General features: G+C 37.0%; 51 protein-coding genes, 1 tRNA gene and 1 pseudogene. 22 read left to right on the top strand and 31 right to left on the bottom strand.

The window, feature by feature from the left end:
* Positions 1 to 179: 179 nt before the first annotated feature.
* Both F6K54_RS03985 and F6K54_RS03990 read left to right on the top strand, forming a co-directional pair.
* The gene (locus tag F6K54_RS03985) at positions 180 to 800 is read left to right on the top strand and encodes a hypothetical protein (protein WP_293074795.1); all 621 of its coding nucleotides are present in this window, start codon (positions 180 to 182) and stop codon (positions 798 to 800) included.
* 13 nt (positions 801 to 813) lie between these two features.
* Positions 814 to 4,635: a response regulator gene (locus F6K54_RS03990; protein WP_293074796.1), complete on the top strand. Its 3,822-nt coding sequence runs from the start codon at positions 814 to 816 to the stop codon at positions 4,633 to 4,635.
* Positions 4,636 to 5,361: 726 nt separating this feature from the next.
* On the opposite strand, the gene F6K54_RS03995 is transcribed toward F6K54_RS03990, so the two are convergent.
* A complete protein-coding gene (locus F6K54_RS03995; RefSeq protein WP_293074799.1) occupies positions 5,362 to 6,708 on the bottom strand; it encodes an NACHT domain-containing NTPase in 1,347 nt (448 codons plus the stop codon).
* A gap of 411 nt (positions 6,709 to 7,119) precedes the next feature.
* Here F6K54_RS03995 and F6K54_RS04000 point away from each other — a divergent pair, with 411 nt between their 5' ends.
* Positions 7,120 to 7,902: an SH3 domain-containing protein gene (locus tag F6K54_RS04000; protein WP_293074802.1), complete on the top strand. Its 783-nt coding sequence runs from the start codon at positions 7,120 to 7,122 to the stop codon at positions 7,900 to 7,902.
* 225 nt (positions 7,903 to 8,127) lie between these two features.
* On the opposite strand, the gene F6K54_RS04005 is transcribed toward F6K54_RS04000, so the two are convergent.
* From F6K54_RS04005 to F6K54_RS04015, 3 genes are read right to left on the bottom strand one after another with little or no spacing between them, the layout of a single operon-like run.
* A complete protein-coding gene (locus tag F6K54_RS04005; RefSeq protein ID WP_293074805.1) occupies positions 8,128 to 8,355 on the bottom strand; it encodes a hypothetical protein in 228 nt (75 codons plus the stop codon).
* Between the two features lie 41 nt (positions 8,356 to 8,396).
* The gene (locus F6K54_RS04010) at positions 8,397 to 13,844 is read right to left on the bottom strand and encodes an ATP-binding sensor histidine kinase (RefSeq protein WP_293074808.1); all 5,448 of its coding nucleotides are present in this window, start codon (positions 13,842 to 13,844) and stop codon (positions 8,397 to 8,399) included.
* Positions 13,845 to 13,853: 9 nt separating this feature from the next.
* Entirely contained in the window at positions 13,854 to 14,033 is a 180-nt protein-coding gene (locus F6K54_RS04015) for a hypothetical protein (RefSeq protein ID WP_293074811.1), read from the bottom strand.
* A gap of 268 nt (positions 14,034 to 14,301) precedes the next feature.
* Here F6K54_RS04015 and F6K54_RS04020 point away from each other — a divergent pair, with 268 nt between their 5' ends.
* The 3 genes from F6K54_RS04020 to F6K54_RS04030 all read left to right on the top strand — a co-directional run bounded on the left by F6K54_RS04020 (position 14,302) and on the right by F6K54_RS04030 (position 16,544).
* On the top strand, positions 14,302 to 14,940 hold the full coding sequence (locus F6K54_RS04020; RefSeq protein WP_293074814.1) for a transposase: 639 nt from the start codon (positions 14,302 to 14,304) through the stop codon (positions 14,938 to 14,940).
* 240 nt (positions 14,941 to 15,180) lie between these two features.
* Positions 15,181 to 15,254, top strand: a tRNA-Arg gene (locus F6K54_RS04025).
* 1,083 nt (positions 15,255 to 16,337) lie between these two features.
* Positions 16,338 to 16,544 (top strand): DUF2862 domain-containing protein, encoded by a 207-nt coding sequence (locus tag F6K54_RS04030; protein ID WP_375341951.1) that lies wholly within the window; start codon positions 16,338 to 16,340, stop codon positions 16,542 to 16,544.
* Between the two features lie 292 nt (positions 16,545 to 16,836).
* On the opposite strand, the gene F6K54_RS04035 is transcribed toward F6K54_RS04030, so the two are convergent.
* The 3 genes from F6K54_RS04035 to F6K54_RS04045 all read right to left on the bottom strand — a co-directional run bounded on the left by F6K54_RS04035 (position 16,837) and on the right by F6K54_RS04045 (position 25,418).
* Positions 16,837 to 23,559 (bottom strand): LAGLIDADG family homing endonuclease, encoded by a 6,723-nt coding sequence (locus tag F6K54_RS04035; RefSeq protein WP_293074817.1) that lies wholly within the window; start codon positions 23,557 to 23,559, stop codon positions 16,837 to 16,839.
* A gap of 137 nt (positions 23,560 to 23,696) precedes the next feature.
* Positions 23,697 to 23,963, bottom strand: a complete 267-nt coding sequence (locus F6K54_RS04040; protein WP_293074820.1) for a hypothetical protein — start codon at positions 23,961 to 23,963, stop codon at positions 23,697 to 23,699.
* A 93-nt stretch (positions 23,964 to 24,056) separates the two neighbouring features.
* On the bottom strand, positions 24,057 to 25,418 hold the full coding sequence (locus F6K54_RS04045) for a transposase (protein WP_366558052.1): 1,362 nt from the start codon (positions 25,416 to 25,418) through the stop codon (positions 24,057 to 24,059).
* A 200-nt stretch (positions 25,419 to 25,618) separates the two neighbouring features.
* Between F6K54_RS04045 and F6K54_RS04050 the strand changes: the two genes are divergently transcribed.
* From F6K54_RS04050 to F6K54_RS04060, 3 genes are all read left to right on the top strand, one after another.
* Positions 25,619 to 25,807 carry a hypothetical protein gene (locus F6K54_RS04050; protein ID WP_293074823.1) on the top strand — a complete coding sequence of 63 codons (189 nt, stop codon included), beginning with the start codon at positions 25,619 to 25,621 and terminating at the stop codon, positions 25,805 to 25,807.
* A 252-nt stretch (positions 25,808 to 26,059) separates the two neighbouring features.
* Positions 26,060 to 27,295, top strand: coding sequence for a transposase (locus F6K54_RS04055; RefSeq protein WP_293074826.1), 1,236 nt, complete (start codon positions 26,060 to 26,062; stop codon positions 27,293 to 27,295).
* A 291-nt stretch (positions 27,296 to 27,586) separates the two neighbouring features.
* Entirely contained in the window at positions 27,587 to 27,799 is a 213-nt protein-coding gene (locus F6K54_RS04060; RefSeq protein WP_293074829.1) for a hypothetical protein, read from the top strand.
* A 423-nt stretch (positions 27,800 to 28,222) separates the two neighbouring features.
* On the opposite strand, the gene yidD is transcribed toward F6K54_RS04060, so the two are convergent.
* The 6 genes from yidD to psaA form a co-directional block, all read right to left on the bottom strand.
* On the bottom strand, positions 28,223 to 28,459 hold the full coding sequence (gene yidD / locus F6K54_RS04065) for a membrane protein insertion efficiency factor YidD (protein ID WP_293074831.1): 237 nt from the start codon (positions 28,457 to 28,459) through the stop codon (positions 28,223 to 28,225).
* A gap of 208 nt (positions 28,460 to 28,667) precedes the next feature.
* Positions 28,668 to 29,549 (bottom strand): aspartoacylase, encoded by an 882-nt coding sequence (locus F6K54_RS04070; protein WP_293074834.1) that lies wholly within the window; start codon positions 29,547 to 29,549, stop codon positions 28,668 to 28,670.
* A gap of 555 nt (positions 29,550 to 30,104) precedes the next feature.
* Positions 30,105 to 30,971, bottom strand: coding sequence for a D-alanyl-D-alanine carboxypeptidase family protein (locus tag F6K54_RS04075; protein ID WP_293074837.1), 867 nt, complete (start codon positions 30,969 to 30,971; stop codon positions 30,105 to 30,107).
* 1,044 nt (positions 30,972 to 32,015) lie between these two features.
* Positions 32,016 to 33,020, bottom strand: coding sequence for a glutathione S-transferase family protein (locus F6K54_RS04080; RefSeq protein WP_293074839.1), 1,005 nt, complete (start codon positions 33,018 to 33,020; stop codon positions 32,016 to 32,018).
* A gap of 309 nt (positions 33,021 to 33,329) precedes the next feature.
* Positions 33,330 to 35,546, bottom strand: a complete 2,217-nt coding sequence (gene psaB, locus F6K54_RS04085; RefSeq protein ID WP_293074842.1) for a photosystem I core protein PsaB — start codon at positions 35,544 to 35,546, stop codon at positions 33,330 to 33,332.
* Positions 35,547 to 35,653: 107 nt separating this feature from the next.
* Complete coding sequence (gene psaA, locus F6K54_RS04090) at positions 35,654 to 37,909, bottom strand: photosystem I core protein PsaA (RefSeq protein ID WP_293074845.1); 2,256 nt, start codon at positions 37,907 to 37,909, stop codon at positions 35,654 to 35,656.
* A 1,090-nt stretch (positions 37,910 to 38,999) separates the two neighbouring features.
* Here psaA and F6K54_RS04095 point away from each other — a divergent pair.
* A complete protein-coding gene (locus tag F6K54_RS04095) occupies positions 39,000 to 41,783 on the top strand; it encodes a hypothetical protein (protein ID WP_293074848.1) in 2,784 nt (927 codons plus the stop codon).
* A gap of 361 nt (positions 41,784 to 42,144) precedes the next feature.
* On the opposite strand, the gene bluB is transcribed toward F6K54_RS04095, so the two are convergent.
* The gene (gene bluB / locus F6K54_RS04100) at positions 42,145 to 42,783 is read right to left on the bottom strand and encodes a 5,6-dimethylbenzimidazole synthase (protein WP_293074851.1); all 639 of its coding nucleotides are present in this window, start codon (positions 42,781 to 42,783) and stop codon (positions 42,145 to 42,147) included.
* Between the two features lie 320 nt (positions 42,784 to 43,103).
* On the opposite strand from bluB, the gene ribBA reads away from it, so the two are divergent.
* The gene (gene ribBA / locus F6K54_RS04105; protein ID WP_293074853.1) at positions 43,104 to 44,816 is read left to right on the top strand and encodes a bifunctional 3,4-dihydroxy-2-butanone-4-phosphate synthase/GTP cyclohydrolase II; all 1,713 of its coding nucleotides are present in this window, start codon (positions 43,104 to 43,106) and stop codon (positions 44,814 to 44,816) included.
* 241 nt (positions 44,817 to 45,057) lie between these two features.
* Positions 45,058 to 45,324, top strand: a complete 267-nt coding sequence (locus F6K54_RS04110; RefSeq protein ID WP_293074856.1) for a hypothetical protein — start codon at positions 45,058 to 45,060, stop codon at positions 45,322 to 45,324.
* A gap of 742 nt (positions 45,325 to 46,066) precedes the next feature.
* On the opposite strand, the gene F6K54_RS04115 is transcribed toward F6K54_RS04110, so the two are convergent.
* Positions 46,067 to 46,357, bottom strand: coding sequence for a GIY-YIG nuclease family protein (locus F6K54_RS04115; RefSeq protein ID WP_293074858.1), 291 nt, complete (start codon positions 46,355 to 46,357; stop codon positions 46,067 to 46,069).
* Between the two features lie 587 nt (positions 46,358 to 46,944).
* On the opposite strand from F6K54_RS04115, the gene F6K54_RS04120 reads away from it, so the two are divergent.
* The 7 genes from F6K54_RS04120 (at position 46,945) to F6K54_RS04150 (ending at position 58,433) form a co-directional block, all read left to right on the top strand.
* Positions 46,945 to 49,149, top strand: a complete 2,205-nt coding sequence (locus F6K54_RS04120; protein ID WP_293074861.1) for a PhoX family phosphatase — start codon at positions 46,945 to 46,947, stop codon at positions 49,147 to 49,149.
* A 982-nt stretch (positions 49,150 to 50,131) separates the two neighbouring features.
* Positions 50,132 to 51,868 carry an iron uptake porin gene (locus F6K54_RS04125; protein ID WP_293074863.1) on the top strand — a complete coding sequence of 579 codons (1,737 nt, stop codon included), beginning with the start codon at positions 50,132 to 50,134 and terminating at the stop codon, positions 51,866 to 51,868.
* Between the two features lie 1,682 nt (positions 51,869 to 53,550).
* Positions 53,551 to 55,155, top strand: a complete 1,605-nt coding sequence (locus F6K54_RS04130; protein WP_293074866.1) for an iron uptake porin — start codon at positions 53,551 to 53,553, stop codon at positions 55,153 to 55,155.
* Positions 55,156 to 55,614: 459 nt separating this feature from the next.
* The gene (locus F6K54_RS04135; protein WP_293074869.1) at positions 55,615 to 56,910 is read left to right on the top strand and encodes a TldD/PmbA family protein; all 1,296 of its coding nucleotides are present in this window, start codon (positions 55,615 to 55,617) and stop codon (positions 56,908 to 56,910) included.
* A 377-nt stretch (positions 56,911 to 57,287) separates the two neighbouring features.
* Entirely contained in the window at positions 57,288 to 57,887 is a 600-nt protein-coding gene (locus F6K54_RS04140) for a GDSL-type esterase/lipase family protein (RefSeq protein WP_293074872.1), read from the top strand.
* A gap of 32 nt (positions 57,888 to 57,919) precedes the next feature.
* Complete coding sequence (locus tag F6K54_RS04145) at positions 57,920 to 58,144, top strand: hypothetical protein (protein WP_293074875.1); 225 nt, start codon at positions 57,920 to 57,922, stop codon at positions 58,142 to 58,144.
* Positions 58,145 to 58,148: 4 nt separating this feature from the next.
* Complete coding sequence (locus F6K54_RS04150) at positions 58,149 to 58,433, top strand: hypothetical protein (RefSeq protein WP_293074878.1); 285 nt, start codon at positions 58,149 to 58,151, stop codon at positions 58,431 to 58,433.
* A gap of 166 nt (positions 58,434 to 58,599) precedes the next feature.
* Here F6K54_RS04150 and F6K54_RS04155 read toward each other — a convergent pair whose 3' ends face one another.
* The 4 genes and pseudogenes from F6K54_RS04155 to F6K54_RS04170 form a co-directional block, all read right to left on the bottom strand.
* Positions 58,600 to 59,892 carry a hypothetical protein gene (locus F6K54_RS04155; protein ID WP_293074881.1) on the bottom strand — a complete coding sequence of 431 codons (1,293 nt, stop codon included), beginning with the start codon at positions 59,890 to 59,892 and terminating at the stop codon, positions 58,600 to 58,602.
* Between the two features lie 921 nt (positions 59,893 to 60,813).
* Complete coding sequence (locus F6K54_RS04160; RefSeq protein ID WP_293074883.1) at positions 60,814 to 64,563, bottom strand: WD40 repeat domain-containing protein; 3,750 nt, start codon at positions 64,561 to 64,563, stop codon at positions 60,814 to 60,816.
* Positions 64,564 to 64,921: 358 nt separating this feature from the next.
* The gene (locus F6K54_RS04165) at positions 64,922 to 68,926 is read right to left on the bottom strand and encodes a WD40 repeat domain-containing protein (protein ID WP_293074885.1); all 4,005 of its coding nucleotides are present in this window, start codon (positions 68,924 to 68,926) and stop codon (positions 64,922 to 64,924) included.
* A gap of 8 nt (positions 68,927 to 68,934) precedes the next feature.
* Positions 68,935 to 69,138 (bottom strand): annotated as a pseudogene (locus F6K54_RS04170) (Uma2 family endonuclease); the annotation flags it as partial.
* 168 nt (positions 69,139 to 69,306) lie between these two features.
* Here F6K54_RS04170 and F6K54_RS04175 point away from each other — a divergent pair.
* Both F6K54_RS04175 and F6K54_RS04180 read left to right on the top strand, forming a co-directional pair.
* A complete protein-coding gene (locus F6K54_RS04175) occupies positions 69,307 to 69,525 on the top strand; it encodes a hypothetical protein (protein ID WP_293074888.1) in 219 nt (72 codons plus the stop codon).
* A complete protein-coding gene (locus tag F6K54_RS04180; protein WP_293074890.1) occupies positions 69,525 to 69,926 on the top strand; it encodes a type II toxin-antitoxin system VapC family toxin in 402 nt (133 codons plus the stop codon). Before F6K54_RS04175 ends, F6K54_RS04180 begins: the two co-directional genes overlap by 1 nt.
* Positions 69,927 to 69,960: 34 nt before the next feature.
* Here F6K54_RS04180 and F6K54_RS04185 read toward each other — a convergent pair whose 3' ends face one another.
* The 11 genes from F6K54_RS04185 to hoxU all read right to left on the bottom strand — a co-directional run bounded on the left by F6K54_RS04185 (position 69,961) and on the right by hoxU (position 79,328).
* Positions 69,961 to 71,103, bottom strand: a complete 1,143-nt coding sequence (locus F6K54_RS04185) for a CHAT domain-containing protein (protein ID WP_293074892.1) — start codon at positions 71,101 to 71,103, stop codon at positions 69,961 to 69,963.
* A gap of 447 nt (positions 71,104 to 71,550) precedes the next feature.
* Positions 71,551 to 72,018 (bottom strand): SpoIIE family protein phosphatase, encoded by a 468-nt coding sequence (locus F6K54_RS04190; RefSeq protein WP_293074894.1) that lies wholly within the window; start codon positions 72,016 to 72,018, stop codon positions 71,551 to 71,553.
* A 341-nt stretch (positions 72,019 to 72,359) separates the two neighbouring features.
* Positions 72,360 to 72,887 carry a PAS domain S-box protein gene (locus F6K54_RS04195; RefSeq protein WP_366558053.1) on the bottom strand — a complete coding sequence of 176 codons (528 nt, stop codon included), beginning with the start codon at positions 72,885 to 72,887 and terminating at the stop codon, positions 72,360 to 72,362.
* Positions 72,888 to 72,893: 6 nt separating this feature from the next.
* A complete protein-coding gene (locus F6K54_RS04200) occupies positions 72,894 to 73,160 on the bottom strand; it encodes a (2Fe-2S) ferredoxin domain-containing protein (protein WP_293074896.1) in 267 nt (88 codons plus the stop codon).
* Positions 73,161 to 73,620: 460 nt separating this feature from the next.
* Positions 73,621 to 73,773 carry a hypothetical protein gene (locus tag F6K54_RS04205; RefSeq protein ID WP_293074899.1) on the bottom strand — a complete coding sequence of 51 codons (153 nt, stop codon included), beginning with the start codon at positions 73,771 to 73,773 and terminating at the stop codon, positions 73,621 to 73,623.
* A 166-nt stretch (positions 73,774 to 73,939) separates the two neighbouring features.
* Positions 73,940 to 74,095, bottom strand: coding sequence for a hypothetical protein (locus F6K54_RS04210; RefSeq protein WP_293074902.1), 156 nt, complete (start codon positions 74,093 to 74,095; stop codon positions 73,940 to 73,942).
* Between the two features lie 299 nt (positions 74,096 to 74,394).
* Positions 74,395 to 75,822 (bottom strand): Ni/Fe hydrogenase subunit alpha, encoded by a 1,428-nt coding sequence (locus tag F6K54_RS04215; protein WP_293074905.1) that lies wholly within the window; start codon positions 75,820 to 75,822, stop codon positions 74,395 to 74,397.
* A gap of 90 nt (positions 75,823 to 75,912) precedes the next feature.
* Positions 75,913 to 76,455: a thermonuclease family protein gene (locus F6K54_RS04220; RefSeq protein ID WP_293074908.1), complete on the bottom strand. Its 543-nt coding sequence runs from the start codon at positions 76,453 to 76,455 to the stop codon at positions 75,913 to 75,915.
* A gap of 221 nt (positions 76,456 to 76,676) precedes the next feature.
* Positions 76,677 to 77,216, bottom strand: coding sequence for a thermonuclease family protein (locus F6K54_RS04225; RefSeq protein ID WP_293074911.1), 540 nt, complete (start codon positions 77,214 to 77,216; stop codon positions 76,677 to 76,679).
* Between the two features lie 612 nt (positions 77,217 to 77,828).
* Positions 77,829 to 78,380 (bottom strand): oxidoreductase, encoded by a 552-nt coding sequence (locus F6K54_RS04230; RefSeq protein ID WP_293074913.1) that lies wholly within the window; start codon positions 78,378 to 78,380, stop codon positions 77,829 to 77,831.
* Between the two features lie 231 nt (positions 78,381 to 78,611).
* Entirely contained in the window at positions 78,612 to 79,328 is a 717-nt protein-coding gene (gene hoxU / locus F6K54_RS04235; RefSeq protein WP_293074915.1) for a bidirectional hydrogenase complex protein HoxU, read from the bottom strand.
* A 284-nt stretch (positions 79,329 to 79,612) separates the two neighbouring features.
* On the opposite strand from hoxU, the gene F6K54_RS04240 reads away from it, so the two are divergent.
* Positions 79,613 to 79,759, top strand: a complete 147-nt coding sequence (locus F6K54_RS04240; RefSeq protein WP_293074918.1) for a hypothetical protein — start codon at positions 79,613 to 79,615, stop codon at positions 79,757 to 79,759.
* Between the two features lie 129 nt (positions 79,760 to 79,888).
* Here F6K54_RS04240 and F6K54_RS04245 read toward each other — a convergent pair whose 3' ends face one another.
* Positions 79,889 to 81,517, bottom strand: coding sequence for a NuoF family protein (locus tag F6K54_RS04245; RefSeq protein ID WP_293074921.1), 1,629 nt, complete (start codon positions 81,515 to 81,517; stop codon positions 79,889 to 79,891).
* Positions 81,518 to 82,109 lie beyond the last annotated feature (592 nt).

Here is an 82,109-nt window from a genome sequence, read left to right on the forward strand (position 1 = left end):
TCATCGAACGATCCCCCTAAATCCCCCTTATCAAGGGGGACTTCCAGTTCCCCCCTTTTTAAGGGGGGTTAGGGGGGATCGCCAGAAATGCTATATAAACCATCTGTAGGGGCGAATGGCATTCGCCCTCCATACAAATAGCGTCTTGTCTAAGAAATTACGTAAGTCCTATTAAAGTTATGAATGAGTTGAATTTATCTTTTGAGGGTTTTGATAATGAGCGATCGCTTGAAGATATTGTATGGACTATTGAAATGTCTCAGGGGCAGTTTTGTTTGATATTAGCTCTATGTGACTCAACTAAGTTGCGCGATAATATGGCACAAAAATTACAAGAAGTTTGCCCGAATATAGAAGAGATTGTTCTTAAGTCATCGGATGTTTTAATCCATCCCCAACTTAAGGATATAAACAGTCAAAAACATCCATCAGCAATTATGATTCGTGGTTTTGAATCAGTTAAAAATATCGATCGAATGTTAATTTCTCTGAATCAAGTAAGAGAAGATTTGTGGAAGTCTTTTAAGTTTCCTGTAATTTTATGGATTAATGGGGAAATTGCAAAAAAAATGATTCGACTTACTCCAGATATTGAGAGTTGGGCAAGCATAACTAATTTTAGTAGTTTTTCTGGAAAACAGATTGATTATCGACAAGAAAGGGTAGATAGATTTAATCATAATCAAGGTTCTGAAGATAGCGATCGATTGAATAATAATTTTTTAATAGAGTTGTTTTCGAGATTTTATGTTCTTGAACGATCTGTTTTTTATCAAAATAAACTATCAGTTTTAATTTAATTTTCAAAACTAAATGGAAGGCTCCTTAGAACTCACCCGACAAATTGCGATCGCTGTGTTTACAGGTATCGGTGGTCAAGACATTGATCTAGATAAATTAATGTTTCTAGGGCTTCTGATTGTTTTGTTCATAATACTCATAATACTAATACTCATAAAATATAACAAGACATTAGAAGAAAAGATCAAGATATTAGAAGAACGTAATAATATATTATTAGAAGAATGTAATAATATATCAAAAGAATATACGAATACATTAGAAGAATGTAATAATATATCAAAAGAACGTGATAATATATCAAAAAAATATACGAATATATTCAGAGAAAATATGAATACATTAAAAGAATATACGAATACAGTAGAAGAGCATGATAATACATTAAAAGAACTTATTAATACATCAAAAGAACTTAAGAATACATTAGAAGAACGTGATAATATATTAAAAGTATGTGATAATATATTAGAAAAACTTAAAAATACATTAGAAGAACTTAAAAATACATTAGAAGAACGTGATAATATATCAAAAGAACGTGATAATATATTAAAAGTATATAACAAGATATTAGAGAAAGAACATAGTCGATTAGAAGTTGTTAATAAAGAATTGGAAAGATTAAATCAACTTAAAGATGAATTTTTAGCTAATACCTCCCACGAACTCCGAACACCTCTCAACGCTATAATTAACCTAGCGGAATCAATGATAGATTCTCCAACTGATCGGCTATCAGAATCCCATAAAAGCAATTTATCTCTTATTATTTATAGTGGTTATAGACTAGCTAATCTTATTAACGATATTCTAGATTTTTCCAAACTTAGAAACAAGGATATTCAACTTCAACAGAAATCAATTAGTATCAAAGAAATTACTGAAATAGTTCTTACCCTAAATCTACCTTTAGTGAAAAATAGCGCCTTGAAACTGATTAATTCTATTGATAATAATTTACCTCCCGTATATGCTGATGAAAATCGTCTGCAACAAATTCTATTCAACCTTATTGGTAATGCTATTAAATTCACTGAACGGGGTAAAATCGAAGTATCGGCAAAGTTGGTTTCTGAGAAAAATCAGAGACAATTAGCAATTACTGTTTCTGACACAGGTATTGGTATTTCAGAGGATAAATTAGACAGTATTTTTGAATCCTTTGAACAAGCAGATGGAACTATCTCCCGTGAATATAGGGGAACAGGTTTAGGTTTAGCAATTACGAAACAATTTGTTGAGTTACATGGTGGCAAAATAGGTGTAAAATCAGTGCTTGGAAAAGGTTCTTGCTTTACCTTTACTTTGCCTGTGTCTGAGAAACCAGCAGAAAAAATAGACACTTCACCAATTTTATCTCCAGTAGTAGAGACAATTGATATAAATCCTGAAGTCGATGCAGACGATCGAGACGTCACGTTAGCAAAAAAATATGGAGAGTTCAGGGAAAATGATTCGGCAAAAATTCTGATTGTTGACGACGATCTTGTGAATTTAGAAGTGCTTGATAATCATCTTTCCAATAATAACTATTCTGTGAATCGAGCTGACAATGGACGAGAAGCGTTACAAATTCTGGAGAAAGGTTATCAGGCTGACTTAATATTACTGGATATAATGATGCCAGGAATGACAGGTTTTGAAGTTTGTCAAAAAATCCGAGAGAAGTTATCACCTAATGAACTCCCTATTATTTTTCTCACCGCAAAAAATCAAATTTCTGACTTAGTAAAAGGTTACAATGTAGGGGCAAATGATTTTATTACTAAACCTTTTTCTAAAGGGGAATTATTAGCACGAATCAAAACTCATATTAGCTTAAAAAAGAAGAATCAGGAAGTTCAAGAGCAGCGTCTACGAGCTGAAATTGCTGAAATTGAAACCTTAATTTCCTTATCTCAAGCTCGTTTATTATCTGATGATTGGTTAGGTTCTTTGGATGCTGTTTTTCAAGCAGGTAAAAAGTTACAAAATGTGCAAGTTTTACCAGATATGAAAATGAAAGTAACTTGCCAACTCAGACAAGTAGTTGACAACATCTCAGAGAAAAATAGTTTCCAATTTCATACAGCTAAAGTTAACAAAATTATCTTTAGTCCAGATGGTAAAACTTTAGCTTCAGCTAGCGATGATGGTATAGTAAAACTCTGCCGATTAGATGATAGTTCAATAGTTACTCTTGAAGGTCATAATAATCCAGTGACCAGTGTTAGTTTCAGTTTCGATAGTCAAATATTAGCTTCTGCAAGTCAAGACAATACAGTAAAACTCTGGAGATTAGATGGTACTGAACTAGGAACTTTTCAAAATAAGGGAAATAAAGTAATTTTTTCTCCTAATGAACAAATATTAGCTTCTACTACGGAAGGAACAATAAAGTTTTGGCAAGTAGATGGTACGGAATTGCAAATTACCCCTGATTTAAAAGTAATTGAAGACTTAAGTTTTAGTTCATTGGAACAGACTTTAGTTTGTGCTACTGAAGAGGGTATTAAATTGTGTCAATTAAACAATCCTAATATATTAAGCATTCATCCCGATCGAGAGTGGGTAACAAGTATTAGTTTTAGTTCTAATGGAAAAAGTTTAGTTTCTGCCAGTCAAGATGGTGTAATAAAACTCTGGGATTGCAATGATGGTAAATTAGAAGAATGGGAAAGTTTTCCAGTACATAAAGAGTCAATAACTAGCCTGATAATTAGTCCTAATGGCGATAAATTTGCCTCAAGCAGCGAAGATAGAACAGTTAAAATATGGGATTTACAAGGTAATATAATTAATACATTTAGAGGTCACAGATACAAAATTACAAGTCTTTGTTTTCATCCCAATAATCAAATTATAGCTTCTGCTGATAATAGTGGAGCAGTAAAATTTTGGAGTTTAAGAAATAACAAACCACCAACTTTTTGTAATCATAAAAGCAAAATTACAAATGTTAAGTTTAGTCCGGATGGTAAAACTCTGGCTTCTGCTGATGAATATGGCAATATAAAATTATGGCAAACAGATGGAAAAGAACTTGAAAGCCATCAAATTTATAAGAAAAAAATTACCGCTCTTAGTTTTCATCCAAATAGCAATATTCTTGCTTTTAGTAATGATGATGGTAATGTTGATTTTTTATCGTTAAATAAGAGTGAAATACTAATACCTATACATCAAGATTTCGGAATTACTAACTTAAATTATTTTGGTTCTGATGGTAAATTTATAGCCTTGACTCAAGAGAATGGTAATCTTGAAATTTTTGACCAAGATGGTAACCAGTTAGCTTTAGGTAGAAATGGCGATCGAATTATTAGTATGGATGTTAGTTCCGATAGTCATACTTTAGCTACTGTTGGTGCAGATAATAATATAAAAATCTGGGATTTCACAGAAAATAAACTATTAGAAAAATTCTCTTTTTCAACTAATAGTAGTGTGACTAAAATTAGCTTTAGTCCTAATGGAGAAATCCTTGCTTCAGCTAGTGAAGATTGTACTATCAAACTTTGGAATCTTAATGGTAAAGAATTAGCAATTTTCAAAGGACACAGCAAAGCTATTACTAGCATTAGCTTTAGTCCTGACGGTCAAATTTTAGCCTCTGGTAGTAATGATAATACCATCAAATTATGGAGTCTTATTAATAGGACTGAAATATATACATTACAAGAGCATACTCAAGCAATTACAAGTATAGATTTTAGTCCTGATGGTCAAACTTTAGCATCTGCAAGTAATGATAAGACAGTAATTCTATGGAATTTGAATCTTGATGATTTACTACGTCGTGCTGATGAATGGTTACCTGAGCATTTCAATCTACAGCACGACAAAGTGTAACATAAAAATCTAAGTCAAAAATCAAAAGTCAAAAATCAAAAGTAAGAATAAATTATAGTGGTCAATAGGAGTCCACGATTCAATAAGTATTTATCCTTAATATTTAACTGAGAATTTGACTCTTGATCGAGGTAAATGAAGATAATTTATTAGTATAAATATTTAAACAGCCTCAGAATTTTATACTAATTTTTATGTTGCAAATTGAAGCACGTAATGTAATACACTACATTTTGTCGTGCGGAATGTGGGATAAATACTTACCGAATAATTAATAATTAATAATTAAATAATTCTGGTTTAAAGCCTCCCCTTTTAAGGGGAAAATAAAGAAATAATATTTCCTTATGTTCAATCCTCTCGGTTTTAACCAGAGGTAATTATCAATTATCCATTATCCATTATCAATTAATGAATGAATCCTTTAATCATGTTCGGTTGAATAGTTATGATTAGGATATAGATGGAAGAGATATCTCAAACCCGTATCTATTGCTTCCTTCCACTCCGTTCCAGTCGCAATGACTTTATTGTAAGTGATCATCCGAACATGATATTACTCCTATTGATCACTATAATTTTCTTCTTACTTCTTACTTCTTACTTCCTACTTCTTACTTCCTACTTTTGACTTTAGCTTTTAACTTTTGACTTTAATTTTTACTTTTGACTTTTGACTTTTGACTTTAATTTTTACTTTTTACTTTTTACTTTTGACTTTTGAAGCTACATTTCAGTAAAATGTTTAAATAATAAATAATGAATAAATTTATAGCGATCGCCTACTCTCTGCAATAATAAACGACTCGCAGCATAATTGAGAAAACGACGATAATTCCAGGGAATATGCCCATTAAAAAATAGAATAATCCGCAGCACAAATTTTTTTAATCCCGGTAAACCAAACAACATCCCAATAATTATACCTCCAATAGCGCCACTAATTAAACCTTGGTATAAATCGAAAACCAAGGTAAAAATAAACCCAAAAATAAACCCCCAAAATAACACACTAATCAAATTAACCATTAACTGATATGCTTGTAACTCACCGTTAGAATCTAACCAAGCTGGCCGTAGTTTTTCTATGGTAAATTCCTGACTATTATCTGCAGCCATTCGTTGTGCTAGCCATGCTAACCATCGTCTTGTATGTTCCGGCAGTGGTTCTCGGCCTCTAGAATACCAATCATAGTTATTGTCTCGCCCTAGTTGACGACGAATATAAGCATTTAATAAATATTTTTCTCTTGCCTGTTGAGAACTAATTCTTTTCCAAGCAGCAATTAAAATTTCCTCATAAGCTAAAGTCATCATACTTAACATTAATGGTATTTCAGCTAAGTTTAATAACTCTGGTTCATCCTGAAGATAATGCCAAAGTTCTCTACTACGAGCTGCTAATAAATAATCTTGAATCTGACCTGTTGTTAAAGGCTGTAATAAGACAGCAGCATTTAATTTAAACTTAGTCCGACAATTTTTATAAGTGGCAAAACTACTGCAAATAACTAAGTCCTTTGGTTGCAAATATACTGATAATTTATTAATTTCTTCTAAGTAATTTTCAGATAATTCTGGAGATACTCTATCAAATCCATCTATTAGAAGTGACAATTGTTGATTTTCTAACCAATTCCTAATAACTTTTTTGGGTATCTTGTACTTAAATTTAATTTGATTAACTAACCAATCTGAAATATCCTGATTTTGATCTTGCCATGTCGAAAGGTCTAATAATACTGGGATTGATGTTTGTGGTTCTTTTTCCGCCCGAATTACTAGCTTTCTAGCTAATTCTAGTAAAGTTGTAGTTTTTCCACCTCCAGGATTTCCTAATATAAGTAATTTTCCTTTCATTTTGTCAAAAACTTGGATAATACTTATTTTTGCTGGTAGTTGAAAACTAGGACGCTTTCCTACTTTGACTTCTATATCCCAAGAACGTTTTAATTGTTGGGGTAGTCGCTGACGAACAAGATTAACTATTACTGCGTGGTGTAGACACTGCGATCGCAATTGCAGAACTTCTCTTTTAACTGTGTTTAATATTTTATCGCGATTTCTTTGCACCTTCGTATATTTCTATTGTTTAGATGATTTAGTTAGCTGTTATCTTATACCGTTTTACGGAAGTCAAAAGTTAAAAGTCAAAAGTCAAAAGTTAAAAGTCAAAAGTAAGTTTTATACTAGATGTAACAAACATTTATCTCCTTTGGTATTAGAGGCTCAAAATTTTGAAACTACAGTGATTTCAAATCTTAGATGTGAAACTATTTGTGACATATCTAAAGTTAATTGGTATTAATTTAACTATATTTAAGCTAGTATTCAGCAGGAAATACTTACATATTTATAGTTATTTTATCCTTAAAATATTAACAGCATATATCTGTCTTAATGGCTGATAATGATACTTGTGATAAAAGTACAAATTAGTCAAGAAAGTGAACATACAATCTAGTTTATAAAGGGGCAAAAATTATGTCATTCAACATTGGACAACTAATCGTTACAGGAATAACTGGCCTTGCTAGTGCTACCTCTGTTGCTTATTTCACAATTCAGTCTGGTTCGCCACAATTTACTACTAATTTTTTACAGACACAAAAATTGGATAGCAACCTAGTTTCACTAGCTCCTAAACATCAACTAAAATCTTCATATTCAACTCCTAATTCTTCAGACATAGTTAGTCAAGGTTCTAGTCCAGTTGTGATTACACCACCAACATCAGGGTGTAAAATTAGAATGGCCATAATAGACGACCCTGAACCACCTCTAAATGTTCGTAGCAGTCCAGAAGTTAGAGAAGGCAATAAAGTTGCTCAACTTAACAATAATACCTTTGTTTCTGTCGCAGATGAAAAATCTGGCTGGCTACGAATTACTGAGCCAGTTATAGGTTGGGTTTCCAAGAACAGAACTCGTAGCACTTGTGCCAGGGTAGATGAGACTATTACTTTTTCTCCAAAAAGTGACACAGCTATTGTGAGAGGGGAGATGATTGGTACTGGTAGTCATAGCTATCGGGTCAGAATGATCCAGGGCCAGACCATGACTATCAAAAATTTTGGGGATGTATTTCCGGCAATTATTGGTCCTGATGGCCAACTTATGGCAAGGGAACCTAATATTGAAGGTGATGAAAATAAATGGACAGATACTATGCCTATCAGTGGAGTATATACTTTAGAATTAGATTCTAATTTCCGTGGATTTGAATATGAATTTTTAGTAGAAATTAAAGAAGGGAATAGGGAATAGTTCAATAATTAATAATTAATAATTAATAATTACCTTTCCCTAAAAGGGAGAGGATTGACCAATAGGGAAAAATTTTATTTTTTCCCCTTGAAAGAGGAGGCTGATAAAGCTGAACTGTTTAATTATTTAATTATTTAATTATTTAATTATTAATTATTCGGTAATAGGGAACAGGGAACAGGTAATAGGGATTTGTAGCAAACATTTATCAAACTGATGTAATAATTATTGTTGTAGTCGGGTTTGATTGTCATGTTCGCGTAATAGTGAAGACATATATTTTTTAATTTCTTCCCACACTTCCCACACTCCCCACACCTCCCACACTTCCCACACTTCCCACAGCTCCCACACTTCCCACACTTCCCACACTTCCCACACTTCCCACACTTCCCACAGCTCCCACACTTCCCACACTTCCCACACTCCCCACACTCCCCACCCTTCCCACACTTCCCTTCTCCGTGTCTCCCCCTCTCCGTGTCTCCGTGTCCTCAAAAACCCACTCCCCCACTCAATAAAATGGGGATTTTTATCAGAAATTCTGTGCCTTTTCCTAGAGCAGAAATACATTCTAATTCTCCCTCATGATGTTCCACAATAGTTTGATAGCTAATTGCTAAACCTAATCCTGTACCTTGACCAACTGGTTTTGTGGTATAGAAAGGGTCAAATATGTGCTTTTGTACTGCTTCACTCATACCTATGCCATTGTCAGCTATCCTAATTATTACTTGATTTTCTGTGTCTATCTCTGTAGTAATAGTAATTTGAGGAAGGGAATTGCTCGATTCTTTTCTCATTGGTTGTACTGCATCAATAGCATTACTAATAATATTCATAAATGCCTGATTTAGTTCCCCCGGATAACACTTTATCTTTGGTAATTTACCATAATTTTTAACAACTTTAATTTCCAATTCATGGGGTTTAGCTTTGAGATTATTTTGGAGAATCATCAGAGTAGAATCAATTCCTTCATGTATATCTACATTCTTTATTTCTGATTCATCGAGACGAGAAAAATTGCGTAAAGATTCTACAATTTCTTTAATTCGATTAGCCCCTATTTTCATAGAATTTAGTATTTTCGGCAAGTCTTCAACTAAAAAATCTAAATCTACTTCTTCCATAAAATCTGTTACTTCTGGAACAGATTCTGGATAATATTGCTGATATATTTTAATTACATTTAATAAGTTTTCAGCATATTCTTGAGTATGGTCTAGATTGCCATAAATAAAGTTAACAGGATTATTAATCTCATGAGCTATTCCTGCCACTAACTGACCTAAAGAAGACATTTTTTCTGTTTGAATTAGTTGGGTTTGAGTTTGTTTTAATTCTTCTAAAGTTTGAGCTAGACATTGATTTTTTTTGTTTAATTCCTGGGTGCGTTGCTCTACTTTTTTTTCTAAAGTATCGTAAAGCAAAGCATTTTCTAGAGAAATTGCTGCTTGGGTGGTAATCATTTCTAATAGTTCTAGTCTTTCAGAAGTAAATGCGCCTTTTGTTAAGTTGTTTTCTAAGTAGATAATACCGATAAGTTTACCTTGTTTGATAATAGGAGTACATAATATAGATTGAGGTTGCTTTTGTTTGAGATAGGGATCGTTTACCCATGTTGCTTCTGTAGTGGCATCGTCTAATACCTGAAATTTTTGAGTTCGCCAGACATAGTTGATCAATGCTTGGGGTAATTCTTGAGTTGCTGAAATGGGTATGACAGGGCGCTCAAAATTTTGTAAATATTCCTGAGTATCTACGACATGAGTTATTGCTTCCAGAATTAACTGCTGCTCTCTGAGTAGAATGAGGGCGCATTTTTGGGCACCAGCATTTTCCATTATCAGTCGAATTAATGTTGAGAGCAAGTTTTCTAGTTTTACTTCTCCAGACAGAGTTTGGTAAGCTTTGAGTACAGTTGATAGATCGAGGATATTTTCCCTGTTGATGCTTGGTATATGGGAAGTTGCCAGAGAGTCGCTATTTTCAGAGGAGCTAAGAAAAACTGATGTTAGTAATTGTGGGTAGCGTTTTTCTAAATCTTTGACTTTTGTTACTGCTCCCCAATTAATATATCCATAGTAAGCTTCTAACATATAGGTTTGGGCAATTTTGCTTTTGCCCCACTCTAGATAAAATTTGGCACACAGTTCGTTTGCTAAAGCTGCTTCTTGAATATATTTATTTTCTGTGGCGAGGGCGATCGCTTGTTCGTAAGTTTCTATTGCTTCCAGTTTTTCTCCCAGTATTTTTTGTTTTTCTGCTGTTATTAAATAATATTTGTGGGAGTAGTTTGTGGGTGCGTGTTCTGCCCAAAATTTCATTTTTTCTTGATTAGCAGTTACTTCTTCTAGTATTTGTTTTCTTTCTACAGTTTCTGCTTCTGAGTAACAAGCTAGTTGAGCTAGGGATCTATAAAGGTAATATACTGGAATATAAAATAATCCCGTGACACCATCAATATATTCTCCTGCTAGAATTGCATAATCTTTGGAGTTTTGAAAATTTCCCAAGAAATAGGACAGAATTAATTTATTGAAGTAAATTTGAAATAAAGCATAGCGATCGTTAATATTTTCATAGAAAGGAATAAATTTTTCCTCATTAAAAGCATTACCTGATAATAATGTAGAATTTTCTGTATGCCCAAGTAAATTCAGCACAGCTTGATGAGAAATCTGATTATAATAGTAGGTATTTTCTTGTTTTATTTGTTTTAGAGAATTGCTATAATTTTCTATTTCTGGTTCTAGTTTCTCTAGAGATATACCTGCTAAGTAAGAGTAACAACAGTAATGATGAATACCATAAGAAGCAAACTCTAAATCTCCCGTTTCTAAACCAATTTTATAAGTTTCGATCACATGAGGAAAAGTTTCTTGAATATGGACTTTCCAATTTTCTATGCAATTGTAAACAATTTGAAATACTCTGGTTTTCTGGTCTTTACTATGAAATTTTTCTAGTAGCTCACAAGCAAGTATTCCAAACTTATATCCAGTATCAATATCTTGTTCTACACCACATAAAAGCAAACCATAAGTAGCACAACTAAAAGCAAATAATGGAGAAATTCCTGATTTGAGAGAGAGATTAATTTCTGCACATATAATTAGCGGTAGTAACTCTGGTTTTCCAACAAATGTCAGAGTAATAATTGATGATAAAATCTGCATTGCTGCTAATTTTTTTTGGTCTTGCAACAATGGTAAATCAATCAATTCTGAAATATTTTTTCCTTTCAATTTTTCCTTAGTTGTTTGTAAGTATTCTTGAATATCTGATTGAGTTGGATTTGTGGGAAAGCTAATATCAAGAAGTTCTAAAACAGATAAACCAATAGTTAAAGCTTCTTGCAGTTTACTCTGAGCAATGTAGGCTTGTATTTTAATTTCATAGATGTTGACTTTTTCCAGGAGCGTATTAGCTTTTTCTAATACAATATCAACTAACTTCTCCATTTCTTTAAAATCACCATTCAAGTAGGTAGCTTCTGCTCCTTCTTCATGTAGTGCCAATGTTAGTTGATATTGAGTTGACCAACTATTTTTAGTTAGTAGATTTATCCCTATATTAAAATAAGATATTGCTGTCTTATAAGCAGTAGATACTTTAGCCTTAATTCCTGCTTTTAAATTCAAACTTGCTAATTCTTCCCTAGCTTCTGCTTCTGTAATTAATTCCACACCATAATTAAGTTGATTGACAATTTCAAATATTTTTTCTTCTAGTTGGTTATCCTCCGTATTATTTAAAAGTAATCTGCCAATTTTTAGATGAGTTTCTTGTTTTTTTTGTTGTGGAATTAAACTATAAGCTGCTTGTTGAACCCGGTCATGGATAAAATAATAAATTGGTGTTTGTAAATCGGTTATTTCCGGCAAGTTATCGTCGTTTTCTCCCTGATAAAATTTATAGGTTTCGTCCTCTGGCAAAATCAATCCTTCTGATAAAGCATTCCACAAAATTAACGCAGTTTCTGACAGACGTTTCTCATAAACAATAGATAGAGTTTTTAAATCAAACTTGTTACTAATACAAGCTGCTAATTGCAATATTTCCTGAGTTGAAGGGAATAATTTTTGTATTTGGGCAGCCATCAATTCAATTACATCTCCCCTAGCCGCCAAAATTTTAATTTCTGGCAAGTTAAACAACCATTTCTCCTGTTGATCGTTATAAAAAATTAATCCTTCTTTGTGGAGAGACTTGATAAATTGATTACTAAAAAAAGGATTACCTTGAGTTTTTTGATAAATTTGTTCGGTAAGTAGCAGTGACTCTTGTGGAGAATAATTAACAGTATCAGCGACTAAATTATTGAGTGCTGACTGACTCAAAGGAGTAAGAATAATTTGATTAACAACAGCACCTATTTCTTTGATTTCCTCAACAGTTAATAGAAAAGGATGCCCAGCATTTACTTCATTATCTCGATAAGCTCCTATCAGTAATAAATAGTTAATATCCATTTTTTCCATAACCAACTTCATTAACTTCAAGGAAGCTAAATCTGCCCATTGTAAGTCATCTAGAAATATTACTAAAGGATGCTCTGCTTGAGCAAATACAGAAATAAAGTTTGATAGTAATAAATTGAAACGATTTTCGGCAGCAGTAGGAGATAATTCAGTAGCGGGAGGTTGTTTGCCAATCAATAATTCTAATTCGGGAATTACATCAATTATAACTTGTGCTTCTTCTCCTAACACTTGTTGTAATTTAGTAGCGATCGCCTGTAATTTTTCTTCTGGTTCGCTTAAAATTTGCTTAATCAATTCTTGAAAGGCATTTAACCAAGCATAAAATGGAATATTTCGTTGAAATTGGTCAAACTTTCCAGAAATAAAATAACCTCGTTTCTTGAGGATAGGTTTGTGAATTTCATTAACTAATGCTGATTTTCCAATCCCAGAAAATCCCCCTACTAGCATCAACTCTATTTGTGGTTTATATGAATTACAAATACGGTCAAAAGCTGTTAGTAATATTTCTATTTCTTTGTCTCGGCCATATAGTTTTTCAGGTATAATTAAGCAGTTATTATTATCTTTTTCTCCCAGGTTAAATAATCTGATTTTTCCAGTATTTTCCCACTCAGATTGACATTTTTCTAGATCGTGGCGTAACCCTGCTGTTGTTTGATAACGCTCTTCTGGCATTTTTGCCATTAATTTCAGCACAATAGTATTAAGAGCTGCTGGTATTTTTGGATTTAGATCAATTATAGATTTTGGCTGACGAGCAATATGAAAGTGAACTAACTCCATAGGATCTTTTGATTGAAAAGGGAGTCTTCTAGTTAATAATTCATAAAATGTAATTCCCAATGAGTAAAAATCACTGCGATAATCAATACCTCGATTCATCCGCCCAGTTTGTTCGGGAGACATATAAGTAAGAGTACCTTCAAGAGTATTAGGATTGCGTATTTCAGGAGTCTCTTTGGGTAACTTAGTAGTGCTACTAAAATCAATTATTTGGATTTGTTTAGTTTGAGGATTAATAATAATATTATGGGGTTTAATATCTTTATGAATAATCTGATTTTGGTGTAATTTTTCTAGTGAATTAACTATTTGCAGAGCGATGTGAAAAAATTGATTAATATCTGTAGAAAAGCTGTTTAAATTAGAAGTACTTTGATTGTTGATAAATTGATGTAGAGAAATACCCCCAAAATCTTCCATTACTAATATTAAACGTTGCTCAAATTGTTCCAGAGCAAGCATTTTTACGATTCCTGGAAAATTAAAATTTTTGATCAGCGTGTAAGCACTACGATATCGAGTCAATTCATTGAAATTAGGATAGGGATGATGTGGCAACTTCAGGATGACTGGTTTTTGGTATGACTTTCCCCTGGCACGATGAATAACAGTGCGATCGCTGGCATATATTTTTTCTACAAGTTCATAGTTCAGTATTTTATGCATCAGCAAATCCTAAATTATTAATAAAGATTTTAGGTAGTCCTGCATGGTAATGGTAGAAGATATATATTTTTTAATTTCTCCCACACTCCCAATCCCCCAATCTCCCCATCTCCCCATCTCCCCATCTCCCAATCTCTCAATCTCCCCATCTCCCCATCTCCCCATCTCCCCATCCCCCCATCTCCCCATCCCCCCACACTCTCTCTACCATTACTATGCACCACCACCAGATTTTACAATATTATAGCCCACATTCCGCACCACAAAATGTAGTATAGAATCAGGAGACAGGAGACAACCCACCCCTAGCCCCTCCCAGGAGGGGAGGGCTGTTTCATTCTCAATAGACACGGGGACGCACCAGACACACCAGACACGGGGATGGAGGCTTTTAAGCGGTGTTGAACCAGATATCCTCTCAGAGTTTAACTACACCTATTGGCGCTCAAAATATTTCTTGAGTTTTGTAGTAGAAATACAACCAGAAGTATTACCTAAAACTGATAATTCAGTAGGTATAGATTTAGGTATTAAAACCTTTGCTACATTTAGTGACGGTACAAAGGTTGATGCTCCTAAGCCACTGAAAAAACGAATTAAGAAATTAAGAAAGTTAAGTAAGTCATTATCTAAGAAAACTAAAGGCTCTAAAAGGTATGAAAAAGCTAGGGTTAGAGTAGCTAAATTCCATGCTAAACTGAAAGATACAAGAACAGACTTTCTACATAAATTATCTACTGAAATAATTCGTGAAAACCAAACAGTTGTTTTAGAAGATTTAAACGTTTCTGGTATGGTTAAGAACCGTAAATTGTCCAGGGCTATATCCGATTTAGGATGGAGACAATTCAGAACATTCCTAGAAGGAAAAACAGAAAAATATGGTCGCGATTTTAGAGTAATTAATCGTTGGGAGCCAACATCCCAAATTTGCTCAAATTGTGGCTTTAAAGGTGGGAAGCTAGACCTGAAGGTGCGAGAATGGGAGTGTCTCAACTGCGGTGCAAAACATGTTCTTAGACGAGAATGCAGCAATAAATATATTAGTCGCGGGCGGGCAGTCCGAGACATTAAACGGACGTGGAGGCAAGCGTAAGACTACCGCATCTGGCAGCAGCAGCCAATGAAAGGTCAACCCGCCGAGGGGCTTCGGCTCGGTAGGAATCCCCGCGCCTTTAGGCCGGGGAGGATGTCAAATAATAATTAACCTTAAGGATAATACTATTCTCAAGACACTTGTACTTAAATTAATCTAAATATCAATGATCGACTTGCATATTTGGAGATTTGACAAGTAGAATAATAAAGAGTAATTTCAATCTCATGGTTGAAAATTGGGTGCGTAACTCAGTTGGATAGAGTAGCGACCTTCTAAGTCGCGAGTCGCAGGTTCGAATCCTGCCGCACCCGTAGATACTGAATTTAAAAGTTCCCTAGGTACAGCAAATGTCTTAGGATTTCTGGGTTTAATACCTAGGGCTTGCTGATTAAATCTCAAAGCATTGACATATAAAGACAAATGCCTTTTTGGGGCCTTTAAAAAGTGCCCCTGTTTCAGCTCTTAATGCTCAAAAAGTTAGTATTTTAGGCGCATAGTTGGGGAGAAAATTATTCTTACAATTCTTACTCCTACTTCCTCTAAGTACCCCTAACTCCTGTCTCCTATCTCCTATCTCCTGTCTCCTGTCTCCTGTCTCCTGTCTCCTGTCTCCTATCTTCCCCTCCTGGGAGGGGCGAGGGGTGGGTTGTCTCCTGTCTCCTATCTTCCCCTCCTGGGAGGGGCGAGGGGTGGGTTGTCTCCTGTCTCCTATCTTCCCCTCCTGGGAGGGGCGAGGGGTGGGTTGTCTCCTGTCTCCTACCCTCACCCATAAGACTTTTTCAGCAAACCCTACCTAGCTCTTTATCTAGAGTACGCCAATTGTCATAGATATTCAATTCCCATGACGATTACAAAAAAACGTGTAGTTGAAAGCCAAGTGGCTTTAGCCCTTGGATGAAAACAAGTTGTGGGAATTTATTCCCAAGTATCCCACATTTTGGGATAATACCAATGAATGCCATTAGGAACAAGGTTTGTCCCATAGACTCAATGCTTGTAGGGGTGAAACTCCAGTCGGGAAGAAACAAGTAGCATCGTTCTACCAAGACACTCGGCACAGACAAACAGGCAGCAAGGATAGGGATTTATAGCTCACTCATAAGTGTAAAACCACTCTGAAAGCGATACAAAAGTAGGGGCGATGTATGTGGCATTCTTGTCAGCATATTTGAGTCTGTAGGTGGTATATGAGCTACCACCACTGGAAAAAACTAATCATGTCCAGTGACAGCTAGTAGCTTTTCAGAATTGTGTTTTTAAACCGATTCGGAACAACTACTTAGAATCACCCGTACTTTAGTCGGGTGAGAAGTCAATATAAAACTGTGCTCAAGCACTAATTTCATATACACTGTGGATTGATTAATACCACTAGGAGAACATCGTAAATAAAAATGGAAATAGGTCAGAAAGTCAAAGTAAAAGGTATCAAACAACAGCCTATACCACCCGCAGCTATAGTTAACCAACTGAAGAAAAATCCAATTGGTACAATAAAAGAATTCAAAATGGTAGATGGTAGTGGAATTGGTTTTTGGGTTGAATTTGAAGAAAACATAGGTACTTGGTTTTTTGAAGAGGAACTAACACCTGTCTCTTAAGAGATCCTATAGCAGAAGACAGAAGGCAAAAGGCAGAAGGCAGAAGGCAGAAGAAAAAATCTGGCGTTGTCTGAGTTTTCAGCTTTTGATATGTCCTCTCCTTTCCTTCGACTGCTATAAAAGTAGAGCATTAGGGATAATACTGATCCATGATAAAAAAAGTATTACTTTTAATATAAATTCTTATCATAAGTTACTTATCCCTATGAAAACGGGAGCAAGATGCTCCCACTGGCTATACTTTGGCCAAAATAATTAGAATGGGAGCAAGATACTCCCACTGGTTATACCATTACAATGGACTACTAGAACCTTTCAACTCACAAACCATTCCAGAACAAGCAGGGTCTTGAGGTCCCATCTCTGGCAACTCACTAGCTAACACATAACCATTCATCAACTCAGAAAAATTATCGGACTTGCGCCTACGCAACACATCCTCTTGCATTTTTTCATATTCCTCCTGAGATATGCGTTCAAATGGCAACCGGGGGAATGGTGCATCAAACCGCGCTAACAATGCTGACGAAATATAACCTTCATCATCGCGAATTGCTTCATAAATGCGTTTGCCGAGAGGTTCAATTTCTGCTTCTGTTAACAAAATGGTACTGCTGGTGTTATGAGTTGTCCAATGTTTCTGTACACCTATATAAAAATCAAACATAGCAGTCGCACTGAACTTTTCAATAGATATCTCCTCAACTCCAGGTACATCTATCCAAGATACCTGTACTGGAATTTCTACTAACCATTCTTTAGCGCGATCGTCAAAAGGATCGTTGAGTAAATTTCCATTTTCATCTTTGCTTGACTGTCCTGGAATCACAGAATAACCGTAGTCAAGACAAGCTAATGCTACGGGGTCATTTTTGGCAAAAGTAATCCGTCGTACCCAGCGCAACCCGAAAGGTGGATGCCAACCAGGAGCAGCATTTGTTAATAGAGACTTGGTATTATGTGACTTCAAAGCACCTTGCCAATACCAAGAGTCGTTATCATCTATACCCTCAATGGCAAAATCATAAGAGTAGTCACACACTGCCCCAATATTAACAGATTCAATTTTGTATGGTGAAAAACTGAATACACGCTTAGGTGGAAGTAGGGGTCGTTCCTGACATTTGATACTGTGCTCATTGAGATAATCTAAAGCGTCAGCATTAGACAACATTCGACTCAGAGATAATCCCCACATATTCTTCTGTTGGGGTTGCAAGTTCTCACCTTTGGTATTCTGATATATGCTGAAACAGAGTCCGATCGCTTCTCCTATTTGTTGTAGGTTGCTAATAAAATCAGAGCTAGCTGAATCTATGGATAGTTTTCCATCCTTACGCACACATCCATCAGTATCTATCAGACCACAGAAAAATGATAGTAAGGTAGCTCGTGAAGAACGACGTAAACTCAGAGGTATCCGGTCTAAGTCTTTGCTTTTCTCTGTTTTGGCAAGTTGGTTTAAGTGTAACCAGTCAAATAACTGTCGAGAAGCAAAGGACAATTCAAAACGACCGTTACCAAGGTCATTTATATTGCCTGCGATGCCAAATAATTTTTTGCCCTTTTCTTGGAGGCGATGCAAAACATCAAGTCTGCTATGAGAAAAACGAACTTGATATTTGTGTTCAGAAATGCAACCATTCCCGAACAAACAACCTAAAAAGTAAGCTAGGTCTGAAGTCATAGTTGCAGGAGTAATTATTTCTTTGGTTAATACACCACGGTTATGACCTAATGTTTGAGAGCGTTTTACCCTAGTATAATTTTCTAACTCCAAGGGTATTAGTAAAGCATTTTCTTGTTTTTGATATTCACCAATACTGTAATCAAGCAACATTCCTGGTTGAAGATCGCAAGCATATACCCACTTACCTTCGACACTCATCCGATGATTTGGAGTCATGCGTAATGTCCGACCATTAGCTAGTTTGATTTCTACAAGTTCTAGTGGTTGATTAGCGATCGCTGTGGATGCTCCAATTCCATTACGAACAGTTAATTCTAATCCTACTGTTTCTCCACTACCAGGTGCTACTATTTCATCTGCATAGAGTAAACCTTGGTTAAATATTCTCAATGCTGTTTTGTCAAGACAACCAGAAGGTTGAACTGTTGTACAACGGTTTGGACGTTTGAGGTTGTGGCGATCGCAATATTCCCACACTACCTGATGGACTATTTCCCGCCAACGAGTCAAATATTCTGCTTCCTGTTGTTTAAATTCTAGACCTTGAATTGTTGCTGGGCGTCCTGTTTGCCACCAACGCAACCATTCAATGCCAAAAGCTTTTACAAAAAAGTCAAATAAACCTGTAAAAGATACTCCCACAATTGGGTCTAATTCTCGACTATAACGATAGCGAGGTTCGACGAATTGATGGTTAAGTAAAGTTGCCACAGAAAGGGCGCCAGCAGTAAAAGCTTCCTCCTGTTCTTTATGATTATTTGGGTCAATTTGATTGAGATGAATTTCTGACAAATTGCAATTTCCTGTCAAGGTATTGCCAAAAACGCCTTTATGAAATTCTGGCTCTTCAAAACAATAAGTGTCATGTAATCCTGGCAATTCTTCAACACTTTGAATTGTTTGATCTTTACCTTTAAATTTAGATTCACACCCTTTACTTGTATCTAGTCTTTGACAAGGAATTTCACTACAATCAGTTATTTGTAAGTAGTAAAGGTCTTTATTTCTTTCTCCTAAATTTGTAGTAGAACCGCGACTAGACATTAAATTTACTGATGCACAAATGCCACATTTTGTCAACAGTAATTGTAGTCTTTTTGCCCGTTCATAATCAGACAAATAAATTATAATTCCATGACCTTTAGTATTAGAACCATCTGTATCTGCTAATCCGGCGATAAAAGCCAGAATTGCTGGTTTATTCCAACTAGCAATAGTATTTAAAGCATCAGGTTCAGTTTGTAGACGACGCAGTAGTTCTTCAGAGAATCCTAAATCTGTGACATCCACAAAAGAAGGTAGATAATTATAGTTTCGTTCTACTGACTTATTACCAGCAACAATTAATTCAGCTTTGTGAGAATAAAGCCGAATTTTAGCATTACCATTTTGGTCTAATGTTCCATCACCTACTGCCACGCCTAGTGTATAGGCGTAAGATGAATTGATAGAATCTCCATCCTGATAATCTATGACAAAAGGTTCTGTATGTAAGGTATATTTGCTATGAGTTAGCAAATCTTTTGTTTGTACTTCTTGATAGTTTTTACCAAACCTATCTTTGACAAAAAATCGGTGATATTCTGTTACATCTAGATACGAACCATCCCCAAATTTGACCCGGTATAATTTTCTGTCTTTTCCTGTTTTTAAAGGAATTACTTGACTCCAATTTTTGCCGTTCCAAATTTCAACTTTTTGACCAACAATATCTTTGATTTTGTGAATACTGTCGCGAGTAATTAATAATGTATCTCCCCTGACACAGTGAAAATTTGAACCAATAATTTCGCCACAATTGTGAGTCAAACAACCATTAGCAATGAAAGAATTAGTTAAAGGAACGTGCAAATCATAAACAACTTCCTCTCCAAATTCTTCAACCTTTTTTACCTTTGAAGTAAACTTTGAATTAATAGTTGACTCAGAATAATTAGGCAATGGTTTTTTCAGCCATTCTTCAGCTTTAATATTCTTACTTGGGCATAGTGGAAAGCCAATTAGTTGTTGAAATAAATTGAAGTTAAAGGTAGAGATAAATAGTCCATAACTGCCTCGATCTAAGCTAATTTTCTCAGTTCCATCAACAGTTGTATAAGGTACACCTCTGTAACCTTTTTCCCTAATTAATCGAACTGTACTAATAATTCCTAAATTAGAGAGAATTAATTGAATTTGTTGGAGTAGTTTTTCCGAAACCATAGCTAATTTGATTCTTCTGGAATCTTTATCTACTGTGCCATCTGCACTAAAAATTCCTTGTAAAAAACCAATTAAAACTTCCTGAGATTGACTCAAAAAATTATTAGGAAGTTCTTCTTTTCCAACTATACCTAAATCAGCAAAAAACTTTTCTAATTTAGGAGATTGAGTCCGGAATTCATAGACTCCTTTATGCAGTGTCGTTACATATTCTCTTCCTGTTGTAATAACTGCTTTACCGACAATATTGTAGGCAGTTTCATACTCATCTTGATTAAAAACAAACCCTTTCGGAGTCATGTCAAAACAACTTCTGACTTCTAACTTCCCCTCCTGGGAGGGGTTAGGGGTGGGTTGACTTCTGACTTCATTAAATCCATCTCCGTACCACCAACCAAGCATTTGAGCTTGAGCAACAGAAATAGTACCTTTGCCAAAATGGCCTGCTCCTCTCTGAACACAAATATTGTCGTCATCACTTAAATCTTTAGTGCTAACCCAACCTCGACTGGTAAAATGTTGATGCTCTGCTGTACATCGCATTTGCATTCCATTAGTCAGAATAATTTTGTAGGTGGTTTTAACTCCTGTAGCAAAAGCGATCGCATCCGTCAATCTAACACCGGATAAACCTACCGAACGCAAATCCACCAATGCTTTGAATTGTTTACCTACTAAATCCTGAATCGGAATTAACCCTTGGTCTGTAGATACTAGGGTATCCCCTGAATGACAAGGATTCAGTCCTAATCTCGCTAACCGATGTTCAAGTTCATCATTACTAATATTAGGATAGTGTTCTTGAAACCATTTTTTGGCGTTATCTTGTCCATAAGCTTTAAGGAAATCTCTCTTTATTTCTGGGGTTGAAACTAGATCGCGATTAGCACGAGCAACTGCTTCACCTGCCCACTGAATTGCACCTTCACCAGAATAAAATTGTTTTCTCACTGCCTCAACACATTCTTCTAATGTTGGTTTGTGGTGAAAAACATGGGTATGATTTGCCATTCGCAGAGCATCTCTTTCCGGATCGATACCCCAGTTACCATTTTCATCTTGTCGCCAGAGATTATCCTTCGCTACAGCAAAGAGGCGATCGCTACTATTGCCCTGGCGCATCCCGGCACTGTTCGCTACTAAAATTCCCTGACAAACAAATTCATGGATACTGGCAACTTCAATATCATAAGTTGATGCTTCTCTCACATCCATCTCAACTTTTTTCACTTTTACTGGAATCAAATCTGTGGCATCAGCGATAAAGTTCTTGACAATGCGAACCATCATATGCTTGCGATTATTCCAATCAAAAGTATTCACTAAAGGTTGAGCCATTTCCCTGGGAAACCCGTGATCGTGGAAAAATTTAGGTCGCTTACGTTTTTTGACTGGAAACTGAGTAGAGTAAGTCATCATTACTTTTTCTACTGCTTCAAAAGCACTCTCACCTACAGTTACTAACTCACCTTCCCATTTTCCTGTTCGCTTGCGCACCGAACCACACAATCTCGTGGTGATTCCTAAAGATGCGTATAATGCTTGCACCTGTTGCAGAAAATCTTGGTAAACTGAAGCTACGAGTACGCCCTGAGAATGACAACCATCTGCGTCTGCTAAACCTGCTAAATAAGCTTGACGAATTTCTGTTGTTCCCATCAGAATACAGTCAGGAATAACAATAGAAGTAAATGACTGTTTAAACTGTGAAAGATATTTATTCAGAATGCTGCTATTTAACTGAAGTTCATAAGCTTTGGTTTTACATTGTTCTGGGGTTCTCAGTGTATGTGTTTCCAAACCAAATTCTTGAGCAACATTAATCAGTCGTTCCAGAATTTCCAGACTATCCTGGTGGACTCGAAATCTGACTCGCGTTCCATCGGAAGCAACCGATCCATCTCCATGCAAATATCCTAGAAAATAAGCAACCTCATTGGTAAGAGCGGGTACTGTTATTGGTTTGGCATTATGGGAGGTGACGCCTTTCAACTCAGGGAGTTCGGTGGGAGTACCAGGTATTGCTTGAGGCACAAAAATCAAGCGATCGCCCTCTTGCAAGTCTTGAGCTTTTATCATTTTATAGTTACCATACAAGTCTTGTAGCACGGCAACTTTATGATCGGCAGTACATTCAAAATATCCGTCTTCTGTTTGAATTCGACATAAAGACTGAGTACCCTGAACGAAGAAATTTGTTACAGGATAAAATCCTTTGCTGGTTAATACGCGATCGCCAATCCGGATTTTTTCAATGGGTACTAACCCTGATGCTGTATGTACTAAAGCACCTTCAGGTAAACAGCGGCGAATATTGCCAGCGACGATCGTGACTGCTGCTTCATCAATTAGCAGACAACACTCCACAGAATTTAATTGTCGCCCAATTGCTTGATTTAAAATATTCCCACAACGTTGATACAATTCTGGCAATTTTACCGGGTTGGCAACACCACCAAATCCTTTTAAAGGTTCTCCTGCAGCTCTAACATCGCTCAAATCAATAATGACTTTGACTTCACCGGAAAATCGTTCATCAGTTGACAATTCTAACAATGCCTGATATGAACCTACCCAACCTTGACGACTGTCTCCAACATAAATTTCTACCTCGTCTCCATCGAATTTTAGTTCTGTGAACTCCCGACGTAATTCAGCAGCAGTAGAACCAATTTCACCCCGCAATGTCAGATTTAAGTGATTTCTAATTGGTGGCAGTTGATTTATATAATCTCCTTCTAATACTGCTCCGGTACCGCAACCCATCATTGCTAAGTCCATTAATAGACCAAAGGCACGCCAGTCCATTATATTTGTGGAGGAACAATTGTAGGCCCCGGAAAAATTTTGGGGTTGTGTAATCCATTCTGTGCCCCCTACCCACAACCAACGGCCAGAGGACATGGCTTTTAGTTGACTCTGCATCCGATACAGTAAGTCTGTTTCTTCAGGGGTAAGTTGGCCTAACTTTCTTAGGCCATTAATTGTGCGATCGCATACTTCTACCCAAGTCTCACGGCCATTTTCTGTTTTACGGCTATAAGTTCGATAAAATACTGGATTTGCTGTAGGTGCTGTTTCTGGAAATTCGCCCTGATTTACTCTTTCTAGTTCTCGTACCATTTATAAAATAGAATTTTTGGGAAATTAAGTGACAAACTATGAGTGTAGCGCGATTTTTTATATATAGCGTAAAAGTACTGACAATTTTCACCTTTAACTCTATATCTTGATTGAGATTCCTAATATTTCAACTTTTTTTAACTAACTATCAGAAATTCTATATTGGGCAACAATGGGTCTTGAATAACTCCTACTCCTTGGAAGTCCCACCTTTTTAATATTGTTTTTAACTGAGTAGCTGGAATAGATTCAATGGTGAAGCGATCGCTCAAATCTGGGGCGTGGGTATTTAGGTAGCTGTAGGCATCAAAATCTTCCTGAAATAATAATAAGAATTTTACAGCCTCATCTGGATTTGGATTGGCACTAATATAACTACCATCAACTTTAGAACGGATTGACATACTCCCGGCATCAAATAACAGTAACGCAATGCGGGATTCTCATCATTGATGATTCTACGCTCACAGAGATGACTTAGATGGGCAATATTACTATTACCTCTCCCAGAGGTCCGACTCTCCCGTAGCTTTTGGGTCTCCCCCAGATTCCGAGTGTCCCTCGGTACTGTTTACTATTGCTCCTAGCATTTCTAAACCTTTAGCTAAAATGTTCCTTGCTGCATTGTGGTCTCTATCGGCAATATAACCACAATGCGGACATTTGTGAGTCCTAACAGACAAAGATTTTTTAACAGTCTGACCACAATTTGAACAATTTTGAGATGTGAAATGTGGAGGCACTGCTATGGAAGCAATTCCATGCAACTTAGCATAGTATTCTAACCATTGTGTGAACTGATACCAACTTGCATCAGATATAGATTTAGCTAAGTGATGATTTTTAACTAGGTTAGCAATCTTCAAATCCTCGTATACTACCAAATCGTGAGATTGGATTAACGCCCGTGCAGTCTTTACTGCATGGTCTTTACGCTGTCTACTGATTTTGAGATGCTGTCTGGCTAATTGCTTTCTGGCTTTGTGGTAGTTATTTGATTGTGGCTTTTTACCTTTTTCGTGGCGACGCGATACTTTCCGTTGTAGCTTTTTTAGTCGTTTTTCCGACTTTCTCAAATATTTAGGATTTTCTACAGCATTACCATCACTATCAGTGTAAAAGGCATTTAAACCTAAATCTATTCCTACTACATTGCCTTGAAAATTATGAGTTTCTTTTCTCTCTACATTTACTAGAAATTGACAATAATATCCATCAGCTCGTCTGACAACTCTGACACGACTTATTTGTTGTTCTGAATACCAGACTAAATCGCGACTTGTCCACAATTCAAATACACCTGCTTTAAAACCATCTTTAAATTCAATTTTCTTTCTGTCTGAGGATAGCTTATAACCAGTTGTTTTATACTCTACTGAACGGGTGAACTTCTTGAATTTTGGGTAGCCTCTCTTGGTGCGCGTTCCCTTGCGACTGTCGTCGTCGCGGGGTCGCACCGCCTTTTTACCTGGTAATTTCAGTCTACAATTTTTGTAGAATCGTTGTATTGATTGCCATGTTCTATCGGCTGATGCTTGTCTTGCTTGAGAGTTTAACTTTTTCACCCAAGGAAAATTACTATCCTTTGCTAGTACAGAACAAAGCTTTTGTAAGTCATTGCGTTTGACATCTTTATTATCCATCCAATAGCGCAAGCAACTGTTTCTGATGAATTGACCTGTGAGAATCATTTCATCTAAAACTTTGTACTGATTTTGACTGCCTTTCAATTTGGCCTCAATTACTAGCACTCGCGCTTTGTTAATTCCTTGATTACATTGATTATTATAACTAAATTTACCTAAAATGTATACTGGATAAACTATTAATATTTGTGTATCATTATGACATCGAATCATAATTATACACCCATCATTCATCCAGACACGCGCATCTCGCGATTATAGTGCTGGCCTTCTGATGCGTTTAGGTAAATAATAAACTTGGGATAACATCTCAAAATTCAAAATTTGTTATATGAAATACTAAAATTTTGGTATACTTAGCCAGTCCACAATCCGAGCTTTTGCTTAATGGGTTACACTACTTATACCAAGATATGACATCTTTTTCAATTGTTATTCCTGCTCAAAAGGATCTTACTCAAGACCAAGAGTTTTTTATTCTGGAAGAAAATGGTATAACTCAGGAATTAAAAATCCATGACTATGACAAAATTTTCTCAGTGCCAGGATTATATGAAGAGCTATTAATGAATAAGCTTCAATGTAATTCTCCCAGGGTTTGAAACTGTAACTTAATTGTTGGACAGAGTTACCCATTGCTACTCATTTTTGGGTAGCTGTTGTCTGGCCGTCCGCTCTCTGGAGACATCACTTAAGCTGTTTGCTCTAATCTAACTGTTTTTTGATCACCACTGGATAGCTGTTCGGGTCAAAATAATAGTCAATCTACGTTTTAGCTCATTAGAGATTTTGGGCCAGGGGGATTGACAAGTTTAATTATACTCATATATCATCGTCAAAGTGACAGATTTGAGATGTCGAATCAAATGCAGTTAGTTGAGAAACACATAATTAACCGACAGCATAAATTTTGGTTTGAATGTGACTATTTAGCATGGCAATCCAAGAATCTTTATAACTCGGCTAATTATGTCCAGCGTCAATATTTCTTTGTAACTCAGAAGTATTACAACTCCATTGATATTTACCATCAAACTAAGAACTTAGAAGCTTATCGATACCTACCCACTAAGGTTAGTAAACAGATTGTTCGTCGAGTTTCTGAAGCTTGGAAAGGTTGGTTGGCAGCTCTAAAAGATTGGTCACAAAATCCGGAAAAATATTTAGGTAAACCTAAAATTCCAGGATACAAGCATAAAGAACGTGGTAGGAATGTTGTGATTTATCCAATAGATGCCATATCCAAACCACTGCTAGCTCAAGGTATTGTCAAGCTGTCTCAGACTAATATTAAGTTGACGACTCAGGCTAAGAATATCAACCAAGTACGCATTGTTCCTAAACTTGACCACTATGTGATTGAAATTGTTTACAAAGTTAATGAACCAGAAAAATTTGATGGTAAATATGTTGCTGGTATAGACCTGGGTTTAAACAATTTGATGGCTATAACATCCAATCATCCCGGTATTAGACCGCTGTTGATTAATGGTAGACCATTGAAAAGTCTTAACCAATACTTCAATAAGAGATTAGCCAAAGCATCATCAATCGAGGCGATTAGGCAAGTTAAACAGCTAAATAGCAAGCGAGATAGAAGGATTGATAACTACCTTCATACTGTGAGTCGTAGAGTTATTGATTGGTGTCAGTTAAATGAGATTGGTCAATTAATTATTGGTAATAATCAAGGATGGAAACAAAATATCAACATTGGTAAAAAGAATAATCAAGACTTTACCAAGATTCCTCATGCCAAACTGATTAGCTTGTTGAAATACAAAGCACAACTAGCAGGTATTGAAGTAGTTCTAACTGAGGAGAGCTACACATCCATTGCAAGTGCTTTGTCTGGTGATGATTTACCTGTTTACCAGGGTACAACAGAAGTAAAAGCTGTGTTTAGTGGTAAACGAGTCAAACGTGGTTTATACAAAACTTCCACTGGTAGAATCATAAATGCCGATATCAATGGAAGCATGAACATTGTCCGAAAAGTAATTCCCAATGCTTTTGAGGGAATAGAGGGATTGCCGTTTATCCCTGTAGTTTTAGACCTTTGGACTAAGATTACAAACGTATATGTCTAATTATGTCTACCTTTGGGTAGCTTTGTCTAGATTTATACGAGCGGTAGACCAAACGCATCTAAATTTTGGAAGCTTTTATAGTTAAAGTTTATCTCAAGGTTGCCATAATCGGTGTGAGCCACTCCCCTACTCTCTGCCCTATCCGTACATCCGTGCCATAATCGGTGTGAGCCACTCCCCTACTCTCTGCCCTATCCGTACATCCGTGCCATAATCGGTGTGNAAATGTAATGCGGTATAACGCCGAATCTTCAAAGTTGGCGGCAGACTCCAACATGGTATGAAGATTTAGTGTTTCAGGTAAGAGTTAATGGAGATGGAGCGATCGCTAACTTAGAACCCATGAATGAACCTGCACAATATTATCGTCAACAAACACCTTTACCCAAGTTGTTAAATACTGCTAATTCTGAAGTTACGAGTCAGAAACAGTCTTTTGCAATATTCCGGGTAGTGATGACACCGACAGGGGTACTTGAGGTTAGTCCTTGGAGTGGTTGGTAATTTCAGTTATCAGTTATCAGTTATCAGTACCTCTGTCTGTTTGCGCAGCATGACCTAGGAAAGCCAGAGGCTTAATACTGAATCGAAATTTTTTCATCCCCTTAAAAGGGGAGGCTTTAGACCCTATTTTTTGGTAAAAAAGCAGTCAGTAGTCAGCGATCGATAGACTTTTTGTGAGACTCCAGTCATATCAAATCTGGTTAATTGCATATAGAATCTGGGACACCCTATCTCCGTGTCTCCGTGTCTCCCCTTCTCCGTGTCCTCAAGGACACCCTATCTCCGTGTCTCCGTGTCTCCCCCTCTCCGTGTCCTCAAGAACACCCTATCTCCGTGTCTCCGTGTCTCCCCCTCTCCGTGTCCTCAAGGACACCCTATCTCCGCGTCTCCGTGTCTCCCCTTCTCCGTGTCCTCAAGAACCCCCTACTCCCCACACTTCCCACACTCCCTTGGAGGAACTGGGTCATAACCACCGGGATGAAAAGGATGACAACGTAAAATTCGCATAACTGCCATTCTACCACCTTTAAAAATCCCAAATCTTTCTATCGCTTCCATCGCATATTCTGAGCAAGTAGGTTGAAAACGACAAGATGGAGGTAACATTGGTGAAATGAAAATTTTGTAGCCTTTAATTAATTTAATTAGTAATACTTTCATATTTTTAATCCCGCATTAGCAAAATATTTTTGGAAGGTTGCTCAAAATCTCTGTGACAAAAATGGCGTTGCATAGATGTAGAATGTGGGTTTAATAGTTTTGTGGAATGGGCATCTTGCCTGTTCCTGTTCACCACCTAACTTATATTCATCCCACCTCTAAACAATATCCAAAATAACTTCTGACTTCTGACTTTTGACTTTTGACTTTATAATGTCATGGTCTCTTTTTTAGTTAAACACATCGCTATTCCCTTTTCATAGTAAGCAGCCTCGTTAATAAAAACTGGCCATGTAGGAGTTTCTTCTTCATAATAAATTGTTTCACCATCAAAGGTTAAAAAAATTGGCTCCCCTGGAGTTAATTGTTGATAATCTCTCCCTTGTAACTGAGGATGAATCATTGCTGTTATTTCTCCATCCTCAGTCTTAGGATAATCTACAACTTTGAGATGTTTATAGACTGTAATATCCTGATTAATTAGATTCAATTTACCTTCATTGAAATTTTCGATAAAATCTAAACTTCTCTGAACTAATCTTTCTGTTTTCTGAAATAAATCTGCTTTGAGAGTACCTTGAGCGATCGGACCTACTTCAATACCAAAATTTAATTCACAAATAGAATTTACAAAAGCATTTTCTTCTCCTGGATTAATCCAGCTATATACTCTAACATCTGGTTCAACTGAACTTAAATAAGCAGCAATTTTGAGATTAAAGGGATGATTATTCACTAAAACTATAGTTAATCCCATGTTAGCAGTAGTAGTATGCAAATCCAATATCAAATCAAATTTCGGATTACCTTTAGGTCCTAGCATTTGATTAATAAACTTTGCCCTAGTCTCTTCATAATTAGTCTTGTTTTGATTTTCTAAATCTTGGAGTTTAAAGCAACGATTTAAGTCAGTATCAACGTACCTTCTCACCAACTCAAATGCTTGAGGATTAGCAAATAATGTTTGAGTTTCAAAATTAGTTCTACTAATCAAGTCAGGAAAATTTTCAAACTTTTTAACAAGATATATACCTGTAAATTCATTACCGTGGGTTCCACCAACAATTGCCACTTTATTAATTTTTTCCATTCTGATAAATCCCCTGCAAAAATATAAGTCAAAAGTAAGAAGTCAAAAGTAAGAAGTCAAAAGTTAAAAGTCAAAAGTTAAAAGTTAAAAGTAAGAATTAAGAAGTAAGAGAAGTAAGAAGTAAGAAGAAAATTATATAGCAATCCTAAATAGGTCGTGACAAATCAAAAAGTAAATAAAAAAACTGACACTCTTACCTGTTCCCTGTTCCCTGTTCCCTGTTCCCTAAAAAGCAGTAAGATTTTTGACACGAATAAAATAGGATTGCTATAGTGGTCAATAGAAGTCAATAATTCAGCAAGTATTTATGCTTAATATTTAACTGAAAATTTGACTTTTGAGAAGTAATTTATACAGTATAAATATTTACCAATAATAGGAATTGTATACTACTTTTAATGTTACAAATTGACGTGCGGAATGTAGGATTGATGATTACTCAATTAAATTATCAATATTTGACTAAGCAACTGATATTTTAAACTTTATCTATATTCTTCTTCCTCTCTTAGTGAGCATTCCCCTGCGTCTGACACCGACGGGTGGCCACTGCTTCTAACTTCTTTCTTCTTCAATCAATTCAGTATCTTCTAAAATTAATTCAGATTCTTCAGAAACTATACTAGGTTGATTCTTATAAAAAGTCTCTAGACTATGGCTATCGCCTACATAACGCCAATGCCAAGGTTCATAACCAATATCTTTTTCATCATCAGCAGGTATCATTTCAAAGCTAAAATAAGCAGCATAATTTTGTAGCCATTGAAAAGCTGCTGTCTTTTCAAATTCTACATTTTGGTTAGTTGCCGGTGCATTAGCATCTCCAATATCAACAGCATAACCTGTTACATATTCCCCATAACTTAAAGGTGAAATTTTATTTGCATTATTTGCAGAATTATCTTCAATATTATTAGTATTACTCGCCCAATCTTTTAACTCAGACTTAGACTGAAATCCTCTCAAAACTACTAAATTAATACCATCATTTCTCGCAGCATCAAGCATTTTTTGAAAATTTTTCACTGCATTTATTTGCAATCTAATATCACTATCATAAGTTATATACTCTAATTCCATTTCTGATACTTGTGAGTAAGGAAAATCTAATAAAGTATCTTTTTTTAGTTCATTTATCGGAGTTTCATTCGCAGAAGATGTGGCTACAGTATTTGCATTATCAACTTCAGTTTGAGTTGATGAAGCATTAACTTGATTGAAATTAGATTGAAGTTGTAATCCCAGACTAACTGCTCCCACAACTATAACTATTCCCATCCAACTCCACATCCATTTTTTGCTTTGAGACTGAGTTGAGATAATTTCTTCATCTTTTTGAGGATCTCGTACTGCTTCGGGAATGTCATCCACAACAGTTTCTTGGACTAATGATAAATTTTCTGACAGACTTTCGTTGTGCAAAGTTCGACTCCTGTTAGTGAATTTCAAAGTCGTTTCTTACTTTAATCAGTAAAAACTTAAAAGTAAACACGATTAAACCTTAGCATCAAGAAATAATCTTATATGGGCAAAGGCCACAGTCAGCATAAGGACTAATATCATGTCCGGATAATCAGTTATAAAAAAACCTTTTCCCTTCTAACCTTTTCTTTCCTTCTGCCTTTTCCCCCCTTTCAAAGCTATCCATGATCAGCAAAATTATTTACAAAAGTGTATAATGCCTATTATCAAAAGCTTACGAGCATTTTGTTGGTTTTACTGATTTGACAAATTGACTAACTTGTGTACTCCTAAAAGCTGTTTTTTGTCGTTGCGATCGCAACGACACTAGGAGCTTTCAGACTTCCAAACATCAAATGATATTTTTGTCAAGTTTTATGTTAAGAAAGATGTTTATAAAGCATAGCTTTCAAAGGGGGGTAGGGGGGATACATAGCTGCCTTACCTCCTCCAAAGTGTAACTATTCAACCGGACATGATATAATACCATTTCTCAAAAACTTTTCAACCCGTATCTTGAGTAGGGGAGTGGGGAACCCACCCCTACTACCAGGAGGGGAAGTAAACATCAGAATAATTAGGGCTTGCTGATTAAATCTCAAAGTATTGACTGATATTGGTTTCAGCCTTATTTTGGCCTTTAAAAAGTGCAAGCTTTTCGGTCTAAAAAGCTCATGCATGCTAGTATTTTAGGATGATTATGGCAGAAAAATTATTCTTACAAAACTTAGCTCCTACCTCATCTAAATTCCCATTTCTCCTGTCTCCTGTCTCCTGTCTCCTGTCTCCTACCCTCACCCATAAGACTTTTTCAGCAAACCCTAATTAGCATTTATTCCTTCCTTTTTTCCTCCTGTACGTCGCCCTAACTACGGCCCTTAGCCAACTTCTGACTTCTGAGTCCTTTCTCATCCTATCTGAGAATTATTTCTGCAAAACGATTATTATATAACAGTCGAAACAAAGAGCACGGACATTTATAAAGGTTCAGACAAGCGTCAGGGATTACTTTTGACTTTTGACTTTTGACTTTTGCCTTGGGTGGAGCGCTATATCTGGACCTAAAGGAATAATTCCACCAGGGTTAAGAGGAAAAAGATTACCATAATAATCTCGTTTAACTGCTTCTAAATTACAAGTATTTGCTATGCCAGGAAGTTGATATAAATTTTGTAGATAAGCACTTAAATATTGATAATCCTGAATTCGCCGCAAGTTACACTTAAATAAACCATAGTAAACAACATCAAACCGGAATAATGTAGTAAACAAACGTACATCTGTTAATGTTACTGTCTCGCCACAAAGATACTTACTGGCCGAAAGTGTATTGTCAATTTCATCTAAAGTAGTAAATAGTTCCTGACAAGCCTTTTCATAAGCTTCCTGAGTTTGGGCAAACCCACAACGATAAACTCCATTATTAACTGCGTGGTAAATTCTGTCATTCCACTGGTCTATTTTGGTTTTTAATTTTTCTGGATAAAGGTCAAGATCAGGATTTTTGGCAAACTGATTAAATTCAGCATTGAGCATCACAATAATATCTGCACTCTCATTATTCACAATAGTTTTTGTTTGCTCATCCCATAGCACAGGTACAGTGGCGCGTCCATTATAACCAGGCCTTGCTAAATTATATAATTCCGGTAGAGTAAAACATCCTTCCTGTTCCTCTTCCAATACCCAGATACCTCGATCGCCTGCTGGAGAAACAATAGTTACTGGAATAGCATCTTCCAAACCTTTGAGCGATCGAACCACTAGAGTTCGATGTGCCCAGGGACAACCAAACCCAACAAATAGACGATAGCGTTTAGTAGCTGGTTGATATTTGTTTTCTGTTTGTATCCCTACTGTTTCTCTAAATAAACTAGCAGGGCGAATGTATTCTCCTGAATTATTGCGTGGGGCAAGTCTCGACATCATTATTTGCCACAAGCTTGTCCAAACCCATTTTCCTAATTTTATTGTCAGAGAAGGTGGAAGTGATTTGCGTTTGTTAACCATTTGTTTTTTTGAATTTAATTAAGTCAACAGTTATAGCAAGGAACGAGTATAAAAATTTTACCGACTCCCGGACAAATTCAACAGATTCAAAATATTCAAAATATTGGCAAGGCGTCTGTACATCCGTGGCCTAATCCCCGTTTGCAGACTATCAACTCATCCCATCAGTCAATCCGTACATCCGTGGCCTAATCCCCGTTTGCCCTATTCTCCCAATCCTAATATTTTTAACAAAAAAACCCCCTACTAAAAGCAGGAGGCTTAACTTAATCTAACCTACTAAACCAGAGTTCAGCTAATCTCAAGAAATTAACCAAACTTACCAGCAGTAGATGCTATTAAGAAGGCAGCGTAGGTGAGGACAAAGCCTACTGTGAAGTGGGCTAAACCTACCACACGAGCTTGAACGATAGAAAGAGCAACAGGCTTATCCTTCCAGCGAACTAGGTTAGCTAGAGGAGTACGCTCATGTGCCCAAACAATAGTTTCAATTAGCTCTTGCCAATAACCACGCCAAGAGATGAGGAACATGAAACCAGTTGCCCAAACTAGGTGTCCAAATAGGAACATCCAAGCCCAAACAGACAGGTTATTAGTTCCATAAGGGTTATAACCGTTAATTAACTGGGAAGAGTTCAACCACAGATAATCACGGAACCAACCCATTAAATAGGTAGAAGATTCGTTGAACTGAGCAACGTTACCTTGCCAAACAGATAGATGTTTCCAGTGCCAGTAGAACGTTAGCCACGCAATAGTGTTCAACATCCAGAACATAGATAGGTAGAAGGAGTCCCAAGCAGAGATATCACAAGTACCACCACGACCAGGGCCATCGCAAGGGAATGCGTAACCGAAGTCTTTCTTGTCTGGCATCAATTTAGAACCACGAGCATCCAAAGCACCTTTAACTAAAATCAAGGTAGTTGTATGCAAACCTAGAGCGATCGCATGGTGTACCAAGAAATCGCCAGGGCCAATGGTTAAGAATAGAGAGTTAGTACCACTGTTGATAGCATCTAACCAGCCTGGTAACCATACAGCACCAGCATTGGCAGAAAGACTATCAGAGTTAGCCAACAGCACATCCATGCCGTATAAAGCTTTCCCGGAAGCAGCTTGAACGAACTGAGCAAATACTGGTTCGATCAAGATTTGCTTTTCAGGAGTACCAAAAGCAACCACTACATCATTGTGGACATAAAGACCGAGAGTGTGGAAGCCTAAGAATAGAGAGACCCAGCTCAAGTGAGAGATGATTGCCTCTTTGTGCTGTAATACACGATCCAGCACGTTGCCTTTGTTTTGCTGAGAATCGTAATCCCGTACTAGGAAAATAGCACCGTGAGCAAATGCACCTACCATAATGAAACCAGCAATATACTGGTGGTGGGTGTAAAGTGCTGCCATTGTTGTATAATCCCTGGCAATAAAAGCATAAGGAGGCAAAGCATACATATGCTGTGCTACCAAGGAAGTGATTACACCCAGAGAAGCTAATGCTAAAGCTAACTGGAAGTGTAGAGAGTTGTTGAGAGTTTCATACAACCCTTGGTGAGGTAGGTTAAACTGACCCTCACTCTTACCACCTACTAAACCAGCTTTGGAGTCCAGCATTTCTTTGATGCTGTGACCAATACCAAAGTTAGTCCGGTACATATGACCAGCTACGATAAAGATTACTGCGATCGCCAAGTGGTGATGAGCCATGTCAGTCAACCACAGTGACTCAGTTTGAGGATGGAAACCACCCAAGAAAGTCAGAATTGCAGTTCCTGCACCTTCGGAAGTACCAAACACATGGCTGGCAGTATCAGGATTTTGAGCATAAACGCCCCAGTTTCCTGTAAAGAAGGGAGCTAAACCTGCTGGGTGAGGCATAGTTGTCAGGAAGTTATCCCAACCAACGTGCTGTCCGCGAGATTCTGGAATTGCAACGTGAACCAAGTGACCAGTCCAAGCCAAGGAACTAACACCGAATAGACCTGCCAAGTGGTGATTGAGGCGGGATTCAGCATTTTTGAACCAAGATAAAGCAGGACGGAACTTGGGCTGGAGGTGTAACCAACCAGCGAACAGCATGATGGATGCCAAGATCAGGAGGAATATAGAACCCTGATATAGGTCTCCATTTGTTCTCATGCCGATGGTGTACCACCAGTGGTAAACACCAGAATATGCTATATTTACTGGGTTAGAGGCACCTGCTTGAGTGAAAGCATCTACTGCAGGTTGACCGAATTGAGGGTCCCAAATCGCATGGGCGATTGGACGTATATTCAGAGGATCTTTAATCCACTGTTCAAAGTTTCCTTGCCAGGCAACGTGGAATAAGCTACCGGATGTCCAGAGGAAAATGATTGCTAGATGGCCGAAGTGAGAGGCAAAAATCTTTTGGTAAAGATTTTCCTCAGTCATACCATCATGGGTCTCAAAGTCGTGAGCTGTAGCTATCCCGTACCAGATCCGACGGGTGGTTGGATCTTGTGCCAGGTCTTGACTAAATTTTGGGAATTTTGTGGCCATAAATGTTTTATCTAAATGTCTCGAGTGTCTTTGAGAATCTTAGATTGATGTTGGGGATTGAGGATAATTCAATCCCCAAGGAAGAATCTTAAAACGCTATTGCATTCTTATCCTACTGAAATTATTCGAGCCAGGAAGAATGCCCAGGTTGTGGCAATTCCGCCCAGGAGATAGTGAGCTACCCCCACTGCCCGACCTTGAACGATACTTAGAGCGCGTGGCTGAATTGCTGGAGCTACCTTTAACTTATTATGAGCCCAAACTATAGACTCGATCAACTCTTGCCAGTAGCCACGACCACTGAACAAGAACATTAAGCTAAATGCCCAAACAAAGTGTGCAGCTAAGAACATCAAACCATAGGCAGACAGAGCTGAACCGTAGGATGTAATTACATTTGAGGCTTGCGCCCAAAGGAAGTCACGCAACCAACCGTTAATGGTAATTGCACTTTGTGCAAAGTTGCCATAAGTTATATGATCTACTGTACCGTCCGCGTATACTGTTCCCCAAACATCTGACTGCATCTTCCAGCTAAAGTGGAAAATCACAATTGACAGTGAGTTGTACATCCAGAACAGACCTAAGAACACATGGTCCCAACCAGAAACTTGGCAAGTACCACCACGACCTGGACCGTCGCAAGGGAATCGGAAGCCTAGTTCACTCTTATCAGGAATTAGACGAGAGCTACGGGCATAAAGTACGCCTTTGAGAAGAATTAAAGCTGTAACGTGAATGGTGAAAGCATGGATATGGTGAACCATAAAGTCCGCTGTACCCAAAGCTATTGGCATCATTGCTACTTTGCCACCTACTGCTACAACATCACCACCGAAAGCTGGGCTAACAGATGCTAAAGCATTAGGAGCAGTATTGCCAGGAGCCATCATATGGATATTTTGTACCCACTGAGCAAAGATTGGCTGTAGTTGAATCCCGGTATCAGAGAACATATCCTGGGGACGGCCCAAGGCACGCATCGTATCATTGTGGACGTACAAGCCGAAGCTATGGAAGCCCAAGAATATACATACCCAGTTTAAGTGAGAGATAATCGCATCCCTGTGACGAATTACGCGGTCCAATAGGTTATTAACGTTCTTGGCTGGATCGTAATCCCGCACCATAAATATAGCAGCATGAGCTCCTGCTCCCACAATCAGGAACCCACCAATCCACACATGGTGTGTGAACAGAGATAACTGAGTTGCATAGTCAGTAGCTATATAAGGATAAGGTGGCATTGCATACATATGATGCGCCACAATGATGCTTAGGGAGCCCATCATTGCCAAATTAATGGCTAACTGAGCGTGCCAAGAGGTTGTCAGAATTTCATAAAGACCCTTGTGACCTTCTCCGGTTAATGGGCCTTTGTGACTCTCTAGAATTTCCTTCATGCTGTGACCAATGCCCCAGTTTGTCCGGTACATATGGCCAGCTACAATGAATAATACTGCTAATGCCAAGTGATGGTGAGCTGTGTCAGATAACCATAAGCCACCTGTCACAGGGTTTAAACCACCTTTGAAGGTCAAGAAGTCAGCGTACTCGCCCCAATTTAATGTGAAGAATGGAGTTAGACCTTTAGCAAAGCTAGGGTATAACTCTGCCATCAAGCTTTTATTAAAGAGAAACTCATGTGGCAGAGGAATATCCTTTGGTGCTACGCCAGAATCTAACAACTTGTTAATTGGTAGAGAAACGTGAATCTGGTGGCCAGCCCAAGACAAGCAACCTAGACCCAGTAAGCCTGCTAAGTGGTGGTTCATCATTGATTCCACATTCTGGAACCATTCCAACTTAGGAGCTTTCTTGTGATAATGGAACCAACCAGCAAACAGCATCAAGGCAGCCATTACCAAGGCACCGATCGCTGTGCAGTATAACTGGAACTCATTAGTTATACCGGAAGCACGCCACAATTGGAATAGACCAGAAGTTATCTGTATTCCGTGGAAACCACCGCCAACATCAGCATTTAAAATTCCTTGGCCAAAAACTGGCCATACGACCTGAGCACTTGGCTTAATACCTGTAGGATCTGTTAACCAAGCTTCATAGTTGGAAAATTTAGCGCCATGAAAATATGCGCCACTCAACCAGATAAATATTACGGCCAGATGGCCAAAGTGTGCGCTAAAGATTTTGCGCGATACGTCTTCTAAATCGCTGGTATGACTATCAAAGTCATGAGCGTCAGCGTGTAGGTTCCAAATCCAAGTAGTTGTTTTTGGTCCTTTGGATAGACTCCGGTCAAAGTGACCTGGTTTGCCCCACTTTTCAAATGATGTGGGTACAGGGTCCTTATCTACGGTTACTTTTACCTTTGCCTCGCGCTCTGGAGGACTTATGGTCATGAAGACTCTCCTCTCTGAAAGAAACTTAACTTAACTATTGATGTTGTTAACATTGATAACATTTGTAACGAATTATCAATATTTTTGGCAAATTTACAGACTTTAGCTGTCTTTTGCAGGAATGCAACATCACACTCCTTAGGTTATGCCAATAAGTATATAAGACTTTGGCTAAACTCTCTCAAATACATAAATATTCGATTTTATCGATATGTAAATGAAAGTTCTTTAGGAGATTATAGACTTGCTTAACGAGTATAAGTTGTATGTTTACAATTATTAAAATTTCTTTAGAGCAACCTAATTAGGTATTGTTGCTGGTTTAATAGTTAAGGGGAAAAAGTCAAGACTTATTACGATAAAATTTACAATTATTAACAATAATTTTATTGTTAACATAACTTAATTATTTATTGTGGCCTAATTTCACGGTATATAGAAAAAATTAAGACTTAATTTTAATTATTAGTAAAGTTGACAATTCTCTAAAGTTAACTATTCTGTAAAAACTTTAAATTTGACTAGACAACTAGACCCCATGAACTTTTTTACATTTTGATAAGCTCTACAAATATATGTCTAGTCTAATTATCGAAAAACGAAAAAATTATAGTTAATCCCCATCAATAGCAAAAATATTGATTTTAATGAGAAAATCATCATAAACAACAGAAAAACTGAGAAAAGAAATATCAATGTCAACTCTCAATTTATAGGAGTATAGTCCGTGTTTAATATAAACTTGCCAAGAATATACGGCAGTCTTATTTTGGTTTTACAGAAAATATCCTCAAAAAGGTACATCAGTAGTATGCATCGCCCACAAATGTACCTATTAGGACATCAAGAGAGGAAACAGAAAACAAAGATAAGAATTTTAGACTCTTTATCAGGAAAGGCAGAGGGCAAGAGCCAGGAGGCAGAAGGGAATTTTTCCTCCTATCCTCTGCCCATTACCGAAGGGAACAAGGGTATAAAACCCCACAGTCTACATGGTTTCTACAATTGGTTGGGGTTTTATACCCTAACCAATTGTTCCTTCTGCCCTCTGCCCTCTGCCTTCTGCCTTCGTTTATCTATTTTTGGATTTTTGAAAAATCGTCTAGACTTGCTATATCTAAGAAAATTATTAACGCTTCTAATAGTAGTAGTTTTAACTTCCGGTTTGGTCAGTTGTAGCGATCGCTTATCTGAACTATCTCAACTTAGCCAGGAAAAACCTGTAACGACTTCTAGTCCTAAAATATTGGAAGTTTCGCCACCAAAAATAATTCAACAACTGCGTCAGGCGATCGACATTTACAAACCACAAGTTACAATACAAAGTCCTCAAACAGACCAAATATTTGAAGACAATACTATTACAGTACAACTACAGGTGAAAGACCTACCAATATTCAAGTCAGAATTAGACTTAGGGCCTTATGTAGAAGTAATTTTAGACAACAAACCTTATAAAAAAATCTATGACCTAAATCAACCCCTGATTTTATCAGACTTAGAACCTGGTACTCATACTATCAGAGTTTTTGCTTGTCGTCCGTGGGATGAAAGTTTTAAGAATGAAGGTGCTTATGCTCAAACAACTTTTCACATTTTTACTAAAACCACGAATAATAATCCTGCTCCAAATTTACCACTATTAACTTACAATAGTCCCTTGGGTGACTATGGTGCGGAACCAATTTTGCTTGACTATTATCTTACCAATGCACCATCTCACTTACTGGCACAAGAAGATCCTGAAGATGAAATAGTTGATTGGCGTATTCGTGTTACGGTTAACGGAACCAGTTTTATTACCGATCAATGGCAGTCAATATATTTACAAGGGTTTCATCCAGGAAAAAATTGGATCGAGTTTGAATATATTGATGATGAGGGTAATGCTCTCAATGAGATTTATAATAGCACTATTGGTTTGATTAGTTACGAACCAGGTGGACAAGATACTCTCAGTAAAATCATTCAAGGAGAAATTTCACTTAAGGAAGCATATAGTATAGTTGACCCAGAATACATTTATGAGGAAACCCAACCAGAAGTAACTCCAGAATTAGAAATAGAGAATATTACTACTACTGAGTCAGAAGAAATTGAAGTAGAGGAAACATTAATTGCACCAGAAATAGAGAATATTACTACTACTGAGTCAGAAGAAATTGAAGTAGAGGAAACATTAATTGCGCCAGAAATAGAGAATATTACTACTACTGAGTCAGAAGAAATTGAAGTAGAGGAAACATTAATTGCGCCAGAAATAGAGAATATTACTACTACTGAGTCAGAAGAAATTGAAGTAGAGGAAACATTAATTGCGCCAGAAATAGAGAATATTACTACTACTGAGTCAGAAGAAATTGAAGTAGAGGAAACATTAATTGCACCAGAAATAGAGAATATTACTACTACTGAGTCAGAAGAAATTGAAGTAGAGGAAACATTAATTGCACCAGAAATAGAGGATATTACTACTACTGAGTCAGAAGAAATTGAAGTAGAGGAAACATTAATTGCACCAGAAATAGAGGATATTACTACTACTGAGTCAGAAGAAATTGAAGTAGAAGAAACATTAATTGCACCAGAAATAGAGGAAACTTTTACTGAAGAAGCAACCTCAAAAATAGAAACTACCGAAGCAAACGAACTACCAACAACAAAAGAAAAAATAGGTGAATTTGTGAATCGTGTTAGAGATAGATTTTTTGGTCTTATAAATAAAGTTACTGAAAAACAGAAAGCAACAACTCTAGACACAATAGAAAAACCAGATGTAGAAGAAAATTTCAATCCATCAGAAAAATCTGAAGTTAAAGATTCACTTCAGGAAAATGAATTTCCTAGTCTACCAGAAATAGTAGAGGAAGCACCAACACCAGAACCAGTAGAAAAACTGACTCCGCAAGAAACTTCTACTTTTACCCAAAATGTAGAAGAAAGTAATGAATTAGTAGAAACTCCTTCTGTTTCTATACCTGAAGTTGTAGAGGATTTTCCACAAGAAGATACTATTCCAGAATCAGAGCAAATTACCTCAGAAAAACCTGAAGAAGTTGTAAAACCTATTCCCACTGAAAGTGATGATTCTACTATTTCTATACCTGAAGTTGTAGAAGATTTTCCACTTGAAGATACTATTCCAGAATCAGAGCAAATTACCTCAGAAAAACCTGAAGAAGTTGTAGAACCTATTCCCACTGAAAGTGATGATTATACTATTTCTATACCTGAAGTTGTAGAAGATTTTCCACTTGAAGATACTATTCCAGAATCAGAGCAAATTACCTCAGAAAAACCTGAAGAAGTTGTAGAACCTATTCCCACTGAAAGTGATGATTATACTATTTCTATACCTGAAGTTGTAGAAGATTTTCCACTTGAAGATACTATTCCAGAATCAGAACAAATTACCGAGGCAAATTCTGAAACTGAAAGTGATGATTCTAATATATCTATACCTGAAGTTGTAGAAGATTTTCCACTTGAAGATACTATTCCAGAATCAGAGCAAATTACCTCAGAAAAACCTGAAGAAGTTGTAGAACCTATTCCCACTGAAAGTGATGATTCTACTATTTCTATACCTGAAGTTGTAGAAGATTTTCCACTTGAAGATAATATTCCAGAATCACCACAAATTACCGAGGCAAATTCTGAAACTGAAAGTGATGATTCTAATATATCTATACCTGAAGTTGTAGAAGATTTTCCACTTGAAGATACTATTCCAGAATCATCACAAATTACCGAGCCAAAATCTGAAGAATTTGTGGAATCTATGCCTACTGAAAGTGATGATTATATACAAGAAATTACTGAAGAAATTGAATCTGAAAATCATCTTGATTCTTCAGAACAGATAACAGAATAAATTTATATTGACAGTAATTTCAAGGTAAATAAACCACTTATAGAGATGTTGTATAAAACGCCTCTATAAGTGACAAATATCCAGTCTTAATAAGCCTTAATAACGTAAGCATTTCCTAGGTCATGCTGCGCAAATAGCCATTAGCAGTCAGCTAGAGGTACTGATATTATGTCCGGTTGAATAATTAGACTTTGGTGGAAGGGAGGCAGGAGGCAGGAGGCAGGAGGCAGAAGGTTTTCTCCCATTGTCACCTTAATTTCATACACAAACGATGCTACCGGACACAATATGATAACTTAAATGACCTTTCCCAAGAAAAAATTAATATCTGATAGCTAATCGCTGACGGCTAAATGCTTACTTAATAACTGTTATAATAAATAACTGTAGCTTTTGATTTACGCTTTTCCCAGTTAGCAATTTCCAGCAAAGGACGTTCGGTGAATTCTGTGACATAACCTATACATAAATAGGCGATTAATTCATTTTCTGGAGGAGCATTAAGAATAATTTTCACCTCTTTTTCATCTAAAATACTTACCCAACCCACACCTATATTTTCAGCTCTAGCCATCAACCACAAGTTTTGAATTGCCAGACAAACACTGTACGGTCCAACTTTATCCGTACTTGTTTGACCCATAACAGGATTAGGTGAGGGTTTATAGAACACAGCAATATTAACAGGAGTTATGGTAATTCCTTCCAATTGAAGCTGATTATAGAAAGGTTTATTTTTGAATATCTCTTTGGCTTTTTCATTTTCTTTTTCAAAAGATTTTTTGATTTGAGTTTTAATTGATGGGTCACGAATAATTACAAATTCCCATGGCTGAGAAAAACCTACTGAAGGAGCATTCAAAGCAGCGAATAGCAAGCGTTCGATTGTTGTATCAGGAATTTCTTGACTAATGAAATTTTCCCCAAATTCTGTTCGGCGATGAATAATAATATCTTTCAATATTTGACGTTCTTTTTCTGTAAACAATTTACCTTTCATGCAATTTACCTCCAAGAATTATGCGATATTTCTGATTTAAAAATCAATTATTTACTTAATATAGAATATCTAAGTTACTCTGAAATAGACTATCAAAAGTTTATCTAAATTTAATCATTGCTTCAGTAGCTTAGGAAACGCTATAATCTTTTTATAGGAATCCTAAATAATTTGTAAAAAATCTAAAAATATATAGAAACTCTGAAGCTCTTATTCTTGTTAGCGAATTCTAAAAGATTTTATATTGCAAAAAAAATAACTGCTATATACTTTTAAGCATACCTTGAAAAAAATTATAAAATCTGAGAAGTATTTGACTTGTGAATACACAACTAAACCAACAATTTAAATTTGATTCTATTGATGCTGCACTAGCAGATATTAAAGCAGGTAAGTCTGTAGTAGTAGTCGATGATGAACATCGAGAAAACGAAGGAGATGTAATTTGTGCAGCTCAATTTGCTACTCCAGACATGATTAACTTTATGGCAGTAGAAGCTAGAGGTCTAATTTGTCTGTCATTGACAGGCGATCGCCTTGACGAATTAGATATTCCACTTATGGTTACTAAAAATACTGACAGTAACCAAACAGCTTTTACTGTTAGTATTGATGCTTCCCCACAGTTGGGAGTTTCTACAGGTATCTCAGCAGAAGACCGAGCGCGTACTATTCAAGCTGTCATTAACCCTACTACCAAACCGGAAGATTTACGTCGCCCTGGTCATGTCTTCCCCATTCGAGCTAAAGAAGGAGGAGTATTAAAACGAGCAGGTCATACAGAAGCATCCGTTGACCTTGCAAGACTAGCAGGTTTATATCCGGCAGGGGTTATTTGTGAAATTCAAAACCCAAATGGTTCGATGGCAAGATTACCTGAATTAGTAGAATATGCTAAAACGCATAATCTTAGACTTATTAGTATTGCTGATATCATCAGTTACCGCCTCAGATACGATCGCTTTGTCTACCGAGAAGCTATTGCCAATTTACCTTCTCAATTTGGTGACTTTAAAATCTATGCTTATCGCAATACTCAAGATAACTCGGAACACATAGCTATTGTCAAAGGCAACCCAGAAGAATTTCAGGAAAAAGATGTGATGGTGCGGGTACATTCTGAGTGTTTGACGGGAGATGCTTTTGGTTCCCTCCGTTGTGACTGTCGAATGCAACTGCAAGCAGCGATGAAAATGATTGAAAATGCTGGTGCGGGAGTGGTCGTCTATTTGCGACAAGAGGGTAGGGGAATAGGTTTAATTAATAAAATGAAAGCTTATTCATTGCAAGATATGGGATTAGATACTGTGGAAGCTAATGAAAAATTAGGGTTTCCAGCAGATTTGCGCAACTATGGTGTGGGAGCACAAATATTACATGATTTGGGTGTGAAGAAAATTTGTTTGATTACAAATAATCCCCGGAAAATAGCAGGTTTAAATGGTTATGGAATTGAAGTAGTAGATCGGGTGCCTTTGTTAATTGAAACAACAGATTATAATTCTACTTATTTGGCGACTAAGGCGCAAAAATTAGGTCATATGTTGTTACGCAGTTATTTAGTGACAATTGCTATTGATTGGAATCATCAAAAAACAGAAGAAAAATTTGCCGATAATTCTTTGGTTAAAACTTTGAAATCTCCAGTTCAACAGCGCTATGAATATTTGGAAAAATTACGCAGTTTAATCAAAGAATATGATTTTCTGTTGCGGGAAGAAACTAGAGCAGTGGCAACAGCGGTTTTTGCTCAAGCACCTTTAATAGTTAATTTTGGTCTAGAAAAAGCAACATTAATTACATCTGAATGGTATCAACAATCAAATAATCCTTATTTGGAGGCGATCGCTAAAATATTAACAGAAATAGGCAAATGGCCGAATATTTTTAAATTGGAATTTCTCATTGCTTCTGGTTCCGATCCTATGACTACTTTACAAGTACAGCTCCAGCGTCAGAGTTTTAAAATTACTGAATTATTGACAGTGATGAAACATTTAGAAACACAAAAAATTTATAGTTTGAAAGTTTAGTGCTTTATTCAGTAGGGGAGTCGGGGAAAAATAAAAATCAAAATAATTAACAATAACTTGCTAATTGGTTTTTGAGAAATAGAGATTTATTTATTATAATAAAACAGATTTTTATCAACACAGGGGGAGGACATCACCTCTGTCTCAAACAAGTCAGGGTTTCCCAGACAGTTCGCGCGCTTTGTCGTGTCAGCGCCAACTCCGGGAAACCCATTAGCCAACTATACTTAAGGAGTTCAAAATGCCTCAAAACCTGACCAAAAATACCCCAGAAGCTCCAAAAATACAAAAACCGACGAAATGGTCCCAAGGACATCATAACGATGACCAAGCAACCACTCATCCGCAGTTCCAGCCCTTGACTGTAATGGAGCTGGAGGCTGTGTGTGGCGGCATCGGCGATGATCCGCCGCCGTCGCCCGCGCCGGCGGACCCAACTTATCCGCCGCCTGCGCCGGCGGACGCAACTTATGTGTATATACGTCCTATCTATTTGCCGCTTCCGTGAGGCGAGGCGTGGTAGTCGTGGAGGTGGCGGAGTGCGTGTGGACGCCCCTCCGTCGGTCGTGAAGTGGAGCGGAGTAGAGGATGCCGTGCTTGTATCGTGTTAGCCTGGTGGCTACTAGGTTTTTTATAACACTTGGTGGTCTTATGCTAGGAAGCCGAAAAAAGGCCAAATCCTAAAACCCCTAAAATCAAAGCTTTACAGAAGCTCAACCCAGACAAAGCGATACCTGGCACTTGTCTGTATCTACAAAATAAGGCTAAGGTGCAGATAAACGCCAAAAGAGTTGACATAATAATAACCAAGGTGTGTTAAAGCAACATTCCTGAGGCTTAACGCACTGTTTTTTTCAACCATTTTTTATAGTAAAGGAGTCTTTACTGTCCCTAGAAAGGAAAGAGAAAAAAACGAACCCTATCAATGATGAAACCTGAAAATGAGGCGATCGCTCTTTGATAAACAGAAATGGTAGAAATGTTATTGCGAGGGGGTGGGGAAAACTAGAAGTTCGATGGTCATCAATTTTAGCCCCCCGAAGCAATCCCCAAAGCTACGAGAGATTGCTTCGCTGTCGCTCGCAATGACGAGGTGGGATGGCAATGACGAGGTGGAAATGTCATTAGACATCTGGTTAAAATTAAAAATAGAATCAATTCTTATCCAGAAATTCTCAATTACTTCTTCCTGTTCCCTGTTCCCAGTTAAGTATTCCCTCTTTTCCGGAGAGGTCTATTTGAATCATATTTCAAACTATTTCTGGGTACAAATCTTTCCACTCCAAATTTATACTATTAATTAAATTAATTTTCTTCTGTCGAGAACCAGCTTTAATCTGTTTTTCACGAGCGATCGCTTCGGAAGGATTTTCATACATTTCAAAATAAACTAATTTATTAACATTATATTTTTTGGTAAATCCTTCTACTAATTTTGACTTGTGTTCATAAACTCTCTTGATTAAATCGTTGGTTACACCTGTATAAAGGACAGTATTACGCTTATTAGTCATTATGTAAATATAATATTCTTTTGTCATAAAGTATTGCTGAAAAAATGGGGGGTTTAATAATTATATAAAACAATCCCTTGTCATTCTCCTAAACTACTAGAGATTGCTTCGCTAACGCTCGCAATGACCAGGTGGAAATGTCATTGTCAGGGGAATGGGAAAGACGAGGTGAAAATGTCATGGCAAGGGGGTTGACAAAACTAAAAGTCTATGATCCCAATTTTAGCCCCCGCAATGACAAGGTGAAAAAGTCATTGCGAGGGGGTGGGAAAAACTAGAAGTCTATGATTCCAATTTTAGCCCCCCGAAGCAATCCCCGAAACTCCCAGAGATTGCTTCCCTTCGCTCCCAATAACGAGGTGGAAATGTTATTGTCAGGGGGATTGCAATGACGAGATGGAAATGTCTCTATCGAGGTGGTTGACAAAACTACAATTCCATGGTATAGAGTTTTGTCGAAGCAACCCCCAAAGCTCCCAGAGATTGCTTCCCGACCGTTGCAATGACGAGGTGAAAATGTCATTGTGAGGGGGATTGCAATGAGGAGGTGGAAATGTCATTTTGACTCCTGCTTAAAGCTATAGTAAAAAGAGTCAAACTTAATCTTTTTATCTATGAACCTTAAACGTAGAAAATTCCTTATTTTTCTAGGGGCTAGCGCAGGAACAATAGCCGTTAGTTCCTGTCAAAAACAATCATCTACTCCAGTAATTGAAGAATCCCCAATTAGTATAACTTCTAGTAACAATATTAATTTCCAACCAGTTAAAGGTCCAATGCCTTTAACAACGAGTAATCAAGAATTTGATATAGAAAATTATACTAATTACGAAGTAGTAGATGATTTAATAATTCCAGAAGGTTTTACTTACGATGTTATTGGGTCATGGGGTGACAAAATAGGTGATTCACGTTTTGGTTACAATAACGACTATCTTTCCTACATTGAAACAGGTGAAAATGAAGGATTGTTAACCATAAACTTTGAATATATTAGTCCTTTACCTTGGATAACAACTTATCAAAAAGTTATTGGTAAATCTTTGCCTTTTGCAGAATTAGCAGCAGCATTTAGACAGGTAAAAGAATCAGGAATTAATTATGCAGAATTACTTGAAGATTCCCTGAGACAAAATATTATGGCAACAGCTAAAGAAGCAATGATTGATATGGGAATAGGTGTAATTTCCATACGTCGCGAACCAGATGGAAAATGGATAAGAACAAATTCAAAATTTGACCGCAGAATAACAGGTATTTCAGGATTAGAAGACGGGCGTTATTTAAAATCAACAGGACCAGCAGTAGCAGTTTTTAAGAAAAAAGGCAAAGGTTATAACGATCAATTAGGCGATCGCATCATTGGTAGTTTTGCTAATTGTGCAGGTGGCACTACACCTTGGGGAACAGTATTTAGCGCCGAAGAAAATTTTCAAAATTATGTAGAAGAAGCAGTATATCCTGATGGTACTTCTATTGATCCTGCCAAAGAAAAATCTCTCTTTATTGGTGAAAGAGGAGTAGCGGGTCTGGGATGTGCATTTGGTTTAGCTGGTAATAAGTATGGTTGGATGGTAGAAGTAGATCCAGCAGATCCTAATGATTATGGTACAAAACATACTTGGTTAGGTCGTTATCGCCACGAAGCAGTTGGTATTAGGGTAGAAACTAATAAACCGTTAGTTTTTTATTCCGGGTGCGATCGCCGTAGTGGTCATCTATACAAATTTGTGAGTAAAGGTAGAGTGAAAAACCCCACTGATAAAGCTAACTCTCAACTTTTGACAGACGGGATGTTGTATGGCGCTAAATTTAATCCTGATGGTACAGGTAGTTGGATTTCCCTGGAAGCTGATACTCCCGTGAATCCAGATTTACCAGAAGTCCACTTTAACAATATGATTAATCTACCCCAAAGACCTGATGGTGGTAGCTTCAAAGCCATAACTGCTCAAGAAGTGGAAAGGTTTAAACAGAAATATAAAACTCTGGGGGACCTGTATAAAGGTAATGCTGAACAGAAACAAGGAGCTATTCTCATTGATGCTCATCTAGCTGCTAATGCTGCTGGCGTTACTTGTGCAGCACGTCCCGAAGATACTCAGGTAGATAAAAATGGTAATTTATTTATTGCCTTTACCTCTGGATCTCCCAGTAAATCTGATGGTAGTCCAGACAAACGTATATTTAAAGGTCTGGATGGTGAAGCTTACGAGTTTGGTTGGATTATGCGCTTGACTGAGGATGATAATCAACCAGATGCTATGACATTTAGTTGGGAAATGTTTGCTACTGGGGGCGAACCTATGGAGGATGGACTAGGATTTTCTAATCCTGACAATTTAGAATTTGATGAACAGGGTAATCTGTGGATGGTGACAGATATTAGTACCAGTAAGCATAATAAAACAGTGCCTATGAATCGAGTGGGTCAAGATGGTAAACCTATAGACCAACCTACTCTTTGTGGTTTATTTGGTAATAATTCTATCTGGTATCTTCCCACTTCTGGCCCTAATGCTGGAGAAGCTTATTTATTTGGAATAGCACCAACAGAGAGTGAAACTTGTGGGCCTTTCTTTACCAAAGACCAGAAAACTTTGTTTCTAGCTATTCAACATCCAGGAGAATATAACGGCATTCGTCAGAACATGGCTTCAGAAATTCGTCAGTTGGCAATGAAAACCACTGATGGTTCAGATTTTGTCCAGACTCGTATGGTGCCTATGGGGTCTAATTGGCCAACTAAACAAGTTAACGATCCTCCGAAACCTTCAGTTATAGCTATTCGTCGATTAGATTCAACACCCATTACTTAATAGCAGGGAACAGGGAACAGTAGGAAAAACATTTCCCTGTCTGATTTATTAAGAAGAGGTAATTCTTAATTCTAAATTCTTAATTCTAAATTCTTGAATATTCTTTTCCTGCTTAGTTTTTGGCTGGTTTTCTGAAAAAAATATTCTGAAAATTAGGTTGCAAATTGTCAAATTAGGTGTAAAATTTGCGACGAGACCGTAATTTTTATCTAAAAAACACAGGAGCATGAAAGCCATCGTCCTTTAAGCGATGGATGAAAGGCGAGGAGTCGGATTTTAATCCGAAGTATATTATCTTACAAAAGTAAGCAGAAAGCTAAGTTTAGATTTAAGCAGACTGTGTAGGGGCACTTTGACTTGTCCCCAAAGAGTATATCTTTGGTCAGCTCAGAAGAGACGGACCAACACAGATAAATCCGTGTTGCGTAGTATCTACTTAGAATCCCCTAGGCAACAGCTGCGGGGAGTAGTCAAAAATCAAGGAAAAATCTAATTTCTAAGGTGGCACCTTAAGCTCATCTCTTGTAAACAAACTGTATATACAGACAAAATAACTAAACTGTGATATAGAGAAGAAAATAATGGTTGAGCTTTTCGTAAAGAAATACTTACTTACGCCTTCCTCAAAGGCTGGAAATGAAATTAAAGTATTGCTTGATCGCTAAACTAATCTCTAATATTGTCAAACGACTTTTGCAGTTGGCCATTTAAAACTTAAGCTCGAAAAAAAATATTAAGACTTATTCAAACCTTTGTTTTTTCCTAAAACAAAAACAAATATAACGCCCTAGTCTTGATATATCAAAACAAAAATAGATATTCAGTACAAAAAGGCGGTGGGTCCCATCGTCTCTGTCTGCGGAGGGTTAAGTGGTTGCACTCCCTGTGAAACAGAAAGTCCTATCCGTGAGGTTGGGAAACCTACATGATAATCTTTGATTTGATGTAGGAGAATGTCACATTGGTGTGAGGGTTAGTAAATATGACAAGACTTATCTGGAAAACTCTAAAACACAGTCCTAGTGTTTTTAGCGCAGCATTATTAATGGCAGGTTCGGCGATCGCTGCTGAAGCTCCTTTACAGACTTTAGGAAGTGGCGAAAACTCTGTAAATCAGAACTTAGCCCAAGGTGCTATAGAAAACGCATCTTCCTTTGAAATAGCTCAAATAGATACTCGCTCAATGCCCATGGATGACCCATCATTGGCACCAGTGGCAGTATCAGACTTGGAAGAAGGAGATTCACTCGATCAGGTAACATCTGTAACTCAGTTATCAGATGTACAACCTACAGACTGGGCATTCCAAGCACTACAGTCCCTAGTAGAGCGTTATGGTTGTATCGCAGGTTATCCTGATGGGACTTATAAGGGAAATCGAGCGATGACCCGTTTTGAGTTTGCAGCAGGTTTGAATGCTTGTCTAGACCGAATTACAGAATTAATCGCGGCGGCAACTTCTGACCTAGTAACCAGAGAAGATTTAGCGGTTTTACAAAGACTGCAAGAGGAATTTGCAGCAGAATTAGCTGCTTTGCGAGGACGAGTAGATGTTCTAGAAGCTAGAACAGCAGAACTAGAAAATAATCAGTTCTCCACTACTACCAAACTTAACGGAGAGATTTTGTTTTGGTTAAGCGATACCTGGGGAGAACAAGCTCAGAGACGCGGAGGATCTGGCGGGAGTGACGATGACGAAACTCAGACAACCTTTGGTTATCGGGTTCGTTTGAACTTTGATACCAGTTTTACAGGACAAGACCGCTTAAGAACTCGTCTACAAGCTAATAACATTCCTAACTATAGCGGTGGAGATTTGACCAATACTTTAATGACTCGCTTATCTACAGATAGCAGTCCGAATAATGATGTTTCACTTAGCAAATTGGCCTATCGTTTTCCTATACTGGATGGTAAGGGTAGAGTAGAAGTAGCTGCTACAGGCTATGGTGTAGATGACTTCGCGGAACCTATTACACCTTTGCAAAGTGGTAGTGGTGCTTCTATTTCCAGATTTGGACGATACAACCCTCTTTTCTATCGTGCTCCTTCTAGTGCTGGTGCAAAGTTGGCCTACGCTTTCAATGATGCAATTAATTTAAGTGTGGGTTATGCTGCACCAGATCCGGAAGATCCTCGAGAAGGTAGAGGTGTTTTTAATGGTGGGTTTAGTGGATTTGGCCAGTTGACGATTGAGCCAAACGACAAAATTGCTTTTCAACTTGGTTATGTGCGTGCCTATCATCCGAAAGACAGTGTCAACTTGACCGGAAGTACAGGTAGTTTTCTGGCCAGAGATCCTTTTGATGGTAGAGCAACTACCGCAGATACTGTTAACTTTGAGGCTCAATGGAGAGTTACTAATGGCTTTCAAATAGGTGGCTGGGGTGGCGCTTCATTTGCCCGTCCTGAAGATGATGATGATACTGATGATATCACTATCATTACTGGTGCTTTGACTTTAGCTTTCCCAGACTTACTGAAAGAAGGTAGTCTCGGAGGTATTATTGTTGGTGTACCACCAATTGTTACTGATGGTGGTGATGATGATGATTTGAAAGATGATGATACTTCTATACATATTGAAGCTTTTTATCGCTTCCAAATGAACGATAATATAGCTATTACTCCTGGTTTATTTGTGATTACTAATCCTAATCACATTGAGGATAATGACAGTATCTGGGTCGGTACTTTAAGAACTCAATTCAGATTCTAAAACTTTGAATTAACAACAAGAAATGTATTAGTTAATCAGATAAGATTATCTCAAGGTTGGTAATTCAATAAAAGATAGAATAAACGATTAGCTAGTTAGTTTCTAAAATATTTTTATACCCCTTAGCTAGCCTTTAGAAGTGCTGATGAGCGAGCTGAGGGGCTTACTTTTTTAATATCAATGTATAGCAATGCCCAAAAAGAGTGAGGTACAAAATTATAGGCTTTAGGCAACAGGTAATAGGGAAGAAAGATAAAAGTTCGGACTGCTGCGCAAACAGCTATTAGCAGTCATATCTTCCGTTTGTCATGCTTTTTAAATGAATTAAGCAAGCATTTTCTTAACTTCTACTACATTTTTAAACACAAGAACAACAAGCTTAAATTGTCTACTAAAGGTAATAAAGCTGATGGCTGAATGCTTACGATAAAAGTACCTTACTAGCCTGAGAAGTGCTATATATAAATTGAAAATTTTAATATCTGACTCTTTCTCTAATTAGGGCTTGCTGATTAAATATCAGTCAATAACCTGATATTGGTTTGAGCAATTTTAGGTCTGGAAAAAGTGTGAGGTTTTAGGTGGTAATGGTTCAAAAATTCAGGATTTTGCTCAAGAGTTGGGCAGAACAATCTTGGGAAAATTCTTACTCCTACCTCCTCGCTCATTCCCATTTCTCCAGTATAGCTGTCTACTGTCTCCTGTCTCCTACCGTAAGCATTCAGCTATTAGCAGTCAGCTATCAGCAACAAGACTCTCTACTTAAAGGACGGTGTTTAAATTAACAACGGACTTTAAGGGCAAGGGAGGCAACTTTTGTAGTAAGACGGTTCATAAAGCTTTGATCCTAAACTAAAAGCAATAGCTGATAGCTGATGGCTGACGACTGAATGCTTACCTCCTACCTTCACCCATAAGACTTTTTCAGCAAACCCTAATTACATCGATGCGACAGGATTTGATATTACTTAATGCTCTTTGAATTTCATTCCTCAAAAGCTCTAAACTGGTATACCATTTTGAAAAAAGAATATTACAAAACTTGCTAAAACAATGGCTAATACCAAATTTTAGTCAAATAGACTCAAAACAAAGGTAACAAAAAGTTCTGAAATTCTATTTCTCTTAACTACTAGCAACAACCTTAGTCTTGATGGTCAAGATTTATCGCCCCTGGTGTTAGTTAGTAATAATTTTGGGACAATAGGCAGAAAAATAAAATAAATCAAATATTAAATTCAAGATAGTTGCACTATTGTGTAAGAAGTGCTACTCTTCATTGTAAAAAAAGGTAGCTATGTCTGCTGTATCTAATTATTCAGAAATATTTTGAGTCTACTGATAGTCCTAGTAAACTTTAGACATATTTACCTAGTATCTAAATTGTTGTTACACTCAAGGGCAATTCTTAACTTGTCTTTTTTCAGGATAAGTTTTGTGTAAAAATTACTAGAAATAATTTTATGGAGAAAAAGATTCTATTTGTTTATGCCATATTTTAGAGCATTTAAGCCCTTAATTCTCTAGTGCTCGATGTAATTTAGATATCTATAACTCCAGATTAAACTTAGCTAACACTAAGACTTCTGTTAACAAAATCAATTGGAACAATCAATAATTAAATCTACTCTAAGCAGTAGGGTTGTTCATAGCTTATAAAAATGGTGTGAGGAGAGATCGAAATGACAAAAATTATCCTGAATGCTCTAAAACAGACTTCTGGTGTGTTTAGTATCGCCACTTTACTGATAGCTAATTCTGCTTTAGCAAATCAGGTTTCTGTAGAACAACTGGCTAACACTCAAGGTGTTAATACAAATACAACTAACTATCCAACTACTTCATCTGAACTACCAACAGCATCACAAGGTGATACCTCCTCAGAAGAAGTAGAAATACCTGGAGATACTAGGTTACAAAATCTGAAAGATCCCTCCCTCAAGATTCCTGGAGCAGAGTTAGAACAAGTAGATCCCATGGGACAAGTAACATCTGTGACTCAATTATCAGATGTCCAACCCACTGATTGGGCTTTCCAAGCTTTGCAATCTCTAGTAGAACGTTATGGTTGTATTGTCGGTTATCCAGATGGTACTTACAAAGGTAATCGGGCCATGACCCGTTATGAGTTTGCTGCAGGTCTGAATGCTTGTTTGGACCGAATTACAGAATTAGTCGCAGCAGCAACAGCAGATTTAGTGACTCGTGATGATTTGGCAGTATTACAGAGACTGCAAGAAGAGTTTGCTACAGAATTAGCAGAATTGCGTGGCCGTGTTGATGCTTTGGAAGCAAGAACTGAGGAACTGGAAGCCAATCAATTCTCAACAACTACTAAACTGAATGGTGAAACTTTATTCTGGTTGAGCGATACCTTTGGAGAAAGAGCTGAGGCACGTGGAAGATCTGCGAGTGACGATGACAGAACTGAGACAACCTTTGCTTATCGGGTTCGTTTGAACTTTGATACCAGTTTTACAGGAAAAGACCGCTTAAGAGCTCGTCTACAAGCTAATGAAGTTCCTAACTATAGCGGTGGAGATTTGACCAATACTTTAATGACTCGTTTATCTACAGATAGCAGTCCAAGTGATGATGTTTCCCTGAGTAAATTGGCTTATCGTTTTCCTGTACTGAATGGTAAGGGTAGAGTAGAAGTAGCTGCTACAGGCTATGGTGTGGACGACTTCGCAGAACCTATTACACCTTTACAAAGTGGTAGTGGTGGTTCTTTTTCCAGATTTGGACGATTCAACCCTCTTTTCTATCGTGCTCCTTCTGATGCTGGTGTCAAGTTGGCCTACGGTTTCAGTGATGCAATTAAGTTAAGTGTTGGTTATGGTGCACCAGATAAGGAAGATCCTCGAGAAGGTAGAGGCGTTTTTAATGGTGGGTTTAGTGGATTTGGCCAGTTGACGATTGAGCCAAACGACAAAATTGCTTTTCAACTTGGTTATGTCCGTGCCTATCATCCGAAAGACAGTGTCAACTTGAGCGGAAGTACAGGTAGTTTTCTGGCCAGAGATCCTTTTGATGGTAGAGCAACTACCGCAGATACTATTAACTTTGAGGCTCAATGGAGAGTTACTGATGGCTTTCAAATAGGTGGCTGGGGTGGCGCTTCATTTGCCCGTCCTGAAGATGATGATGATAGTGATGATATCACTATTGTTACTGGTGCTTTGACTTTAGCTTTCCCAGACCTACTAAAAGAAGGTAGTCTAGGAGAATGGGAACTACACAGGAGGTGGCCATTCATAATAGTAAGAGTAATTTTTCTGCCATAGTTACCCCAACAGGACTTAATTTTTGAACCTGAGCTACCTAAAAGCTTACACTTTTTCCCGACTTCAAAAGGCTAAAACTAATATCAGTCAATACTTTTAGATTTAATCAGCAAGCCCTAATTAAGTTTTGGGTACTGGACGTTGTTGACATCCTCCCTGGCTTAAAGACACAGAGATTCCTGCCGAGCCTAAGCTCCTCGGTGGGTTGACGTTTCTTAGGGTGCTGCACCCACCCCTCTTGCTCCCCTCCCGGGAGGGGATGGGGGTGGGTTACGCTTCCGTCCACGTCCGTTTAATGTCTCGGATGCCTACCCGCAACAACAGTACTATAGCATAATTTCTTCCTACTTAATCAATCAAAAAGTTGCCCACTTATGGACGAGGCTTTAGATCCAGTTTTTCGGTAAAATCCTACTAACAACTTTATTGTCCAAAATCATAAATCCCAAACAGAATTTTATGACCCAGTTAGCAGAAAAACTGCTAGAAGTAGCTGCCAAAGCAGGAGCTGAGGCAGCAGAGGTATTTCAAGCTCGATCGCACTCCCGGCCCGTATTTTTTGAAAGCAATCGACTCAAGCAACTAGAAAGCACTCAGTCAGAGGGTATAGCGCTCCGACTTTGGCGAAATGGATGTCCAGGAATAGCTGTTGCTCATGGGCCAGTGGAACCCAATGCTTTAGTAGAACTTGCCTTGTCTATCAGTAGTCTTAATGAACCAGAATATATTGAACTATCCTCGAAAGCTAAAAATAGATATTATCCCAACCAAGGAATATCTATATCAGTTGAACAATTGGTAACTTGGGGAAAAGAAGCGATCGCATTAATTCGAGAAGTTTATCCAGATGTGATTTGTCATGGGGAATGGGACTGCGAAATTGAATCTACTCGTTTAGTTAATTCCCTGGGGCTAGATTGTCATCATATAGATACAACCCTTAGTGGCTATGTAGAAAGTGATTGGGTTAGAGGTGACGACTTATTAAATATATCTGATGGCCAAATTCAGCGAAATACCCTTGACCCTAGGAAAGTAGCAAATCGAATTTTGCAGCGATTAGATTGGGCAAAAAAAAATGTGGTGCCCCCTAGGGGGAAAGTACCTATTTTGTTTACAGCTAAGGCAGCAGATTTACTATGGAGTACAATTTCTGCTGCTTTGAACGGTAAGCAGGTGCTAGAAGGAGCTTCTCCTTGGAGCGATCGCCTGGGAGAACTTGTCACTAGCAAACAATTAACTATTTCTCAACAACCAGAGGAGGGACCTTTTAGTTGTCCTTTTGATGATGAAGGTATTCCTACCCGCTCAATAAAATTTATTGAAAATGGCATTTTACAATTGTTTTATACAGACCGGACGACTGGTAGATTATTGGGTAGTGGGACTACTGGTAATGGGTTTCGCCCTGATCTGGGGAGCTACCCTACACCAGAATTATTTAATTTTATAGTTAAGCCAGGAGAGCGATCGCTAAAAGAATCAATTGAGATGTTATATGATGGAATTATCGTCGATCAAATTCTTGGTGGTGGTGCTGGTATTTCTGGTGATTTTTCTATCAATATTGAACTTGGTTATCGTGTTAGAAGGGGTGAAATAGTTGGTAGAGTTAAGAATACGATGATTGCTGGCAATGTTTATACAGCATTAAAGCAATTAGCAGTATTGGGAAGTGATGGCGAATGGAATGGTTCTTGTTATACTCCTCATGTAATTTTAGAAGGGTTATCTACTATTGGTAGAGAAGATTAAATTACTGCTTTATTGACATACTCCCGACGTTGCACTTAAGCGATAACGGGGGATTCTTCAGTCATGAAAAAAATGACCGCTGTTTTGACAGAGGTGATGTCCTCCCCTTGTGTTGACTTTGATAATAACAAAATACCTCCTAGCTTGTCAAGGGTATAGGAAGGTTTTATTTGTGGAGGTATCCGACTCTTGGCCCTGGCTTTCCCATAGGACGCTCCCCTAATAGCTGCCGCCACCATCCTCTGCCTTTTCCTGACGGAATGCTCCGCAAACATGTCGGCGACAGCCCTTAACGCAGTTATGCGCTAGCAAAACGGGAGAGCGCGGGACTTCCCACCAGGGAAGTTAAATTTAAAATTTATTGGATTTATAATTAAATGGAAATTAGAATTTGCTTTATCGGAGACTCTTTTGTAAATGGTACGGGAGACCCTAGGTGCTTGGGTTGGACGGGTAGAATTTGCCAAACAGTTTGCGATCGCGGATACGATCTTACATATTATAATTTGGGTGTTAGAAGAGATACTAGCACTGATATTAATAATCGTTGGTTGAGAGAAGTTTCTTGTCGTTTACCACCTGAAGTTGATGGTAGAGTAGTCTTTTCTTTTGGTGCAAATGACATGACTTTAGAAGTAGGTAAGACTCGTGTAGAAAGGAGTCATTCAGTAGAAAATATTTACCAGATTTTAACTAATGCCAAGCAGCTATTTCCTGTTTTAATGATAAATTCTCCTCCTGTTGAAGATGCGGAACATAACATGAGAATTGCTAATTTATCTGATGATTTTGCTCAAGTATGTCTACAACTAGATATTCCTTATTTAGATGTTTTTACACCGTTAAAAGATTCAGAGATTTGGCGACAAGAAGTAATACAAAACGATGGTGTTCATCCAAGAGCATTAGGTTATTCTGAGTTAGCAAAGTTAGTAGAAAATTGGAGTTCCTGGAAATCTTGGTTCCAGAAACAATAGACCTCTCCGGAAAAGAGGGAGTCTAGTGCAGGATGGCAGAAATAACTAAGTTTTTTGAATTTGCTATTGCTATTGAGTCTCTAGACTTTACTAAGAAAAAGGCTAAGATGAGTGGATATTGTAAAGTTTACAATGAGATGCTTGTCTTATTGTCTACAGGAATATTTAGAGAAACTTTAGAGTCATGTTGTAGAAGATTTGGAGTTGAATTAATAAAAGTTAATCCAGCTTTTACGCTTCGTAATTGGGATGATTAATTATATGACTAAATACGGCCTGAATAGTGGCACTTCTGCTGCTTTAGTAATTGGTCGTAGAGCGTTAAAATTATCAGAAAAAATACCACATTGTTTGTTGAGACCGGAGGATGTCAACAAACATGATTGGAGTCATTGGAGACGAGTTGCTAGTTTTATTAAACTCAATCGTATTTCTAGGACTCAACTTTTTCAAGGTCGGAAAGCCCTAGAGGGTATCCTCACCCATGAGTTATGGGCGGAACATCATGTCGGCGAAGACAAAACTTTCTTTGCAAGTACACATTGAAACGGGTGAGTAATGAAATCATTTGCACCTCACCAGATGGCAAATGTCTAGTTTTGTCTAGTTTTCAAGAAGGTGCCAGGTATTTCTTTTTGCTGTATATCATAACTGATAGCTGACGGCTGTTTGCGCAGCATTCCGGAGGAAATGTTTACGAAAAACCAACGATCTATCTTGAAAGAAAGAAAGAAAGGTCTATTCTACCGAAATTCGTACTGAGTGCTATTTGCATATTTTCCAAAACTTTAACTAACCATTGAACTTTGTTTTGTGTAGAAAATTCGTAATGCTTAAACAAGAATGCAAATCGTTTCTCTAAGTTAGGTCTAACTTGTTGACAAACTAATAATATTTTTAGTAATAATCCTGTTGTAATTACAGGTCCTAAATTACCAATTAGATTAATAAAAAAGAAATGTTGTGGCTGCTTTGGACCATGCACAATTAAAAAAATTAATAATTGATGGCAGGTCTTCATCATTAAAGATTCATTTAAGAGCTGCTCATCACTATCAGGCATAAGATTTTGTAAATAGTTGTAGAGTTTATTCTTAAATTTAACTTGAATCCGATGAGATTCAACATCAAAGGATGTGCTGAGGTATTCATAAAAACTATCTTTAAAAAGGTGATATGGCTGGGGAACTGTGGTATAAGCTAAAAACCTTTTAGCATAATCTCGATAAGTTTCATTACCTTCTACTTTTCCCACAAATTGTTTGATAGATAATAATAGTTCATCATTGGATAATAAGGTAGGATTTGTAGCAGATATAGACCTTTTAACTGGACTAAGTTGTAATCTAACTTGGTGAGTAACATAATGGGATAAATCTATTTCATATTTTTGCTGTTTTTCAACTTGCATTTTTCTGACTGCTTGTTGATGTTCTTTACTGCTCTTTGGATTTATTAATAAATATTTATATAAATAAGGATAGTGGGAATTAAGAATTTTTAAAGGTTGCTTTAAAGGATCGTTGGTATTATTTGCAGATGATAGATTGATTACTTCTACCATCCGTTTTAAACTCAAATACTCTTGGCTCTGAGTAAAACAGTTGATAAGTTCTAACATCTTTTTTGTTTCGTCAGGTTCGTAACAGGAAGACTCAGATTTATCAATTGCTTGCTCAAATAAATTCATCAATTGTTTTAAAGCATTTTTTTTGTCTTGAGGTAGTTGCTGATGATTAATTAATATATAACAACAACGATTCAGAATAGCATTAAATTTTTCTTCGCATTCAGGAAATTGTATAATTCTCCCCATTGCGGTAGATATTTCGGGAATTTGGTATAGAGAGTATTGAATAAATAATATCCGAAATCTCTCAACTATTTGCTCGATTGACTCAGTTAAAACCAATTCCAAAAAGTGATTATAAATTTTTTGTTCTTCTCTATAGATTTGTTGATAACCAGAATCTTTAGGAATTATTTTTTTTCCTTTATAGTTCATAGAAGTTTACCTCTCTCAAAAAATAACGTTATTAGTGAGTAAGCATTCAGCTATTAGCAGTCAGCTTTTCCTGCGGAATGCTGCGCAAACAGCAACAAGACTCTCTCATATAGGACAGTGTTTAAATTAATATACAATTTAAGGGCAAGGGAGCCAACTTTTCTAGTAAGATAATTAATAAAGATCTTATCGTAAACTAAAAGAAATAGCTGATAGCTGATAACGCAGTTCCAACCATAGGAGGCTGGCTGACGGCTGAATGCTTACATTAGTGAATAGGTATAATATACAATACTAATCAATTATTGCTTAGAAAGTTAGGTTTGTGACTGGATAGTTTTAGATATTGTATTATGTACCTCTATCACAAACTTTACTCCAGTTATGAAAGTGTAAAATTAGTTTATATCCTCAACATATTCTCATTATTAATTTATTTCTGGATAAGCAGCAATTATGTGTATTAATTGTCACAAAAAATTATACTGCTGTCCTGAGCGTGCAAAAAAATACACATTGACGAGCTTGGAATTATATTTAGGGTTTGCGCTCAAAAGTCTTTTAGTGGGGGGAGGAGACAGCTATACTGGAGACAGGAGACAGGAGTTAGGGGAATAGCGCGAGGAGGTAGGGGTAAGAATTGTTCCTTGATTTTTCTGCCATAATCGTACCAAAATACTAGCATGCATGAGCATTTTAGACTGAAACAGGCGCACTTTTTAAAGGGCCCAAAAAAGCTGAAATCTTTATATATCAATGCTTTTAGATTTAATCAGCAAACACTAAATAGGGTTTTTTTCAAGATCAAATCTGCAATAATACTATCAAGAAAAAATTGTCCTTTGATTCAATCCTCTTCCTTTTAGGGAGAGGTAATTATCAATTATCCATTAATGAAAGACCTAATAGCTGTATTCTATGTTAATTAAAATCCTGTGAGGTTTCCAGTACACAGATATGACTATCCTTAATATTTGGATTATTTTTGAGATAGTCACGTACCCAATCGCAACCCTGACTAAGTAGATAGTTTAAATCCAAATTCCACATAACTACTTCCATTTGATTTGACCAGACTAACATCTTGCCATCTGAACTAAAATTGATACTAGGAACAGCACTACTATTAGTTTTTAAGGTTTTAATCTCTATGCCATCAATGCTCCAAAACTTAATCCTACCATCATCATAGTTTGAAGCATTACCACTAGCAGAAGCAAAAATTTTATTATCTGCTCTAAATGTTAAACTGGAAACTGGAGATGTATGAGCTTGAAGTGTGTGAAGAAGTTTTTTTTCAGTAAGACTCCAAATAAGAATATTCCCGTTCTCGTTTCCTGCTACTAAAATTTTGCTATCTGGGCTAAAGCTTAAACTGGTAATAGAATAAGAACTTCCTACTAATGATGACAATTCTTTACCATCTGCCGTCCAAAGTTTGATAGTATTATTATTACTAGCAGAGGCAATAATTTTGCCGTCTGGACTATAACTAACTAGCTTACTTCCACCTTGAAAAGTTTGAATTTCTTTGCCATCAAGATTTAAAAGTTTGATTGTGCCATCTTCTCTACCAACTGCAATAGTTTTACCATCATAACTAAAGCTAGCTTTGCCAAAATTATTTCTTTTACGTCTAGGCAACTTCTGTGGCAACTCCTGTTTAATAATGGTTTTTGATTCCCCACTCTCAATGTTCCAAAGTTGAACAAGATTGTGATCGCTAGAAACTAAATACTTGCTGTCATGACTGAAAGTTATCTTACTAGAACTAGAGACTTTTTGAAAAGGTTCTTGACGACGAGTCCCATCTAAGTTCCAGAGTTTGATGGTGTCATCAGCATGAACAGTAGCAATAGTTTCACCATCTGGGCTGAGAATCATGTCTCTTAAACCATTAATAGGTCTTATACTTGGTGGCTTTATACCCTCAAGATTCCAGAGTTTAATTGTTTTGTCGTCACTCACAGAAACTAGCATCTTTCTGTCTGGGCTAAAACTCACATTCCATACGGGAGCGCTATGAATTTTCCACGATGATTTTAATTTCCAACCATTAGAAAAAGATTCCCAAAAATTGATACTCCCATCCCAATTTGTAGAGATGATTCCTTCAGGAGAATAAGTTACAGTGATGACATTGAAGTCATAAACAAAATTCTGCTTTTGACTTTTAATACTCCAAAATTCTATTCCACTTAAATAGTCAGTAACAGCAAGTACACTACTATTTGAGTTGAAATCTATGCTGCAAACTGTAAATTGACTTTCTAAAATTTTAGCTTCCTCAGTTTTCAGATTCCAAAGAACAATATTTTCTTCTCCATCCGCATTTTTTTCTCCATTCGCAGAAGCAAGAATCTGGTTATCGGGACTAAAACTAATTGGGTTACTTAAAGGAGAGAAGTTCTCAGAATGCTGAAAATCATGAATTTCTTCACCGTTTCGATTCCAGACTTTGACTTTACCATCAATATTAACAGCAGCAATAAGTTGACCATCATGACTAATACTTGTTACTGTAATATCCTTGCCTTTACCTTGGAGATTATTGAGTTCTCTACCATTAAAATCCCAAAGCTTAATGTTATCACCATCACTAGCAGCAATAATATTATTATTTGGACTAAAGCTAACAGTATTAACTGGACAATCTCCTGTATCTGAGGATGAATAAGTAATATTATCTGACTGCTTCTGATTTAGAGTTGCTATTTCTTTGCCACTTAAATCCCATATTTTGATAACGTTATCCATATTAGTCGCAGCGATTTTTTGACCATCGGAGGAAAAGGAAGCATTAATAAATGGTTGATTATAACCTTCAAAACGATTTTGTTCTTTTACACCATATAATGATTGCATTAGAGTCACTAAAACTTGCATTTCTGTTGTCGGGGTGATTAGATCTAATTCTTTTTTCATCTGTTTTCCAGCTTTTATACTTTCTAAAAGCGCATCGAACTGTTTATTTGAGGCAAATAGTGCTTCTGAAGACTGAATGCTAGCTATCAGTTGATAGTTTTTCTCGCCTCTAAATGCAGTCCACCATCCTATTCCAGCGACAAGTGCAATTAAGGAAGCGACTACAGAAAAGCTCGTAAGTGTAATGATAGTTCTGCGATGTAGATTCTTGCGTCCTTGAATACTCTCCTGAATAAATTGTTTCTCCGCTTCTAAATCTTCCGGACGCTCCTGTAGTTTCTCTTCTGCTTTTGCTAGAGCTGCTCCTCGTAACAAAGAACCGTTATCTCGATTGTTTTCTTCCCATTGTTTCTTTGCCGAACGCAGTTGTTCTTGCCAAGTTCTAAATTCTCGGTCTACTTCCATCCATTCTCTTAGTTGCCCCCAATTTCTAATTAAAGCTTCATGGACTACTTCAACGGTTTCTTGTTCGGAATTATTTTCTGTGCCACCACGACTGGTAACAACTAACCGTGCATCAGCCAATTTTTTAACTAAACTCCAGTTTTTCTCGTTTAAATCTGCCTTGGTGGCAACTCGTCTAGTGTCTTCTGTTCCCGCCCCTGGTTGCACTAACTGAATAAAAATTCGGCGGACTTGTTGTTGTTCTTCTGGTTTAAGTTTACTAAATTTGTCATCAGCATAACGAGTTAATGCACCAGAAACTTGACCTATTTCTTCATAAGCTTGATGAGTTAATTCTTTGCCTTTGCGTTGTTTCCATAGTTCTGTTAAAGCAAATTCTAATAAGGGTAAATTTCCTGGTTCTTTGTCTACATCTTCAAGAATACGTTCAACCAGTCCGCTTTCAAAATTGACACCTAATTTTTGAGTAGGTTTTTCAATAACTTCTCTTAGTTCTTCTACATTCATAGAACGGATTTTTACATCCCCATTTCGTAAGACATCAGCTAATGGTGGATAAGATAATACATTCCCTAAAAAATCTGCCCGCATTGTGGCAACTAATACTGTTGATAAGGATGATTGTTTGGTGAAATACCGGAATGTATATAAGAGAAGATCGAGAAATTTTCGGCGGGTTTGTTCATCATTACAAAGGGTGTAAAGTTCCTCAAATTGGTCGGCAATTAGTAAGGTGCGATAATTGGGATTATTATGTTGAATTGTGGCAAAAACATCAGATAATGGAACTGTATTATCTTGAAAATATCCTGATAATTTCCGAGCTTGAGCCATGCTGTCTGTTCGATCGAGGTTTGGTTCGTAGAGTGGAACTAATGCTTGAGCTAGAGCAATAAATGGGTCTGTTCCTGGGCGAAAATGGGTAAATTGCCAATGTCCAGCTTCGACTAATTTCGGTACTAATCCTGCTAAAATAACAGAAGATTTGCCACTTCCAGAGGCACCTAATACGGGAATAAAATTACGAGTTTCTGTATATTGATAGAGTTCTTCAATAAATACTTCTCGACCAAAGAAATATTCAGCATTTTTATGAGTAAAATTATATAAACCTTGATAGGGACAAGGTAAATTATCATCTATATCTTCTTCTGTGGATGTGGTAATCGTTTGTTGTTCATAATAATAATAATTATAAATAGAAACAGTTCGAGATTGATTAATACTTACATCTTTGGCTGAATTTACAGAATTCATAGCATTTTCGTTACCAGAAAATTCTATGTTTTCAGTAGTTTGGTTTGGGTGGTATAAAGGGTTTTTATTTTGTTCTGTAGTCATAATCTAGTTAGGGCTTGCTGATTAATGATAAAAGTATTGATATATAAAGGTTTGAGAATTTTTAGGGCCTAAAAAAGTGCGCCTGTTTCAGTTGAAAACGCTCAAAAAGCTAGTATTTTGGGCTGACTATGGCAGAAAAATAAAGGGAAAATTCTTACTCCTACTTCCTCTATAATTCCCCGTTCCTCTTGTCTCCTGTCTCCTGTCTCCTGTCTCCTACCCCTACTAAAAGACTTTTTCAGCAAACCCTAGTTAGTGAATATTTTTCAAAAGTTAACTAAGACCAAAGTGATGCTAATAAAAATGTCAGTAAACTTAATTGACACGAGATATTTCTGCCATTTTTTGTGAGAATAATTTAGGGAGTTTGAGATTGAGATTCGGAAATTACACTAGAATGTATGGGTAAATTTTCACAAGTTTTTTGATATTGCTGTAACTCCAGATTCATATATTTTTCCCATTCCTGTGCAGTTAAATTACGACGCAAACGACGGCAAGCTTCATCAACTAAAACCTGAACATTGAGAGAGGTGACTCCGGCTGTTTTGTCCCTACTAGCAGTAGCAATATATTTACTATCAGGGCTAAATGCTACTGAGTATACCCAGTCATCATGCTGTAGATTAGTTATTTCTTTTCCCGTGGCTGTATCCCACACCCCGGCAGTATTATCATAACTAGCAGTAGCAATATATTTACTATCAGGGCTAAATGCTACTGAGTATACCAAGTCATCATGCTGTAGTTTAGTTATTTCTTTTCCCGTAGCTGTATCCCAAACCTTAGCTGTGTTGTCATAACTACTACTACCAATATACTTACTATCTGGGCTGAATTTTACGTCCCGTATTCTATCATCATGCTGTAGTTTAGTTATTTCTTTGCCTGTGGCAGCATACCAGACTCCAACAGTTTTGTCCCAACTAGCAGTAGCAATGTATTGGCCATCGGCACTCAATGCTACTGCTTTTACTTCTCTATCATGCTGTAGTTTAGTTATTTCTTTTCCTGTAGCTATTTCCCACATTCTAGCTGTGTTGTCATGGCTAGCAGTAGCGACGTATTTGCTATCAGGGCTGAATACTACGTCGCTTACTTGATCATCATGTTGCAGTTTAATTATTTCTTTTCCGGTAACAGCATCCCAAACCTTAGCAGTATTGTCATAACTAGCAGTAGCAACATATTTGCCATCGGAACTGAATACTACTGCTCTTACGTTGTCATTATGGGGTAATTTAGTGATCTCTTTACCAGTAACAGCATTCCAAACCTTGGCAGTATTATCATGGCTAGCAGTAGCAACGTATTTGCTATCAGGGCTGAATGTCACTGCCATGATCAAGCCGTTGTGTTGTAGTTTACTTATCTCTTTACCCGTAGTGGCAGAGGAAACCCTGGCAGTATTGTCCCAACTACCAGTAGCAATGTACTTGCCATCGGGGCTGAATTCTATTGCCATTACTACATCGTCATGCTGTAGTTTAGTTATTTCTTTACCCGCAGCAATATCCCAGACTCCAGCAATATTGTCACGACTAGCGGTTGCAATATATTTACCATCAGGGTTATTCTCATTCTGTTGCGGAGCAAATGCTACTGAGTATACCCAGTCATCATGCTGTACTCTACTTATTTCTTGCCCTGTGGCAACATCCCAAACTCCAGCAGTTTTGTCACCACTAGCTGTAGCAACATATTTACTATCGGAGCTGAATACTACTGCTCTTACCCAGTTATCATGCTGTACTCTACTTATTTCTTGACCCGTGGCAGCATCCCACACCTTGGCAGTATTGTCATAACTGGCAGTGGCAACATACTTGCCATCAGGACTAAATTCTATTGCCATTACCCTATCGCCATGCTGTAGTTTGGTTATTTCTTTGCCTGTAGCAGTTTCCCATACCCTTGCAGTTTTGTCATCACTAGCAGTGGCAACATACTTACCATCGGGACTAAATGCTACATCCTCTACTTGAGCGTCATGCTGTAGTTTAGTTATTTCTTTGCCTGTAGTAGCTTCCCATACCCTTGCAGTTTTGTCATCACTAGCAGTGGCAACATACTTACCATCGGGACTAAATGCTACATCCTCTACTTGAGCGTCATGCTGTAGTTTAGTTATTTCTTTGCCTGTAGTAGCTTCCCATACCCTTGCAGTTTTGTCATCACTAGCAGTAGCTACATATTTACCATCGCGACTGAATGCTACATTCCTGACCCAGTTATCATGCTGTAGTTTAGTTATTTCTTTGCCTGTAGTAGCTTCCCAAACCCTGGCAGTTTTGTCATCACTAGCAGTAGCTACATATTTACCATTGGGGCTGAATGTTACGTCCCATACATCGTTATCATGCTGTAGTTTTGCTATTTCTTTACCCGTAGCAGCATCCCAAACCCTGGCAGTTTTGTCATCACTAGCAGTAGCCACATACTTACCATCGGAGCTGAATGTTACTGCTTTTACTGGGCGATCATGCTGCATCCCCAGAGAAAACTCTGGCAATAAAGTTAACCCGCTTCTTAGAGCTTTATCTGCTGCTACTGAAACCTGATTGAGTTTTTGAAACTTGCGTATTGACTCTACAGCAAGCAATACACTGCTTTGTCGTAAGTTTTTTTGCCGAACTCTCATTGACTCTGACTCAGCTATTAGCTGACGAGCTAAGGCAATTTCACTTTGTTTTTCAGCTTTGACCATTTGCGACCAGGAAAATATAGACAACCCTGATAATAAAGCAATTGTTCCCATTGTGGCAGTCACAATCATATTTTTCCTTCTTCTCTCAGCTTTTAGCAACCTTTCAACCTCTGCTTTACTCTCCTGAATAAATTCTTGCTCTTTTTCGGAAAGTTCATCCCGACGGTCTTTAAGTTGTTTTTGGGCCTGAAGCAAGGCCGCTCCCCGTAATAGCTGCCCCTTATCCCGTTTCATTTCCTCCCACTGATGCATTGCTCCCCGCAGTCGTTCTTGCCAGGCACGAAATTCTCGGTCATTTTCCATCCATTCTTTTAGTTGACCCCAGTTTCTAATTAAAGCTTCATGGACTACCTCAACGGTTTCTTGCCCAGAATTATTTTCTGTTTCACTGCTAACAACAGTACGACTGGTGACAACTAACCGCGCATCAGCTAATTTTTTGACTAAATTCCAATTGCTTTGGCTTAATTCTGCTTTAGTTGCCACTCGTCGAGTATCTTCTGTGCCTGCACCAGGGTGAACTAACTGCACAAAAATTCGATGGACTTGTTGTTGTTCTTCTGGTTTAAGTTTACTAAATTTGTCATCAGCATAACGAGTTAATGCACCGGAAACTTGACCTATTTCTTCATAAGCTTTATGAGTTAATTTTTGGCTTTTTCGTTGTTTCCAAAGTTCTGTTAGAGCAAATTCTAATAGGGGTAAATTTCCTGGTTGTTTATCTACATCTTCAAGAATACGTTCAACCAGTCCTTCTTCAAAATTAACCTTTAATTTTTGAGCAGGTTTTTCTATTATTTCTCTCAGTTCGTCTGAGTTCATGGAACGGATTTTTATATCCCCATTTCGTAAAACATCGGCTAATGGTGGATAAGACAATACATTCCCTAAAAAATCTGCCCGCATTGTGGCAACTAATACGGTTGATAAGGATGATTTTTCGGTGTCAGACCGGAATGTTTTTAAAAGAATGTCAAGAAATTTACGCCGAGTTTGTTCATCGTTACAAAGGGTGTAAAGTTCCTCAAATTGGTCGGCAATTAATAAAGTTCTGTTATTGGGATGATTATGGTGTATTTGTTCAAAAACTTTGGATAATTGATTGGTTTTTTTTGTATCTTTTAGATACTCAGATAAGTCGTCAGTTTGAGTCAGAAGTTGGGTTTCATTTAGGTTCGCTGCATAGAGTGGAATTAAGGCACGAGCTAGAGCATAAAACGGGTCTGTTCCTGGACGAAAATGGGTAAATTGCCAATGTCCAGCCTTGACTAATTTCGGTACTAATCCTGCTAAAATAACCGAAGATTTGCCACTACCAGACGCACCTAATACGGGAATAAAATTACGAGTTTCTGTATATTGATAGAGTTCTTCAATAAATACTTCTCGGCCAAAGAAATATTCGGTATTTTCTGGATTAAAGTGATATAAACCTTGATAGGGACAAGGTAAATTATCATCTATATCTTCTTCAGTAGATGTTGTAATTGTTTGTTGTTCATAATAATAGTTATAAATAACAGTCCTAGATTGATTAATACTGACATCTTTGGCTGAATTTACAGAATTCATGGCATTTTCGTTGCCAAAAAACTCTATATTTTCAGTATTTTGGTTTTTATTGGATAGGGATTTGTCATTTTGTTCCGTAGTCATAATCTAATACGAATTTTATTATTGCCTTGGATGGGATACCACAGAAAGTCTCCAGCAACGAATACATCAGCAACTTCAGCAAATACAATTTCTAGGTTTTCTTTGATCGTAACTATCCAGCGAAATTGTTTAGTATTATCTGCCATTGGTTGACCGTCACTGTCTGGATAAATGATTTCTGGTTTGGCATCAGTAGTGAGTTCTTTTACCATACTGATTGACCATTAATTTTTCTAAGTAGCATTCTTTTTAATAATTAGTATAATATTTCATTCCCAAATCTTCCACTTATTGCTATAATAGGTTGTCGAAAAGCCGATCTCCCTTTCAACGATTAGCGATCGCTCCCTATCTAAAATTGTAAATTCCCAGAGGTTTTTATGAATTTAAAATTAGTTGATTCTCTAGCAGAAATTATTAACAGCTTAACCCCAGAAGAAAAAAACGCTTTGACGATTAAGGTTAATTTAACTAACAATAACAACGAACAAGGAAATCAGTCTTGGCATGAGTTTATTGAAAATACTTATGGAAGTATTAAAGATGAAACTTTTATCAGACATCCTCAAGGTGATTTTGAGAAGAGAGAGTTATTTTAATGATTTATTTATTAGACACTAATGCTTGTATTGTCTATTTAAAAGGTTTAAATAGCCAATTAAAACAGAGATTAGAAAGCCATAATCCTAGAGATATAGTAGTTTGTTCTGTAGTCAAAGCCGAATTATTTTATGGAGCAAAAAAAAGTCAAAAATCGCAACAAAATTTAATTCAACAACGAATCTTTTTAAAGAGATTTATTTCCTTGCCTTTTGACGATAGATGTACTGAAATATATGGAGAAATTCGCGCGAACTTGGAAACAAGAGGAATGCCCATCTGGCCTTATGACTTACAAATAGCTTCAATAGCTATAGCTAACGATTTAATTTTAGTAACTCATAATATGGCTGAATTTCAAAGAATTAGTGAATTAAATATAGAAGATTGGGAAGTTTGAAGAAAGTCCCCTTCCCAAACAATTGTAGACTTGTTTAAATCCAAGCTTTCGCTAAAATTTTTGCAATTCTCATCACAGGTACACCTAATTTTTCTACTCCTTCTAATCCTTTTTTTAGTGCCTCAACTGCTTCATCTATTAAACCTTTGTCAGGTTGAGGTTTATTTAATTCTGTTTGGATAATTTCTACAGGAATTTCGGCTTGTTTCTTCTGAATTAAACTGAGAGAATTTGTTGTAGCAATTTCCTGTTTAAGTTTTTCTAATTCAGCTAATACTGTTTCTATTTTGTTGTAATTTCTTCTGATAATTTGATTAGAACTTTGGTTAATATTTACATCCTCTGCACAATTTATGGGAATAAATTTATTACCACTTCCACTTCCACTAAAACTAACATTACGAGAAGATTGGGATATGTTGGAAGTTTGAGTTAAGTCACGTCCAGCTTGAGTGGAGTTACGTCCAGTTTGAGTAGAGTTACCTCCAGTTTGACCCACTGGACCTTTAAAAGTACCGCCACTAAATGTCATAGTTTGAGATGCAGGTGGAGAAGATGAATTATCTGGATTTTTTGTTTCTTGAACTTCCTGAATATCAGAATGATAACGTCGAGGTCGATATCGAATTTGTGGGGTTTCTGACTCAGGAATTCCTTCTAAATTAATGGCAGTACAAGCAAATTTAAAAGATTTTTCATAGGTTTTTCCTGCTCCTAATGCTTCGTAAAATGCTGTGGCAAAATTAATTGCTGCTATATCTCCAATTGCTTTATTCATACCAATAACACAGTCAATATATTGATGAATTGCTTCGGCTTGTTGTTCGCTGTAGCAGGCATTGAGAATTACACATTCAACTTGTTCTTGAAACTGTTTAAAAAGTCGTGCTAAGGCTTCAGTACTGACAAGTTTTATTTTCCCAGAATCATCTTCTAAAATTAGTCCTTCACTGCCTGCACCATGACCGGAAAAGTGAACAATTGCTAGTTCATTATCTTCTAATTCTAATAATGTTCGTCGTAAATCTTTGACTCGAACGGCTAATTTACTGACTACTTGAAATTCATCTCGTTTTTTTGATTGTTTCAAGGCATCGTCAATTTCGTTATGTTCTTTGCCTAAACGTAACTGACTTAAATTTGTGGGATTTGATAAGAATATTAGTATTTTTTTCATTGGTTAAATCTCCTTTACGATCCCCCTAAATCCCCCTTAAAAAGCAGGGCTGTTTCATTCTCAATAGACGCGGGGACACGGAGACACACCAGACACGGGGATAGAGGCTTTTAAGCGACGTTGAACTAAATATTTTCTCAGAGCTTAACGACGCGTACTTTGCTGAAAAATCGGCAAATTTTGACAAATTTCACTGTTTAACTATGCCCATTACTCCCGTTCTCCCGCTCATCGTTAATCTACAATACTTTGAAACAGCCCTGCCCTTAAAAAGGGGGACTTTGAAAGCTCCCCTCTTTTCAAGCGGTTCCCCCCTTATTAAGCTATGCTTTACCCACATATTTCTTAACATAAAACTTGACAAAACTGACAAATTATGGGTAAGTCTTAGTTCGGCTTTTTTGGGAGAAAAATGTATGAAAAAGCACATTTATCTGTGAAATTTTACTACTTAATAGCTCCTAAAAAATCACCTTTTTCTAGTTTGCCTTCAGAGAAAATAATTTTTTTATCTAGTATTTTTTCGGTTTTGTTTTCTAACTGAACTAATTTACCTTTTTTAAAATATAAAACGGGAGGGTTATCAAAGTTAATTACTAAAAAGTTATTATTTTTGTGGTTAATTTGAATTACGGTAAAGGTAGCATAGGCAATTTTTCTAACTTGACAAATAGGTAATGTACCGATGACTGTTTCAATTACATCTTCTAAAGAAACATCATCAGTATTCAACATATTAATCAAAATTTCTGTGGTTAAAGTGGCTAGAATATTAGCTTTTACTCCACTGCCTAAACCGTCAGACAAAACGATAATAGTTTTATTTTCGGCTTTGCGGAATTTAACTTGGTCGCCACATAATTCTTCGCCTTTTTTATTGAGGCTAAAATTGTAAATATCTAAAAAATTTTCCATTTATATCAATCTTATTTGAGTTGTGAGAACAGGGAATAGGTCAGTTATCAGTTATCAGTTATCAGTTATCAGTTATCAGTACCTCTGCAATAAGGAGGCTTGAAATACGGAATATTCTTTTTTTATCCTCTTAAAATAGGAGGCTTAAGACCACAATTTTTCGGTCAGTTTTCAGTTTATTATCTATTACCAATTTTCACAGACATAATTAATATTAAACTGGAGATTTTATAGCAAAGAGTGGGTTAGTTAGGACTTATGCGGATAATAAACCTTAGATAGGGAAATATTTTTCCCACTATTGCCTGTTCCCTGTTCCCTGTTCCCTGTTCCCTGCTATATTAGAGAGTTTCTTGATTTACCATTTTGATAATTTTTAATAAACTGACTTTTGTTTCTGCAGTTGTTTCTCCTAATAAACCAGCAATTTCTTGCACTACTTTCATCTGATGATCGACTACTTCATTTACTTTACTAACTGTTTCGTTTCTCAGATTAATCATTTCTTGTTTTCGTTGCCATTCATGGGTAATATCAACCATAATACAAGCAATTAAATTTTGGTCACGAATGGGAAAAATTACTTCTTTCACATATAGAATATCTGCTTCAGAATTTGCTTGATTTTCAGGTTGATATTTTTTTTCTTTTCCTCGAATTACTTCATCTTTTTCCCAGACTTTTTGAAAGTCTGCTAAATCTTCTAAAACTATAGATGCTGGTTTACCAATAATCTCTGTTTGATTGACATTAAACATTTTACAAAATGCTGGATTAACTAGAGTAATATTCATCTGGGTGTCAACAACAATTAAGCCATTGGGGTCATATTCCCAAAGAATTTGCCAGAGATTTTTTTCGTTAGTCAAGATAATTTACTCCTTTGATTTATTAATAGTGGGTAAGATTTCTGATTGGAATTTTTGTTCAATATTTTCGGGGTTAATTTTGATGAATACTTGGTTTTTGTATTTCATTACAATTCCATCACTACAAGATTCTAAACAAAATGAACCTTTTAATTCTATTTTGTCTTCTAGGTGATATTCGCTAATCATACTTTGAAGTTTTGGTAATACTTCATAAACTCCTAGTTGATGACAAGCTGAACCCATACAAAGATATAAATTTTCTTTTTTCATAGTTCATTTTTTTATTAGGGAGTAGGGAGTAGGGAGTAAGGGAGTAGGGGAGTAAGGGAGTAGGGGAGTAAGGGAGTAGGGGAGTAGGGGAGTAAGGGAGTAGGGGAGTGGGGGAGTAGGGGAGTAGGGGAGAACTAAACATAAGAATAATTAACAGTAATTGGCGTTAATTATCAAAAAGGTTATTTTGCCTGTGTTAATTACTTAATAATTGAAGTTTCACCTAAGTATAGCATTCTATTTTTACACTTGGTATAAAAATAGTTAGTAAGAAAGAGTCAAGAGAATAAAGACAAAAATTTAACAGCGAATAAGGTGAGTATAGCTGAAGTCAGAAGTCAATCTTTCCTCTCAATAAAAAACAAAAATAAAGATACAGCAGATTCCATTAAGGGTGAGATACACTCATCGCGGGCAAGATGCCCGCACTTGCATTTATTTAATTGTTAATTTCTGTACTTCATATACTTGGAATATGTTGTATTTTTGGGGATAGGGAGTTGGCAATTTTTACCCCTATTGATACTTCTAGGATGCTGATTTTATATTGATACATTTCTTCCTTCTTCCCTCTTCCTTCTTCCTTCTTCCTTCTTCCTTCTTTCAATTGCAATAAACTGCATCTAAGAATAAGGTGAGTATAGCTGAAGTCAGAAGTCAATCTTTCATATCAAGAAAAAACAAAAAGAAAGATACAGCAGATTCCATTAAGGGTGAGATAAACTCATCGCGGGCAAGATGCCCGCACTTGCATTTATTTAATTGTTAATCTCTGTATTTCATATACTTGGAATATGTTGTATTTTTGGCGATAGGAAGTTGGAAATTTTTACCCCTATTGATACTTCTAGGATGCTGATTTTATATTGATACATTTCTTCCTTCTTCCCTCTTCCTTCTTCCTTCTTCCTTCTTTCAATTGCAATAAACTGCATCTAAGAATAAGGTGAGTATAGCTGAAGTCAGAAGTCAATATTTCCTATCAATAAAAAACAAAAATAAAGATACAGCAGATTCCATTAAGGGTGAGATATATCCATGGCGGGCAAGATGTCCGCACTTGCATTTATTTAATTGTTAATCTCTGTATTTCATATACTTGGAATATGTTGTATTTTTGGGGATAGGGAGTTGGAAATTTTTACCCCTATTGATACTTCTAGGATGCTGATTTTATATTGATACATTTCTTCCTTCTTCCCTCTTCCTTCTTCCTTCTTCCTTCTGACTTCTTTTAATTCCGATAAACTTCATCTAAAATATTGCCATTTGCCGCAATTAATTGAATATGTAATGGCATTTGACCTGCTGCATGAGTCGAACAACTCAGACAAGGATCGTAAGCTCGAATACCTGCTTCAACTCTGTTTAACATTCCTTCTGGAATTTGATTATTGTGAATATAATGTTTGGCAATTTGAGTCACAGTTTGATTCATTGCCAGATTATTTTGACCAGTGGCAATAATCATATTTACTTTCTGAATAATTCCATTTTCATCTACTTTGTAATGATGGAATAAAGTACCTCTTGGCGCTTCACTAACTCCCACTCCTTCCAGACAGTTAATACCAGCAGTAGCGCAAGTACGAGGAGAAACAATATCCGGGTCATCTATCAATTGTTCAATTCTTTCTAAACAAGCAATAATTTCTATCAAACGAGCATAATGATAGAAGAAAGAAGAAGTAGGAACACCACCTACCCGCTCTTGCATTTCTTTTAATTCTCGGTCTGCTTTTTCTGTACCTATCTGAGAACAAACATTTAAACGAGCAAGAGGTCCGACACGATAAATTCCATCAGGATAACCCATTGGTTTGTAATAGGGAAATTTCAAATAAGACCAACTTTCTACCGCTTCCCCTAAAAATTCCTGATAATTATCTTCGCTTAAATTATCGGCAACAATATTACCTTCACTATCAGTAAACCTGAGCTTTCCTCCGTAATGTTCCCAGTCACCATTTGCACCAACTAATCCCATAAATAATGATGGAAACTTACCAAAAACTTCAGCTTCAGTTTTTAATTCGTTATCCAACAAACCCTTAAATAAACTAATAGCAGTATTAGTAGTTTCAAAAGATTCTGGGAGACGATTTTTTATCCATTCTCGTCCCTCTTCAGATAAGGGAGAACGTACACCACCAGGTACCGCCCAAGCAGCATGAATTTTTTTTGCTCCTAACAATTCTATGACAGTTTGACCGAACTGCCTAAGTCGAATTCCTGCCCTAGCTAAATCTGGATTTTCCTCCATTAAACCAAAGACATTTCGTTTAGCTGGATCGCTATCCCAACCTAATAGAAAATCAGGACTACTAAGATGGAAAAAACTTAAAGCATGGGATTGAGTTAACTGCCCTAAATTCATCATTCGACGTAATTTTTCTCCTGCGGGAGGAACTTGCACTGCGAGAATTTTATCCCCTGTTTTAGCAGAAGCTAATAAATGACTTACTGGGCAAATACCGCAAATTCTAGCTGTTATTCCTGCCATTTCTGTAAAAGGTCGCCCTTCACAAAATTTTTCAAAGCCACGATATTCTACAACATGAAATCTACAGTCGGATACTTCTCCTGCATCATCTAATATTACTGATATTTTGGCATGACCTTCGATTCTAGTTACTGGGTCAATAACTATTGTTTTAGACATAATTTATTTTCTCCTTTAGTTGATAAATTTATGATTTTTGCTGATGAATTTTTGGCAGTTTGTTTGCTTGATTTAACAATTGATTTCTTTCTATTTACAAGTGGGAGCTTTTTCCCAAGGTTGTTGAGAATTCCAGATACCTAAACCTGCTTGTTTTGCAGTATTTTGAGCGTTCAAATAAGCATTTTTTGAATTAGGACAAGTATTATTCAAATATTTACAAAACAGAGCAGCTTGACCTTCTCTAACCATTTGTAAATTAATGGAAGTATTATCTTTAAATATTTCTGCCACCATGCGATTGTAGCTAGTATCACCTGTATCTCTAATAGTGATTCTTGTTCCAATAGGTAACAATTCTGAAATTCTCTTTTTGGAATCATCAAAAAAAGGTTTTTCTCCTCTTTCTGGAGTATCGATGCAGGCTAAACGAATTCTACAAAGTTGTGCATTTCCTTTCCAGGGAACTCGACATTGTGGCATTGCAATATCTACAGTGTCCCCATCAACAATATTAACAATACTTGTCTGTTGATTAGCAAAAGACTGGGGAGTATTTAGGATAGATGAAAGTATGAAAATTCCACAGGATATGAATGCTAAAATTAGACTAATTTTGCGTATTTTTATCATATTTTTTTGAGTAGGTTGGGTTAAGCGAGGGCGCAACCCAACAAAAAAGATGTGTAGGTTAGAGTTAAAATTTGTCCTTAATTAAAAGTAAATAGGAAAGTGATTTTAGTAGTTTTGCTTGAGGAAGCAAAACCCAAGCTCTTAAAATTCAACTCTAGGTTTTGAGAAGATTATAAAATTTATTTGTCAAACCCACCTCTACTTTGTTTATCAGTTTTATTCTAATTACAAACGCGGGCTTTTCTCCAATATTGTCGAGAATTCCAGATACCTAAACCTGCTTGTTTGGCAGAATTTTGAGCGTTCAAATAAGCAGTTTTTGAACTAGGGCAAGTATCTTTTAGATGTTTACAGAAAAGAGAAGCTTTTCCTTCACTAACCAGTTGTAAATTAATGGAAGTATTATCTTTAAATACTTCTGAAACTATCCGCTGACGACTACTTTTCCCTGTATCGCTTACTAATACTATTGTACCTCTAGGAATCAGTGTTTCAAGTCTACTTTTGGCAGCCTCAAAAAACGGACTATCCCCATAATCTTGCCCATCAATACAAGCAAGTTGTAGACGACATAATTGTGAATTTCCTTCCCAAGGAATGCGACATTGTGACATAGTAACTTCTAAAGTATCTCCATCAATAATCTGAGAAATTCTTGCCTGTTGAGTAGCTAAAGACTGGGGAGTATTTAATAGAGATAAAAGTATTAAAATTCCACAGGATACAACAGCTAAAATTAGACTAATTTTGCGTATTTTCATCAGCTTTTTTTGAATAGGTTGGGTTAAGCGACAGTGCAACTCAACAAGAAGATGTGTAGGTTAGCGTTAAAATTTGTCATTATTATGAAGGTAAAAGGAAAGGAATTTTTCATTTCAGCATCTCTTGATTAGGACTTACGCAGATACGCTATATATAGTACTCATAACTATTGTCCAATAGTTACTGGACTCTATACACAGTGTCTTTGCGTAAGTCCTGTTGATATCTTATTTCTTTAAGATGTTGATTATTCTATTTCATATTACAGCTAAGTAAATTATTATAGGAGGCGAGCGAGACGCTCGCACTGGGGTAAAATACAGCAAATTCTAAGTATGTGATGTACAAATATTAACGTTGAAATATATGTAGTGCGGGCATCTTGCCCGCTAGTAATGTACCTAAGTGAGATGAAATTCGCTATAATTTCCCTTCTTCCTTCTTACCGAATAATTAATAATTAACAATTAAATAATTCTGGTTTAAAGCTTCCCCTTTTAAGGGGAAACAAAGAAATAATATTTCCTTATATTCAATTCCGTAACGGTTTTAACCAGAGGTAATTATCAATTATCCATTATCAATTATCCATTAATTAATTCTTCCTTCTTTTACCCAAACTTAATCATTTCTCGACCTGCCATTTTTGGTATTTCACCCTTTAATAAAGGTTCTAAAGTCGCCTTAATTCTATCGGCAGAAGGCGGACATCCAGGCATAAAAATATCCACTGGAACAACTTCATGCACTGGTCGAACTTTATCAAGTAATTCTGGTACAATTCCCGGCGCATTTGGTAATTGCTTATTTTCATCTGCCAACTCTAAATAACTTCTTTCTAAAACAGGTTTCGTACCACCCAACATATTTCGCATAGCTGGCACATTAGCAGTAACAGCACAATCACCAAAAGAAATTAAAGTTTTAGTCTTTTTCCTCACCTCAAAAATTATTTCTAAATTATCCTGATTAGCAATACCTCCTTCCACTAAACAAACATCTACATTTTCTGGATATTCTTTAATATCACTTCCCACCGGACTATAAACAACCTCGACATGATTCGCCAGTTCAAACAACCATTCATCTAAGTCGAGAAACGACATATGACAGCCAGAACATCCAGCTAACCAAACAGTGGCAAATTTTATTTTTTTCGACATAATTAATACCTTTAATTAGGGAGTACCATTTCACGGAATTCAAAAGTCAAAAGTCAAAAGTCATGCATTATGATTTTATAGCTTAAAAACTTTGACGCTACAGTAATTTCAGGATGTTTCAAATTGGTAGAATAGGGAATAGGTAGTTTTATCTCTAACTGTATTTCAAGAGTTGCTCTAAAACACCTTTTATTTGACTTCTAAATTCTAAATTCTAAATTCTAAATTCATTCACCTTGTCCATTGTTTATTCTCCCTAGCATTAACCAAAAATTCCAACTTAGAGCGATCGCGCTCCATTTCAGCTACCGTTGCCCCTTGACGGAAAATTGCACCAGTGGGACAAGCATCCACACACTTACCACAAGAAGTACAAGCATCCACCTCTCCCCAAGGTTGATTCAAACCAGAAACAATATAACAAGCAGCACCACGACTTCCCACATCCCAAACGTGCGCTCCCTCTATTTCATTACAAACCCGCACACAGCGAGTACACAAAATACAACGATTATGATCTATACCAAACTGCTTGTGAGATAGATCCATTCCCCGATCTGGGAAACGATAGGGAAACCGAGTATGATCCATCCCCACCTCTACTGCCATATTTTGCAATTCGCAATTCCCATTCGCAACACAAACCGCACAAACATGATTGCCCTCAGAAAATAACAATTCCACCAACATCCGTCTATATTCTTGCAACTTCTGAGTTTGAGTCTGAATTTTCATTCCCTCGGCAACCTCAGTCACGCAAGCAGGCAATAATTTTCTCGCCCCAGAAACTTCTACCATACATAACCGACAAGCACCAATATCCGTAACTCCCTCCAAATGACAGAGAGTAGGAATATGAACCCCTGCTTCCTTAGCAGCTTCAAGAATAGTAGTTCCCTCCTCAACTGCAATTTGATTGCCATCAATAGTTAACGTTTTTACTGACATATTTTTTTTCTCCTAATATTATACCAATTTGATAAGTGTTTTCTACAATTTATTGAGTAGGGGAGTAGGGGAGTAGGGGAGTAGGGGAGTAGTAAACATAAGAATAATTAACGATAACTGGCGTGCTAATTACCAAAAAAGTCATTCCGCCTGTGTTAATTACTTAATAATTGAAGTTTCACCTAAGTTAAGCATTATTTTTTCACGCTTGGTATTGCACTTCTTGTTATATCAAGTCTCATTAATTAGCCATAATTAAGTTAACTATCTTTAGTCATCTTTAGATGACTTCTACTGTGAGCCAAGAAATTTATTTCTTGGCGGATGACATGACTCGCCAAGGATTTCAATCCTTGACTAATAATTTAAGTCATCTTAAGATGACTCTTAAGAAGTATGCCATCTTTTTCATCTTTTTATATTGTGGTTAATTAGTGCAACTTGATATTAAAAGTAAAATTACAGAGCTTTTCAACTCTTATAAACCACTTAAATATTTAGGGAGTTAGTATTTTACTTACTCCTTCTTCTCTACTGACTCCTGACTCCTGACTCCTTCTTCAATTAGCAGCAGTTACAACTTTACCATTGCTGGAAAACTCCGACTCCTGCAATAAATCTAGATATTCTTGCTTAAAATAGCGCAACGTACTCAAAACCGGATTAGGTGCAGTCATTCCCAAACCACATAAGCTAGTATCTTTCACCACATAAGACAACTCCTCCAACCTTTCTAGATCAATAGCAGTCGCCTGTTTATTCAAAATTTTCGTCAGCAAAGCATATAACTGCACCGTACCAGCGCGACAAGGAATACATTTTCCACAAGTTTCACCACGACAAAATTCCATGTAAAACTGCGCCACCTCAACCATGCTAGTTTCCTTATCCATAATCACCATGCCACCTGAACCCATCATCGAACCAACTTTGCTGAGAGAATCATAGTCTACAGTAGTGTCGAGCATTGAAACAGGAATACACCCACCGGAAGGTCCCCCTGTTTGTACCGCTTTCACTTCCCCACCAGGAACACCACCTCCCATTTCTTCAACAATTTCCCGCAGAGTAATTCCCATTGGTACCTCAATTAAACCGTTATTTCTAACTTTACCTGTGAGGGCAAATATTTTTGTGCCTTTGCTGTTTTCAGTACCAATACTCGCGTACCACTCTGCACCTCTTTTCAGAATAGGGGCAATGTTGGCAAAAGTTTCCACGTTATTAATGAGGGTTGGATATCCCCAAAGTCCAGACTGAGCAGGATATGGCGGACGGGGTACGGGGTTGCCACGTTTACCTTCCACTGATTGAATGAGGGCGGTTTCTTCCCCACAAACAAATGCACCAGCACCGATGCGGATATCAATTTTGAAGTCAAAAGGACAGTCGAATATTTGACTACCCAAGAGTCCGTATTTTTTTGCTTGTTGAATGGCTTTTTGTAACCGTTGGATGGCGAGGGGATATTCAGCACGGACGTAAATGAAACCGTGATTTGCTCCCACAGCATAACCAGCGATCGCCATTCCTTCTAATACTAAATGGGGGTCGCTTTCTAATACACTCCTGTCCATAAATGCCCCTGGATCTCCTTCATCACCGTTGCAGATAATATATTTCTGACCTTCTGGCATTTTGGCGACGGTTGCCCATTTTAAACCAGTGGGATAACCTCCACCACCCCTACCGCGCAAACCACTGCGAGTAATTTCGTCCACGACTTCACCGGAAGTCATTTCATGTAACGCATGGTACAGAGATTGATATCCACCGACGGCGACATATTCTTCGATGCGTTCGGGATTAATTTTTCCTGTGTGTTCCCTGACGATGCGGAGTTGATGAGAAAAGAATGGGTGTTGAGGATCGCCTTTAATAACTTCGGTGGTACCGCCATTGAGTGCGTCGATAATACTGGCAGCATTTTCGGGTTCTACTTCTTCGTAGAGGGTGTCGTCGGGGTCTATTTGTACCAGGGGACCGCGTCCGCAAAATCCCATACAACCTACTCCTACTACTTCGACACGCTCTTCCAACCCTGCTGTTTTAACTGCATTTTTCATATTTTTCATTACATCTACAGAATTAGCCGCTTGACAACCTGTAGATGTGCAGCAGTGAACTCGAATGCTTTTTTGTCTATTTTTTTCTGTTTCGGCAATGTCGAGTAAATCTTGATAGTCCATATATTTTTCTCCTTTCTTATTTCTAGCTATTAGCACTGAGCAATCAGCAGTTATAGTGCTATGTGCAAGTCAATCAGAAGTCAAAAGTCAATCAGAAGTCAAAAGTTAAAAGTTAAAAGTTAGAAATTAGAAATCAGAAGTCATCCCTGATATCATGTCCGGTAGCATCGGAGCGTGTATAAAATAAAGGTGACACTCTTGAGAAAACCTTCTGCCTCCTGCCTCCTGCCTCCTGCCTCCTGCCTTCCTTCCACCAAAGTCTAATTATTCAACCGGACATGATATGACTAACTTTGAGCATTTATAAATGTTTGTGCCCTATTTGGGTAGTGCTATAGCTTTTTTTTCCTTGAGTTTGATTTTGATTTATCAGGACTTACGCATTGACAATAGATATAGGGTGTCGCTCAGTTACGCTACCGCTAACACACCCTACTGGCGCGTCAAGTTTGAAAATGTGGGGAGCGAAAATATAGACCTCTCCCCCCTTTCCAAGGGGGGTTGGGGGGGATCAGAGAGTTAATTTTACCCACAATTTTAGCCTAGACGCGCTACTACCAATAGCGTTTATGCGTAAGTCCTGTTTATAAGT

Source organism: Okeania sp. SIO3B5 (genome assembly GCF_010692555.1).
Classification (GTDB): domain Bacteria; phylum Cyanobacteriota; class Cyanobacteriia; order Cyanobacteriales; family Microcoleaceae; genus Okeania.

Bases quoted from the DNA above. Each gene is read 5' to 3' on its own strand.
- F6K54_RS04010 (WP_293074808.1), bottom strand. From the start codon at position 13,844: ATGCATAAAATACTGAACTATGAACTTGTAGAAAAAATATATGCCAGC.
- F6K54_RS04080 (WP_293074839.1), bottom strand. From the start codon at position 33,020: ATGGTTAACAAACGCAAATCACTTCCACCTTCTCTGACAATAAAATTA.
- F6K54_RS04240 (WP_293074918.1), top strand. From the start codon at position 79,613: ATGACTTCTACTGTGAGCCAAGAAATTTATTTCTTGGCGGATGACATG.
- F6K54_RS04135 (WP_293074869.1), top strand. From the start codon at position 55,615: ATGACCCAGTTAGCAGAAAAACTGCTAGAAGTAGCTGCCAAAGCAGGA.
- F6K54_RS04125 (WP_293074863.1), top strand. From the start codon at position 50,132: ATGACAAGACTTATCTGGAAAACTCTAAAACACAGTCCTAGTGTTTTT.
- F6K54_RS04210 (WP_293074902.1), bottom strand. From the start codon at position 74,095: ATGCAGTTTATTGCAATTGAAAGAAGGAAGAAGGAAGAAGGAAGAGGG.
- hoxU (WP_293074915.1), bottom strand. From the start codon at position 79,328: ATGTCAGTAAAAACGTTAACTATTGATGGCAATCAAATTGCAGTTGAG.
- F6K54_RS04185 (WP_293074892.1), bottom strand. From the start codon at position 71,103: ATGAAAAAAATACTAATATTCTTATCAAATCCCACAAATTTAAGTCAG.
- F6K54_RS04245 (WP_293074921.1), bottom strand. From the start codon at position 81,517: ATGGACTATCAAGATTTACTCGACATTGCCGAAACAGAAAAAAATAGA.
- F6K54_RS04155 (WP_293074881.1), bottom strand. From the start codon at position 59,892: ATGAACTATAAAGGAAAAAAAATAATTCCTAAAGATTCTGGTTATCAA.
- F6K54_RS04220 (WP_293074908.1), bottom strand. From the start codon at position 76,455: ATGATAAAAATACGCAAAATTAGTCTAATTTTAGCATTCATATCCTGT.
- F6K54_RS04215 (WP_293074905.1), bottom strand. From the start codon at position 75,822: ATGTCTAAAACAATAGTTATTGACCCAGTAACTAGAATCGAAGGTCAT.
- F6K54_RS03985 (WP_293074795.1), top strand. From the start codon at position 180: ATGAATGAGTTGAATTTATCTTTTGAGGGTTTTGATAATGAGCGATCG.
- F6K54_RS04015 (WP_293074811.1), bottom strand. From the start codon at position 14,033: ATGGGGAGATGGGGGGATGGGGAGATGGGGAGATGGGGAGATGGGGAG.
- F6K54_RS04225 (WP_293074911.1), bottom strand. From the start codon at position 77,216: ATGAAAATACGCAAAATTAGTCTAATTTTAGCTGTTGTATCCTGTGGA.
- F6K54_RS04045 (WP_366558052.1), bottom strand. From the start codon at position 25,418: ATGATTCGATGTCATAATGATACACAAATATTAATAGTTTATCCAGTA.
- F6K54_RS04190 (WP_293074894.1), bottom strand. From the start codon at position 72,018: ATGGAAAATTTTTTAGATATTTACAATTTTAGCCTCAATAAAAAAGGC.
- F6K54_RS04145 (WP_293074875.1), top strand. From the start codon at position 57,920: ATGGCAGAAATAACTAAGTTTTTTGAATTTGCTATTGCTATTGAGTCT.
- psaB (WP_293074842.1), bottom strand. From the start codon at position 35,546: ATGGCCACAAAATTCCCAAAATTTAGTCAAGACCTGGCACAAGATCCA.
- F6K54_RS04120 (WP_293074861.1), top strand. From the start codon at position 46,945: ATGAACCTTAAACGTAGAAAATTCCTTATTTTTCTAGGGGCTAGCGCA.
- F6K54_RS04040 (WP_293074820.1), bottom strand. From the start codon at position 23,963: ATGTCAATCCGTTCTAAAGTTGATGGTAGTTATATTAGTGCCAATCCA.
- F6K54_RS04050 (WP_293074823.1), top strand. From the start codon at position 25,619: ATGACATCTTTTTCAATTGTTATTCCTGCTCAAAAGGATCTTACTCAA.
- F6K54_RS04000 (WP_293074802.1), top strand. From the start codon at position 7,120: ATGTCATTCAACATTGGACAACTAATCGTTACAGGAATAACTGGCCTT.
- F6K54_RS03990 (WP_293074796.1), top strand. From the start codon at position 814: ATGGAAGGCTCCTTAGAACTCACCCGACAAATTGCGATCGCTGTGTTT.
- F6K54_RS04150 (WP_293074878.1), top strand. From the start codon at position 58,149: ATGACTAAATACGGCCTGAATAGTGGCACTTCTGCTGCTTTAGTAATT.
- F6K54_RS04175 (WP_293074888.1), top strand. From the start codon at position 69,307: ATGAATTTAAAATTAGTTGATTCTCTAGCAGAAATTATTAACAGCTTA.
- bluB (WP_293074851.1), bottom strand. From the start codon at position 42,783: ATGAAAGGTAAATTGTTTACAGAAAAAGAACGTCAAATATTGAAAGAT.
- F6K54_RS04070 (WP_293074834.1), bottom strand. From the start codon at position 29,549: ATGGAAAAAATTAATAAAGTGGCAATTGTTGGTGGAACCCACGGTAAT.
- F6K54_RS04180 (WP_293074890.1), top strand. From the start codon at position 69,525: ATGATTTATTTATTAGACACTAATGCTTGTATTGTCTATTTAAAAGGT.
- psaA (WP_293074845.1), bottom strand. From the start codon at position 37,909: ATGACCATAAGTCCTCCAGAGCGCGAGGCAAAGGTAAAAGTAACCGTA.
- F6K54_RS04140 (WP_293074872.1), top strand. From the start codon at position 57,288: ATGGAAATTAGAATTTGCTTTATCGGAGACTCTTTTGTAAATGGTACG.
- F6K54_RS04165 (WP_293074885.1), bottom strand. From the start codon at position 68,926: ATGACTACGGAACAAAATGACAAATCCCTATCCAATAAAAACCAAAAT.
- F6K54_RS04230 (WP_293074913.1), bottom strand. From the start codon at position 78,380: ATGTCGAAAAAAATAAAATTTGCCACTGTTTGGTTAGCTGGATGTTCT.
- F6K54_RS04115 (WP_293074858.1), bottom strand. From the start codon at position 46,357: ATGACAAAAGAATATTATATTTACATAATGACTAATAAGCGTAATACT.
- F6K54_RS04160 (WP_293074883.1), bottom strand. From the start codon at position 64,563: ATGACTACAGAACAAAATAAAAACCCTTTATACCACCCAAACCAAACT.
- yidD (WP_293074831.1), bottom strand. From the start codon at position 28,459: ATGAAAGTATTACTAATTAAATTAATTAAAGGCTACAAAATTTTCATT.
- F6K54_RS04055 (WP_293074826.1), top strand. From the start codon at position 26,060: ATGTCGAATCAAATGCAGTTAGTTGAGAAACACATAATTAACCGACAG.
- F6K54_RS04110 (WP_293074856.1), top strand. From the start codon at position 45,058: ATGCCTCAAAACCTGACCAAAAATACCCCAGAAGCTCCAAAAATACAA.
- F6K54_RS04035 (WP_293074817.1), bottom strand. From the start codon at position 23,559: ATGGTACGAGAACTAGAAAGAGTAAATCAGGGCGAATTTCCAGAAACA.
- F6K54_RS04130 (WP_293074866.1), top strand. From the start codon at position 53,551: ATGACAAAAATTATCCTGAATGCTCTAAAACAGACTTCTGGTGTGTTT.
- F6K54_RS04200 (WP_293074896.1), bottom strand. From the start codon at position 73,160: ATGAAAAAAGAAAATTTATATCTTTGTATGGGTTCAGCTTGTCATCAA.
- F6K54_RS04030 (WP_375341951.1), top strand. From the start codon at position 16,338: ATGGAAATAGGTCAGAAAGTCAAAGTAAAAGGTATCAAACAACAGCCT.